Annotated in this window: 97 protein-coding genes, 17 tRNA genes and 1 pseudogene (2 of these 115 running past the window's edge); 53 read left to right on the forward strand and 62 right to left on the reverse strand. The window is 58.5% G+C overall.

The window, feature by feature from the left end; translation table 11 throughout:
* The 5 genes from LCH97_RS03005 to LCH97_RS03025 form a co-directional block, all read right to left on the reverse strand.
* Positions 1-660 carry the start of a TRAP transporter large permease subunit gene (locus LCH97_RS03005; RefSeq protein WP_227303327.1) on the reverse strand. Its footprint begins 834 nt before the window's first position, so the window shows 660 of its 1,494 coding nt (coding positions 1-660); its start codon is at positions 658-660; the stop codon falls past the left edge of the window.
* Positions 657-1,208, reverse strand: a complete 552-nt coding sequence (locus LCH97_RS03010) for a TRAP transporter small permease subunit (protein WP_026107992.1) — start codon at positions 1,206-1,208, stop codon at positions 657-659. Before LCH97_RS03010 ends, LCH97_RS03005 begins: the two co-directional genes overlap by 4 nt.
* A gap of 132 nt (positions 1,209-1,340) precedes the next feature.
* Positions 1,341-1,910, reverse strand: coding sequence for a hypothetical protein (locus LCH97_RS03015; protein ID WP_227303329.1), 570 nt, complete (start codon positions 1,908-1,910; stop codon positions 1,341-1,343).
* A 3-nt stretch (positions 1,911-1,913) separates the two neighbouring features.
* Positions 1,914-2,456: a C40 family peptidase gene (locus LCH97_RS03020; protein WP_227303331.1), complete on the reverse strand. Its 543-nt coding sequence runs from the start codon at positions 2,454-2,456 to the stop codon at positions 1,914-1,916.
* A complete protein-coding gene (locus tag LCH97_RS03025; protein WP_227303332.1) occupies positions 2,453-4,372 on the reverse strand; it encodes an ATP-binding cassette domain-containing protein in 1,920 nt (639 codons plus the stop codon). Before LCH97_RS03025 ends, LCH97_RS03020 begins: the two co-directional genes overlap by 4 nt.
* Positions 4,373-4,518: 146 nt before the next feature.
* On the opposite strand from LCH97_RS03025, the gene LCH97_RS03030 reads away from it, so the two are divergent.
* From LCH97_RS03030 to LCH97_RS03095, 13 genes are all read left to right on the forward strand, one after another.
* Entirely contained in the window at positions 4,519-4,875 is a 357-nt protein-coding gene (locus tag LCH97_RS03030) for a hypothetical protein (RefSeq protein WP_017509148.1), read from the forward strand.
* Between the two features lie 13 nt (positions 4,876-4,888).
* Positions 4,889-5,323 carry a protein YgfX gene (locus tag LCH97_RS03035; RefSeq protein ID WP_227303333.1) on the forward strand — a complete coding sequence of 145 codons (435 nt, stop codon included), beginning with the start codon at positions 4,889-4,891 and terminating at the stop codon, positions 5,321-5,323.
* Positions 5,324-5,326: 3 nt separating this feature from the next.
* Positions 5,327-6,616 carry a bifunctional tetrahydrofolate synthase/dihydrofolate synthase gene (gene folC / locus LCH97_RS03040; RefSeq protein WP_227303334.1) on the forward strand — a complete coding sequence of 430 codons (1,290 nt, stop codon included), beginning with the start codon at positions 5,327-5,329 and terminating at the stop codon, positions 6,614-6,616.
* 9 nt (positions 6,617-6,625) lie between these two features.
* The gene (locus LCH97_RS18765) at positions 6,626-7,510 is read left to right on the forward strand and encodes an SPOR domain-containing protein (RefSeq protein ID WP_304956725.1); all 885 of its coding nucleotides are present in this window, start codon (positions 6,626-6,628) and stop codon (positions 7,508-7,510) included.
* Positions 7,507-7,992 (forward strand): CvpA family protein, encoded by a 486-nt coding sequence (locus LCH97_RS03055; RefSeq protein ID WP_227303335.1) that lies wholly within the window; start codon positions 7,507-7,509, stop codon positions 7,990-7,992. Before LCH97_RS18765 ends, LCH97_RS03055 begins: the two co-directional genes overlap by 4 nt.
* A gap of 73 nt (positions 7,993-8,065) precedes the next feature.
* Entirely contained in the window at positions 8,066-9,616 is a 1,551-nt protein-coding gene (gene purF, locus LCH97_RS03060; protein WP_227303336.1) for an amidophosphoribosyltransferase, read from the forward strand.
* 87 nt (positions 9,617-9,703) lie between these two features.
* The gene (locus tag LCH97_RS03065) at positions 9,704-10,885 is read left to right on the forward strand and encodes an O-succinylhomoserine sulfhydrylase (RefSeq protein WP_227303337.1); all 1,182 of its coding nucleotides are present in this window, start codon (positions 9,704-9,706) and stop codon (positions 10,883-10,885) included.
* Positions 10,886-11,075: 190 nt separating this feature from the next.
* Positions 11,076-11,711: a TetR/AcrR family transcriptional regulator gene (locus tag LCH97_RS03070; RefSeq protein ID WP_017509155.1), complete on the forward strand. Its 636-nt coding sequence runs from the start codon at positions 11,076-11,078 to the stop codon at positions 11,709-11,711.
* Positions 11,712-11,748: 37 nt separating this feature from the next.
* Complete coding sequence (locus LCH97_RS03075) at positions 11,749-14,202, forward strand: acyl-CoA dehydrogenase (RefSeq protein ID WP_227303339.1); 2,454 nt, start codon at positions 11,749-11,751, stop codon at positions 14,200-14,202.
* Positions 14,203-14,288: 86 nt separating this feature from the next.
* Positions 14,289-14,666 (forward strand): acyl-CoA thioesterase, encoded by a 378-nt coding sequence (locus tag LCH97_RS03080; protein ID WP_227303340.1) that lies wholly within the window; start codon positions 14,289-14,291, stop codon positions 14,664-14,666.
* Between the two features lie 155 nt (positions 14,667-14,821).
* Positions 14,822-16,222 (forward strand): OmpP1/FadL family transporter, encoded by a 1,401-nt coding sequence (locus tag LCH97_RS03085; protein WP_227303342.1) that lies wholly within the window; start codon positions 14,822-14,824, stop codon positions 16,220-16,222.
* A gap of 186 nt (positions 16,223-16,408) precedes the next feature.
* Complete coding sequence (locus LCH97_RS03090) at positions 16,409-18,784, forward strand: 3-hydroxyacyl-CoA dehydrogenase/enoyl-CoA hydratase family protein (RefSeq protein ID WP_227303343.1); 2,376 nt, start codon at positions 16,409-16,411, stop codon at positions 18,782-18,784.
* Positions 18,785-18,853: 69 nt separating this feature from the next.
* A complete protein-coding gene (locus LCH97_RS03095) occupies positions 18,854-20,056 on the forward strand; it encodes an acetyl-CoA C-acyltransferase (RefSeq protein ID WP_017509160.1) in 1,203 nt (400 codons plus the stop codon).
* A gap of 87 nt (positions 20,057-20,143) precedes the next feature.
* On the opposite strand, the gene LCH97_RS03100 is transcribed toward LCH97_RS03095, so the two are convergent.
* A complete protein-coding gene (locus LCH97_RS03100; protein WP_227303344.1) occupies positions 20,144-21,583 on the reverse strand; it encodes a PilZ domain-containing protein in 1,440 nt (479 codons plus the stop codon).
* A gap of 514 nt (positions 21,584-22,097) precedes the next feature.
* Between LCH97_RS03100 and LCH97_RS03105 the strand changes: the two genes are divergently transcribed.
* The gene (locus LCH97_RS03105; protein WP_227303346.1) at positions 22,098-23,060 is read left to right on the forward strand and encodes a triacylglycerol lipase; all 963 of its coding nucleotides are present in this window, start codon (positions 22,098-22,100) and stop codon (positions 23,058-23,060) included.
* A gap of 3 nt (positions 23,061-23,063) precedes the next feature.
* Complete coding sequence (locus LCH97_RS03110) at positions 23,064-23,975, forward strand: lipase secretion chaperone (RefSeq protein WP_227303348.1); 912 nt, start codon at positions 23,064-23,066, stop codon at positions 23,973-23,975.
* Between the two features lie 52 nt (positions 23,976-24,027).
* Here LCH97_RS03110 and trpC read toward each other — a convergent pair whose 3' ends face one another.
* From trpC to yjgA, 4 genes are read right to left on the reverse strand one after another with little or no spacing between them, the layout of a single operon-like run.
* Complete coding sequence (gene trpC / locus LCH97_RS03115) at positions 24,028-24,819, reverse strand: indole-3-glycerol phosphate synthase TrpC (protein ID WP_227303350.1); 792 nt, start codon at positions 24,817-24,819, stop codon at positions 24,028-24,030.
* A 25-nt stretch (positions 24,820-24,844) separates the two neighbouring features.
* Positions 24,845-25,798: a YheT family hydrolase gene (locus LCH97_RS03120; protein WP_227303351.1), complete on the reverse strand. Its 954-nt coding sequence runs from the start codon at positions 25,796-25,798 to the stop codon at positions 24,845-24,847.
* The gene (mog, locus tag LCH97_RS03125) at positions 25,795-26,373 is read right to left on the reverse strand and encodes a molybdopterin adenylyltransferase (protein ID WP_227303352.1); all 579 of its coding nucleotides are present in this window, start codon (positions 26,371-26,373) and stop codon (positions 25,795-25,797) included. Before mog ends, LCH97_RS03120 begins: the two co-directional genes overlap by 4 nt.
* Complete coding sequence (yjgA, locus tag LCH97_RS03130; protein ID WP_227303354.1) at positions 26,370-26,933, reverse strand: ribosome biogenesis factor YjgA; 564 nt, start codon at positions 26,931-26,933, stop codon at positions 26,370-26,372. The genes mog and yjgA overlap by 4 nt, the downstream gene beginning before the upstream one ends.
* Before the next feature lie 106 nt (positions 26,934-27,039).
* Here yjgA and pmbA point away from each other — a divergent pair, with 106 nt between their 5' ends.
* The 4 genes from pmbA (at position 27,040) to LCH97_RS03150 (ending at position 30,745) form a co-directional block, all read left to right on the forward strand.
* The gene (gene pmbA / locus LCH97_RS03135) at positions 27,040-28,392 is read left to right on the forward strand and encodes a metalloprotease PmbA (RefSeq protein WP_227303356.1); all 1,353 of its coding nucleotides are present in this window, start codon (positions 27,040-27,042) and stop codon (positions 28,390-28,392) included.
* Positions 28,389-29,006, forward strand: coding sequence for a DNA-3-methyladenine glycosylase (locus LCH97_RS03140; RefSeq protein ID WP_227303358.1), 618 nt, complete (start codon positions 28,389-28,391; stop codon positions 29,004-29,006). The genes pmbA and LCH97_RS03140 overlap by 4 nt, the downstream gene beginning before the upstream one ends.
* Before the next feature lie 62 nt (positions 29,007-29,068).
* Positions 29,069-30,208, forward strand: a complete 1,140-nt coding sequence (locus LCH97_RS03145; RefSeq protein WP_227303360.1) for a patatin-like phospholipase family protein — start codon at positions 29,069-29,071, stop codon at positions 30,206-30,208.
* 48 nt (positions 30,209-30,256) lie between these two features.
* Positions 30,257-30,745: a disulfide bond formation protein B gene (locus tag LCH97_RS03150; RefSeq protein ID WP_227303361.1), complete on the forward strand. Its 489-nt coding sequence runs from the start codon at positions 30,257-30,259 to the stop codon at positions 30,743-30,745.
* 136 nt (positions 30,746-30,881) lie between these two features.
* Here LCH97_RS03150 and LCH97_RS03155 read toward each other — a convergent pair.
* The 16 genes from LCH97_RS03155 to LCH97_RS03230 all read right to left on the reverse strand — a co-directional run bounded on the left by LCH97_RS03155 (position 30,882) and on the right by LCH97_RS03230 (position 32,417).
* A tRNA-Asp gene (locus tag LCH97_RS03155) sits at positions 30,882-30,958 on the reverse strand.
* Between the two features lie 13 nt (positions 30,959-30,971).
* Positions 30,972-31,047: transfer RNA gene (locus LCH97_RS03160), tRNA-Val, on the reverse strand.
* A gap of 29 nt (positions 31,048-31,076) precedes the next feature.
* Positions 31,077-31,153, reverse strand: a tRNA-Asp gene (locus LCH97_RS03165).
* 13 nt (positions 31,154-31,166) lie between these two features.
* Positions 31,167-31,242: transfer RNA gene (locus tag LCH97_RS03170), tRNA-Val, on the reverse strand.
* 29 nt (positions 31,243-31,271) lie between these two features.
* Positions 31,272-31,348, reverse strand: a tRNA-Asp gene (locus tag LCH97_RS03175).
* Between the two features lie 12 nt (positions 31,349-31,360).
* A tRNA-Val gene (locus LCH97_RS03180) sits at positions 31,361-31,436 on the reverse strand.
* 30 nt (positions 31,437-31,466) lie between these two features.
* A tRNA-Asp gene (locus LCH97_RS03185) sits at positions 31,467-31,543 on the reverse strand.
* A 14-nt stretch (positions 31,544-31,557) separates the two neighbouring features.
* Positions 31,558-31,633 (reverse strand) — tRNA-Val (locus LCH97_RS03190).
* A 30-nt stretch (positions 31,634-31,663) separates the two neighbouring features.
* Positions 31,664-31,740 (reverse strand) — tRNA-Asp (locus tag LCH97_RS03195).
* Positions 31,741-31,753: 13 nt separating this feature from the next.
* Positions 31,754-31,829: transfer RNA gene (locus LCH97_RS03200), tRNA-Val, on the reverse strand.
* A gap of 29 nt (positions 31,830-31,858) precedes the next feature.
* Positions 31,859-31,935, reverse strand: a tRNA-Asp gene (locus LCH97_RS03205).
* Positions 31,936-31,949: 14 nt separating this feature from the next.
* Positions 31,950-32,025, reverse strand: a tRNA-Val gene (locus tag LCH97_RS03210).
* A gap of 30 nt (positions 32,026-32,055) precedes the next feature.
* Positions 32,056-32,132, reverse strand: a tRNA-Asp gene (locus LCH97_RS03215).
* 14 nt (positions 32,133-32,146) lie between these two features.
* Positions 32,147-32,222: transfer RNA gene (locus LCH97_RS03220), tRNA-Val, on the reverse strand.
* 29 nt (positions 32,223-32,251) lie between these two features.
* Positions 32,252-32,328: transfer RNA gene (locus LCH97_RS03225), tRNA-Asp, on the reverse strand.
* A gap of 13 nt (positions 32,329-32,341) precedes the next feature.
* Positions 32,342-32,417: transfer RNA gene (locus tag LCH97_RS03230), tRNA-Val, on the reverse strand.
* Between the two features lie 230 nt (positions 32,418-32,647).
* Between LCH97_RS03230 and LCH97_RS03235 the strand changes: the two genes are divergently transcribed.
* Together LCH97_RS03235 and tilS are read left to right on the forward strand one after the other, a co-directional pair.
* Positions 32,648-33,613, forward strand: coding sequence for an acetyl-CoA carboxylase carboxyltransferase subunit alpha (locus tag LCH97_RS03235; protein ID WP_227303363.1), 966 nt, complete (start codon positions 32,648-32,650; stop codon positions 33,611-33,613).
* Positions 33,603-34,922, forward strand: a complete 1,320-nt coding sequence (gene tilS, locus LCH97_RS03240) for a tRNA lysidine(34) synthetase TilS (protein ID WP_227303364.1) — start codon at positions 33,603-33,605, stop codon at positions 34,920-34,922. Before LCH97_RS03235 ends, tilS begins: the two co-directional genes overlap by 11 nt.
* A 49-nt stretch (positions 34,923-34,971) precedes the next feature.
* On the opposite strand, the gene LCH97_RS03245 is transcribed toward tilS, so the two are convergent.
* Complete coding sequence (locus LCH97_RS03245) at positions 34,972-35,376, reverse strand: cytidine deaminase (protein ID WP_227303365.1); 405 nt, start codon at positions 35,374-35,376, stop codon at positions 34,972-34,974.
* A gap of 53 nt (positions 35,377-35,429) precedes the next feature.
* Positions 35,430-36,356, reverse strand: a complete 927-nt coding sequence (locus LCH97_RS03250; RefSeq protein WP_227303367.1) for an ArgP/LysG family DNA-binding transcriptional regulator — start codon at positions 36,354-36,356, stop codon at positions 35,430-35,432.
* Positions 36,357-36,642: 286 nt separating this feature from the next.
* Here LCH97_RS03250 and LCH97_RS03255 point away from each other — a divergent pair.
* From LCH97_RS03255 to LCH97_RS03265, 3 genes are all read left to right on the forward strand, one after another.
* Positions 36,643-36,732: transfer RNA gene (locus tag LCH97_RS03255), tRNA-Ser, on the forward strand.
* Positions 36,733-37,102: 370 nt separating this feature from the next.
* Complete coding sequence (locus tag LCH97_RS03260; RefSeq protein ID WP_227303368.1) at positions 37,103-37,591, forward strand: hypothetical protein; 489 nt, start codon at positions 37,103-37,105, stop codon at positions 37,589-37,591.
* A gap of 12 nt (positions 37,592-37,603) precedes the next feature.
* Positions 37,604-38,410 carry a hypothetical protein gene (locus LCH97_RS03265; protein WP_227303370.1) on the forward strand — a complete coding sequence of 269 codons (807 nt, stop codon included), beginning with the start codon at positions 37,604-37,606 and terminating at the stop codon, positions 38,408-38,410.
* On the opposite strand, the gene LCH97_RS03270 is transcribed toward LCH97_RS03265, so the two are convergent.
* Positions 38,399-38,719, reverse strand: coding sequence for a helix-turn-helix domain-containing protein (locus tag LCH97_RS03270; protein WP_227303371.1), 321 nt, complete (start codon positions 38,717-38,719; stop codon positions 38,399-38,401). The genes LCH97_RS03265 and LCH97_RS03270 overlap by 12 nt on opposite strands.
* Before the next feature lie 133 nt (positions 38,720-38,852).
* Here LCH97_RS03270 and LCH97_RS03275 point away from each other — a divergent pair, with 133 nt between their 5' ends.
* Positions 38,853-39,710, forward strand: coding sequence for a hypothetical protein (locus LCH97_RS03275; protein ID WP_227303373.1), 858 nt, complete (start codon positions 38,853-38,855; stop codon positions 39,708-39,710).
* Positions 39,711-39,738: 28 nt separating this feature from the next.
* Here LCH97_RS03275 and LCH97_RS03280 read toward each other — a convergent pair whose 3' ends face one another.
* Positions 39,739-40,671, reverse strand: coding sequence for an IS5 family transposase (locus LCH97_RS03280; protein ID WP_227301451.1), 933 nt, complete (start codon positions 40,669-40,671; stop codon positions 39,739-39,741).
* A 498-nt stretch (positions 40,672-41,169) separates the two neighbouring features.
* Here LCH97_RS03280 and LCH97_RS03285 point away from each other — a divergent pair, with 498 nt between their 5' ends.
* The 5 genes from LCH97_RS03285 to LCH97_RS03305 all read left to right on the forward strand — a co-directional run bounded on the left by LCH97_RS03285 (position 41,170) and on the right by LCH97_RS03305 (position 49,630).
* Positions 41,170-43,647 carry a TerB N-terminal domain-containing protein gene (locus LCH97_RS03285; RefSeq protein WP_227303375.1) on the forward strand — a complete coding sequence of 826 codons (2,478 nt, stop codon included), beginning with the start codon at positions 41,170-41,172 and terminating at the stop codon, positions 43,645-43,647.
* Positions 43,644-44,948 carry an ATP-binding protein gene (locus tag LCH97_RS03290; protein WP_227303376.1) on the forward strand — a complete coding sequence of 435 codons (1,305 nt, stop codon included), beginning with the start codon at positions 43,644-43,646 and terminating at the stop codon, positions 44,946-44,948. The genes LCH97_RS03285 and LCH97_RS03290 overlap by 4 nt, the downstream gene beginning before the upstream one ends.
* Before the next feature lie 9 nt (positions 44,949-44,957).
* On the forward strand, positions 44,958-47,186 hold the full coding sequence (locus tag LCH97_RS03295; RefSeq protein ID WP_227303378.1) for a DEAD/DEAH box helicase: 2,229 nt from the start codon (positions 44,958-44,960) through the stop codon (positions 47,184-47,186).
* 526 nt (positions 47,187-47,712) lie between these two features.
* Entirely contained in the window at positions 47,713-48,645 is a 933-nt protein-coding gene (locus LCH97_RS03300) for an IS5 family transposase (RefSeq protein ID WP_227301451.1), read from the forward strand.
* 73 nt (positions 48,646-48,718) lie between these two features.
* Positions 48,719-49,630 (forward strand): hypothetical protein, encoded by a 912-nt coding sequence (locus tag LCH97_RS03305; protein WP_227303379.1) that lies wholly within the window; start codon positions 48,719-48,721, stop codon positions 49,628-49,630.
* 122 nt (positions 49,631-49,752) lie between these two features.
* On the opposite strand, the gene LCH97_RS03310 is transcribed toward LCH97_RS03305, so the two are convergent.
* The 8 genes from LCH97_RS03310 to LCH97_RS03345 form a co-directional block, all read right to left on the reverse strand.
* Entirely contained in the window at positions 49,753-50,703 is a 951-nt protein-coding gene (locus LCH97_RS03310) for a site-specific integrase (RefSeq protein ID WP_227303381.1), read from the reverse strand.
* Between the two features lie 78 nt (positions 50,704-50,781).
* Positions 50,782-51,075, reverse strand: coding sequence for a hypothetical protein (locus LCH97_RS03315; protein ID WP_227303382.1), 294 nt, complete (start codon positions 51,073-51,075; stop codon positions 50,782-50,784).
* 323 nt (positions 51,076-51,398) lie between these two features.
* Positions 51,399-52,409, reverse strand: a complete 1,011-nt coding sequence (locus LCH97_RS03320) for an aldo/keto reductase (RefSeq protein WP_227303383.1) — start codon at positions 52,407-52,409, stop codon at positions 51,399-51,401.
* Positions 52,410-52,636: 227 nt separating this feature from the next.
* The gene (locus LCH97_RS03325; RefSeq protein ID WP_227303384.1) at positions 52,637-53,491 is read right to left on the reverse strand and encodes an SDR family oxidoreductase; all 855 of its coding nucleotides are present in this window, start codon (positions 53,489-53,491) and stop codon (positions 52,637-52,639) included.
* Positions 53,492-53,608: 117 nt separating this feature from the next.
* Positions 53,609-54,676, reverse strand: coding sequence for an alkene reductase (locus LCH97_RS03330; protein ID WP_227303385.1), 1,068 nt, complete (start codon positions 54,674-54,676; stop codon positions 53,609-53,611).
* A gap of 56 nt (positions 54,677-54,732) precedes the next feature.
* Positions 54,733-55,515: an SDR family oxidoreductase gene (locus LCH97_RS03335; RefSeq protein ID WP_227303387.1), complete on the reverse strand. Its 783-nt coding sequence runs from the start codon at positions 55,513-55,515 to the stop codon at positions 54,733-54,735.
* A gap of 50 nt (positions 55,516-55,565) precedes the next feature.
* Complete coding sequence (locus LCH97_RS03340; protein WP_227303388.1) at positions 55,566-56,564, reverse strand: NADP-dependent oxidoreductase; 999 nt, start codon at positions 56,562-56,564, stop codon at positions 55,566-55,568.
* A gap of 45 nt (positions 56,565-56,609) precedes the next feature.
* A complete protein-coding gene (locus tag LCH97_RS03345; RefSeq protein ID WP_227303389.1) occupies positions 56,610-57,458 on the reverse strand; it encodes an alpha/beta fold hydrolase in 849 nt (282 codons plus the stop codon).
* Between the two features lie 170 nt (positions 57,459-57,628).
* Between LCH97_RS03345 and LCH97_RS03350 the strand changes: the two genes are divergently transcribed.
* On the forward strand, positions 57,629-58,072 hold the full coding sequence (locus LCH97_RS03350) for a helix-turn-helix domain-containing protein (RefSeq protein ID WP_227303391.1): 444 nt from the start codon (positions 57,629-57,631) through the stop codon (positions 58,070-58,072).
* 523 nt (positions 58,073-58,595) lie between these two features.
* On the opposite strand, the gene LCH97_RS03355 is transcribed toward LCH97_RS03350, so the two are convergent.
* The 6 genes from LCH97_RS03355 to LCH97_RS03380 form a co-directional block, all read right to left on the reverse strand.
* A complete protein-coding gene (locus LCH97_RS03355; protein ID WP_227303392.1) occupies positions 58,596-59,675 on the reverse strand; it encodes a phage/plasmid replication protein, II/X family in 1,080 nt (359 codons plus the stop codon).
* Between the two features lie 173 nt (positions 59,676-59,848).
* Complete coding sequence (locus tag LCH97_RS03360) at positions 59,849-60,733, reverse strand: helix-turn-helix domain-containing protein (RefSeq protein WP_227303393.1); 885 nt, start codon at positions 60,731-60,733, stop codon at positions 59,849-59,851.
* A gap of 72 nt (positions 60,734-60,805) precedes the next feature.
* Positions 60,806-61,381 (reverse strand): AlpA family transcriptional regulator, encoded by a 576-nt coding sequence (locus LCH97_RS03365; protein ID WP_227303394.1) that lies wholly within the window; start codon positions 61,379-61,381, stop codon positions 60,806-60,808.
* Positions 61,382-61,608: 227 nt separating this feature from the next.
* On the reverse strand, positions 61,609-62,829 hold the full coding sequence (locus LCH97_RS03370; RefSeq protein WP_227303395.1) for an integrase arm-type DNA-binding domain-containing protein: 1,221 nt from the start codon (positions 62,827-62,829) through the stop codon (positions 61,609-61,611).
* A gap of 430 nt (positions 62,830-63,259) precedes the next feature.
* Positions 63,260-65,755, reverse strand: coding sequence for a response regulator (locus tag LCH97_RS03375; protein ID WP_227303397.1), 2,496 nt, complete (start codon positions 65,753-65,755; stop codon positions 63,260-63,262).
* Positions 65,756-65,895: 140 nt separating this feature from the next.
* The gene (locus LCH97_RS03380; RefSeq protein WP_227303398.1) at positions 65,896-66,396 is read right to left on the reverse strand and encodes a molybdopterin-dependent oxidoreductase; all 501 of its coding nucleotides are present in this window, start codon (positions 66,394-66,396) and stop codon (positions 65,896-65,898) included.
* A 203-nt stretch (positions 66,397-66,599) separates the two neighbouring features.
* Between LCH97_RS03380 and LCH97_RS03385 the strand changes: the two genes are divergently transcribed.
* From LCH97_RS03385 to prmB, 8 genes are all read left to right on the forward strand, one after another.
* Positions 66,600-67,604 (forward strand): HD domain-containing phosphohydrolase, encoded by a 1,005-nt coding sequence (locus tag LCH97_RS03385; RefSeq protein WP_227303399.1) that lies wholly within the window; start codon positions 66,600-66,602, stop codon positions 67,602-67,604.
* 229 nt (positions 67,605-67,833) lie between these two features.
* Positions 67,834-68,844, forward strand: coding sequence for a methionine ABC transporter ATP-binding protein (locus LCH97_RS03390; RefSeq protein WP_227303400.1), 1,011 nt, complete (start codon positions 67,834-67,836; stop codon positions 68,842-68,844).
* Positions 68,845-69,522: a methionine ABC transporter permease gene (locus LCH97_RS03395; protein WP_227303401.1), complete on the forward strand. Its 678-nt coding sequence runs from the start codon at positions 68,845-68,847 to the stop codon at positions 69,520-69,522.
* A gap of 95 nt (positions 69,523-69,617) precedes the next feature.
* The gene (locus tag LCH97_RS03400; protein WP_227303402.1) at positions 69,618-70,406 is read left to right on the forward strand and encodes a MetQ/NlpA family ABC transporter substrate-binding protein; all 789 of its coding nucleotides are present in this window, start codon (positions 69,618-69,620) and stop codon (positions 70,404-70,406) included.
* A 347-nt stretch (positions 70,407-70,753) separates the two neighbouring features.
* Positions 70,754-71,323, forward strand: a complete 570-nt coding sequence (locus tag LCH97_RS03405) for an aminodeoxychorismate/anthranilate synthase component II (protein ID WP_227303403.1) — start codon at positions 70,754-70,756, stop codon at positions 71,321-71,323.
* A gap of 31 nt (positions 71,324-71,354) precedes the next feature.
* Positions 71,355-72,380 (forward strand): anthranilate phosphoribosyltransferase, encoded by a 1,026-nt coding sequence (trpD, locus tag LCH97_RS03410; RefSeq protein ID WP_227303404.1) that lies wholly within the window; start codon positions 71,355-71,357, stop codon positions 72,378-72,380.
* Between the two features lie 64 nt (positions 72,381-72,444).
* Positions 72,445-73,818: a phosphomannomutase/phosphoglucomutase gene (locus LCH97_RS03415; protein WP_227303405.1), complete on the forward strand. Its 1,374-nt coding sequence runs from the start codon at positions 72,445-72,447 to the stop codon at positions 73,816-73,818.
* Between the two features lie 124 nt (positions 73,819-73,942).
* Positions 73,943-74,887, forward strand: a complete 945-nt coding sequence (gene prmB / locus LCH97_RS03420; RefSeq protein ID WP_227303406.1) for a 50S ribosomal protein L3 N(5)-glutamine methyltransferase — start codon at positions 73,943-73,945, stop codon at positions 74,885-74,887.
* A gap of 72 nt (positions 74,888-74,959) precedes the next feature.
* Here the strand turns inward: prmB and map are convergent, their stop codons facing one another.
* The 4 genes and pseudogenes from map to dinG form a co-directional block, all read right to left on the reverse strand.
* On the reverse strand, positions 74,960-75,760 hold the full coding sequence (gene map / locus LCH97_RS03425; protein WP_227303407.1) for a type I methionyl aminopeptidase: 801 nt from the start codon (positions 75,758-75,760) through the stop codon (positions 74,960-74,962).
* A gap of 136 nt (positions 75,761-75,896) precedes the next feature.
* Entirely contained in the window at positions 75,897-77,024 is a 1,128-nt protein-coding gene (locus tag LCH97_RS03430) for a porin (protein ID WP_227303408.1), read from the reverse strand.
* A gap of 150 nt (positions 77,025-77,174) precedes the next feature.
* Positions 77,175-77,462: pseudogene (locus LCH97_RS03435) on the reverse strand (DUF3579 domain-containing protein); the annotation flags it as partial.
* Between the two features lie 170 nt (positions 77,463-77,632).
* Positions 77,633-79,768 (reverse strand): ATP-dependent DNA helicase DinG, encoded by a 2,136-nt coding sequence (dinG, locus tag LCH97_RS03440; RefSeq protein ID WP_227303409.1) that lies wholly within the window; start codon positions 79,766-79,768, stop codon positions 77,633-77,635.
* Positions 79,769-79,957: 189 nt separating this feature from the next.
* On the opposite strand from dinG, the gene LCH97_RS03445 reads away from it, so the two are divergent.
* The 6 genes from LCH97_RS03445 (at position 79,958) to LCH97_RS03470 (ending at position 86,088) form a co-directional block, all read left to right on the forward strand.
* The gene (locus LCH97_RS03445) at positions 79,958-81,916 is read left to right on the forward strand and encodes an aminotransferase class I/II-fold pyridoxal phosphate-dependent enzyme (protein WP_227303410.1); all 1,959 of its coding nucleotides are present in this window, start codon (positions 79,958-79,960) and stop codon (positions 81,914-81,916) included.
* 332 nt (positions 81,917-82,248) lie between these two features.
* Positions 82,249-83,172 carry an ornithine carbamoyltransferase gene (gene argF, locus LCH97_RS03450; protein WP_227303411.1) on the forward strand — a complete coding sequence of 308 codons (924 nt, stop codon included), beginning with the start codon at positions 82,249-82,251 and terminating at the stop codon, positions 83,170-83,172.
* A gap of 28 nt (positions 83,173-83,200) precedes the next feature.
* Positions 83,201-84,421: an argininosuccinate synthase gene (locus LCH97_RS03455; RefSeq protein WP_227303412.1), complete on the forward strand. Its 1,221-nt coding sequence runs from the start codon at positions 83,201-83,203 to the stop codon at positions 84,419-84,421.
* Positions 84,422-84,518: 97 nt separating this feature from the next.
* Entirely contained in the window at positions 84,519-84,722 is a 204-nt protein-coding gene (locus LCH97_RS03460) for a DUF2788 domain-containing protein (RefSeq protein ID WP_017509796.1), read from the forward strand.
* Positions 84,719-85,555, forward strand: coding sequence for a DUF1294 domain-containing protein (locus LCH97_RS03465; RefSeq protein ID WP_227303413.1), 837 nt, complete (start codon positions 84,719-84,721; stop codon positions 85,553-85,555). The genes LCH97_RS03460 and LCH97_RS03465 overlap by 4 nt, the downstream gene beginning before the upstream one ends.
* Positions 85,556-85,587: 32 nt before the next feature.
* Positions 85,588-86,088: a YajQ family cyclic di-GMP-binding protein gene (locus LCH97_RS03470; RefSeq protein ID WP_017509798.1), complete on the forward strand. Its 501-nt coding sequence runs from the start codon at positions 85,588-85,590 to the stop codon at positions 86,086-86,088.
* A gap of 86 nt (positions 86,089-86,174) precedes the next feature.
* Here the strand turns inward: LCH97_RS03470 and yghU are convergent, their stop codons facing one another.
* A complete protein-coding gene (gene yghU / locus LCH97_RS03475; protein ID WP_227303414.1) occupies positions 86,175-87,023 on the reverse strand; it encodes a glutathione-dependent disulfide-bond oxidoreductase in 849 nt (282 codons plus the stop codon).
* 102 nt (positions 87,024-87,125) lie between these two features.
* Positions 87,126-88,340, reverse strand: a complete 1,215-nt coding sequence (locus LCH97_RS03480; protein WP_227303415.1) for a GGDEF domain-containing protein — start codon at positions 88,338-88,340, stop codon at positions 87,126-87,128.
* A 376-nt stretch (positions 88,341-88,716) separates the two neighbouring features.
* On the opposite strand from LCH97_RS03480, the gene LCH97_RS03485 reads away from it, so the two are divergent.
* The gene (locus LCH97_RS03485) at positions 88,717-90,231 is read left to right on the forward strand and encodes an EAL domain-containing protein (RefSeq protein ID WP_227303416.1); all 1,515 of its coding nucleotides are present in this window, start codon (positions 88,717-88,719) and stop codon (positions 90,229-90,231) included.
* A 3-nt stretch (positions 90,232-90,234) separates the two neighbouring features.
* On the opposite strand, the gene LCH97_RS03490 is transcribed toward LCH97_RS03485, so the two are convergent.
* Both LCH97_RS03490 and LCH97_RS03495 read right to left on the reverse strand, forming a co-directional pair.
* Positions 90,235-90,936, reverse strand: a complete 702-nt coding sequence (locus LCH97_RS03490; protein WP_227303417.1) for a pirin family protein — start codon at positions 90,934-90,936, stop codon at positions 90,235-90,237.
* Between the two features lie 104 nt (positions 90,937-91,040).
* Entirely contained in the window at positions 91,041-92,096 is a 1,056-nt protein-coding gene (locus LCH97_RS03495; protein WP_227303418.1) for an RNA methyltransferase, read from the reverse strand.
* A 344-nt stretch (positions 92,097-92,440) separates the two neighbouring features.
* Here LCH97_RS03495 and LCH97_RS03500 point away from each other — a divergent pair, with 344 nt between their 5' ends.
* From LCH97_RS03500 to LCH97_RS03520, 5 genes are all read left to right on the forward strand, one after another.
* Positions 92,441-93,622 (forward strand): HD-GYP domain-containing protein, encoded by a 1,182-nt coding sequence (locus LCH97_RS03500; RefSeq protein WP_255619267.1) that lies wholly within the window; start codon positions 92,441-92,443, stop codon positions 93,620-93,622.
* 12 nt (positions 93,623-93,634) lie between these two features.
* Entirely contained in the window at positions 93,635-95,263 is a 1,629-nt protein-coding gene (locus LCH97_RS03505) for a PAS domain-containing methyl-accepting chemotaxis protein (RefSeq protein WP_227303420.1), read from the forward strand.
* A 14-nt stretch (positions 95,264-95,277) separates the two neighbouring features.
* Positions 95,278-96,891, forward strand: coding sequence for a methyl-accepting chemotaxis protein (locus LCH97_RS03510; RefSeq protein ID WP_227303421.1), 1,614 nt, complete (start codon positions 95,278-95,280; stop codon positions 96,889-96,891).
* A gap of 9 nt (positions 96,892-96,900) precedes the next feature.
* Entirely contained in the window at positions 96,901-97,125 is a 225-nt protein-coding gene (locus tag LCH97_RS03515) for a hypothetical protein (RefSeq protein WP_227303422.1), read from the forward strand.
* Between the two features lie 396 nt (positions 97,126-97,521).
* Positions 97,522-99,249, forward strand: a complete 1,728-nt coding sequence (locus LCH97_RS03520) for a methyl-accepting chemotaxis protein (RefSeq protein ID WP_227303423.1) — start codon at positions 97,522-97,524, stop codon at positions 99,247-99,249.
* Positions 99,250-99,420: 171 nt separating this feature from the next.
* Here the strand turns inward: LCH97_RS03520 and LCH97_RS03525 are convergent, their stop codons facing one another.
* On the reverse strand, positions 99,421-100,287 hold the full coding sequence (locus tag LCH97_RS03525) for a carboxylate/amino acid/amine transporter (RefSeq protein WP_227303424.1): 867 nt from the start codon (positions 100,285-100,287) through the stop codon (positions 99,421-99,423).
* Positions 100,288-100,468: 181 nt separating this feature from the next.
* Between LCH97_RS03525 and LCH97_RS03530 the strand changes: the two genes are divergently transcribed.
* Complete coding sequence (locus tag LCH97_RS03530) at positions 100,469-100,990, forward strand: GNAT family N-acetyltransferase (RefSeq protein WP_227303425.1); 522 nt, start codon at positions 100,469-100,471, stop codon at positions 100,988-100,990.
* Positions 100,991-101,054: 64 nt separating this feature from the next.
* Here the strand turns inward: LCH97_RS03530 and LCH97_RS03535 are convergent, their stop codons facing one another.
* The 9 genes from LCH97_RS03535 to LCH97_RS03575 all read right to left on the reverse strand — a co-directional run bounded on the left by LCH97_RS03535 (position 101,055) and on the right by LCH97_RS03575 (position 112,255).
* On the reverse strand, positions 101,055-101,384 hold the full coding sequence (locus LCH97_RS03535; protein ID WP_227303426.1) for a hypothetical protein: 330 nt from the start codon (positions 101,382-101,384) through the stop codon (positions 101,055-101,057).
* Positions 101,385-101,440: 56 nt separating this feature from the next.
* Positions 101,441-102,028, reverse strand: coding sequence for a phage tail protein (locus LCH97_RS03540; protein WP_227303427.1), 588 nt, complete (start codon positions 102,026-102,028; stop codon positions 101,441-101,443).
* A 382-nt stretch (positions 102,029-102,410) separates the two neighbouring features.
* Complete coding sequence (locus tag LCH97_RS03545; protein ID WP_227303428.1) at positions 102,411-102,887, reverse strand: peptidylprolyl isomerase; 477 nt, start codon at positions 102,885-102,887, stop codon at positions 102,411-102,413.
* Between the two features lie 174 nt (positions 102,888-103,061).
* Complete coding sequence (locus LCH97_RS03550; RefSeq protein ID WP_227303429.1) at positions 103,062-104,678, reverse strand: methyl-accepting chemotaxis protein; 1,617 nt, start codon at positions 104,676-104,678, stop codon at positions 103,062-103,064.
* Between the two features lie 70 nt (positions 104,679-104,748).
* Complete coding sequence (locus LCH97_RS03555) at positions 104,749-105,201, reverse strand: cache domain-containing protein (RefSeq protein ID WP_227303430.1); 453 nt, start codon at positions 105,199-105,201, stop codon at positions 104,749-104,751.
* A gap of 605 nt (positions 105,202-105,806) precedes the next feature.
* A complete protein-coding gene (locus LCH97_RS03560; protein WP_227303431.1) occupies positions 105,807-106,406 on the reverse strand; it encodes a pilin in 600 nt (199 codons plus the stop codon).
* Positions 106,407-106,672: 266 nt separating this feature from the next.
* Positions 106,673-108,121 carry a TolC family protein gene (locus LCH97_RS03565; RefSeq protein ID WP_227303432.1) on the reverse strand — a complete coding sequence of 483 codons (1,449 nt, stop codon included), beginning with the start codon at positions 108,119-108,121 and terminating at the stop codon, positions 106,673-106,675.
* An 8-nt stretch (positions 108,122-108,129) separates the two neighbouring features.
* Entirely contained in the window at positions 108,130-111,183 is a 3,054-nt protein-coding gene (locus LCH97_RS03570) for an efflux RND transporter permease subunit (protein ID WP_227303433.1), read from the reverse strand.
* Positions 111,176-112,255: an efflux RND transporter periplasmic adaptor subunit gene (locus LCH97_RS03575; protein WP_227303439.1), complete on the reverse strand. Its 1,080-nt coding sequence runs from the start codon at positions 112,253-112,255 to the stop codon at positions 111,176-111,178. The genes LCH97_RS03570 and LCH97_RS03575 overlap by 8 nt, the downstream gene beginning before the upstream one ends.
* Before the next feature lie 377 nt (positions 112,256-112,632).
* Here LCH97_RS03575 and LCH97_RS03580 point away from each other — a divergent pair, with 377 nt between their 5' ends.
* Positions 112,633-113,585: the 5' portion of an AraC family transcriptional regulator gene (locus LCH97_RS03580; RefSeq protein WP_227303440.1), read on the forward strand. Its footprint extends 100 nt past the window's final position; only the first 953 of its 1,053 coding nucleotides appear in the window; it begins with the start codon at positions 112,633-112,635; the stop codon falls past the right edge of the window.

The raw sequence follows: 113,585 nt of genomic DNA on the forward strand, positions 1-113,585 counted from the left end.
CAGGGTACGGGCTTCAGGCGGCAGAGCCGGTGCCCACTGCGGTTTGAACAGCGTAACCATGAAGATGAACAGGGCGTAGAACAGGCACAGCAGCAGGCCAGGGGCCATGGCGCCTGCGTACATATCACCTACCGAAGTGCCCAGCTGGTCGGCCAGCACGATCAGCACCAGCGACGGCGGGATGATCTGTGCCAGGGTGCCGGATGCGGCAATCACACCGGTAGCGATGCGCGTGTCGTAGCCGTAGCGCAGCATGATGGGCAGCGAGATCAGGCCCATGGAGATCACCGACGCGGCAACCACGCCGGTAGTGGCTGCCAGCAGGGCGCCGACAAAGATTACTGCGTAGGCCAGACCGCCACGCACCGAGCCAAAGAGTTGGCCGATGGTGTCCAGCATGTCTTCTGCCATGCCGGAACGTTCCAGTATCAAGCCCATGAAGGTAAAGAACGGTATCGCCAGCAGCGTATCGTTACGCATGATGTCGTATACCTGGTTGGGCAGGGCTTGCAGCAGCTCGGGGCGCAGCAGTTCAAAGTGGATGCCGATCCAGCTGAATAGCAGGCCGACGGCGCCCAGGGCAAAGGCTACCGGATAGCCGATCAGCAAAAAACCGATCAGCGAACAGAACATGATGGGGGCTAGCATGTCGAGGCTCATACCGGCTCCTTGTGTACGTCAGTATTTTTCTCGGATGGGTCGGCAATCAGACCCTGCAGGAAAGCGACGCGCTTGATGACTTCGGACAAGCCTTGCGCCAGTAGCAGCGAGAAGCCCACCGGAATCAGCAGGAACACAGGCCAGCGGATCAGGCCGCCGGCGTCGGACGACATTTCGCCGCTTACCCAGGCTTTTTCGAACAGCGGCCAGCCGTACATGATCAGGATGATGCAGACCGGCATCAGGAACAGCAGGGTCCCGACAATATCGATGATGGCCTGGCCACGCTTGGATAGCTTGCTGGCCAGTAGGTCGATGCGGATATGTTCGTTCTTTTGCAGGGTGTAGGCCGCAGCCAGCAGGAATACTGCCGAGAACAGATACCACTGGATTTCGAGGAAGCCGTTGGAGCTGATGTCGAACGCTTTGCGAACGACAGCGTTTCCGGCGCTGATGAGCACGACAACAAGCACAAGCCACGACGCGGCCTGGCCCATGCGTGCGTTGACCGCGTCTATCAGACGCGACAAGGCAAGCAGTGAATGCACTGGTTTTCTCCTGTGTAGTGTTTTTGCAGCTTTGGCTGCTTTTTATCAGCCTTCTCCAAGGCTGCTACCGTTTTCGGTTGCTGCTATCAAAGCACAGGGCGTGGCGGTTGCAAAGTACAAACGGGTAGGGGATTACCCTTGGTTGCCCGGCTGGCTACGCTTTAGCTGTAACCGTAGGCAATCGTGACGGGTGTGGATGGCGGCAATGCGCCAGCCTGACAAGGGCTGGTGGCCCAGAACGGTGGCGTTCAGCCAGTGCTGTACGGCGGGGATGTCGCGCCAGTGCAGGGTGAGGTATTGCCGGTCAATGACTAGCCATGGCAGCGGTGCGGCCAACCTTTGCAGCAGGCGCGTAGCCAGCCCGCTATTGGCCGCCAGGCTGGCCACTTTGCCTAGCAGGTGCCCACGCAAACTGGGCTGGCTGTCATCAGCTTGCAGGCGGTAGCGTAGGCGCAGGCTGTCGTTGTCTGAGGTAACGGGGTCGGGCTGGCAATGCAGCTGCAAGATGGTGGGGGTAGGGTGCTGTATTTTCAGCCAGAACACTGCGCCGTATTCGTCCAGTAGAAGGTCTTCGATGGTCAGTTCGTCGCTGTCCAGCCAGCTTTTGAGCTGTTTTAGTAGCAGGGCGGCGGGCAGGCTGATGCCGTCGCGGTGCAGGCGCGGGCGGTAGCGTTGCCAGTTTTGCCAGCGCTGGTGCCACATGGCTCAGTCGAACAGGGTGCGCGCGCCCTCGTAGCGGGCGGCAAAGTAGCTGTTATCCAGGCGGTCGACACGAATCACGCTATTGCTGCGTGGCGCATGGACGAATTTGCCGTCACCAATATAAATGCCCATATGTGAAAACGGCTTGCCCAGCGTATTGAAGAACACCAGGTCGCCTACGCGCATACGGCTATTATCGATGGGGCGTGCCAGGCTGGCGATCTGTGCGGCATTGTGCGGTAGTTTTACCTTGGCGGCATTCTGGTAGATGTAGGCCACCATGCCGCTGCAGTCCAGGCCGGCTTCCGGGTTGCTGCCGCCAAATTTGTAGTCGATGTCCAGCAGGCTCAGGCTGTACATCAGTATTTCGCGCCCGGCGCCATCAGCTTGCAGGCCGGCCAGGCTGATACCGGGGCGGCCTGCAGGTTTGGGCGGCTTTTTCGGGGCGGGCGGGGCGCTGGCGCAACCCGCCAGTACCAGCGCCGTGGCCAGTAGCACCAGCCCCTGGCGGCTGGCTAGCTGCGCGAGGATGGTGCGTTTCATCATGCCTGCTTGGCCTCCAGTGCTTCCCAGCGTTCCAGTTTTTCCAGTAGCAGCAGGTCGATTTCCTCGATGCGAGCCTGCCAGCCGCGTGCTTCCAGCGGGGCGCTGCGGTAGGCGTTGGGGTCGAGCAGTTTTTCATTCAACTGGGCTTGTTCGCTTTCCAGGTCGGCGATCTCTTGTGGCAGACGCTCCAGCTCGCGTTTTTCGTTAAAGCTGAGCTTTTGTGTGCGGGCGCTACGATCACGTTCCGGCTTGGCGTCCGGGTTGGCCGCATGATTGTCTTTGCGCGCCGGGGCTTCCTGCTTCATGGCGGCCATGCGTGCTTTGGTGTCTACCCAGTCCTGATAGCCGCCCGGGTATTCTTCCAGCCGGCCTTCGCCTTCAAACGCAATGACCTGGGTGACGACGTTATCCAGGAAGGCGCGGTCGTGGCTCACCACAAATACGGTGCCGGTGTATTGCTCGATCAGCTCTTCCAGCAGCTCCAGGGTGTCGATGTCCAGGTCGTTGGTGGGTTCGTCCAGCACCAGCACGTTGGCCGGGCGGGTAAACAGGCGGGCCAGTAGCAGGCGGTTGCGCTCGCCACCGGACAGCGAGCGCACCGGGCTGCGCGAGCGCTGCGGCGAGAACAGGAAGTCTTCCAGGTAGCTCATCACGTGCTTTTTCTGGCCGCAGATGTCTACAAAGTCGTTGCCCTGACTGATGATGTCGGCCACGCTGGTTTCTTCGTCCAGCTGGGTGCGGAACTGGTCGAAGTAGGCCACTTCCAGCTTGCTGCCGCGTTTGATGCTGCCGCTGTCGGCTTCCAGCTCGCCCAGGATCAGCTTGAGTAGCGTGGTTTTGCCCGCGCCATTGGGGCCGATCAGGCCGATTTTGTCGCCGCGCAAAATGCGGCTGGTAAAGTTCTTGATCAGCGTGCGGCCTTCAAAACCCTTGCTGACGTGCTCCAGCTCGGCCACCAGCTTGCCGGAGCGCTCGCCGGCGTCCAGCTGGAAGTTCACCTGGCCCACGCGTTCGCGGCGGGAGGCGCGCTGGCGGCGGATTTCTTCCAGCCGACGTACACGGCCCTCGTTGCGGGTGCGGCGCGCTTCGATGCCTTTGCGGATCCACACCTCTTCCTGGGCGTGAAATTTGTCGAAAATGCGGTTTTGTTCTTCTTCTACGGCCAGTTCTTCGGCTTTGCGCACCTGGTAGGCGCCAAAGCTACCCGGATAGCTGCGCAGCAGGCCGCGATCCAGCTCGATGATGCGGGTGGCGATGTTGTCCAGGAAGCGGCGATCGTGGGTGATCAGCAGCACGCTGCCGGCAAAATTCTTGATCAGGCCTTCCAGCCACTCGATGGCGCTCATGTCCAGGTGGTTGGTGGGTTCGTCCAGCAGCAGCACGTCGGGGCGCGAGGCCAGCGCGCGCGCCAGGGCGACGCGCTTTTTCCAGCCGCCGGACAGCTCGCTCACCAGCGTGTCGGCATTCAGGCCCAGGTGGGACAGGGTGGTGCTGATCAGGGCGTCGAACTGCCAGCCGTCGTGGGCTTCCAGCGCGTGCTGGATGTCGGTCATGCGTGCCAGCACGTCTTCATGGTTGGCCGCAGGGTCCGAGAGCTGCTGCGTCAGGTGGTGGTAGTCGGTCAGCAGGGCTTTGAGCGCGCCCAGGCCTTCGGCGACGGCTTCGAATACGGTGTGCCCGTCGGTAAATACCGGTTCTTGCGGTACGTAGGCTACCTTGATATCGCTTTGCTGGATGATGCGGCCATCGTCCAGCTTGACGGTGCCGGCAATGGCTTTCAGCAACGATGATTTGCCAGCGCCGTTGCGGCCGATCAGGCCGACGACCTCGCCGCTTTCCAGCGAGAAATCCACTTTGTCCAGCAGGGCGTGGTGCCCGAAGGCGAGGCAAGCGTTATCTACGGTAATCAGGGCCATAATGTATTCGGGGGGTACGGGGCAATTGCAATGGCGGCAATTGTAGCATGAGCACGTGTTTGCCCTTCGCCTGCCGCCTTGTGGCTGCTACAATGCGCGCCAACTTGAAGCCTGCCTGCCGGCGGGTATCTGTGAAAGGATTCGCCATGTATTTTGTTGACCGATCGGTAGCCGTAATCAAACCCAAAGCCCCGTTTCTGGCGTGGCTCAACGCCGTGCCGGACAACGACATGATCGAGCTGACACTGGATGCACTGCGCGCCGACAGTACCGTAATCCTGCTGCCGGAGTTCGACGAGCCGGAAGAGGCAGTAGCGCATGTAGACGAGATTTTCGAGCAGCTGTTCCGCCTGGAGCTGGCCTCCTGGTACGAGGACGAATCACTGTGGCCGCAAGACCGCTCGCTGAAAACGTTCTGGGAATGGTTTGATGTCGAGATCCACTCCACGCTGCTGGATACCGTGGACGCCGACATCATGAACTCGCCGGTTGACCCTGCCTGATTGGTAGCTGCGGATGCACCGCACGCACATTCCGCCTTTTGCGGCCAATCTGGCTACCAGCTGGCTGGCTTGCGGGGTATTGCTGCTGATGTGGCTGGTTTTGCTGGCGGCGCTAAGCGTGCTGGATGGCCAGTCCCGGCTGGTCTTGCTGCTGTGTGGTGTGATGGCCAGTGTGTCCTTGCTGCGCAGTAGCGGTATGGCCGGGCGGCGCGGCAGCTTTTCGGTAGATGCCCGCGGTGCCTGCCATCTGCAGCTGCTGCGGGTGGCCGTGTTGCCCGCCAGTGTGGCGCTACCCTGGCTGGTGCTGCTGCGCGGCAGAACGGCCGATAAAAAAGATCTGACCCTGCTGGTGTGGCGCGATGCCGTGCCGGCAGACACGCACCGGGCGCTGCGTGTGTACGTGCAGTGGTGCCGCACGGCAGCGGCCAACCTTGCTGAAGAAGAGTAGAGAATGAGTACGAACACCCCACCGAATCGTGACAGCAGCCTGCAAGCGTGGCTGCAGTATCAGGAAGGCCTGCATACGTCGGCCATTGATATGGGCTTGGCCAGGGTGTCGGCTGTACGGGATGCCATGGGTTTGCAGCCTGATTTCCCTGTGATTATCGTGGGCGGCACCAATGGCAAGGGCTCAGTCTGCGCCATGCTATCCACCATGCTCAGCCGTGGTGGTTTCAAGGTGGGGACGTACACCTCGCCGCATATCATTCGTTACAACGAACGTATCGCCATCGACATGCGGCCGGTGGCGGATCAGCGCATCGTGGACAGCTTTGCTGCCATTAATGACGCGCGTGGTGATACCTCGCTGAGCTATTTCGAGTTTGGCACGCTGGCAGCCATGCATACCTTCATGGCCGAAGGCGTTGACGTGGCCGTGCTGGAAGTAGGGCTGGGCGGTCGACTGGATGCGGTGAACATTTTCGAGCCTGCCGTTTCGGTGGTGGTGAGCGTGGATCTGGATCACCAGGCCTACCTGGGTGATACGCGCGAGCTGGTGGGGTTTGAAAAAGCCGGTATTTTCCGTGCCGGCAAAGTGGCGATCTGTGCCGACCCCAACCCGCCGCAAAGCTTGCTGGAACACGCTGCGCAGCTGGGGGCTGATCTCAAACTGGTGGGGCGCGATTTTGGTATCACCCGCATGGACAACCAGTGGTCTTTCCATATGGGCGATGTGCACAAGCACGCGCTGCCTATTCCTGCCCTGCGTGGTGAATACCAGATGGTGAATGCCGCGGCTGCATTGGCGGCGCTGGAGGCGGTGAAGGCCTGGCTGCCGGTAGGTATCGGCGCGATCAAGCGCGGGCTGCTGGAGGTGGACTGGCCCGGTCGCTTCCAGGTCTTGCCTGGCCGCCCGCTGACCATTCTTGACGTTGGCCATAATCCGCACGCAGCGCGTGCCCTGGCGGATAGCTTGAAGCGCATGGCGTTTGCCAGCCAGCGTATTGCCGTCTTCTCCATGCTGGCCGATAAAGATATGGCTGCCGTGGTGGGCTTATTGAAAGACGAATTTGATGTGTGGCTGGTGGGCGGGCTGGACATGCCGCGCGGCCGCAGTGCCGATGATATCGCCAGCGAGCTGGAAGCCTTGGGTGTCAGGGGGGTAAGCCGTTACGAAACGGTACCTTTGGCCTGGGATGCAGCCTTATCGCAAGCCGGCGAGAATGATAGAATTGTCGTATTTGGCTCATTCCACACCGTGGCCGAGGTGATGGAACATCGCCTTCACCGCGCATCATAAGGACACCTGATGGCACTTTCCACCCATGACGAACTGCTGTTGCTGCGCAAGCGGGCGCGCCGCCGCCTGGTGGGCGCCATTGTGATGGTGAGCTTGTCGACAGCGGTGCTGTGGAATGTGGTGGATGCCTTGCCGGAGCAGGCCATGAAGCCGGAGGCGGTGGATATTACCGGCCTGCAGGCTGCCTCGCAGCCAGCCGCCGTAGTGGCGCCAACGCCACCGCCTGCCGTGGCATCGCAGCCGGTGACCGACTTGCTGGCCACCTTGCCACCGGATGAGCCTGAGGCCGCCTCGCAGCCGGCGGTAAAGCCGCCAGTGGCGCTGGCCAAGCCGCCTGTGGCACCGCCGGTGCCGGCCGTTATTGCCCCTGCGCCAGCTGTGGCGCCTATTGCCAAGCCCGAGGTGAAGCCGGAGACCAAGCCATTGCCCAAGCCTGAGCTGCCTGTGGAGCCTAAACCGCAGGCCAAGCCCAAAGCGGAGGTCAAGGCCGAAGCCAAAGTCGAGCCTAAACCTGTAGCCAAGGAGCCGGCAAAAGACAGCAAGCCCAAGCCTGCCGCCGAGAAAAAAGCTGCCGACCCGATGGCCATTCTGGAAGGCCGCGAGTCTGCCCATGCCGAGCCGGCCAAACCGGCAAAAGATAATGCAGCGGATGCGTCGCCAAGCAAGAAATTCAGTATTCAGCTAGCGGCGCTGTCCGACCCGCAAAAAGTGGATGCTTTGCGCAGCAGGTTGGCCGCAGCCGGCGTCAGCGCCCGTTTCAGCAAGGTGCAAACCAGCAAGGGCGAGGTTACCCGCGTGCGCGTAGGGCCGTTCAAGTCGCGTGAAGAGGCGGATGCTGCCATGCGTCGCCTCAGCAAGGCCGGTGTTACCGGCATTGTGGTGGGGGCGGAATGACCTGGCTGGACTACCTGATTCTGGCGTTGATTGCCGGCTCTATCATGTTGTCACTGTTTCGCGGGTTGGCCGCAGAGGTGCTTTCGCTGTTTTCCTGGCTGATTGCGTTCTGGGCGGCGCGCAGCCTGTCGCCGCTGGTTGCCGAATTCATGCCTTTACCCGGTGATGGCTTGCGCCTGGTAGCGGCATTCCTGCTGTTGCTGGTGGGCGTCTGGTTGCTGGCGGGTGTCTTGCGTGCCTCGCTCACCGTGATGCTGGATGCGGTAGGCCTGGGTGGCGTGAACCGCTTCATGGGTGCTGTGTTTGGTCTGGTGCGCGGTATGTTGCTGGTGACGGTGGTGATGATTATGGGCGGTTTGAGCAATTTGCCGCAGTCGCCAGGCTGGCAGAATGCCTTGCTGGTGGCGCCGTTCCAGGCAGTGGCTTTGGCTGCCAAGCCATGGTTGCCGGATACGCTGGCGCAGAAAATGAAGTTTACTTAGTTTGCTATAGAGGGGTGATGATGCGTCGGCGTCATCACCCCTTGTTTTTACTCGTGTAGTCTGGGGATTAACTATGTGTGGAATTCTTGGGGTGGTAGGTCAGACACCCGTAAACCAGCTGTTGTATGACGGTCTGCAGCTGTTGCAGCACCGCGGTCAGGACGCAGCCGGTATTGTTACGGCCAACGGTAAGACCTTTCACATGCACAAGGGCAGCGGCCTGGTGCGGGATGTGTTCCGTACCCGCAATATGCGCTCCTTGCAGGGCAATGCCGGTATCGGCCACGTGCGCTACCCCACCGCCGGTTCGGCTTCTTGCCTGGCCGAGGCGCAGCCTTTTTACGTGAACTCGCCGTTCGGCATTGTGCTGGCACACAACGGCAACCTCACCAATACCGACGAGCTGAAGTCGGATATGTACCGCAACGATCTGCGCCACATCAACACCAACTCCGACTCGGAAGTGCTGCTGAACGTGTTTGCGCACGAAATTGCCGCGCGTGTGGAAGGTGCTTCGCTGACGGCGGATGCTGTATTTGGTGCCGTGGAGGCCGTACACCGCCGCGTGAAGGGGGCTTATGCTGTCGTGGCCATGATCGCTGGTTACGGCCTGGTGGCGTTCCGTGATCCGCACGGCATTCGGCCTTTGATCATGGGTTGCAACGAGGTGGATAACCGCACCGAGTACATGTTTGCTTCCGAGTCGGTGGCGCTGGATTGTTCCGGTTTCAAGGTGCTGCGCGATGTGCTGCCGGGCGAGTGCGTATATGTACGCTTTGACGGCGAGATGCAGTCCAGGGTGTGTGCCGAGAAAACCCAGCTGGCGCCGTGCCTGTTCGAATACGTGTACTTTGCCCGCCCGGATTCGGTGATTGACGGCGTGTCGGTTTACCAGTCGCGCCTGGTGATGGGCGAGATGCTGGCAGAGAAAATTCGCCGCCAGTATCAGGATATGGAAATCGACGTGGTTATCCCGATTCCGGATTCCAGCCGCCAGAGTGCTCTGCAGCTGGCCAACGCGCTGGGCCTGCCGTACCGCGAAGGCTTCATCAAGAACCGTTATATTGGCCGCACCTTCATCATGCCGGGCCAGGCGGTACGCAAGAAGTCTGTTCGCCAGAAACTGAACCCCGTGCCGATGGAGTTTGCCGGCCGTAACGTGCTGCTGGTGGACGATTCCATCGTGCGCGGTACTACCTCCAAAGAGATTGTGCAGATGGCGCGCGATTCCGGTGCCAAGAAGGTGTTCTTTGCCTCGGCAGCCCCGGCAGTACGCTTCCCGAACGTTTACGGTATCGACATGCCGACGCGTGCCGAGTTGCTGGCTACCGGCCGCAACGAGACGCAAATTGCGGCCGAAATCGGTGCCGATGCGGTGATCTACCAGGATCTGGAAGCGCTGGAGCAGGCGGTTCACAGCCTGAATCGCGAACTCAATGTGTTTGAGGCGTCTTGCTTTAGCGGTTGCTACATTACCGGTGATATCAACGAAGCCTATCTGGATGCGATCGAGGCAGCGCGTGGCAAGAGCAAGCCCGCAGGCAAAGAGGCCAAAGAGGGCGAAGATGCCGGCAGCCAGATGGTCGATCTCAACCTGAACGTGGCTGAACAAAACCTGATGTAATGTGTATATAACGACAAGGGTTGGCCGCAGCGGCCAACCCTTGTTATCGTTTGGTTTTGTATTCAATCGCCCGTGTCGAGAATAAACATGTCCAGTGATGACCCTTGTCTGAGCCTGCACCCTGAAACCCTGGCCATCCGGGCTGGTCGCGAGACTAGCGAATACCGCGAACATAGCCAGAGCCTGCAGCTTACTTCCAGTTTTACCTTTGACAGCGCAGCCCAGGCTGCCGCCATGTTCCTGGGTGAAATCGACGGCTTTACCTACTCCCGCTTTACCAACCCCACCGTGTCGGCATTCCAGCAGCGCCTTGCCGCCATGGAAGGCGCCGAGCGTGCGGTAGCGACCTCTACCGGCATGGCGGCAATTCAGGCCACCATGCTGACGCTGCTGAAAAGTGGCGATCACATCGTTTCTTCGCGCAGCCTGTTTGGTTCCACCATCAACCTGTTCAATGGGGTGCTGGCCAAGTTTGGCGTAGAAACCAGCTATGTGGATGCGGCCAACCTGGACGCCTGGCGCGCGGCCATCAAGCCCAATACCAAGGTGTTTTTCCTGGAGACACCCTCCAACCCGCTTACTGATCTGGCGGACATCGCGGCAGTGGCCGCTATCGCACATGAGGCAGGGGCCTTGCTGGTAGTGGATAACTGTTTCTGCTCGCCAGCGCTGCAACAGCCCATCAAGCTGGGTGCTGACCTGGTCGTGCATTCGGCTACCAAATACCTGGACGGCCACGGCCGCGTGATGGGTGGTGCGGTGGTGGGGAGCGACAAGCTGGTCGAGCAGGTGTACCTGCACGTTCGTACAGCTGGACCATCGCTGGCACCATTCAATGCCTGGGTATTGCTATCCGGGCTGGAGACGCTGCACCTGCGCATGGAAAAGCACTCCGCCAACGCGCTGGCACTGGCGCAGTGGCTGCAGCAACAGCCTGCCGTGGAAAAGGTGTTCTACCCGGGCTTGCCCGACCATCCGCACTACGAGTTGGCACAGCGCCAGCAGAAAAGTGGCGGGGCGGTGCTGTCGTTCCAGGTAAAAGGCGGGCGAGAAGCTGCCTGGAAGGTAGTAGATGCCATCCAGCTGATTTCCCGTACGGCCAACCTTGGGGACGTCAAAACCACACTGACCCACCCGGCATCTACTACTCATGCGCGTATTACCCCGGAGGCTCGTGCCAATGCGGGCATTACCGAAGGTTTGCTGCGTGTGGCGGTGGGGTTGGAGCACATAGAAGACCTGAAAGCAGATTTGCTGCGCGGTCTGTAAAGAAACAGTTGTTTCAATCAAGCGGCAGTCTAAACTGAAGACTGCCGTTTTTTGATTCCGAAAATTATAAAGGCGAGGCGATGCAAATCTTGACATGCGTCAATTTTAAACGTAAGTTTCAAACGCTTGTTCTAAAGTCATGATGAGCAAGGCGACGCAATTACTTACCCCGATCAAGGTGCAAGACAGCATGGAAGTGAATAAACCCGATACGGCGACACGGATTCTGGACGTCGCAGAACGTCTGTTCGTTGAGCACGGTTTCGAGGCCACCTCGCTTCGCATGATTACACAGCAGGCAGAGGTCAATCTGGCTGCGGTGAATTACCACTTTGGTTCCAAGGATGCCCTGTTCGAGTCGGTATTCATGCGCCGTATTGGCCCCTTTGTAGCGGCCTGTCTGGCAGAGCTGGATACCCTTGAGCAGTCTGGACAAGCACTGACAGCCGAGCAACTGGTGGTGAGCTTTATCCGCCCGTGCCTGGCGCTGTCTAAAGACCCTGCGAGGGGCGGGGCGCTGTTTGTCCGGCTGATGTCGCGCACGCTGGTAGAGAATCACCGCCTGCTGCGCGAAGCACTGAATCAGCAGTACAGTATTTTTGTACAGCGCTATACCAGTGCATTTCAGCGTGCATTACCCCAGTTTGGGGCCGAAGATATCGCATGGCGCATGCATTTCGCTTTCAGCGTAATGTTCAATGCCTTTGCAGGTAATGATGTGTTGAAGATTTTTGTCCGTAGCCAAGTGGTTACCGCCCGCGACCCGGACATGATCGTGAAACACCTGGTACCTTTTGTCGTGGCAGGGTTGACGGCGCCCATCTGATTGACTTTTCACAGGGTCAACACGAGGGTTAACCATAATGACATCTGCCGTTATTCTCGTCCTGCTGATTGGCGCGCTGGCTTACTTCCGCGCGCCTGTCATTGCCTGGACTATCGCCATCGCAGGCTGGATCGCCAGCCTGCAGTTCGCCTGGGGTTGCCAGGTTCCTGTTGCCGTATGGGCCGTTTTCGGCGTCATTGCGGCAGTACTGAACCTTACCCCGCTGCGCCGAGCCGTGTTTACCGGCCCGGTGTTCTCCATCTTCAAGAAGATTACCCCTGCCATGTCCCAGACAGAGCAGGAAGCGATCAACGCCGGTACCGTGTGGTGGGATCGCGACCTGTTCTCCGGCAAGCCGGACTGGAACCGTCTGCTGTCCTTCCCGGATCCTAAGCTCACCGCCGAAGAACAGGCTTTCATTGATGGCCCGACCGAAGCGCTGTGCAAAATGATCGACGACTGGAAGATCACGCACGAGCTGAAAGATCTGCCGCCAGAAGTGTGGCAGTTCATCAAAGACCAGGGTTTCCTGGGCATGATCGTCAAAAAGAAATATGGCGGTCTGGAATTCTCCAACTACGCACACGCCAAGGTGGTGACCAAGATCGCTACCCGCGGTGGTACGGCGGCAGTATCTGTTATGGTGCCGAACTCGCTCGGCCCTGGTGAGCTGCTGCAACACTACGGCACTGAGGCGCAGAAAGACTACTACCTGCCGCGTCTGGCTAAAGGTGTGGATGTGCCGTGCTTTGCCTTGACCAGCCCGTACGCTGGCTCTGATGCGGGTGCCATCCCTGACTTTGGCGTGGTATGCCGTGGTAGCTATACCGACCCGCGCAGCGGCCAACATCACGAGAATGTACTGGGTATCCGCGTGAGCTGGGAAAAACGCTGGATCACCTTGGCGCCGGTTGCCACCGTGCTGGGCCTGGCGTTCAAAATGTATGATCCGGATCACCTGCTGGGTGACAAGGAAGACATTGGTATCACTTGCGCGCTGGTGCCTACCGAGCACGAGGGTGTGTGCATTGGCCGCCGTCACTTCCCGGGTGGGGCTGCCTTCATGAACGGCCCGACCTGGGGTAAGGATGTGTTCATTCCGCTGGAGTGGATCATCGGTGGCCGTGAGTTCGCCGGCCAAGGCTGGCGCATGCTGGTCGAATGCCTGTCGGTTGGCCGCTGCATCTCGCTGCCGGCCATGTCGGTTGCTTCCGGCAAGGTCGCTTCCTACACCACTGGCGCTTATGCCCGTATCCGTGACCAGTTCGGCTTGTCTATCGGCAAGTTTGAAGGTGTAGATGAAGCCATGGCGCGTATCGGTGGCTTTACCTACCAGATGGAAGCATCGCAAGACCTGGCGCTGACCGGCCTGGATATTGGCGAGAAACCATCCGTGTTGTCTGCCGTGCTGAAGTACCACAATACCGAGCGCATGCGCAAAACGCTGAATGATGCGATGGACGTGCATGGCGGCAAGGCTGTGGTGCTGGGTCCGCGTAACTATCTGGCACGTGCTTATCAGGCGATTCCGATTGCCATCACGGTAGAGGGCGCCAACATCCTGACGCGCTCCATGATCATCTATGGTCAGGGTGCCATCCGTTGCCATCCGTTTGTGCTGCGTGAAATGAAAGCCGCCATGGCTAATGATGGCGCCGAGTTTGACAAGGCCATTACTGGCCATATCAACTTCGTGATCAGCAACGTATTCCGTTCGCTGTGGATGGGTCTGACGGGTGCCAAGTTTGTTGGCAGCCCGAAGAGTGGGGATGTGGCAACGTACTACAAACAGCTGACACGTTTCTCCAGCGCTTTTGCCCTGCTGTCCGATATGGCCATGTTCAGTCTGGGTGGCTCGCTGAAGTTCCGCGAAAAACTGTCTGCCCGTCTGGGTGACATGCTGTCCAATCTGTACATTGCTTCTGCTTGCCTGAAGCGCTTCGAGCGTGATGGCGCCCAGAAGGAAGACCTGCCGGTACTGAAGTGGGCGGTAGAGACGGCTTTGTACGACCTGCAACAGGCGATGGACGGCTTCCTGGCTAATCTGCCAAGCCGCATGTTGGCCGCAGTGCTGCGCAAGGTGATCTTCCCGTGGGGTCTTACCCTGAAGCCAGCCAGCGATCGTATCGGCACCCAGGTTGCCCGTAGCTTGATGGAGCTGGGCCCGACGCGTACTCGCCTGACCAAGGGCATGTTTTTTTCTGCTGATGAAACCGACCCGGTAGGTGTGCTGGAGCCGGCACTGAAGGCGATGCTGGAAACCGAACCGGTAGAGCAGAAACTGCGCAAGCTGGGTCGCGATGGCAAGTTCAAGACCATCACCGCGCGTGAGCGCCTGGCGGAAGCGCTGGCCAGTGGCATCATCACTCAGCCAGAGTTCGACGCGGTAACGCGTGCACGCAAACTCAAGCGTGACGTCATCATGGTGGACGACTTCGACATGAAGATGGAGCACCACGACGAGCAATTGCTGCAGCGACTGATTTTCTGATGCACTAGTATGTAGGCAGGGTGGGCTTGCGCCCACCCTCCTGCCGATGTCATTTTGCCAGCAGGGTGACATCGGGAGGGGTAGACATGCAAAACAACCCGAATGAACCAGGGCGCCAGCCGGTACTGCGCCTGCGCGCCGAACCTCGTAGTACCAACGCCCATGGCCGAGTACAGGCTGGCTGGCTCATGCACCAGATTGATCTGGCTGGTGCCACCTTTGCCGAGCGTAGTGCCAAAGGTGCGGTGACCACGGTGGCGGTCAACGCTTTTCAGTTTGCACATCCTATTCATGTCGGGGATGTGGTGTCCATTTACGCCAGCTGTCTGCGCCTGGGTCAGAAGTCGGTAACGCTAAAGCTGGAGGTAGAGGCCGAGCGCATGTCCGGCGAGGTGGTGATCATTACCGATCTGATAGCTACCTATGTAGCAATAGATGCCGAGGGCTGCTCACGCCTGATTTGATGCATTGTATGTTTCACGATAATAATGAAACAACCGTTTGGAACGAATGCTCGAAAGTGCTGGAAATACTTATCTAGTCTGGTAGTATCAATGTTAGATCGACGCTACAGTACGATCACAACAGCATGACAAACAATGCACAGAGGGAATGACACATGAAACTGAAACACCTCAGCCTGTCCGTGATGATGATGGGTGCCTCCGCTGCCGTTATGGCATCCGGCTACCATTTTGGTACCCAGTCGGTTAGCGCGCAATCTACTGCCAATGCCAGCGCTGCCGAAGCTGCTGATGCTTCTACCATTTTCTACAACGCTGCCGGCATGACCAAGCTGGAAGGGACAAACTTTTCCGGCGCCATGAACCTGGTAATGCCTAGCGTCAAGTACAGCAATGCAAGTGCTACTTACCCTACGGCTGCTGTGTCCCCGTATAACTCCACAGTCAAGGGGTCGACCAGTGGCACCATCACGGATGACTTGATTGCTGTTCCGCATCTATATGCTACCCACAAGCTAAACGACAAGGTGGCTGTTGGTGTTGGTATCTATGTGCCATTCGCTTCATCTACCGAGTACGATCGTGACTCGGTATTGCGCTACAACCTGAATTCCACATCACTGAAAACCATTGATATCAACCCGTCCATTGCTTTCAAGTTGGATGAGAAGCACTCGGTTGCTGTGGGTGTAATTGCCCAGCACGCTGAAGCCAGTTTGCGTCAGTATGCCAACTTTGGTTATGCGCTAACTTCTGCAGCTGGTGCCACCGGCGTAGCGCTGTTGAATGGTAACGGTGCTGCCGATGGTTTTGCCGATGTAGACGGCGATGACTGGGGTTTTGGTTATAACCTGGCCTGGATGTGGGATATCAACGATGCTGCTCGCTTGGGTGTCAACTACCGCTCCAAAATTGAACATACCCTGAAGGGTACTGCCAAATGGGCCAAGTCCAGCAGCGCAGCAACACTGAATGCTGTTGGTTTTAAAGATCTGGAAGACGCTTCTGTCCAGATTGATACCCCTGAATCGCTTTCCGTGCATGGCATGTTCAAGCTGAATCCGCGAGTGAATATGTTTGGTGATGTTACCTGGACCAAGCACTCCCGCTTTGACAAAGCACGCCTTGTTTATGCCAACGCCAAAGGCATTGCGGGTACTACTTCTTACCAAGGTAATACCACCTATCTGTCTCCGGCCTGGAAGGATACCTACAAGGTATCGCTAGGCGGCTCTTACCAGTACTCCGATGCGCTGCAGCTGCGTGCCGGTGTGGCATACGATAAGTCCCCGGTTCCCGATGATAACCATCGCCTGGCTACCATGCCTGACAATGACCGGACCTGGTTGTCGTTTGGTGGTAAGTACGACCTGAACAAGGATTCGTCTATCGACTTTGCTTACTCTTACATCATGATCAAAGATGCAAAGGCAAACGTAGATGGTACTTGCTCGTTCCAAGGGGTTAGTCAGTGCGTGTCCAGCCAGACCAAAGGCACTGCTGATTACAAATCGTCTGCCCAGATTGTTGGTGTGCAGTACAACCATCGCTTCTAATACTTGAACATGCGGCCAACCCTAGGGTTGGCCGCAACAGACACGGCGCAGGCCGTGTTTTTTTGGAAAGATGCTGAATTTTGGTTCAGATACTCTAAATCAGATCTTTCCCAAGATTGCTTACCTGGAACCTATAATCCGGGAAGCCTTTAACCATGTTTGTTCGTTAAGACAACCGAGGAAACCATGTCTCAGACCAAATTCATCGTGCGCAAGGTAGCCGTTCTGGGTGCCGGCGTGATGGGGGCGCAAATCGCCGCTCATCTGGTTAATGCCAAGGTGCCAACCGTTCTGTTCGACCTTCCTGCCAAAGAAGGCAACAAAAATGCGATTGCGCTGAAAGCTATCGAGGGCCTGAAGAAGCTCAAGCCGTCGCCGCTGTCCAATAAAGACGCAGTGAACTACATCCAGCCGGCCAACTATGAAGACCACCTGCATCTGCTGAAAGACTGCGACCTGGTGATCGAGGCGATCGCTGAGCGCATGGACTGGAAGGCAGACCTGTACGCCAAGGTTGGCCCGCATTTGGGCGAGAATACCATCTTCGCTACCAATACCTCGGGCTTGTCCATCAATCAGCTGGCCGATTCGCTGCCTGCTGCATTGAAGCCACGCTTCTGCGGTGTGCACTTCTTCAACCCGCCACGTTACATGCACCTGGTGGAAATCATTCCGTGCGTGGGTTCGGATGCCGGTATTCTGGATAACCTGGAACGCTTCCTGGTGTCCACGCTGGGTAAGGGCGTGATTCGCGCCAAAGACACACCGAACTTTGTGGCTAACCGTATTGGTGTGTTCTCGATGCTGGCGACTATCGCCAACGCCGAGAAATTCGGTATCCGCTTTGATATCGTTGACGACCTGACCGGCCCGCGCCTCGGTCGTCCAAAGTCGGCTACTTTCCGTACCGCCGATGTAGTAGGTCTGGATACTTTCTCCCACGTGGTGAAGACCATGCAGGACACGCTGCCTAACGACCCATGGCATGCGCTGTTCCAGTCGCCGCAGTGGCTGCAAAAGCTGATCGCCGATGGTGCTCTGGGTGCCAAGACCAAGCGTGGTATCTACAAAAAAGAAGGCAAACTGATGTTTGTCATCGACCCGGCTACCGGTGAGTACGTTGGTGCCGGCCAGAAGGGTGACGATGCGGTCAAGGAAATCCTGAAGATCGCGAACCCGGGCGAAAAATTCCAGAAGCTGCGTGAAAGCGAGCACCCGCAGGCACAGTTCCTGTGGGCATGCTTCCGCGATGTGTTCCATTACATTGCTTTCCACCTGGGTGATATTGCCAACTGCGCGCGCGATGTCGATTTCGCCATTCGTTGGGGCTTTGGCTGGTCTGCCGGCCCGTTCGAGACCTGGCAGTCTGCCGGCTGGAAACAAGTGGCCGAATGGGTGGATGCCGATGTAAAAGCAGGCAAGTCGCTGGCTGCGGCCAACCTGCCGGCCTGGGCGCTGGAAGCGGATCGCGCCGGTGTTCACTTTGTCGATGGCTCCTTCGATGCTGCCGCTGGCAAGCTGGTGGGTCGCTCCACGCTGGATGTGTACGCACGTCAGCTGGCACCTGCCAAAGTGCTGGGCGAGGCTGATGGCCTGCTGGGCGAGACTGTGTTCGAGAACGACGGTGTGCGTGCGTTTACTACCGGTGACGACGTGCTGGTGGTGTCGTTCAAGTCCAAAGCGCATGCGATTGGTCCCGATGTGATCGACGGTGTACACGCAGCGCTGGACATCGCTGAAGCCCGCTTCAAGGGCTTGGTGATCTGGCAAACCGAAGAGCCATTCTCGGTAGGCGCTGACCTGCAGTCCATGCTGCCAGCCTTCATGATGGGCGATTGGGATGCGATCGATACCATGGTGCGTCGCTTCCAGGAAACCTCCATGCGTCTGCGCTATAGCCAGATCCCTACGGTTGCTGCAACCCAGGGTTACGTATTCGGTGGTGGCTGCGAGTTTGCGATGCATTGCGACAAAGTTGTCGCTGCGCTGGAGTCTTACGTTGGTCTGGTAGAAGTAGGTGTGGGCCTGTTGCCAGGCGGTGGTGGTTGCAAGGAGTTTGCCCTGCGTGCCGCGCGCGAAGCCAAAGGTGACGTACTGGCCGCGCTGAAGGACTACTTCATGGCTATCGCTACCGCAAAAGTAGCGACCAGTGCACACGAAGCGCAGGAAATCGGTTTCTTCCGCGCTACCGACAACGTGGTGTTCAACGCTTACGAACTGCTGCATGTGGCCAAACAACAGGCGCTGTCGATGTACGAGTCGGGCTACCGTCCGCCAATGCCTGGTGGCAAGTTCCCTGTGGCAGGTCGTTCGGGCGCTGCTTCCATCAAGGGCCAATTGGTGAACATGCTGGAAGGTCGTTTTATCAGTCAGCACGACTTTACCATTGCCGGCCTGATTGCCGACGTGATGAGCGGTGGCGATGTAGAGCAAGGTACGCTGGTGAACGAGCAGTGGATCCTCGATCTGGAGCGCAAGGCCTTCATGACCCTGCTCAAGTCCAGTAAGACTCAGGATCGTATTGCCAACATGCTGACTACCGGCAAACCACTGCGTAACTAATCACAGCCAGAATGCGGGCAAGCTGGCGGCTGAGGCGCTAAGCCAGCTTTGCCGAAGGAGATTGTAAAAATGGTTAAACAAGTACAGGAAGCTTACATCGTTGCCGCCACCCGTACCCCGGTGGGTAAGGCGCCACGTGGCATGATGCGCCACGTCCGCCCGGACGATATGCTGGCACACGTTATCACCGGTGCACTGGCTCAGGTGCCGACACTGGACCCGAAACTGATTTCCGACTGCGTGGTAGGTTGCGCCTTTCCGGAAGCTGAGCAAGGCCTGAACATGGCGCGTATTGGTGTGTTGCTGGCTGGCCTGCCTAACACTGTGGGTGGTATTACCATCAACCGTTACTGCTCGTCCGGTATCAATGCCGTGCAGATGGCTGCTGACCGTATCCGTCTGGGCGAGGCTGATGTCGTGATTGCGGCCGGTTCCGAGTCCATGTCCATGGTGCCGATGATGGGCAACAAGGTATCGCTGAACCCGGAAGTGTTTGCTAAAGACGAAAACTATGCCATCGCTTACGGCATGGGTCTGACCGCCGAAAAAGTGGCACAACAGTGGGGCATTTCCCGCGAGGATCAGGATGCGTTTGCGGTAGAGTCGCACCGCCGTGCATTGGCTGCCATCGATGGTGGCAAGTTCAAGAACGAGATCACCCCGCTGGAAGTGACCTATCGCACACCTAACCTGGAAACGGGTGAAGTAGTCAGCAAGACCCGCGTACTGGATACCGACGAAGGCCCGCGCCGCGAAACCACGCTGGAAGGCCTGGCCAAGCTGAAAACCGTGTTCGATGCCAAGGGTTCGGTGACTGCCGGTAACTCCTCGCAAATGTCTGATGGTGCTGGTGCGGTGATTCTGGTGTCCGAGCGCGTGCTCAAAGAGTTCAACCTGACACCGCTGGCGCGCTACGTTACCTTCTCGGTGAAAGGCGTTCCGCCTGAAATCATGGGTATCGGCCCGAAAGAAGCGATCCCTGCGGCTTTGAAGCAGGCAGGTCTGGCGCAGAGCGATCTGAAGTGGATCGAGCTGAACGAAGCCTTTGCCGCCCAGGCGCTGGCAGTGGCGCGTGATCTGGAGCTGGATATGTCGCTGGTGAACCCGCATGGTGGTGCCATTGCACTGGGTCACCCGCTGGGTGCGACAGGCGCTATCCGTACCGCTACGCTGATTCACGGCATGCGCGATGCCGGCCAGCAAGGCCATGGCATGGTGACTATGTGTATCGGTACCGGTATGGGTGCTGCGGGTATTATCGAAGTGCTGTAATCAGCGTATTGCGGCCAACCTTGTGTTGGTCGCAACCACTAAAAAAGCCGGCTATGCAGCCGGCTTTTTTCATGAGCTGATACGTGTTTAAAGGCGTTCCAGTGTTTCAAATTCTACCTGCTGGCAATCTTCGAACGTTGCATTGCTATGCAAAATGCGGATCTGGTAAGACTTGCCGTTGGCCGCAAAGGTCAGCTCTCTACCATTGTCTGCTAGCCGCTTGGGTATCAGAAAAACACGTTGCCCCTTTTTTGCATTGGTCTGCGTAATGTACAGGCCGCTGCTGGTATTGCTAGCATCGGCGCCGCCCTCGCTCAGGCTGACAGGCAGGGGCAGGCTGCCCAGCACTTCAACCCCCACGCGGGTGCCGCCCTCGGCCAGGCGCTGCACACGCCGTATCACGCATAGCTGGCCAGGATATTCGCGCGACGAGATCCAGATTGTGCGGCCAATCATCAGGCTTTCTACCGATCGGCCCAGGTACGTCAGGCCAAAACCGGCCTCGCTGGCATCGTTCACGCGCCAGTCGTCATTGGTTTCGTCTTGCTGTAGCGCGCTGCGGTTCACTTTCAAATGGTGCGCGATTTTTTCGAAGCCGATTTCCACTTTAGCGTGGCCGCTGGAGCTTAGACGCTCGTGCTGGCGCATGGACTTGCCCCCATCTTGCGACCAGCGAGACGACAGCTTTTGCAGCAGGTTGCGCCAGGTAGGGGTATCCATGGCGGGAAGCGCTTGTTTGAAGCCCTCCGGAATGCCTTGGTCGAAATCCAGAATCAGGTCCGCCAGGCGGTTCACCACGAAATCGCCAGACCAGTAGCGGCAGCCTTTGCCCAGCGTGCCGCGGCGCAATAGCTGAGGCGGGGCCGGCAAGTCCAGGTTGATTACGTACTGGAAGTCGCTTTTCGATGCCGTGTTCTGCAGCTTGATACCTTCAGACAGTCGGGCCAGCAGCAGGTGAATGGCCTCGATCTCGATAGTGAGCAGGTTATCTGTCTGCGCCAGGTGCAGCATGGCCGCCTGGATCAGCAGCTGCTCGCCAGTGGTAGACTCAGACTGCTCGTCGTACATGGTAATGGCTTTACCATGAAAGCCGTATTGCTCGGCAAATTGGTACAAGCGATACGCCTGTTGCCAGGTGTTGCCATCGGCAGAGATGTAGCGCAGGGCACTCCATTTGATCAGGCTCAGCTGGTGATGCAGGGCGCGTATGGCGACGCGTTCGATCTGGGCGTCGATCTGGCTGTTTTTGCTGCTCTGGAATTGGCGCAAACATAGCTGGTAGCCATTGGATAGCTCTGTCCAGTAGGCCAGGATGCTGGGCAGGAATGACTTGGATCGCGACGCGCCAATCAGGAATTCTTTGCACAGTTTTCTGTGCATCTCAACCGCACGGGTATCTACATACAAGAGCGTGGTGATGCGATCTTTCAGCGTAACGTTGGCATCTTTATTGATTTTTGCCACCGCCTTGATGATTTCGACCAGCGCCGTGTAGTACTCGGCATTCGGCAAGTTCTTGACCAGCATGGTGGCCGACTCTGTCGACTCGCTAGAGGTCTTTTTTCTGCCTGAAATGGCGCTAAGAATGGCTTTGATATCAATCATTGGGTGCGGGATACAGTGTCGGTTAGCCGAATCATGTTATGAGCTGCCTATAGTAGCGTAATCTCGTTAGCGATAGGAAATCTGGCTCAACATTGCTGCTGATTTCATGCCCATGTCGTGCGGTGTGTGTTAAGCACTGTCGATACTAGGCTTTTTATACGCTATGTAAATACAGAATGAAACAAAGCGCGTCATTTGTTTGTCATTTTATGTTGTTGGTGTTTCGGTAGGGTGCCAGGTGCCAGGTATTGCCCGTAGCGCATGCGACATGCTTGCGGGTGTGGAGAAAAACATACAATCGTTTATCGCACTTATCGAACATTTGTTTGAAAGTTCTGTGCTGACCTTTGTGCGTGTAAATTGAGCTACCACTCTAATTTTGGAGTGTGTCCATCAAGTGACATCAAGATCACAAGCCATTCACAGAGGAGAATGTATGCGCAAGTTTATCGCTGCCAAAAGAATACTGGTGACCGCAGTGCTCGTGGCTGCCGGCTTACAGCCAGCTTTCGGTATGGGCACAGTGCCGGCAGATAGCGAGGCCACTTATACCAAGACCAAGTACCCGATTGTATTGGTGCATGGTGTGCTGGGGTTCGACAGCTTTTTAGGCATGGACTACTTCTACGGCATTCCTGCCGAGCTGCAGCGTGGTGGGGCGCAGGTATTCGTGGCTCAGGTATCGCCAGCCGATAGCTACGAAAAGCGCGGTGAACAGCTGCTGGCGCAAGTGCAGCGCATCGTGGCCATGACGGGGTCGCAGAAAGTAAACCTGATTGGCCATAGCATGGGCTCGCCAACTTCGCGCTATGTGGCTTCGGTACGACCTGATCTGGTGGCTTCCGTGACCAGTGTGGGTGGTGTCAATAAAGGGACAAAAGTCGCAGATGCATTACGTGGTGTGCTGCCTGCGGGCTCGGTGGCCGAGTCTGTTGCGGTGGCCGCGGGTGGGGCTTTTGCCAGTCTGGTTCGCATGTTCTCTACCGGCAGCAGCTTGTCACAAGACGAGCTTGCCACGCTGAACTCGCTAACCACTGCTGGTACGCTTGCTTTTAATCGCCGCCATCCGCAAGCGGTACCCACCACAGCCTGCGGTGAGGGTGCTTACCAGGTCAACGGCATCCATTACTTTTCCTGGTCCGGTGCGCAGCCGTATACCAACCCGCTGGATGCGGGTGACCCGCTGTTGGCCGCAACCAGCCTGGTATTCGGGTCTGAGCCAAACGATGGTGTGATCGCCACGTGTTCCTCGCACCTGGGGCAGGTTATTCGCGATAACTACCGGTTCAATCACCTGGATGAGACCAATATGTTTTTTGGCCTGGGCAACATTCTTGAAACCAGCCCGGTAACCCTGTTCCGCCAGCACGCCAACCGCCTGCGCAACATCGGGGTATAAGCCATGGTCGGGCATCGCAAAGCATGGCTGCTGCTGCCGGTATTGCTGCTTGTAGGGGCTTGGTGGTGGCAGGGTGGCGATGACCCGCTGTCTGCGCGGGAAGGGGTGTTTGCCCCTTCTTTGCGTCAGACTTCGGTCGATGGCCTGGCGGGCGTAGCCAATGGTGGCGCAATGACAAAGCTGCAATTGAAAGCTTTGTTTGATTACTATTTGTCCACGCTGGGTGAGCGAACGCTGGATGATATCCGGCACGAAATTCTTAGCCAGTTGGAAAAGCGCCTATCAGGGCAGGCGCTGGAAGACGCACAAGACTTGCTTCGCCGCTATCTGGATTATCAGCACGCGCTTGCTGGCTTGGGTAAGGGCATGGCACGGCAGGCGCAAACGCTGGACGCCATGGCTGCCAGGTTGCAGGCCATGCAGCAAACGCGTAGCCGGTATTTCAGCACGCAGGAAATCACGGAACTTTTTGGTAGCGACGATATGCTCGATCGCTTCGTGTTGCAGCGTATGCAAATCATGCAACGTAGTGACTTGAGCGCTGCCGAGAAGCAAAAGCAGATTGCGCAGCTGGAGGCCACCTTGCCGCCGCAGCAACAGCTATGGCGACGCCAGGCTACCCGGCACATTACGCTTGCCGAGTCTGAGCAATCATTGTTGCAGCAGGGGGGCAGCGCCAGTGACTTGCAGGCCTTGCGTACTGCCGAGGTGGGGCCGGAGGCGGCAGAAAGGTTGGCCGCAGTGGATAGGGAAAGCCAGGCCTGGAATGCAAAACTGGCGCAATGGAAAGCCCAGCGGCAGGCAATCGCATCCGATGCTGCCTTGTCGCCCGACCAGCGGGAACAGGCGGAGCTGCGCTTGCAGCAACAACTGTTCAGCGAAACCGAACAGCGGCGCTTGTTGGCATACCAGTAGTGTGTGGCAAGAAAAAGAGCGGCGCATGGTGCGCTGCTCTTTTTCGTGGCAATCAGGCAAACAGTTGCTGTAAGCCTTGGCCCGGGTCTGGCTGGCGCATGAAGGCCTCGCCGACCAGGAAGGTGTGTACCGCATGATCACGCATCAGCTGTACGTCTTGCGGCTGCACGATGCCGCTTTCGGTGACGGCAATGCGATCAGCGCCGATCTCTGGTAGCAGGCGCAGCGTGGTATCCAGGCTCACTTCAAAAGTGCGCAGGTTGCGGTTGTTGACGCCAACCAGCGGGGTGTTCAGCTGCAGCGCTGCTTCCAGTTCGTATTCGTCATGCACCTCTACCAGCACGGCCATACCCAGTTCGTGTGTCAGCGCTTCGAAATCGCGCATCTGGGGCAGGCTCAGGCAGGCAGCAATCAGCAAGATGCAGTCGGCACCGATGGCACGCGCTTCGTAGATCTGGTACTCGTCCACCATGAAGTCTTTGCGCAGTACCGGTAGCTGGCAGGCGGCACGGGCAGCCTGCAGGTAGTCTTCATGGCCTTGAAAGTACTGCGCATCGGTCAGCACGGACAGGCAGGCGGCACCTGCTTGCTCGTAGCTTTGCGCAATCTGTGCCGGGTTGAAGTCGGCGCGGATGACACCTTTGCTCGGGCTGGCTTTTTTGGCTTCTGCAATAACGGCTGCCAGGCCAGCAGTATGCTTGGCGCGGATGGCGGCGACAAAGTCGCGCTGGTCGCCGTGGCGGCCTTCTGCCTCGGCGCGCAAGCTGGCCAGGCTGCGTTGCGGGCGGCGCTGCGCGACTTCTTCTACCTTGGTGGCACAGATTTTTTTCAGAATGTCGGACATGGTACGTGGGCTTTCTGCTGTGCGCTTATGGGCGCTGGTATGAATCGAAAAATGCTAACAGACGCTGGGGTAACCACGCCAGTGTGCCGGGGAACGGGCCGCTGACAAAGCCCACATGCCCGCCTTCCCGTGGCTGCTCCAGTTGCACGGCGGTGCTGACATCGGCCGGGCCGGGCAGGGCGTGTGGCGGCAAAAAGGGGTCATTGACCGCATTTAGCACCAAGGTTGGCCGCGTAATCTGTTTGAGCAGCGGTTTGCTGCTGGCGCGGCGCCAGTAATCCTGCACATTGCGGTAGCCATGCAGCGGGGCGGTCACCAGGTTGTCGAACTCGCCGAATGTACGGGCTTTTTGTACCGCACGGCGGTCGAACAAGCCAGGGTGGCGTTGCAGTTGGGCTAGCGACTTGGGCTTGAGCGTATTCATGAACATGCGCGTATACAGCAGGCGGCCTACGCCGTGGTCCAGCCGGGTGCTGGCGGCGGCAAGATCTAATGGCGCCGAGATGGCTGCCGCAGCCAGCGGGATGGCGTTGTCGCGCATTTCGCCCATATGGCGCAGCAGCATATTGCCGCCCAGGGACACACCGGCGGCAAACAGCTGCGGGTGCACTGCGGCCAACCTGGTGCATATCCAGCCTATCTCGGCTGCATCCCCGGCGTGGTAGGCGCGCGGCAGGGTGTTTTCCACACCGCCACAGCCACGAAAGTGTGGCACGACGCCATGCCAGCCCCGGGCTTGTACTGCGCGCATCAGGGCGATGGCGTAATGGCTGTGGCTGCTGCCTTCCAGGCCGTGAAACAGTACCACCAGTGGCTGGCCGGCTTGGCCGTCAATGCGGTCTACCGCAATCTGGCCGCCATCCGGGGTGGCCCAGAGCTCGCGACGGTAATCCGGCGCGGCTTGTTTGAGCATGGTGGCGGGCCAGATAGTCTGGGCGTGGCCGCCGCGCAGCCAGCGAGGGGCTTGGTACGGGGTCACGCGACAGGCTTGATGGCGGACTTGGGGCGGAATGCTTTGACCACTTCCTCGCGCGTTTCCATGTAGGGCGCGCCAATCAGGTCCAGGCAGTAGGGCACTGCGGCAAAAATGCCGGGTACGGTGACAACACCGTCCTCGCGCAAGCCTTCCAGCGTTTCACGGATCGCTTTGGGCTGGCCTGGCAGGTTCAGGATCAGGCTTTGTTTGCGGATTACGCCGACCTGGCGTGACAGGATGGCCGTGGGCACAAACTTCAGGCTGATCTGGCGCATCTGCTCGCCAAAGCCTGGCATCACGCGGTCGGCAACGGCCAGCGTGGCCTCTGGTGTCACATCGCGCAAGGCTGGGCCGGTGCCACCCGTGGTGAGCACCAGATGGCAGCCTTGTTCGTCTACCAGCTCGCGCAGAGTGGCTTCGATAGTGGCTTGCTCGTCCGGAATCAGGCGGGTAGTGGTTTCGAAGGGGCTGCGGATGCACAGGCTCAGCCAGTCCACTAGTGCGGGGATGCCCTTATCTTCGTATACGCCTTGGCTGGCGCGGTCCGAGATGGATACCAGCCCGATTTTCAGACTCATGCCTCGTCGTCCTGTTCGATGGCGTCTTCCGGTGCATTCTTCTGGCGCCCTTGTTCCGGGATCAGTTCTTTGATCATCTGGAATAGCAGGCGGGTTGCCTTCGGCGGTTTGGCTTCGTCGCGCTCTTTGCGGGCGTTACGCACAGTAGTGCGCAGCTGCTGCACGTCCACTTCCGGGAAGTCGTCGATGAAGATTTGCACGTTTTTGTCGTCTTCCAGCAGACGTTCGCGCCAGCGCTCCACCAGGTGCAGCCAGCGGGTATGCGTGCTGGAGTCGCCACGCAGGGCGGCCAGCTTTTGCTCGATCGGCTCAGGGTCGATGTCGCGCATCAGTTTGCCGATGTATTGCAGCTGGCGGCGTTTGGCACCGTTGGCAGTAAAACGCTGGTAGTCCAGTACTGCTGTCAGCAGGGCATCATCCAGCTCCATCTTTTTCAGCTTGGCGGCGGGCAGCTCGGTGAGCGCGCGGCCAATGTTCTGCAGCGCATCCATGTCGCGCTTGAGCTGGGATTTGCTGGGGGGCAGGCCATTATTGCTGCCATTGTTAAAAACGTTCGACATTCGCTAAGACTTGATTAAGGTTTCAAGCTGGTATGATACCGGAAAAGAACCCGTCACGGCCGACTGGTGTGTGCTCCCGTCGTGCCTTATCACTAGAGAAAACCATATGGCAGAGCAGATTTTTTCGTATACCGAGGCCGCACTGGAAGACATCGCTGCCCGTATGCTGGCGCTGGCCCGTGCTGGCGGTGCCACCGCTGCGGAAACCGACGTATCCGAGGGGTGTGGGCAGAATGTATCGGTGCGCCTGGGCGAAGTAGAAACCATCGAATATAACCGTGATAAAGGCGTGTCGCTGACAGTGTATCTGGGCCAGAAAAAAGGCCATGCCAGCACTTCGGACTTCTCCGACAAAGCCCTGGCCGATACCGCGGCTGCCGCACTGAATATCGCACGTTATACCGCTGAGGATGACTGCGCAGGCCTGGCAGACCCGGCTTTGCTATTGAAAGCTGGCGACCGCCGCGATCTGGATTTGTATCACCCCTGGGATCTGCCGGTTGAGCAGGCCATCGCGCTGGCGCGCCAGTGCGAGGATGTGGCGCGCGGCGTGGATGCGCGCATCAGCAACTCGGAGGGTGGCACGGTGGCCACCCATGCCACGCGCCATTGCTATGCCAATAGCCACGGTTACAGTGGCAGCCTGACGACCTCGCGCCATAGTTTGTCTGCGTCGGTGGTGGCTAGTGGTGCCAACAGCATGCAGCGCGACTACTGGTACAGCACGGCCCGCCATGCCGACGACTTGCTGTCGGCAGAAGAGGTTGGCCGCATTGCCGGAGAGCGTGCCGTACGCCGCCTGGATGGCCGCCGCGTCAAAACCGGCCAATACCCGGTGCTGTTCGAGGCGCCCGTGGCGGGCAGCTTGCTGAGCCACCTGGTGCAGGCGGTGAGTGGTGGCAGCCTGTATCGCAAGTCCAGCTTCTTGCTGGACAGCCTGGGGCAGCAAGTAGCCGCATCGCTATTGAATATCAGCGAAGATCCCTTTGTACTGCGTGGTCTTGCCAGCGGCTGCGCTGACGACGAAGGCGTGGCGACGTCGGCGCGCCAGTTTGTGAAGGATGGCGTGTTGCAGGGTTACTTCCTGGGGAGCTATTCTGCCCGTAAGCTGGGTATGCAAAGCACCGGCCATGCAGGCGGCGCGCACAATCTGGTGGTGCAGCCTACGCTGGCGGGTGGCTTGCCGGCCTTGCTGGCGCGCATGGGCACCGGCTTGCTGGTAACCGAGCTGATGGGGCAGGGCATCAATATGGTAACCGGCGATTATTCGCGCGGTGCCAGCGGTTTCTGGGTGGAAAACGGCGTGATTGCCTACCCGGTAGAAGAGCTGACCATCGCGGGTAATCTGCGCGACATGCTGCAGGGCATTGATGCCATTGGTGACGATATCGACTACCGTGGCAGCCGCCATATGGGCTCGGTGCTGCTGGGCAATATGATGGTGGCGGGCGAGGCGTGACGCCAGTTTACTGGGCGCAGGCTTGTGCCGAGCTGTCGCAGGGCAGCCCGGCCTTGTCCGCGCTAATCGCACAGTACCCTGCCAGTGTGCTGAAAACGCGTGGCGAGCCATTCGAGACCTTACTGCGCGCCATTGTCGGGCAGCAGATCTCCATTGCGGCAGCCGATGCGATCTGGGCCAGGTTGGCCGCATTGCTGGACACTACCAGCCCGCAGGCTGTGGCGGATGCCTCGCCGGACGCGTTGCGGGCGGTAGGCTTTTCGCTGCGCAAGGTGGAGTACGCGCAGGATCTGGCACGGCATTTTCTGGATGGCCGTATCGACCCGGCGCGGTTTGCCAGCCTGGACGATGAGGCCATCATCCGCGAGCTGGTGGCCGTGCGCGGCATAGGCCGCTGGACGGCTGAGATGTATCTGATCTTTAACCTGTGCCGCCCGGATGTATGGCCGGTAGACGATATCGGCCTGCAAAAGGCGCTGGTGATCATCCATGGTTTACCCGCGCGGCCGGCTTTGGCCGAGTTTCGGCGCATGGGCGATGCCTTTCGCCCCTGGCGCAGCGTAGCTACCTGGTATTTGTGGCGCATGCTGGACCCGGTAGAGGTGCAGTACTAGCGTACAAATCCTGCTGTGGCGGCATCTGTGTTCCATACTCAAAACAAAACAGGGAGCGAGATATGGATAAGCCAATTGTCGGGCTGGTGCTGGCGGGTGGCGGTGCACGGGCGGCCTATCAGGTTGGGGTGCTGATGGCGGTGGCGCATATGCTGCCGCGAGATTACGGTAACCCATTCCCCATCATCAGCGGCACGTCTGCTGGCGCCATCAATGCGGTAGGGTTGGCTGCAGGTTCCATGCATTTTCGTCGTGCTACGGCTTTTCTTGCCAAAATGTGGAAAGGCCTGCATGTCAGCCAGGTATACCGGGCTGACTGGCTTTACTTTACGCGGGCTTTCCTGGCGTGGGGCGGCTCGGTACTGACGGGTGGCAAGCTGGTGCATAACCCGGCCAGCTTTCTGGATAACAGCCCGCTGCGCGAGCTGCTCGGCCAGGTGGTGAACTTTGATGGTGTGTCGCGTGCGGTGCAGAGTGGCGATCTGCGCGCGCTATCGCTGACTGCATCCTGTTATACCACCGGCCAGTCGGTAAGTTTTTTCGAAGGCTGTGACAGTATTGACGAGTGGCATCGTCATCAGCGCCTGGGTGTGCGCGAGCATATCGGTGTCGATCATCTGATGGCGACCTCGGCCATTCCCATGGTTTTTCCTGCGGCTACCATCGATGGGCGGTTTTATTGTGACGGTGCCATCCGCCAGATGGCGCCGTTATCGCCCGCCCTGCATTTGGGGGCTGAAAAACTTTTTGTCATTAATCTGAATACCGAGCACCGCCCGCGGCCAGAGCGGCGGCTGGTAGGGGATCGCCCCTCGCTGGCCATGATCTTTGGTCATTTGCTCAATAGCATCTTTTTTGACAGTATGGCGGCCGATATGGAGCGCTTGAGCCGGGTGAATCACACCGTGTCACTGCTGGATGAACAAGTGCGCTGCAGCGGCAGAACCGCGCTGAAGCGGGTGGAGGTGCTGAATATCTCGCCAAGCGTGTCCCTGGAAGCCATCGCTTTCAAGCACGTCAAAAACTTCCCGCCGGCCATGCGTTTTCTCATGCGTGGTGCCGGCGCCATGCGCCAGCGTGGTTCTGTGTTGGCGAGCTATCTGCTGTTCGATCCGGCTTATGGTCGTGAGCTGATTGACTTGGGCTACAAGGATGCGATGGCCAGGCAGGGCGAAATACTGAATTTTCTACAAAAACCATAGTCTGCTAGGGTGCAGGTTTTTGGCACCGCTATTTTTAAGGGGGTTGTAATGCGTTTATCCAGACGGCAGGGTTTTGCCGCCATCGCGGCGCTGTGTGCCGCATCCATGGGCTTTGCTTTGTATGCCCAGCATGTTATGGGCTTGGAGCCCTGCCCATTATGCGTGTTCCAGCGTGTGGGGGTGATTGCTACCGGCGTATTGGCCGGTATCTTTGCCGTGGCAAACCCGCAAAGGTTGGCCGCAAGGCTGGCGGCATTGCTGGTGGCGCTGGCGGCGTTGGCCGGTGGTGCGGTGTCTGCCTGGCATGTGTATCTGCAGCATTTGCCGAAAGACCAGGTGCCGGCTTGCGGGCCCGGGCTGGATTTCATGCTCGAAACGCTGCCGCTGACGCAGGTGCTCAATACCGTGTTCAAAGGTAGTGGCGAGTGTGCCGAATTGGGTTGGACATTCCTTGGTCAGTCTATGCCGGTATGGACTGGCGTGTTGTTTATTGCGCTGATTGCGATGGCGCTGTGGAATGGCTGGCGCAAGGGCTGATTGGTACCGGTATGGCAATGCAAGCATAGCCAGCCCTGATGGGCTGGCTTTTTCATATGCTGTATTTCATGTGCTGTATTTCATGGCGGGGAGGGGTAATGCAAAAAGCCTTCCGCGAGGAAGGCTTTTAAATGGTTGGCGGAGCGGACGGGACTCGAACCCGCGACCCCCGGCGTGACAGGCCGGTATTCTAACCAACTGAACTACCGCTCCAACCGTAAAACGGTGGTGGGCGTTGACGGAGTCGAACCGCCGACATTCTGCTTGTAAGGCAGACGCTCTACCAACTGAGCTAAACGCCCGAAAACTCGGTACTGCTAGATTGTATGGTTGGCGGAGCGGACGGGACTCGAACCCGCGACCCCCGGCGTGACAGGCCGGTATTCTAACCAACTGAACTACCGCTCCAACCGTAAAACGGTGGTGGGCGTTGACGGAGTCGAACCGCCGACATTCTGCTTGTAAGGCAGACGCTCTACCAACTGAGCTAAACGCCCGAAAACTCGGTACTGCTAGATTGTATGGTTGGCGGAGCGGACGGGACTCGAACCCGCGACCCCCGGCGTGACAGGCCGGTATTCTAACCAACTGAACTACCGCTCCAACCGTAAAACTTGGTGGGCGTTGACGGAGTCGAACCGCCGACATTCTGCTTGTAAGGCAGACGCTCTACCAACTGAGCTAAACGCCCGAAAACTCGGTTACTACTAAATTGTATGGTTGGCGGAGCGGACGGGACTCGAACCCGCGACCCCCGGCGTGACAGGCCGGTATTCTAACCAACTGAACTACCGCTCCAACCGTAAAAACGGTGGTGGGCGTTGACGGAGTCGAACCGCCGACATTCTGCTTGTAAGGCAGACGCTCTACCAACTGAGCTAAACGCCCGAAAACTCGGTTATTGCTAAATTGTATGGTTGGCGGAGCGGACGGGACTCGAACCCGCGACCCCCGGCGTGACAGGCCGGTATTCTAACCAACTGAACTACCGCTCCAACCGTAAAACTGTGGTGGGCGTTGACGGAGTCGAACCGCCGACATTCTGCTTGTAAGGCAGACGCTCTACCAACTGAGCTAAACGCCCGAAAACTCGGTACTGCTAAATTGTATGGTTGGCGGAGCGGACGGGACTCGAACCCGCGACCCCCGGCGTGACAGGCCGGTATTCTAACCAACTGAACTACCGCTCCAACCGTAAAAACGGTGGTGGGCGTTGACGGAGTCGAACCGCCGACATTCTGCTTGTAAGGCAGACGCTCTACCAACTGAGCTAAACGCCCGAAAACTCGGTTATTGCTAAATTGTATGGTTGGCGGAGCGGACGGGACTCGAACCCGCGACCCCCGGCGTGACAGGCCGGTATTCTAACCAACTGAACTACCGCTCCAACCGTAAAAACGGTGGTGGGCGTTGACGGAGTCGAACCGCCGACATTCTGCTTGTAAGGCAGACGCTCTACCAACTGAGCTAAACGCCCGAAAACTCGGTACTGCTAAATTGTAGGGTTGGCGGAGCGGACGGGACTCGAACCCGCGACCCCCGGCGTGACAGGCCGGTATTCTAACCAACTGAACTACCGCTCCAACCGCAAAACGGTGGTGGGCGTTGACGGAGTCGAACCGCCGACATTCTGCTTGTAAGGCAGACGCTCTACCAACTGAGCTAAACGCCCTGAAATCTGTCTCTGCTGAAGCGCTGTTTTTGCTGCGTCGTTCAGCGAGGAGGCGAATTAAAACACAGGCTGGGCGGGGCTGCAAGGGGTTATTGCAAGAAAAATGCAGGTTTTCTTCAAACGATTGTTTTTGCTAGAACTGATGCCTGCCGCATTTTGTCGGACAGGGTGGTGCGTGATGCAAACCGCTCATGTATCATTGCCCGATTGTCCCTAATCGGAACCTAAGCATGAAGCCGACCTTTCTTGATTTTGAGCAGCCCATTGCCGAGCTCGAGAACAAGATAGAGGAACTGCGTTTCGTCCAAGACGACTCCGTCCTCGATATCTCGGAAGAGATTTCGCGCTTGCAGAAGAAGAGCCAAGAGCTGACAAAAACCTTGTACAGCAAACTGACCCCTTCCCAAATTGCAATTGTGGCGCGTCATCCGCAGCGTCCTTATACGCTGGATTACATTAACAGCCTGTTTACAGACTTTCAGGAACTGCACGGCGACCGTTCTTATGCCGATGACCCGGCAATTGTAGGTGGCCTGGCGCGGTTCAATGATCAGCCTGTCATGGTGATTGGTCACCAGAAAGGCCGCGATACCAAAGACAAGATCTATCGCAACTTTGGCATGCCGCGCCCTGAAGGCTACCGCAAGGCCTTGCGCCTGATGCGTACTGCTGAAAAGTTCGGCCTGCCGGTAATCACTTTTGTCGATACGCCTGGTGCGTATCCCGGCATTGGCGCAGAGGAGCGTGGCCAGTCGGAAGCCATTGGCCGCAATCTGTACGAGATGGCACGGCTGAAGGTGCCGGTGATCGTTACCGTCATCGGCGAGGGTGGTTCCGGCGGTGCGCTGGCGATTGCCGTAGGCGACTACGTGAATATGCTGCAGTACTCTACGTACTCGGTTATTTCGCCGGAAGGTTGTGCTTCCATTCTGTGGAAAACAGCTGAGCGCGCTGCCGATGCGGCCGAGGCGCTGGGTATTACCGCGCCACGCTTGAAAACCCTGGGTCTGATTGACCGTGTGGTTAACGAGCCGCTGGGTGGTGCGCACCGCGACCACGCTGCCATGATGACTTCGCTGAAGCGCGTACTGCAGGATCAGCTGAAAGAAGCCAATGGCCGCGGCGTGGACGAGCTGCTGAAAACGCGCTTTGACCGCCTGATGAGCTATGGGCGCTTCAAGGAAAATGCAGCCTGATCTGCTGAATGCCTTGATCCAGAGTTGGCCGGACACTTTGTCCGGCCATTGTCATTTGGAGGTGGCATTGTCTGGCGGGCTGGATTCCATGGTACTGCTGGATTTGCTCTGCCGCTGGCGTGATGAGCGCGGCGGGCCTCTGGTATCGGCTGTCCACGTGCACCACGGCATCAGTCTGCACGCTGATGCCTGGCTGCAGCATTGCGCGCAGCAATGCGCGCTGCGCGCCGTTGCTTTGCGCGTGGAGCGCGTTAGTTTGCAGCGGCACGGTGGCGAAAGCCTGGAGGCGGTGGCGCGCACTGCTCGATACGCAGCGCTGGCGCGCTCGCCCCAGCAGCTGGTTGCATTGGCACACCACGCTGATGATCAAAGCGAAACCGCGCTTTTGCAGCTGCTGCGCGGCGGTGGGGTAAAGGCCCTGGCGGCCATGCCGGTGCTGCGCCAGTGGCAGGGCAAGTGGTTATGGCGCCCTTTGTTGGCGCTTGATCGTGCAGAACTGGCCAAGTATGCCCGGCAGCGGTCGCTAGTCTGGGTTGAAGACGACAGCAACGGCAATGCGGCCAACTATCTACGCAATTATCTGCGCTTACATACCTTGCCGGCATTGCGCCAGCGTATTGGCGGGCTGGATGCCAAGCTGGCGCGCAGCGCAAGCCAGATGGCGGATGCAGCCAGCGTGCTAGACGAAATGGCTGCGCAGGATGCCGAGCATTGTCTGTCTGAGAACCGGCTGCAGCTACCCGCCTGGCAGGCTTTGTCAGCTGCCAGGCAGCGCCTGCTGCTGTTGCATTGGCTGGCTAAGCTGGGCTGGGCTGCTCCCGCACCTGCTGCCTTGTATGACTTTCAGCGGGCGGTGTTGGAGGGCGAGGCAGCCAGGCTGCTAGTACCCCAGGGGCAAATATTGCGCTATCGGCAGCAGCTTATTCCCATTGCCTGGTGTGATGAGCCCCTGCCTTGGCCTTTGGCTTGCCAGCCGGGTCTAAGCGTTGTGACCCCATTTGGTCGCCTGGAGTGGTTGTGGCAGCGGGGTGGCTTGTCGGCGGCGTGCACACAGGAAACCATGTGGCTGCGTACAAGAGTGGGTGGTGAGGTTTTGCCGCAGAAGGTTGGCCGCGTGGCACTGAAGAAGCTGTTCCAGGCGCATGCCATACCTGCCTTGCTGCGGGAGGCTTGGCCATTGTTGCACAATGCGGCGGGGGAGCTGGTGGCAGTGCCTGGCTTGGGGGTAAGTCGTGCTTGCGAGGCTGATGGTGATGGCTGGTGGCCACTATGGCTACCAGTAGCGCTGCCCAGGCAGGGTGGTTTTTAAGCTGAAGGGGCTGGCGATATGCCAGCCCCTTTGTTTTGCAGGGTGGCGATTAGTCCAGGTTTTTTGGGCCAAAAGCACCTGGCAGTAGTGTATCCAGGGTCGTGTCGATGATGCCATCTCCATCGCAAATGGCGCGCACTTGCATGGTAGGGCCAAATTCGTTCAATACCTGGCGGCAGCCACCGCACGGTGGGGTGGGGGTGGCGGTAGGTGTATAGATGCAGACCGCCAGTACAGACTGCATACCTTCTGCTCGCGCAGTAAAGATGGCCGTGCGTTCTGCGCAATTGGTCAGCCCGTACGAGGCATTTTCTACATTGCAGCCACGTACGATCTTGCCATCAGAGGTCAGGATGGCCGCGCCCACTGTAAAACGGCTATAAGGCACGTAAGCGTGACGTGCGGCGGCACGTGCTTCCTTGGCCAGGATATCCCACGGGATGGTGTGTTCCATCGATGCTCTCCACGCAAAAGGGCGTGGGATATTCCTGCGCCTAGTCAGCGTTGTCAATCACTTCTTGCGTCTATAGCTGTCAGTATGTGGTTGAGCGTATCGCCACGAACTTGGCGTGCGCTTAGCAATGCTTCACCCAATGCCTTAGCGATAGCAGGCTCTGCGCGCCAGTGGTGCCAGTAAAGCGGCAGCGATAATGGGGGCGCTAGCGTAGTCAAGCCAGCTTCCTGAGATATGTGTTCAAGGTACTCTTGTGGCATCAGGCCGTAAGCCAGCCCGGCACGGATAAGGGTAAGCATGGCTTCGGGTGTGGGTACGCTGGAGTAGGGGAAGTCGCCCGTGTATGACAATGCTTGTTGCAGATAGAGCGCATGCCGCGCGTGTTGCCCGTGCAGAACCACAGCGTGGGCGCTAGCCAGCGATGCTGCATGGATGCCATCACTAAAGTGGCGTTGCAAGTAGGCGGGTGTGCATACGCATTGATAGTGAATGTCACCCAAGTAAAGGCACTGGCTACCGTGTATGGTGCTGCTGTTATGCGAGAGCCAGCCACACAGATGTGCTGGACATTGCGCGGTGGCCGGGTCTGGTAAATGTTCGCCTGGCAGAATGCGTAGCTGCAGATCATGCTGATGCATTAATGGCAGCAGTGCGGGTATCAGCCAGCATGACAGGCTGTCTGCATCAGCCCCGATGCTGAGAATATTCAGGACGCCATCACGGCTCTCTGGCTTGAGATGCTGCATCAAATCCAGCTCAAGCATTTTGATCTGTTTGTAGTGTTGCAGCAGGGTTTTCCCGACGCTTGTGGCTTCAATCGGCTGGCTGCGAATCAGTAGAGGCTGCCCCAGCAATGACTCTAGTTGCTTGATGCGCTGGGAAACGGCGGACTGGGTAATGCCCAGTTGAGCGGCGGCGCGCTCAAAGCCATTTGTTTCAATGACGGAGGCGAGTGTCAGCAGAAGTTTGCTATCAAGCATGGTGCGATTGAGCCGTAGATTTCATGCGTGAGATGGGTTACTTTTATGGCAATAATTAATTGTTTGTCATTGACGCTGCGGAGTCAATCACTTCGCAGCAGGAAACGTGCCTCAGGTTATGCTGCTGTTGCAGCTTATGGTTTTGGTTATACACGGTGTCATTCAGCTGCTTGTTTTGGTTTAAAGAGGCGAGTGCATAGGTGATGCACAAATAGCGCTGCGGACTCTAGGCAAATCAGGGAAATTTGCGTATCATGCGCATCTCTTGAAGGCACCAAGCCTGACAGGAAGCGTGGCCGAGTGGTTTAAGGCAGCGGTCTTGAAAACCGCCGAAGGTGTGAGCCTTCCGTGAGTTCGAATCTCACCGCTTCCGCCAAACATTTTTTGGCATGTGCTTGATTTTTAAGGCTGTTTTTCATTTTATCAGCCGACAAAAAACAACGCAAATATCAAAGCTACTATCAAATGAGCGATGCTACCGTGCATCGCTTTTTTGTTTTTCAGCCCCGCTACACGGATTGCGCACCGTCCAACGCTGCAGGCTGCCAAAGTTTTACGCTCCTCGATCCAGGCTGTTTGCCGGTGATAACGTAAAAACGCCACCGTCCCTACTACTGGCCACGGCCCGGCACCTCGCGCAGCCATCCTCCTCGCCCGTCTTGGGCACTCCCTGTTGATTTCGCCTTACTTGCCACATTGCGGGCAGGTGCCGCTGCGCCTTTTCCATCTGGATCAGGAGCTTCACCATGACTACCCCAACTTCTCTGCAGCCTTTGTTCAAACGCGTCGCCCAGCAAGACCGCCACGATGATCTGCTGGCTGTGATCGCCACCCTCAGTAGCAAACCTTTAGACACTGTGTACCAGCAGGCCGAAACGCTGGGCATGCCCAAGGTCGGCCCGTTTTATCCGTGGTTGGACGAAACCTTGCTCGGTAAGCTGTTGGCCGCCAACAACCTGAAAGGCGGTGCCTGGAAACCGTGCACCAGCTACACGGAGTTGCCGGAAATCGCCATTGTGATGACCGACTATCACACCGACTGGGAAGTGGGCCGGTGCGTGCTCTACCACCGCAATACGGGCCAAGACGGCAAATCGGCGCAGCCTTACGTGATCGACCCCTACCCGCACGCTGACCCCAAGCTGTACCTGCGCAGCGGTGTGAGTGACATCGCCAAGCTGCGGCCTGCTTGGTATGTCGGCGTCACCGAACTCTATCGCGATGCCAAAGGCTAAGGACGGTGCACCATGCTGCTTGAAGACTTGTACTTTCAGCAGCTGCACCGCATAGAGCTGGTAGAGCCGTGGCGTCACGATAACGGGACGCCCGGCCTGCTGGCTGGTGCCGTGTTGCTGCACTTTGAGAATGGGGTGCTGGCATGCTGGTCGCCGCTACGCTACGGCATGCGGCCAAGCGGGACCGCACTAGGTATCGCGGCTAATGGCGTGCTGACTTCGCCAGGCTACAGGCTAAGCGTGCTGCCAACTGAGGCAGGCGATAAACGGTTCGACCTGACCTTGCCCCGCCACTGCATTAGCGGCCACGCGCTGCAAGACCTGGTGGGCACAGATACCGCGCCCAGATTGATGCTGGCGAACATGGTGGTAGACGACGCTATGATTACCTTGCGGCTGCGTTTGGGCTTAGGTCAAAACAGCACGTGGCAGCTGGGCTACTTGCCGGCACTGGACGGCAGCGTCGGATTCAGTCCACAGGGCCATACCCTTACGATACGAACTTGGCGCGTTGAAAACGCCGACTCTCCCGCTAGCTGGTTACTGCCAGAAAGCCCTTATCCCTTCGTCTTGGCTGGCCGCATCTGGCCATCCGCCCATCCCAATCACTGGCCACTGGCCTTACGCAAAGCCTGGCAATCGCAGCCAGACAGCACCGCCTACCGCACCATCCTGCGCGAAGCCTTGATTGCACGGTTCCAGCAGCATGACCAGTTCAGACAGCGGTTACTCGCCATACAGCTGCCGGAATCGGTCAAAGGACTGCCGGAAGGATTGCTGCTTGAGGTGGTGAACGAACTCCGTCGTCTATTCCGCTAAACCTGGACTCGCTGCTAGCAACTGCACAACTTGCGCCTTGGCTTGCGCATCTGCCTTGCTGTAGCGGTAGATCAAATCAGCCATATCGTCCTCCTCTGCATAGAAAAACGCCAAAGGCACGCCCAAGGTCTTGGCCAGATTACTGGCAGTCAACAAGTCTGGCTTGTGCACGCCCAGCTCATAGCGATTGATACGGGTACTGGCCACAAACGGGTCTATGCCCGCCGTAATCCCCAGGCTCTTTTGCGATAAGCCCGCGGCCAACCTCGCCTGCTTTAGACGGCGACCCCAAAGCTGATTTGCATCCATCGTCTCGCGCCCAAATAGCTACGAGATTCGTAGGTGCTGTATATTTCAGATACTACGTAATTCGTAGCATTGTAGTCGCAGTCAGTTCCGCCACGAGACCTAAAGACATACTTATCGAACAAAGGGATCAAAAATGCGCCACCAGACAAGCAAAAGAATCGACTCACTAACCACTCTTCAGCAACAGCCATTCCGACACTGGCTGACCATGCTAGCCATATGCACTTGCCTGAGTGCCTGCAGCAACAAACCGGGGGACACTGACATCCAGCAAGACCTGGCGGCCACTTACGAATGCCCGATTCTGAAAGTGTCGGATGTGAAGAAGGTAGATGGTGCAGAAGTTGACAGTAAAGTGTATGAAGTGGCATTTACCTATACCGTCAGCATCAAAGGCGGTGCCGAAGCAGCCGGGAAGATGTTTGCCGAATGGAGCCATCTGGATGCGCAGATGCACCCCACGCAGCTGGCATTGGAGAAGGCACAGTATGAAGCCGATGTGCGAATAGCGAGTGGGCAGGTAGGTGGCAACCGCAACGCCGACCCGGAAGTAAGACGGCTAAGCCAAGCTAAAGAACAACTAGAGAACCGGATCAACACGCTGGTGCCATGTCAGAATCTGGAAGCTCTGTCCCGGCTGCAGATTATGCGCACTGCCGCCGAAGAAGCTGCCAAGTCCGGCCAAAGCCAGATAGCGGTGCCAGTTGCCATCAAGGTGCGCGGTAACGGCCATATGGGCAAAGCTGAAAGTGGCTGGCATTTTGTAGATACCCCAGCCCTGAGTACCGTGGAAGTCGTCACCGAAACAGCCAACTACCCTCGCTTCAAGCAGGCAGAAGCACCCGCCAACACACAGCCATCTGACGCCGAACTCGACCCGCCACCTGCACAGCTAGCCAGCATTGCCGCCACGCCTGCGGATGCGGCCAATGCCGCAGATAACAGCCCCAGTTTTGACTGCGCTAGGCTTTGTTGCACAAATCAGCCGTAGGTCGAACTACCCCAATCCCCAGACGGATTTATCCCATACGGACCGTTTGCGGCGTGCCCAGTGCTGTGAAGCGATTCAGAATCGCTGCACAGATTTGAAGCTCCGCTACTTGCCGGTCAAAGTCCCGTGACTTAACCCGATCTGCCAGCAATTTGAAACAGTGCATCTTCGTTTCGACCAAGCTGCGGCGATGGTAGCCACTCCACTTTTTCCAGAGCGCGCGCCCCAGATACTTCACCGCTCGTAGCGACTCATTGCGAGCCTGATTGCCCCGTAAATTCCCTTTCCAGAATTGGCCATTTCGACGTGGGGGAATGATGGCTGCCGCCCCACGCTCTGCAATCGCTGCGTAACATAGGCGTGTGTCGTACGCCCCATCCGTGGTGACGGTTACCAGTCCCTCTCCCGCCGGAATTTGCGATAGCAGCTCTGGCAGCATCGTGGCATCTCCAGTGCGATTGTCGGTCACTTCCATTGCCCGGATTTCCAGCGTTTGCGCATCTATGCCCAGATGCAGCTTGCGCCATTGGCGGCGGTAATCAGCGCCATGCTTTTTCACCTTCCACTCGCCTTCACCCATCATCTTGATGCCGGTGCTATCCACCAAGAGATGCAGACAACCTTGCTTTTTCTGTACCGGGATGCGGACTTGCAGGTCTTTCTGGCGGCGGGAAAGCGTGCTGAAGTCGGGGACGGCCCAGTCAAGGCCAGCCAGGCGCAACATACTTTCGACCATACCTGTGGCTTGCCGTAGCGCCAGGCCAAAGAGGCATTTGATGGTGAGACAGAACTGGATGGCAGCATCAGAAAAAGTTAGCTGCCGTCCCCGCCTGCCGGTAGCCGGTGCCAACCAGTTCATGCCTTTGTCGAGCCAGAGAAGGAGCTGCCCTCGTTGCTTGAGGGACTGGTTGTATGACTGCCAGTTGATGGTTTGGTACTTGGGAGGAAGGGGCTTGCTCATGCGGTCATTCTACCGGACGGACGCAAGCACTGATTTGTGCAACAAAGCCACTGCGCTAAGGCCAGCACCAACGTGGAGAAGATGATCTGCGGCGACCCGAAGTTGGCCGCAGCGGATAGAGATACCGCTGCGGCCTACAAGGCAAAGCTAGCGGCAAGTGCCGATAAGAGTGGATTGAAACAGCAGCAGGCGAACTGGCGCAGGACTGTGCGGGATGCTTTTACGCATGTGGCTTGCTTGGAAGAGGCATACAAGCAAAGGCTAGTGGAGTTGCGTAGTCCATCACTATCAACGGGGGCGGCGTTCAGCCAAAGCGGACTGGCCCAAGCATCGTGACTACGTCTGCTTTGGCTAAGGCAGTGATTGAGAGGCATATATGAAAGCGAGGATTATTGAAACAAAATTCACTCACCAACTTCAACAACTATATCGACAACTCGCCCCCCAGTAGTCCACAATTCAAGGACATATAGATATTAAAAGTTATGGGAGGGCTGCATGGCTAGGCGTCGGAAGGCCAGTAACATTTTTGGGGGAACGAGGCGCAGCACTAAGAAAGGCGACTCCGCAGCAGTTGGCGTCATCATCATGGTGGGGCTTGTTATTGGCGCTATTTCTATGGTCCCGATTTGGGTATGGTATGGGTTGGCTGCTCTTCTAGCTTTTATCGTCCTCAAATACATCTACAAGGCTGTAACCAAGTCTTCTAAAGGGCAACAGGCTCCTCTGACACCGTTTTCCAGCAACCAAGCTTTGCCGGCTACATCGGCGACAGTGCCAGACGCTCTTTCTGCTCCAGCCGCACCTCCGACACGGACCACTTCCCATTCCAAGTCTGAGTCCGTGGGAGATGACCTTGTTTCGATATGGCCCGACACCTCATCTTCAGGCTCTAAAGAGCATCGTTTACCGCCGCCCCCGAAAGGGTTAACCGGTGTCCGCTGGATTCCAGCGGGGGAATCCATCGATGTCGCAGGTCTTCAAATTCCAGGTGGCCTGTTCTATGCCGGTACACCGCCTCGTAATACATCAAACCCTGCATGGATTGACCTGACAAAGAAGGTTGCTGCTACTGGTGACTACCACGAGCGCCAACTTGACTACTGGCCAAGCTACTCAGAAGCCACACCTACGGCCCGACGGGCCTATCTCAATTGGCTTGCATCCGGGAAATGCGACCCTGGTTCAGATATTGGATTTGTCTTTCTCTACTTTTATGGCCTTGAATACCGGGCTCTAGTTGACGCTCAAGAGGATGTCGCCGCCAAAGCGGAAATTCCGCAAATAGCGAATGAGCTGAAGCGTCTTCTCGGCATTTACGGTAATGCTTCTGGGTCGTTTCGGAGCTATGCAGGAGGACTGTACGAGCTACTGTCTCTCTCAGACCTACCAAACCAATTGTATCGAGTACCTGTTCCAGACCTACCGCAATCCTATGAAGTCCCTTTTTACATTCGGCTTGCATTAGGTTCTGCAGCCGTGGATGGTGCCCCTGTACCGGCGGCTTTGGCACGTGCATGGATTAGACACACTCCAGTGGTTCGTCTGCGGACCCCGGCAACTCGGTGCAGTAATCAATTCGACCAACTATTCGACCTACGCTATGCCGAATTATTTGGTGAAGGAATGGTTCTGCCTCGAAATAAGACAAAGCTCAAATGTATGTATCGGCCAGCATCAATGGCGCTCAGCAATAAAGACGTTACGGCTACCTTTGGAGATATTCCCGACGTTACCGTTCTGACAAAACCAATCAAGCAGCTTACGGAACTCACAGAAACAGTCACACAAGAGCTGGATGCCTATAGCTGGTATATCGGTAAAAACCCAGGTGCTGATAGTGCACTCGAAGGACTGCTGCTGTTGCCTACTGCACTATGGCCAGAAGCTTCGCACCGGGCTCTGGGCGAGCTAAAAGCAAAAATTGGCGATGGCATGCTAGTTGTTTCTTTCCAAGAGCTACTCAGCACCCTGGATGCAAGAACGACGCTAACTAAAGACAAAGCCATCGCCATGGCTAAAGCTTTGGAATCACTTTCTATTGGGATCGAGCCGGACATTCTTAGTGGCGTGCGGTTGCCTAAGCCCGACGACAAGTTGGTGCTTTTTACTACCCCGCCGGGTGAAGAAGCCGCCCGTTCTACGCCGGGTTACCAAGTCGCAGCATTGACACTACAGGTGGCCTCTATTGTCGCGGCAGCTGATGGAGATTTCAGTGCGAGCGAGATGAATAATCTACTGCACCATATTGAGTCCTGGACCCATCTTACACCTAGCCACATTCGCCGACTCAAGGCTCACTTGCGATTGCTGGCTATTACGCCCTCATCACTCCCTGCCTTAAAGAAAAAGCTGGAGCCGCTAGATGTTTCAACCAAAGAAACCCTTGGTGCCTTCATGGCTACCGTTGCCCAAACTGATGGCAAAGTCACGCCCGATGAAGTAAAGACCCTAGAGAAAATTTACAAGGCGTTGGGTATCGACCCCAAAAAGGTATTCAGCGATGTACATGCAGTCACTGCTGGCACTTCTCCCGCAACGATAGCTATAGAGGCAATTGAGAAATCTGGCTTCACACTAGACCCTGTGCGCATCGCCGCGCTTCAAAGTGATACGGCCAAGGTCTCTGCTCTCCTAGCAAGTATTTTTAACGAAGATGCACAGGTCGAAGTTGGCTGCATCGACACGGAAGTTGCTCCTATCGACACAGATAAAGTGCCCGAACCAGAGATTAGTTCCCAGCAAAATTTGATGGGGCTTGACGAGTTGCATACCGCATTTGCCAAGTTACTTATCTCCCGTCCTCAATGGACGCGGGAGGAACTGCAAGATGTAGCTGCTGACATGGACCTGATGCTTGATGGCGCCCTTGAGCGGATTAATGAAGCCGCTTACGACAGCTATGACATCCCTTTCACCGAAGGCGACGGCCCCATTGAGGTTAACGCTGAAGTTCTGGAGAAGATTGACGCATGACTACGACCATTCGCCCGAAAGACCGGGATTCTGTTCTCCAATCTCTTCGTGCCGGCGTTGTACCACGTGCCGGACAGCACCTCATCCAGGTTGGCCGTACGCGTGAAATCGAAACGCTAGTTAACGATATTGACCGGATTGCCGATGGTGGCTCTGGATTCCGGGTCGTCATTGGCGAGTATGGCGCTGGCAAGACCTTCTTTCTAAACCTGGTGCGTGCGGTCGCCATGGAGCGAAAGTTGGTTGTGGCCAGTGCTGACTTGAATCCTGACCGCCGCTTGCATGCAAGTGGCGGTCAGGCTCGTTCGCTTTATGCTGAATTGATGCGCAATCTATCGACACGTACTAAACCGGAGGGTGGAGCGCTTGCTGGCATCGTTGAGAAGTTCATCGCAACAGCGAAGGCCGACGCCAAGGCTCAGGGCCTGGCTACTGAGGTCGTTATTCGCGAACGCCTCAACCATCTCACCGAACTGGTTAATGGCTACGATTTTGCTGACGTTATTGCGGCCTACTGCCGTGGCTTCGAAGAAGGTAATGAAGAGCTCAAAGCAAATGCTATCCGCTGGTTGCGTGGCGAATACTCGACAAAGACTGATGCCAGACAAGCACTAGGGGTGCGTAGCATCGTCGATGATGCTTCCATCTACGACCAGCTTAAACTGCTGTCGCGCTTTGTAAGATTGGCAGGCTTCTCTGGTCTACTGGTCAGCCTCGATGAGCTAGTCAATCTCTACAAGTTGGCAAATACGCAGGCGCGCAACTCCAACTACGAGCAGATTCTACGTATTCTGAACGATTCTCTCCAAGGCTCCGCTGAAGGCCTTGGCTTTGTCCTTGGGGGTACGCCTGAGTTTCTCCTTGACCCACGACGTGGTCTATATAGCTATCCTGCGTTGCAGAGCCGGCTATCCCAGAACAGCTTTGCCACCGGGGAGTTGGTCGACTTCAGCGGCCCGGTAGTTCGTTTATCCAGCCTCACGCCAGAAGACTTCTACGTGCTACTTCAGAAGATTCGAGGAGTATTCGCTCTGGGTGACGAAAGCAAGTACCTCGTTCCAGACCAAGGAATCTTCAGTTTCATGGAACATTGCTCGAAGCGTATTGGCGATGCTTACTTCCGTACGCCTAGAACCACTATTACGTCTTTCATCAACCTGCTGGCTATCTTGGAGCAAAACCCTGGCACAGCATGGCAGGAGCTGTTGGGCGGCGTCGAGGTACTCGCCGACACCGGTGGTAACACTGATTTGGCGGTTGAGGGAGAGGACGGTGATGAATTTGCATCTTTCAAAATGTAAGCCGGCCTGATGACGACCCACACCTCCAACTCTTTTTTCCTGCTGGATGAGCGTATCCAACGCTTTCTGTGGCAAGAGCAGTGGGAAGCACTACGCGAAGCTCAGGAGGCCGCCATTCCATTCATTGTTGGGGCTGACCGAGACGTCATCGTGGCGGCAGCCACTGCAGCAGGCAAGACTGAAGCGGCGTTCTTGCCTGCGCTCACCCATCTCCTGCAGCAAGAGACCCCGGCTCTTATTGTTTACGTCAGCCCATTGAAGGCGCTTATCAACGACCAATTCGGTCGACTAGAGCGTCTCTGTGAGCAGCTAGAAATACCGGTGTGGCCCTGGCATGGTGATATTGCGGCTTCAACCAAAGCCAAGTTCGCTTCTCAACGGCACGGTGTACTGCTCATTACACCAGAATCACTGGAGGCACAGCTGTGTAATCGAGGCACCGCGGTTGCAGCCCTGTTCGAGCGTGCGACCTACTTCGTGATTGATGAGCTGCATGCATTCATCGGCTCGGAGCGGGGCAAACAACTGCAGTCACTGTTGCACCGAATTGAAATCGCTATCAAGCGAACCGTTCCGCGAATTGGACTATCCGCGACACTGGGAGATATGAATCTAGCCGCGGAGTTTCTTCGCCCTGGCGGTAGCACTGGCGTGGCGATGGTCGTCTCAAAATCGGAAGGTGGCGAGTTACGCATTCTTCTGAAAGGCTATGAGGAGCCCTTGGTTGTTCGGGCCAAGCCTGTCTTTGTCGATGAAGCCAGAGAGCAAACTGCGGATGAGGATGATGAGGAACCGCCCGAGCCCCAGATGCCTGCAGCCATCGCTGCACATCTATTCAAAAGCCTGAGAGGTACCAACAACCTCATCTTCCCCAACTCGCGCCGAGAGGTAGAGCGTTACACCTACCTTCTCAACCGGCTATGCGATGCACAACTTGTGCCAAACGAGTTCTGGCCGCACCACGGTAGTTTGTCCAAAGAGTTACGCTTGGAGACCGAAGCTGCACTGAAGCAGAAGGAGCGCCCCGCTTCAGCCATCTGTACGAACACGCTCGAGCTCGGTATCGATATTGGAGCCGTCAAGAGCGTGGCGCAAATTGGCCCTCCACCTTCGGTTGCCAGTTTACGTCAGCGTTTAGGACGCTCTGGTCGCAGGAAAGGAGAGCCGGCCATCCTGCGTGGCTACACCATCGAAAATGCTCTAGGTGGTCAGTCCTCACTGGCTACCGACCTGCGCTTAAATACAATTCAGGCTATTGCGATGATTTCGCTGCTGATAGAGGGCTGGTTTGAGCCACCAGCCGTGCATGGTATGCATTTGTCCACACTCATTCAGCAGGTGCTTTCCGTGGTAGCACAATATGGCGGCGCCACCATTGGTCAGCTCTATGGGTGCCTCTGTGCGCCTGGCTGCCCTTTCTCAGGCGTTAGTAAGGATGAGTTTGTCACACTGATTCGCCATATGGGACAGAAAGACCTATTGGTTCAAGAGTCATCTGGATTGCTCCTGCACGGCCAGCTTGGTGAAACATTCGTTAATCACTACAGCTTTTTTGCCGCATTTGCTTCTGAGGAAGAATTCCGCATTGTTTGCGGTAACCGAACGCTTGGAACACTACCTGTATCACAGATGCTGACCGAAAATCAGCGAATTCTATTTGGTGGTAGAACCTGGCTGGTAAAAGAGGTACACGAGGAAGAAAAACTCGTTGTTGTAGAGAAAGCCCGCGGAGGTGTTGCTCCTGCTTTTTCCGGCGGAGCGGGTCGTACACACTCCAAGGTCAGACAGCGCATGCGCGAGCTTCTGGAAGCTGACGACATACCGGCCTATCTTGACCCAATGGCCACTCAATTTTTGGCGGAAGCTCGTCACAGTTACCGGCGGCTTGGACTGCACGATACGGCGTTCCTCGACTTGGGTAGTAGCGTAGTTGTGTTAGCTTGGTTCGGTGACGATGTGAATGAAGCTATCACTTGTTTGCTGCGATATCACGGTTTTGACGCCATGCTGGCCGGCCCCTTTGTTGAGGTGCAAAAAGGTCAGCGAGGTGTTCATGAAATGGTGCAAGCATTGAAAAAGGGGATTCAGCCAGAGCGCCTTTCTGACCTGTTTTCAGAAAGAGATAACCTTCAAAGAGAGAAATGGGATTGGGCACTCCCTGATTCTTTACTGCACAAGGCGTACTCAAGTCGCTATTTGAATCTCGCTACAGCGGCAATGTGGGCAGAGAACCTATAAAGAATAGATATTTTAGGCAGTTAACTTTGAAAAGAAGAAATTCCAACTATGGTCCTCCAAAAGTCCAACATGGCATAAAAATAATCAATCATATTGTTTGTTCACCGCTTTATTGGCTGACTAACTGCTACAGAAATATTTCACTCAAGCTACAAGTTGGCCACATGCTTTCATATTGTAAAAGCCACGGTCAATCAGGAGCGCCATTTCTTTAATTTTCTGCTTTGCGAATATGGGTCACGCCAACCGTTATTTTCATTATTAGTAATTTCAACCGCAAAGCAAAGTGGGGTAATTTAACCTCCGCAAATTAGCTGATGAGATGAAAAAGACCACCTGCAGTCTGGCCAGGTTTCAAATAAAGCGATCTGCCAACCTTTGTTCCACCGAAGATAAATGAAAAACAATTCAGCACTTAATTAATTAATATCCATTAAATCAATGCCTACCAGCATAGGTGTACTTTTCACGTTAGGCGGCTTTGTTGCACAAATCAGTGCTTGCGTCCGTCCGGTAGAATGACCGCATGAGCAAGCCCCTTCCTCCCAAGTACCAAACCATCAACTGGCAGTCATACAACCAGTCCCTCAAGCAACGAGGGCAGCTCCTTCTCTGGCTCGACAAAGGCATGAACTGGTTGGCACCGGCTACCGGCAGGCGGGGACGGCAGCTAACTTTTTCTGATGCTGCCATCCAGTTCTGTCTCACCATCAAATGCCTCTTTGGCCTGGCGCTACGGCAAGCCACAGGTATGGTCGAAAGTATGTTGCGCCTGGCTGGCCTTGACTGGGCCGTCCCCGACTTCAGCACGCTTTCCCGCCGCCAGAAAGACCTGCAAGTCCGCATCCCGGTACAGAAAAAGCAAGGTTGTCTGCATCTCTTGGTGGATAGCACCGGCATCAAGATGATGGGTGAAGGCGAGTGGAAGGTGAAAAAGCATGGCGCTGATTACCGCCGCCAATGGCGCAAGCTGCATCTGGGCATAGATGCGCAAACGCTGGAAATCCGGGCAATGGAAGTGACCGACAATCGCACTGGAGATGCCACGATGCTGCCAGAGCTGCTATCGCAAATTCCGGCGGGAGAGGGACTGGTAACCGTCACCACGGATGGGGCGTACGACACACGCCTATGTTACGCAGCGATTGCAGAGCGTGGGGCGGCAGCCATCATTCCCCCACGTCGAAATGGCCAATTCTGGAAAGGGAATTTACGGGGCAATCAGGCTCGCAATGAGTCGCTACGAGCGGTGAAGTATCTGGGGCGCGCGCTCTGGAAAAAGTGGAGTGGCTACCATCGCCGCAGCTTGGTCGAAACGAAGATGCACTGTTTCAAATTGCTGGCAGATCGGGTTAAGTCACGGGACTTTGACCGGCAAGTAGCGGAGCTTCAAATCTGTGCAGCGATTCTGAATCGCTTCACAGCACTGGGCACGCCGCAAACGGTCCGTATGGGATAAATCCGTCTGGGGATTGGGGTAGTTCGACCTACGGCTGATTTGTGCAACAAAGCCACGTTAGGCCGTAGAATCAATGACATCGTCGCCACAACCTCCGTTCTCTGCACGCGCCGGCGGGCAGCACCGCCAGATAGAAGCAGCCTTCCCAGGCACCGCCAGAAGCGGCCTTCTTCATCTGCTATTTGATCTCGTAGAACGGCGTTACGTACAAGACTGGACTATCATCGCTCGTGAACTTCACAGAATTGGTAGGTTGCCGCTCATCACTTATGACTCATCATCTGCCACCAGCCTAAAACAAGCTCGCAACGATACCGAGGTCGCGCTTAAAAGCCTCGACTGGCAGAAGATGTACGACTTTTGCGAACGCCTGTATAACCATCTTCCAGAAGACATCGGATTCGAGGACAACTACGGTAACTACACGGTCGAAGTTTCACGAAAGGATGCGCAGAGTTATATCGCCGCAGAATTGCAGAGATTGTTTCTAGAAGAAGGACTCGCATATGAGTTCACTGACGGAGCAGTTCGCAGGCGCGGACGCAAACATACGGTAGGCGTGACGGTCAAGTCTCAAGTCGTACTTGGTGATCCACAGTTGCTGAGCGCCCGTAAGCACTTCGACAAGGCACTTCAGTTCTTTCGCCACCCAGCAAAGCCTGACTACGAAAATGCGGTTAAAGAGGCAGTGTGCGCAGTTGAAGCGGCGGCGAAGACGCTGTTCCCCGGGGCAAAGGCCTCAACGCTTGGCGACGTGATCAAGTGGCTAGGCTCAACAACTGACGTCTCAGTGCCAAAAGCCATCTGTCAAACGCTGAATGGTGTATACGCCCTCAGAAATGGCGGGGACGGTGTTGCCCATGGCGGTGCGACCGGAGGAAAGGCAACGGTTGAAGTGACCGAGTACATACTTGCTGTATGCGCTTCCCAGATCATCTACTTAGTTGATCTAGCTAACGCAATGGAAGTCGATGTTCCTTTCTGAGTCGAGCCAAAATCTGCGGCAGGACATGCTGGGCTTAACTCCCCTGACTTCATCCCGACTAACCGAGCGGTTTCATTTAGTGGTTTCGGGAGGAGGTCAGGAGGTCACAATTACCTCTATCCTCACAACAAACTCGGTATCTTTCGCTTGGCCACTGGCCTGATGTATCTGGCCAGCATCAGGTCGCTGGTATGCCCGGTTTGCTCTCGTATTTGCCACGGCTGCAGGCCGGCGATGGCTGCCTGAGTGCAGTAGCCGGCCCGCAAGCTGTGGCCACTCACTTGGCTGGGGTCGCCACCAGCCTTCTTCACCGCCTCTTTCAGTATGAGCGCCACCGACTGGGCGCTAAGCGGTGTGGTGGACACGTTCTCGTGGCGGTCTACCGCCCGGAACAGCCAGCCGTCTTTAATCCCGGCCACTTCGCGGTAATGCTTTAGGGCCAGCACCGGGCAACGATTGCCGCCCGCGTATGGAATAAAGCACGTGCGGCCAACGCCTTCTTGGTCTGTCTTAGACCGCCTTAGCAGTATCTCCAGCCCGTCCGGGTACTCCGTCACATCCTCACACCGCAATGCCACCAACTCCGAGCGCCGTAGTGCCGCCGCCCAGCCAACCAGTATCAAGGCCTGGTCTCGGGCTGCGCGTATTGGCCGTTGATCACCCAGCGCGAACAGAATCTCTAGCAAGTCATCGCGCACCAAGGCTTTAACGCGGCGCTGCCGTTTGCCAAAGGTACGCCTGATGCCCTGCATGGTGCGCTTCACCAAGGCGTGCTTTACCGGCGATGGGTAGCCTTGGTCGATGTGGGCCTTATGAATGGCCACCAGCCTGCGCTCTAGCGTTGCCACAGCCAGTTTGCCGGCCACGGATACCAGGTACTGCACCAATTGCTCAGGCGTGGCCGGGATGCTACCACCCGCGCGGCAGAAGTACCGCACATCATTGGCATACTCCCGTTTCGTTGAAAGAGACTGCGCCGCAGCCATCAACTCTTCGGCCGTATAGGCAGGCTGTGCAAGGCTTTCATCTGTTGTATCCACCTGCTGTTCGGTGGTCAAAATCACGTTTTTCATGGCTTTGTCATCAATTCGAATGTTATGTTTGCGTTAGTCAGCGCATCGCAATAAAGCGGCACGCTGGCCGCTGGCTGGCTAGTACTCGCAAGGGAACAGCAAAGTGGTGACGCTGCGGTCGGCTTCGGTAATGACCCAGACGCGCTTACCGGCCATCTGATAGCTGGAAAAGATGCGCAAGCCGTTCTTCACAGCAAAGTCGTTTTCAGCGGCATCTTCGGGCAGCACATTGCCCCAATCGCCGCGCTGGTGACGCCGTAAGAATGGCTTGGCGTCGAGCTGGTTGGCCGTCAGGTGATCGAACACGGCGCGAGTGGCAACGACGCTGCCGAGAGAAAAGAGTGGTGAGGATTGAGGATGCTTGGTTTGCATGGCTGGCTCCTTGAAAGGTTGGCCGCCGTGCGGTACCGGTTGCAGAAATGCAAAAAGCCAAGACGCGTAAACGTCTTGGCTTGTGATGATGCGGTAACCGCTTGGCGGCACGGCAAAAACTGCCGCAGCTTCAAGCTATCAGGCGATTAGCCATAGCGCGATGACGGTGTGACTTTGGTGAAGGCAAGCGCGAGTGCCCGCTCATCGGCCAAAGCAGATGGCCGAAGGGCTAATGAAAATGGCCGCTTTCTCTTGGAAGCGGCCACGAATCTATGCTGACAACGAGTGGGACTCACTGCTATCTAACAGGTCAGCGCACCTGATTAAGCTACAGGGATAGCCTGACTGCTATCGTCCCAAAAAATCGGTAGCCTGGCTGGCGAGGACGGGTTCAAGCTACTCACCGTATCAAGGCGGTGAATTTGCTCCTTCGACAGAGACAACGATAGTGCAGCGAGGTTATCTTTGAGTTGGGCTTGTGACCGTGGCCCAATAATGGGTACGGCACCATGTGTCCCTGCCCAAGCGATGGCGACCTGACTAGCACTCACCCCTAGCTCGGCTGCAATAGCTAGGACCGTGTCAAGGATCAGTGTGCGTTGCGTCGAGTTTTCTGCCTGGAAAACACGCCCACCGAAACCTTCTGCGCGTCCTTTTTCCCCTTGTCGGTACTTGCCTGTGAGCATGCCACCCCCGAGCGGCGACCAGGTGACGATGCCAAGACCTAGTGCAAGTGATGCCGGGAACAGATCCGTTTCTGGCTCACGATGTACCAAGCTATGTTCAAACTGGGCTGCTGCAATGGGAACAGAGTTGGTCAACTCTGCATAGGTAACGGCACGGGAGAGTCGCCAGGCTTGAAAGTTTGACAAGCCGGCATACAGAATTTTGCCTGCACGTGCCAAGTCTTCAAAGCCGCGCACGATTTCTTCGATGGGCGTAATACCGTCTGGGTTGTGTGCCCAATAGATATCAATCCGGTCTGTCTTGAGCCGCTTCAGGCTTGCTTCTACAGAGGCAACCATGGCCTTACGGCTATTGCCCAGGACCAGCGGGTTCGCGTTAGGTGTCGCCCCGTTGGTAAACTTCGTTGTCAGAACAAAATCTTCACGTCGTCCTTTTAGTAGCTCTCCGAGTAGCGCTTCTGCTTGTCCAAACTGATAAACGTCTGCGCCATCGATAAAGTTGCCACCAGCTTCGGTATAAGTGTTGAAGATGTCGGCGGCGACATCCGGGTCGGCACCATATCCCCAACCCGTACCGAAGTTACCGGTACCCAGCGCGACTTGTGATACATGCAGCCCAGTTTTGCCAAACGTATTGTATTTCATCATGGTTTTCCATTAATTGTGCGTCGTACGTCAACCCGTCTGCTTCCGTAGGCGCTTATCCCACCAAGCAGCGCCAGGGGGAATGACGTTCGTCTATCGACTGCCAGCCGTAAGCCAAGATTGAATATGCTCTGTTGCATCCAGTGCCCTGATCTGGAAAATTCGTTCGTACTAGGGTAAGCGCGACCACGAATTCGAAATCAGCCCGATTGAATCACCTGGTAGCTGATTTACTGCGCCAATGCCCGCTTAACGTGTTCTTTTAACGTGATTGTCGGGCGCCCAATCAAGGCACTCAGTTGCTGACCGTGATCGAACAAGCCGCCTTCTGATGCACCGATATCGGATTCGGCCAGCAAGGTGGCCAAAGCGTCCGGTAAACCAGCGTTGACTAAAGCGCTGCGGAATTCACTTGCTGACAGGTTCTGGTACGCCACTTCTCGTCCGGATTGGCGTGAGATCTCGTGAGCCAATTCGCCAAGTGTGAAAGACTCATCGCCTGCCAGCTCATAAATGCGCCCAGTCTGGTCTGGTTTCGTCAGGACGGCAGCGGCTGCTTCGGCATAATCTTCACGTGCTGCCGAAGAGATCCGCCCCTGGCCGGCGCAGCCCAGCAACGCACCATATTGCAGTGCCGCCGGAACGCTTGCGATGTAGTTCTCGGTATACCACCCGTTGCGCAAGATCACTGCTGGCAGGCCTGAAGCGTGGATCAAGCTTTCAGTTTCCCGGTGTTCTGTCGCGAGGGGCAACGGTGAGGTATCTGCGTGAAGAAGACTGGTGTAGGCCAGTAAGCCTACCCCGGCCGTCTTGGCCGCATTGATTACCGCACGATGTTGTGGCACACGGCGGCCAACCTCGCTGGCGGAAATCAGCAGTAGCTTGTCCGCACCTTCAAATGCCGTGACCAGACTGTCCGGTTGATCGTAATCGGCTTGGCGTACCTGGATACCACGGGCAGCCAAATCAGCTACTTTTTCCGGGTTGCGTACCGCAGCAACAATTTCATGACTTGGCAGTTTTTTGAGCAGGGCTTCGATAACCAAGCGGCCTAGTTGGCCAGATGCGCCCGTAATGACGATCATGGGGGATTTCCTTTCTTGCAATGACTAGACACTTTTCCGAATCGGAACAATGTGCGGTTTGGGGGGCGGTAGCGCTTAGCCCCGGCAAACCGCACCTGAATCTACGCCGGGTACTGGTTAATAATCGGTATATCCCTGCGCACCCGGGGTGTAGAAGGTCGCAAAATCGGGTTCTAACAGCGTCTGTCCGCTCTGCAATTTGGTGACGAGATCCGGATTCGAGATGAATGCGCGACCGAATGCCACCAGATCACCATGTTTGGCAATGAGATCGGCCTCGGCGCGGGTGGCATCATAGCCACCGGAAAGAATGTATTGCCCGGCGAACACGTTACGAAGCACTGCTTTCAAGGCGGGGCTGACTTCCGGCGCCCCCATGGCGCTGTGATCCACGACGTGGATATAAAGCAGGCCGAGCGTGTTCAATTCGTCTAGCAAGCTCAGATACAGCGCGTCCATCTCGGCATCTGCTTGCTGGGAGTTGAAAACACCATAGGGCGAGATGCGCATACCGACCCGCTCGGCACCAATGGCGGCCACCGTTGCCTTGGCGACCTCGACCGCAAAGCGGATGCGGTTTTCAACCGTGCCACCCCAGCGATCCTGGCGCTGGTTGGACGCTGTATTGAGAAACTGGTCGATCAGATAGCCGTTTGCGGCATGCAATTCGACACCATCGAAGCCGGCCTGCAGGGCAAGTTTGGCCGATTCGGCATATTCGGCAATGCTATTGGCAATATCCTCTTCATTCATTTCTTTGGGGACAGGATGTGGCTGCATACCGCTCGTGACGGTCCAAATCTCACCCGGCACGGCAATGGGTGAGGGGGCCAGCACCTTGGCACCCTCGGGCATATTGGCCGGATGGCTGACGCGACCGGTATGCATCAATTGAACAAAAATCTTGCCGCCCGCTTGATGGACTTCATCGGTTACAAGCTTCCAGCCCTGCACATGATCTTCATTGAATAAGCCAGGAATACGCGCATAACCCAGGCCATTGGGTGACGGTGACGTCCCCTCTGTAATAATCAGCCCCGCACCGGACCGCTGGCCGTAGTATTGCGCCATCAGCGCATTTGGCAGATTCGCGATGGCACGGCTACGTGTCAGTGGTGCCATCACGATGCGATTTTTCAGTGTGAGACTACCCAGCCGGGTCGGGCTAAATAGCATATTGGTCATGGCAATTACCTCGATATTCGATTGATGTGGCGATTAGGTGGGTGCGTTGCACCGTGTTACCGCTGATAGCGTTCTGCGGCATGGGCTTGCCGGATATCCGACATCAAACCTTGGCGCGCGCCGTCCAGGGCATCCCATCGTTCGGCAACATGAAGCGGCGGGATGGTGATCAGCTCTCGGCGGTCGAAGCCGACCAGTGCGGCATCAACCAGCTCGCCCACCTCCATCACTTCCGGAAGCGCGTTGACATCCATGCCGGCGCGTTCCCAGATTTCGGTGCGGGTAGCGGCTGGCAATACGGCTTGTACGTAGACGCCCTTGGGGGAAAGCTCCAGGTGCAAGCCTTGTGACAAAAACAGGATGAAGGCTTTGCTGGCGCCGTAGACCGACATGCCGAACTCGGGGGCAAAGCCCACTACCGAGCCCAGGTTGACGATGGCGCCGCTCCCTGCCTGAGCCAGGCGGGGGGCAATCGCGGCGGCAAGTCGGGTGGGGGCGAGGGTGTTGAGCCTGATCTGGCCTTCGATAGCGTCGGCGGTTTGCGTCAAGAAGCCACCCGACTGCGCGATGCCGGCGTTGTTGATCAAGATGCCGATGCGCTCGTCTTGGCGCAGCCGGTCCTCCAGGGCCGCCAAGTCCGCTTGGCGGGTCAAATCCGCAGGAAGTACCTCAATTGCCACCTTGCATTCGGTACGCAGGCGTGCCGCCAGCGTTGCCAGGCGTGCTTTGTCACGCGCAACGAGGACCAGATCATGGCCGCGACGGGCAAAGCGTTCGGCATAGGTGGCACCGATGCCGCTGGAAGCACCGGTAATCAAGACGGTAGGAAGCATGGTCATGGCAGTTTTCTTTCGTATCGATTGTTCTGATGAAGGGGGCGCAAAAGCCGTTACATCTTGACGACCACTTTGCCCTTGGCATGGCCCTGCGCCAGGTAGGCAAGCGCTTCCCTGGCCTCCGACAGCGGGAACACCTTGTCGATGACGGGCCGGATGCGTTCGGTTTCCAGTAGCTGGCCGATTTGATGCAGTTGCGCACCATCCGGGCGTACGAAGAGGAAGCCGTAGCTCACGCTATGCTGGTTCGCCAAGCGCATGATCTTGCGGCTCATCAGGCCGAAGACCAGCCGCAGCACAACGTTCAAGCCCCTTGCCCGCGCGAATGCGGCGTCCAGCGGGCCAATCAGCGAGACGATCTTGCCGCCCGGCTTGAGGATGGAAAGGGATTTCTCGATGGTGTCGCCCCGCACGCTGCCCAACACCGCGTCGTAGCCATGCAGCTGTGTCTCGAACGCGTGCTGCTTGTAGTCAACGACCTCGTCGGCCCCTAGGCTACGCACCAGCTCAATATTGCCCTTGCTGACCGTAGTGCCAACCCGTGCGCCCAGGTGTTTGGCCAGCTGGATGGCAAAGGTGCCGATACCGCCCGACCCGGCCGGGATGAACACTTTCTGGCCGGCTTGCAGATGGGCGCGTTCTTTCAGCGCTTGCCAGGAGGTGAGGCCAACCATCGGGATCGATGCGGCCTGGACGAAGTCCAGATTGGCGGGCTTCAGTGCGGCAGCGTGCTCCGGCACCACGGCAAACTCGGCAATCGCCCCTGTGCCTTGGTCGAAAATGCTGGCAAACACGGCATCGCCCGGCTTGAAACGGGTGACCTTGCGGCCAACCTCTATCACCACGCCGGCCAGGTCGCTGCCGAGGATGGCGGGCAGCTGGAAATGCATCACCGGCTTGAACATGCCGGTCGGGATCATGTTGTCGATCGGGTTCAGGCCGGCAGCGTGTACCTGTACCAGCAGTTCGTCGTCTTTGGGGGTGGGGCGGGCGACATCGCGCAGCGCGATGTCGGGTGATTTGCCGTAGCGTTTGAAGGTGAGCGCTTTCATGTGGTGAGGGTCCCTGTCGAGTCGGTAGATGTTGGCCGGCACGGATTAGTCCGCGAGGAAGGCCAGCACGGCGGGTACAAAGACCCGGTGATACTGGAATACGCCGCCGTGCCCCGAATCCGGGTACAGCGTGAGCTTGGCATTGGGCAGGCGACGAGCCATGTCTGCCGAGTGCTGGCTGGCCACCATGAGATCGTTATCGCCATTGGCGATGAAAACGGGGTGCGTGATCTGCGACAGGTCATCCGGCGCTCCCAGCCCCGCGGCTTTGATGGCCTTCAGTTGCGCGCGCCTTGCTTGTAGAGAGATGGGTTTGTCGCGGTCTTGGGTGCGTTCTGCCAGCGCAGCAAAGTAGTCTTTGGCTGCGCGTTTGCCTTCTGGCGTACGCGGGAAGAACAGGAAGTGTCTTGCATCACGCCAAGTCAACGCCGCCTTGAGGTAGGCCACGGCGGCAACCTTGGTTACCGCTTCGATACCGCCGCCGCCCCGCGGCCCGGTGCCGGCCAGCACGATCCGCCTCACCAGCTCGGGCGCCTGCAGCGCCACCATTTGCGCCACACCGCCCCCCAGCGAGAAGCCGAGCAGGTCCACCTTCTGGAAACCCATGGCACGGATGAACAGGATGGCATCGCGCCCCATCTCTTCTACGCTATCCGGTACCGCACCACCCGACGCACCGACCCCGCGGTTATCGAAGGCGATGACCCGGCGCTGTTTGGCAATGCCATCGATAACGCGCGGGTCCCAGTCGTCCAGCACTGCCATCAGATGGTGGAAAAAAATGACCGGCACGCCGGAATCCGGGCCGAGCTCGCGGTAGGCGAAAGCCACGCCGTGAACGTCAATCGTGCGGGTGGGCACATCCTTCCATTGCCCTTGGTGTATTGGCTGCATGACATGCACAGGGTGCTTATCCGCCAATGTCTTGGTGGCGGATGCGGTAGTGGCTTGGTTTGTGCCCATCAAAACTCTCCCGGCCAGTGGATTGCTCATCCACGAGGTGTTAGTATCAAAGCGATACGAACAATACTACCAATTTCCAGATAAGTCACTATCAAAATAGTATGGACACGAAAAATAGCTATGAAAGCCCATGCCCGATCTCCCGCAGCCTCACCGTTGCGGGCGATGGGTGGAGCATCTTGATCCTGCGGGACGCCCATGCCGGCCTTACCCGCTTTGACCAGTTCCGCAAAAGCCTGGGCATCGCCCCCACCATGCTGACGCGCCGGCTGGCGACGCTGACCGAGGAAGGGCTATTGGAAAAGCGGCGCTATTCGGAACACCCGCCGCGCGAGGAGTATTTGCTGACGGATGCCGGCCGTGACTTTTTGCCGGTGCTGTTCATGATTGGCGCGTGGGGCCGCAAGTACCGGGGAGGGGGAAAGCTGACGCAGTTCTTCGATGCAGAAACCGGGACTGAAATTCAAGCGATTGCGGTAGATGAAGTGACGGGCGCAAAGATCGGGACGCGACCGATGAGAGCGGTTGTGCCTGATGAAGGGTGACAGCAACATCAATGAACACGCTGCCAATACAAGAGTATTAATCGCTCCGTGGTAGATGCTTGAGATGGCTGCTTTCTAACTAGAAGCAGCCATCTTTTAGCGAAGACCTGAAGTTCCGCTTTGGCCGACAACCAGCCTACCAACACCTATCTCCCACAAGCAGCAGTAACCACAAGCACAGGTAGCAGCAATACAGCCCGGTACTGGCCTTGGTCGGTGCCGGGTTTGTTTTTGGCAGGCTTACCATTGGTCACCTCCCCACTCTGCAGTGTCGGTTGTCGTAGCAGCGGGTTCGGTGCTTTCGGCGGGGCAAGCCGGCCCTACCGGTCGCACACGAATGTCTCCGTTATCCAGCAAGCGGATGGAAACGTAGTGGCCTGCGGCCAACCCTGCTACTTGCAACAAGGCTGCGGGCAAGCGTAGGCCGGTTGAGTTGCCCCAGCGGCATAAGCGGACGGTCATGGTTTTCTCCTTGTATCGCCAATGACAATCAGCAAATTGCCGTGGGGCGCGGCGGGCTGGCTTAGCCGAGCGGCGGTACGTAGCACGCGGTACCGTGTGCCCAAGCGGGTACTGGCAGCACGTTACCGGGACTAAACAACTCGGCCAGATCGACGGCGGGCAAGCGTTCTGGGCGGCGGTGGCTGAGGATGTTGATACCGGTCTTGCGCTCGATGCTGCCCACGTACTTGTGCACGCTGCTGCGGCTACGGAACAAGGATTTGACGTCGCGCCCGTGTAGCCAGGCTTCGTACACGTTGCGTTCGGGCAAGGTCAGCATGACGAGTTCGTCGTCGGTGAGCAGGCGCTGGATGGCGTGGCGCAGGCGGTAGTGGCGCAGGCCGCGAAAGTACAGCTCGGCGAGGTCGAGGTCCCACCACGCACGGCCGCTTTGCAGCTTCAGGTACGCCAGCCCTTGCGAGTACAGCTTGAGTTCCACCCGCAGTGCGTCACGGAAGTCGGCCAGAATGCGCTGCTGTAGCGGGCCGGGCGTGCGCCAGTGTTGCTGCAGCTCCTGGTACTTGTCGTAGAGGGTGAGCACGTGGTGGGTGCTGCGGCGTTTGCGGGTAAAGCCCAGGCTGATTTCGCTATCACCATTGCGGTGCTTGCCCTTGCCATGGTGCTGGTCCACCGCATCGATGATGGGCTGCAGCAGCTCGCGCTGGCAGGCAAAGTTGGCGGTGAGGTGGACTTCGGTAAGCCAGTACAAGCCGTCCAGCCAGTACTGCCGCTCTCGCGGGTCGACGGTGATGTGGTAGCGGTGGGTCAGCAGATCAAAGATGCGGCAGACGTAATCATGCAGATTGCCGTGCCCGAACACATTGTGACGCTGCAGCAGCTTGGGTGGGCACACGTGGATTTCCAGCTGGCCTGCCATGCCGGCGCGTACGCTGCGCGAGCGGACATAGAACTGGCTGTCGGGGTGATCGAGCTTACCGTTTAACCCGTTGCCGGCGTGGCGGATTTCACCGCTATCAAAGTCGATGTACTCCCACTGGCCACCGCCCAGCACGCTATGCGTGCAGGGTCCGGTAACCCGGAAACGGTCGATGTGGATATTGGCTGGCTGGGTGCTGGTGATGCTGGGTGTAGAGGTGAACATGATAGAGAGGGCTTGAGGGCCTGGTTGGTGCGTGACATGTTCAAATTGCGTACAAATCTGATGTGGTATAGCGGTTGGCATGCCAATGCGGCCAACCTCGCTGTGGTCCGTTTGATGCAAATATGCATGCATGCGGACGATGCATCAGACACCGCCGCCTGCATCAACGGTGCTCAGCGTTGCCCGCCACGCCCCAGCGTACGCGCCACCGTGGACTGATGAATGCCCAGGCACTTGGCGATTTCGCGCTGCCGCCAGCCCGCGGCGGCGTACTGGCGGATCAGCAACTGGCGCTCGGCCAACGCTACCTGCTTGGCGGTACGCTCGTCTTCCGGCTCCGGAATCTGCCAGCCGGTGTGGAATTCGCCTTCTTTCACCAGCCACCACCACTGGATGCAACGCGGCAAGGGCTCGTGCAGCCCGCGATGCGTTCGCTGCAGGCGCAAGCCGCCGCCAATCTCCGCCGGCGCACACGTATCGGGCGTCAGGCAGACCTCGTGCATACGATGTGCCAGATGCTGCTGACAAAAGCGGTCCCCCGTTTTGCCGCTAGCCGCAAATAGCACCAAGGCGATACCGCGCTTGTTCAGGTCTTGGAGCACCAACTCGACGCGCACTTTGTCGTGAGGTGGCGACTTGCGGTCACTGAACCAGCTCAGCATGTCATCCACGATCACCGCCTTGGTACCGGGCCGCAGCGTTGCCAGCAAGGCGTTGCGGCCTTCTGCGCTATCTAACAGTACCGACTCGTCTTGTTGCTGAGCGCGGTGATAGAGGTGTAGGTGCTGGCGCGTATCGGTGGCCGTCCAATCCGCATCGTAGCTTTGCAGTGCGGCCACGTAGGCGGCATCGGCGGGCAGCAGGCCATTACTCACCAGCAGCAAGGTATCAACCGCACCTTGGGTCTGAAACGGCCCCAAATCGACGTCGGATGCCAGTGAACGCGCCAGCAGATACATGAACTCGCGCCACGCCGCACCGGGCTGGTGCCGGAACACCGTGATCTCGCCGGGGTAGATCAAACCCTGCATCAGGTACGGCGGGGTGTGCCGGGCCAAGGCGGCCAACTCGTCCAGCGTGCTGAGTTGAAACTGGCTGACACGATGAAACTCGTCTTTGGGGCGATGCCATCACGCGTCCTCCTGTGCGGAGGTAGCCTGCTGCGCGGCGGTACTACGACGCGCCATCAGCTTGGCCGCCCAGGCGACCACCTCCGCTTCTACCCAGCGCACGGCCGCACGACGGCTGCTGCCCAAGCGAATCGGCTCCGGGAAGTCTGGCTGTTCATACACAAAACTCTTCTTGAAACCGATGATCTCGGTGACGCGGGCCAGGGTAATCAGGCGCAAGGGCGGTGGCGTGTCGGGCGCAAGCGGTGGTGCGCAGCTCACCGTCAGACGGCTGGCGTAACGTGGCGGCTTCTTGACAGGGGTGCCATCGTGGTGGCGGATGCGCACCGGCACGGCATGGCGATGCGGGTCCAGTATCGTGTGGCTACCATCAGGCGATACGTCATGGTGCAAGCTGGGGCGTACCGGGTCTTGCACGATATAGCGGCGGCCATCTTGCGGTACCGGTTTGAACAGCGCCGCGTACTCGGCACTGACCAGTACCACAGTACCGGCAGGGCTTTGTGCAATACGGGCCATGATGACGTCGCGGCGCAAGGTTGGCCGCAGGGTGGCGGGTTTGGCGGAATGGGACATGGTGTTTCCTTTGCAGTGGGGTTACGGGGGCCAGAATGACAAACGCCAACCAGCCCGGTTAGGGTTAGTTGGCGTCATTCGGTCCTGCCCGCTACTGCAGCGGATTCAAGCCATGCTTCAGCCGTGCTGAAGGAGCGCCTCGACAATAAAGCAGTGTCGATTCAAAGACATCCGTATGGATGTCGGAAGTATTCTTTGCCCGCGCAGGGCGGTTTGTCAATGCAGCCTCAGCCTTGCGATAAACAATACACCTGCCAGTCCGCCAGCAGACTGACACGCTTGTCGTAGAAGTCAGAGCGCAGATACGCAGCCGCTACTGCGTCCGGCAGCCGATGCGCCAAAGCTTGCTCGCAGACCTCGAACGGGTAACTGGTCTGTTCGCCCGCCCAGCAGCGGAAGGTCGATCTGAAACCGTGCACGGTGATATCTGCATAGCCCAGCCGCCGCAGCAGCATGGACATCGCCATATTCGACAGCGGCTTGTCCTTCCGAGCATTGCCAAACACAAACGTCGGGCCGCTAAAACCACGCACGCAATGCAAAATCTCCAGCGCCCGCTCGCTCAGTGGTACACGGTGGGCAACACCCGCTTTCATGCGCTGCTTGGGAATGGTCCACATCTTCTTATCGAAGTCGATTTCGTCCCAACGTGCGCCCACCACCTCTCCAGTGCGTGACGCACACAAAATCAAAAACTCCAGCGCAAGCCGGCTGACGCCATCGTCTTCACGCAAGCGAGTCAGAAAGCCGGGTAGCTCGTCGTAGGGCAGCGAGGCGAAATGCCTTCTACGATCAGCCCGCAGTTTGGGCAAGCGGTGCTCCAGCAAGCCTTTGTAGCGAGCCGGATTGTCGCCTTGGCGAAAACCGTTGGCCGAGGCCCAATCCATGATGGTTTCGATGCGGCCCCGTAAGCGGGTGGCAGTTTCGGTCTTGTCCTGCCAAATCGGCTCTAGCACCGCAACCACCATACCACTGTCGATGTCGGTAATGAGCAAGTCCCCAAACACCGGATAAGCATACTGGGCAAGAGAGTTCGACCACTGCTGGGCATGCTTGGCATTGCGCCAGCCGGGCCGCGCCAACGCGATATAGGCTTCGGCGCAGTCGCGAAACGTTCTAGAGATCGATACGGGCGCGGCTGCGACAGGCTGGCTTGGCTTACGATGTGCAGCCAGGTCTTCGCCCCGAGCGCGAGCTTCCCGCAACTGCTGCGCCAATTCGCGGGCTAACTGCAAAGTGGTCGCCGGGTACGCCCCCAGCCCCACCGACTTGGCCTTGCCAGTATCCATGTAGCGAAACAGCCAACTGGCCGCTCCATTCTTATTGATACTGAGGTACAAGCCCTCGCCATCACCGAGCAAGGCGTTCTTTGGGGTAGAAAAAGCGAGTTGCTCAATCTGTTTGATCCGTGCGCGAATTCGGGTATCCGTGAGTTTGTTTCTGGCCATCTTTGTCACCATGCCTGCAGGTTGAAAGGAGCGCCTTACTATCAAATCACATATCAAATCTGCACGGCTGACGGCGGTTTTGAGCGGAAAATGGCGGAATCCATCCCCCCGCACAAGCTGTTGAATTTGCGCAACAAAACAGCAAAATGGATGATGGCGCACTTGAGTAAAATCGACACCGCTTCCGCCAAAATTTAACCCCCGCAAACATCAAGCCAGTATTGAGAAATCAAGCACTGGCAAGGGTTTGCGGGGGTTTTGCTTTTGTCGGTTGATTTTGGAGTTTCGCAAGGGTGCCCGTCTTGCTGGCGTGCGGTGAGCCCCGAGTTTGCTGCGCCGCACGTGCGAGGTATCAGTCGTGCCCATGCAGTTCCCGTTGCGGTGTGGGCTGTCATGCTAAAGAAGATATGAGCGCTTTCTGGCGGTGTTGTCAGGCGTGGTTGAGGTGGGGTTGTAGTGTGGTAGTAAGTGCCACGCTACAGGCTTCCAGCTCGGGCAGATTCGCCACGGCATCGGCCAGCCGGCCTTCGTCGGCCGCCGTTTCCATCAGCCGGCAGTGTGCGGCCAACTGCAGGGCTGCAATGGACAGGCAGCTGCCTTTGAGTGTGTGTGCCGCCATGATGATGGCTGGCAGGTCGCCTTGTTGCAGGCCCTGGCGCAGCTCAGCCAGCCGTACCGGCATATCGTCAAGAAATGCGGCGAGCAGGAGCGGCAGGAAGGTTTCGTCACCGTCACAGTTTTTCAGTGCCTGTTCGTACTGGAATACGGGCGTGCTGTCTTGTTCGGGCGGCAGGGATGCTGCTGCTGTGTGCGAGTCACCTAGCACGCGATGGATTTCTTCCAGGGTGCGGGTGGCATCGATCGGTTTGCTGATATAGCCATCCATGCCGGCTTGCAGATAGCGCTCCCTGTCCCCGCTCATGGCATTGGCGGTGAGCGCTATGATGGGCAAGGGTGCCAGCGTGCCAGCGGCCTGCATGGCGCGGATATGCTGGCAGGCTTCCATGCCATCCATCACCGGCATTTGCATATCCATCAGTACCAGGTCGAAATGGGCGGCAGCGATGGCGTCCAGTGCTTCTTGCCCGTTGTTGACTACGGTAACGCGGTAACCACGGCGGTGCAGGATGGTCACAGCCAGTTTCTGGTTTACCGGGTTGTCTTCTGCCAGCAGGATATCCAGGCTATGCCCCAGCTCGCGCACTGTATGACGGGTCACCAGCTCGGTAGTGGCGGTGGTATTGCCCGGGTTTTGCAATAGCCGGATGGTGGTTAGCAGCTCGTCTTGTGATACCGGCTTGGTGAGATAGCCGCGAATGCCCAGCGCTTGGCAACGCTTTGCGTCGCCGCGTTCGCCGGAAGAGGTCAGCATGATGACGGTAGCACGACGCCGGTCTTCGCGAATCTGGAGTGCAACGTCAAAGCCAGACATGCCGGGCATGTGGCCATCCAGTAACACCAGCGGGTAGGGGTGCTGTGCCAGCAGCGCCAGCGCCTCGAAACCATCGCCGGCCAGGGTTGGCCGCATCGACCAGTTTTTCAGCATGGCTTCCAGCCAGCTGCGATTGGTAGGGTTGTCATCCACCACGAGTACCGGCATATCGGCCAGCTCGGTTGGCGCGGGTTGTGCGGGTTGCTCGGCGGCTAGCTGCATCGGCACGCTGAAGTGGAAGTCCGAACCGACACCCGGGGTACTTTGTACGCTGATATGGCCACCCAGTAGCCGTACCAGCTTCTGGGTGATGGACAGCCCCAGCCCCGTGCCGCCGTAACGGCGCGTGGTGCTGTTGTCGGCCTGGGCGAAGGCATCAAAGATAAGTTGCTGTTTTTCCTGCGGGATGCCAATGCCGGTATCGCGCACGGAAAAGTCCAGCAACAGGCAGCCATCTCCCTGGATATCTCCCGTTACGGTCAGTACGATTTCGCCGCTATGGGTAAATTTGATGGCATTGCCGATCAGGTTGTTCAGTATCTGCCGTAGCCGCGAGGGGTCGGAGATGACCCGGTCCGGCAGCACAGGGCAGATACGGCAAACTACCTCCAGAGGCTGGTTGCTGGCGCGTAGTGCAAAGGGGTAGACGGTTTGGCTGATCAGGTCGCGCAGCGAGAAGGGCACCGCCTCGATAGTCATTTTGCCGGCTTCGATCTTGGAGAAGTCCAGGATGTCATTAATGATGATCAGCAGTGAGTCGGCCGAAGATTTGACCAGCTCCAGGTATTCGCGTTGCTCGGCGGTAAGTTCGGTGTCGAGCGTCAGCTCGGTCATGCCGATGACGCCATTCATCGGGGTGCGGATCTCATGGCTCATATTGGCAAGAAACGCGCTCTTGGCCTCGTTGGCAGCCTCGGCCTGCGCCAGTGCCTGGTCCAGTTCACGGCTCAGCAGCTCGGCTTCTTCGCGGCGCCTTTCGCTGTGTGACAGGTTACGGTAGGCCAGGGCTGCTATCAGGCTGGCCACCAGCATCAGGATGGCAGCAGTGGCAGCGACCGTAGTATTGATGCTTTGCAGGCTGCGATTGCTCTCGTTGGCCTGCTCCGTGAGCCGGCTGTTGGCACCGATAGTGAGCTCGCGCACGTTTTCGATGACGGCATCCAGGTCTGCTACCAGTTCGCCAGCGCTGCGTTGGGTAAAGTAGCCGTCACCTTTGGCCAGTTTTTTGTCGGTGTGCGCTACCAGGCGGGTGAGCGCCGACATTTGCGTGTTATACCACTGCCCATTCTTGAACAGCAGGCTGTAGCGGTATTCGCTCAGCAGGGTAATACGTGAAACCAGGATGTCGTAGCGCAGTTGCAGCTCATCCAGGTCTTGTGTCTGGCCGGTAGCTACCGCCACCTTGGCCGCCCCCAGCGTGCGGTAGTAATCGATACCCAGCTGCGAGTAAACCCAGACGATATTGTCTTCACCTTGCTCGGCGAAGTGCTGCATTTCAGACTGCTGCCGATGATAGAGCAGCCCAACAACCAGCAAGGCTGCTGCCATGAGAATGGCAAGCAACCATAGCTGGTTACTGACGCGACGGTTGGCTGGGCGTAGGGACACCGGCTTACTCCGGCAGCCGTGCGGGCTTATTCCACACGGATGCGGTTTACCTGCCATACGCAGCGCGAGTAGATGTCTTTGGTGCGCAGTTCAGGTTTTTTGTCAAAGGGGTACATGATGAATAGTGGCCCTTTATCGCGGATGTTAAGTACTTTGCCGTTAATTTTTCGCGCCAGAATAACATCATGTTTTTCCAGGTCGGCCAGTGGGATTTCAGCTGCGTAATCATTCAGCGCGACAACATACAACTTTTTCCCTTTTGCACCGGTGGCTTTCAGGACATCACGGAAAAGTGGCCCTTCGAAGGTCTGTGCTGTTTTATACCAAGGTGTTTCTACCGTCATTTTTTGTTGTGGCAGCTTGTCCAGCATAGCCGCGTCAAACTGTGCATCATTGCCGGCATTTTTTTCGGCAATCAGACCCGATACGGTGAGGATAGGGCGGCCGGCTGGCTTGTCGAGAGCCAGGGCGTTGGCTGAGGATACAACTAGCGCGGCGGCCAGCAAAGTGCGTGCAAACTTCAACATGCTTGTGCTCCTTGGTTGTGAATAAGCACTTCATTATGAACTGTAGCGACTAAAATTCACCCTGTTAGTACCGAGATATCTGTGTTTGCTTGATGGATATCTATAAGTATCATAATGGTATTGTTGACAATGCACTGCAACGGCATATTGTTGTAGATGTGGCACCTTTCGATAAAACACTTATACGGATAGCAAAGTTTGCCATGAGAATGACAGTGTTGATTGTCGACGACAATCCGGCCAACCTGATGGTGATGCGCCACCTGGTTGGCCGCATACAAGACTGTGAGCCGCTCACCATGCAGGACGCCCCGGCTGCGCTGGCATGGTGCGCTAGCAATACGCCAGACCTGATCCTGACCGATTACATGATGCCCGGCATGGATGGGCTGGCATTTATTCATGCCCTGCGTGCCATGCCCCACATCCACGATATTCCTATCATCATGGTTACCACCAGTGATATGAAAGCCGTGCGTCAGAGCGCGCTGGAAAGCGGCTCTACCGATTTTCTTACCAAGCCGCTGGACCCGCCGGAAACCCGTGCCCGTATCCAGAACTTGCTGCAGCTGCGCCGGGCCCAGCGCCAACTGCGCGAGGTCGCCGCGCAAGACCTGGTGATTCGCCTGTCACACATTGCCGAATCGCGCGACCCGGAAACCGGTCGCCACATCGAGCGCATGGCCTACTATGCGCGCATTATTGCCAGCGGCCTGCGGCTGGGGCCGGAAATCGAAGAGCGCATATTTCTGGCAGCACCCATGCACGATATCGGCAAGGTGGCGATTCCGGATCATATTCTGCTCAAGCCAGGCAAACTCACTCCTGAAGAATTCGACATCATGAAAACCCACCCCACGCGGGGGGCAGAGTTCTTGCAGGACAGCGAGTTGCCGCTGTTGCGTATGGCTTACGATATTGCGCTGGGGCACCACGAGAAATTTGATGGTAGCGGCTACCCGCAAGGTTTGTGTGGTGAGGCCATACCATTGGCCGCACGCATTGTGGCAGTGGCGGATGTATTCGACGCCCTGACCTCGGCACGGCCCTACAAAGCTGCCTGGGAGGTTGCGCGGGCGCTGGAGTTTATGGAAAGTCAGCGCGGTCTGCATTTTGACCCCAAGGTGCTGGATGCTTTCTTGGCCAACCTGGAACAGGTGCTGGATATCCAGACCCGCTTGCGCGACGAGCCGGCAGCCTCCGACTGACCTGGCTCTTTTATGGTGAAACCACCTGCATTGCAGGTGGTTTTTTTATGCCTGCTGGGTGCGACCATGATGGTGATATGCCTGAACCCAAGGCATCCAAACTTGCCAAATAACCAAAAAGAATAAAGATTTCGTATTATATTATTTTTTGTATCCAATCGATCACTATAGACTGCGCCCATATTTATCAAAACCTGCTGCGTCAACGCTAGCGGGGCTAGGGCAAGGCATGATCGAAGTACAGAGCATCAGCAAACACTACCAGCACGGCGGCAAGACCGTGGCCGCGCTGGATAACGTCAGCCTGCAGATTGCCAGTGGCGAAATCTACGGCATCATCGGCCGCTCCGGCGCTGGCAAAAGCACGCTGATCCGCTGCCTGAATCTGCTGGAGCGGCCGGACAGCGGCCACGTCAGCCTGCATGGCGAAGACATCACCCGCCTGGGCGAACGTGCCCTGCAGCAGCGCCGCCAGCGCATCGGCATGGTGTTCCAGCATTTCAACCTGCTGCGCTCGCGCACCGTTGCGGCCAACGTGCGCTTCCCGCTGGAGTTGGCCGGTGGCCAAAGCCCGGCGCAGATGGATGCCCGCGTGGACGAGCTACTGGCGCTAGTCGGCCTGCAAGATCACAAACACAAGCGCCCGTCGCAGCTGTCGGGCGGCCAGAAGCAGCGCGTCGGCATTGCCCGGGCACTGGCCAATCACCCCGACCTGTTGCTGTGCGACGAGGCCACCAGCGCGCTGGACCCGGAAACCACCGACGCCATCCTGGCGCTGCTGGCCGACATCAACCGCCAGCTGGGCCTGACCATTGTGCTGATTACCCACGATATGCGCGTCATCCGCCAGCTGTGCGATAGCGTGGCGGTGTTGGACCACGGTCGTGTAGTGGAGCAGGGCAAGGTGCTGGACGTGTTCCTGGCACCGCAGCACGCGGTGACGCAAAGCCTGCTGGCGGAAACCGGCATGGGGCAGGGGGCACTGCAAGGCATCTGGCGCCAGCGTGTTGCCACGCCAGTGATCAAACTCACCTTTGTGGGTGAGCCAACGCTGCAGCCGGTGCTGGACAAGGTTGGCCGCGAGGTGGGTCTGCGCGTCAACCTGCTGTCCGGCACGCTATCGGAAATCAAGGACACCCCGTTTGGCCAGCTGTTGGCCGGTGTAGTGGCGTCGGATGTAGACGTGTCGGCCCTGCCGGCCATCTTTGCCCGCGAGGGTGTGCGTTGCGAGGTGCTGTAAATGCTGGATTTTGACTGGAACCTGCTGCTGGAAATCGACTGGGTCGAAATCGGCGAAGCCACGCTGGATACCCTCACCATGCTGGGCGTGTCGATGCTGTTTACCGTGCTGGCCGGCCTGCCGCTGGGCGTGTTGCTGTTCATCTCGGCGCCGGGGCAGCTGCGTGCCCGCCCACGTCTGTACGCGGTGCTGTCCTTCCTGGTAAACGTGCTGCGCTCGCTGCCGTTTGTCATTCTGCTGATCGTGCTGATGCCGTTTACCCTGTTGCTGGTAGGTACTTCTATCGGCGTGGCTGGTGCCATCGTGCCGCTGGTGGTTGGTGCCGTGCCGTTTTTTGCCCGACTGGTTGAAAACGTGCTGCGTGAAGTGGACCGTGGCGTGATCGAAGCCAGCCAGTCCATGGGCGCGCGCTTGCCGCATATCATGTTCAAGGTGCTGCTGCCGGAATCGCTGCCTGGCCTGATCGGCGCGGCTACCGTTACCGCCGTGGCGCTGGTGGGCTACACAGCCATGTCCGGTGTAATCGGCGGTGGCGGCCTGGGTGACCTGGCCATCCGCTACGGCTACCAGCGCTTCCAGACCGAAATCATGATCGTCACTGTGGTACTGCTTTTGGCCTTGGTGCAAGGCCTGCAGTCGGCCGGTGACAGCCTGGTACGCCGCTGTCGCTTCGACTAACTACATGTTTTAACGCCATTCAACCTGCTGTGCCCCGTATGCCCGCGCCGATCCGGCCGGGCAGGGGGAAGACTTTCTCTCAAAAAGGAAAAACCATGACCCGCATCAGCAAACTGGCCGCCGCCGTTGGCCTGGCCGCCATCGCCTTTGCCGCTCAGGCAGAAAACGTGAAACTGACCGTGGCCGCCTCCCCGGTACCGCACGCCGAGATCCTGGAAGCGCTGAAACCTGCGCTGGCCAAGCAGGGCGTGGACCTGGAAGTAAAAGTATTCAACGACTACGTACTGCCGAACACCCAGGTGCAGGAAAAGCAGCTGGATGCCAACTTCTTCCAGCACATTCCTTACCTGGACAAGTTCAACAAAGACCGCGGCACCACGCTGGTGGTAGCCAGCAAGCCGGTACACATCGAGCCGTTTGCCGCCTACTCGGCCAAATTCAAGAAAGTAGCCGACCTGCCTAAGGGCGCCACCGTAGCCATTCCGAACGACCCGACCAACGCCGGCCGTGCGCTGCTGCTGCTGGATCAGGGCGGCGTGATCAAGCTGAAAGACCGCAAGAATCTGTACCCGACCAAGAAAGATATTGCGGCCAACCCGAAAGACCTGAAGCTGAAAGAGCTGGAAGCTGCCACCCTGCCGCGCGTGCTGAACCAGGTAGATCTGGCGTTGATCAACGCCAACTACGCGCTGGAAGCCAAGCTGAACCCGAAAAAAGACGGCCTGTTTGCCGAAACCACCTCGCCGTACGCCAACCTGCTGGTGGCACGCAAGGACAACGTAAACAGCCCGGCGATCAAGAAACTGGCTGCTGCGCTGACCAGCCCGGAAGCCAAGAAGTTCATCGAGAGCAAGTATCAGGGTGCCGTGGTACCGGCATTCTGATGCTGATGCTGGCGGGTAGCCTGCGGGCTACTGCCGGTTGAAACAGGGGCAAACACCAAGGGCCTGTCGCCAAAGCGACAGGCCCTTGGTCTTGGTGCCTCATGGCGACAGCCTGGGCGTGTGATGCATCTGCTGACTGTGGCTCAAGCGGCGTGACCGGTGCTTATTGCGGGGTTTGCCTCTCATGAAAGGCACGCTGTTTGTGGTATGGTACGGATGCGAAAAATTTCAGGACGGTGCAATACGGGCTGACACACGCCGCCGGTCATTCTGGCGGGTATGAATGCGTGCTGGTGCATGGCAGCGAGTGTTGCACTGTCCTTTAAAATCAAAGGTTTGAAGCCACTATGCTATTGATGATCGATAACTACGATTCCTTTACTTACAACCTGGTGCAGTACTTTGGCGAGCTGGGGCAAGAGGTAAAGGTTTTCCGTAATGATGAAATCACGCTGCAGGAAATCGAAGCGCTGAATCCGCAGTATCTGGTGTTATCACCAGGCCCGTGTACACCGAATGAGGCGGGTATTTCGGTACCGGCCATCCATCATTTTGCCGGCAAGCTGCCTATCATGGGCGTGTGTCTGGGGCACCAGAGTATCGGCCAGGCGTTCGGTGGCAAGATCATTCATGCCAAGCAGCTGATGCATGGCAAGGTGTCGCCGGTGTCGCACCATAATGTGGGCATGTTCCGTGATCTGCCTAATCCTGTGACCTGCACGCGCTACCATTCGCTGGTGATCGAGCGCGAAACCTTGCCGGAGTGCCTGGAAATCACCGCCTGGACCGAAGATGGCGAGATCATGGGTGTGCGCCACAAAACCCTGCCTATCGAGGGCGTGCAGTTCCACCCTGAGTCCATCCTGACCGAGCACGGTCACCAGATGCTGCAAAACTTCCTTACCGAATTTGCCTGAGCCGTTTACGACCTATTGCCGGAGATAATGCATGATCACACCGCAGGCCGCGCTTAACCGCCTGATCGACCAGAACGAACTGTTTCACGACGAAATGCTGGACCTGATGCGCCAGATCATGCGGGGCGAAGTGCCGCCATCGCTGATTGCCGCCATCCTGATCGGCCTGCGCGTCAAGACAGAAAGCGTGTCGGAAATTGCGGCGGCCGCGCAGGTAATGCGCGAGTTTGCCACCCAGGTGCCGGTGAGCCAGCGCGACCATCTGGTGGATACCTGCGGGACCGGTGGTGACAAGAGCCACACCTTCAATATTTCCACCACCGCGGCCTTTGTCAGTGCGGCCGCTGGGGCGCGCGTGGCCAAGCATGGCGGGCGCTCGGTATCGTCCAGCTCCGGCAGTGCCGATGTGCTGGAAGCGCTGGGTGTGAACCTGAACCTGAATGCCGGGCAAGTGGCGCGTTGTATCGACGAAATCGGCGTGGGCTTCATGTTCGCCCCCAATCACCATACGGCCATGAAGTACGTGGCCCCTGTGCGCAAGGAATTGGGCGTACGTACCATCTTCAATATTCTGGGCCCGCTCACCAACCCTGCGGGTGCGCCGAATCAGGTTATGGGCGTGTTCCACCCCGACCTGGTGGGCATCCAGGCACGTGTGCTGCGCGAGCTGGGCAGCGAGCATGTGATGATCGTGCATGGTTGTGACGGGCTGGACGAAATTACATTGTCTGGCGACACCCGTGTGGCGGAGCTGAAGGATGGCGTGATCATTGATTACGCGCTTAACCCTGCCGACTTTGGTTTGTCGCAGGCGCCGCTATCGGCGATTCGAGCCGAGAGTGCCGATGCTTCCAGGCAATTCTTGCTGGATGTGCTCGCCGGCGAGCCCGGCCCGGCGCGCGATATCGTGCTGTTGAATGCCGGTGCAGCCATCTATACCGCCGGCGTGGCCGGCTCCCTGGCCGACGGCGTACAGGCAGCGGCCGCAGCGATTGATAGCGGTGCGGCACGCGCCAAGCTCGACGCGCTAGTGAAGCTCAGTCAAAATATCGCCTAATGCCATCCGCAAGCTGCCTTGCGGCACTTGCGGCCAACCTTGCCTTATAGATGCCTTTATATTCATGACTATCGCTCAATCCATTTTCAAAGCCTACGACATTCGCGGCGTGGTGGGTGACACCCTCACCGCCGACGCAGCTTTCCTGATTGGCCGTGCCATTGGTAGTGAAGCACGCCTGCGCAATGTGTCTGCCATCTGTATCGGCCGCGATGGCCGCTTGTCCGGCCCCGAACTATCTGGCCGCCTGTCTGACGGTATTCGTGCTGCCGGTGTGGACGTGATCGACGTTGGCCGTGTGGCGACGCCGATGCTGTATTTTGCCGCTTACCAGCTGGAAACCTACTCTGGCGTGATGGTAACCGGCAGCCACAATCCGCCGGACTACAACGGTTTCAAAATGATGCTGGACGGCGATACGCTGGCGGGCGACTGGATCCAGACCTTGTACCAGCGCATCGTGAACAACGATTTTGCCGAAGGCGAGGGCGCTTACCGTACGCACGATATTGCCGAGGCTTACCATCAGCGCATCATTGGCGACATCAAGCTGGCACGCCCGATGAAGGTGATCGTGGACTGCGGTAACGGCGTGCCGGGTGATTTTGCCCCGCGCCTGTTCAAAGACCTGGGCTGCGAGGTACACGAGCTGTTCTGCGAAGTAGACGGCCACTTTCCCAACCATCACCCGGACCCTGCCAAGCCGGAAAACCTGCAAGACGTGATTCGCGCCCTGCAGGAAACCGACGCGGAAATCGGCCTGGCGTTTGACGGTGATGGCGACCGCCTGGGCGTGGTGACCAAAGACGGCAACATTATCTGGCCAGACCGCCAGCTGATGCTGTTTGCCCAGGACGTCCTGAGCCGCCAGCCTGGCGCCAAAATCATCTACGACGTGAAATGCACCCGCTTGCTGGCGCCGGCCATCCAGGCTGCCGGTGGTGTGCCGATGATTAACCGTACCGGCCACAGCTTCATGAAAGCGGCGCTGAAGGCCAACCCCGATGCGGGCATGGCGGGTGAAATGTCCGGCCACGTGTTCTTCAAAGAGCGCTGGTATGGTTTTGACGACGGCCTGTATACCGGCGCGCGTCTGCTGGAGATTCTGTCCAAGGTGGCCGACCCGTCTGCCGTGCTGAACGCGCTGCCTAATGCACTGTCCACGCCGGAGCTGAACCTGAAAACCGCCGAGGGTGAAAACCACAGCCTGATCGCCAAGCTGCAGGAAACAGCCCAGTTTGACGGTGCGCAGGACATCATTACCATCGATGGCCTGCGGGTAGAGTACGCAGACGGCTTTGGCCTGATGCGCGCTTCCAATACCACGCCGGTGATCGTATTGCGCTTCGAAGCCGACAACGAAGCGGCGCTGGCGCGCATCCAGAACGATTTCCGTCGTGTTCTGGCGCAGGAAACCAGCGCAACACTGCCGTTCTAGGCGATAATCGCGGCCTAGCCGCGATTGCCCCCGGGCATGCATGAACAAGACCAAAGGTTGGCTGCGGCCAACCTTTTATCATGGGTAGCGCCAACAGGGCGCTACCGAACAGAAAGGACACCCGATGTACGCTGAAGCCGCCAGTACTTTCCAGACCGTACGCGACCTGCTGCGCTTTGCCGTGTCGCGTTTTAATGAGGCTGAGCTGACTTATGGCCACGGCACCAGCAACGCCTACGACGAAGCGGCTTACCTGATTCTGTCCACGCTGAAGCTGCCTATCCAGCAGCTGGAGCCGTATCTGGATGCCCGTTTGCTGCCGTCCGAAGTGCAGGATGTGCTTGGCCGCATCCAGCGCCGTGCCGAAGAGCGCGTGCCGGTAGCCTACCTGACTAACGAAGCGTGGCAGGGTGAGTTCAACTTCTATGTGGATGAGCGCGTGATCGTGCCGCGCAGTTTCATCTACGAGCTGATGGGCGAACCGCTGGCACCGTGGATCGAACACCCGGAGCTGGTTCACCGCGCCCTGGATCTGTGCACCGGTTCTGGCTGCCTGGCTATCCAGCTGGCGCATCATTACCCGGATGCCGAGATCGATGCGGTAGACATCTCGCTGGACGCGCTGGAAGTGGCCAGCATCAATATCCAGAACTACGGTCTGGAAGAGCGTATCCAGCTGATCCATAGCGACCTGGTAGAAGGCCTGGAAGAGCCATACGACCTGATTATCTCCAACCCGCCTTATGTGGATGCGCCGTCGGTAGAAGCGCTGCCGCAGGAGTATCTGCACGAGCCGGAGCTGGCGCTGGGTTCGGGTGAGGATGGCCTGGATGCCACCCACGTGATTCTGCAAAACGCGGCGCGACTGCTGACCCCGGGCGGCGTGCTGCTGGTCGAGATCGGCCATAACCGCGACGTGCTGGAAGCCTCCTACCCGAGCCTGCCGTTCATGTGGATGGAAACCCAAAGCGGTGATGGCTTTGTGTTCTTGCTGACACGTGAAGACCTGGTGGCTGCCGGTATGGGCGACCCGATGAACGACGACGACTTTGCTGACGACGACATCTAAGCCGTCTGCAAGGTTGGCCGCAAAAATAAAACCCCGCTACGCGTAGCGGGGTTTTTCATGGTGCCGTGTGGCTTATTGCTTCCACACCGGCTTGGGTGGCGTGCCGTCCGAGGTCGTCAGGATCTCGTAGCCGGTTGCCGTCACCAGAATGGTGTGTTCCCACTGTGCGGACAGGCTGCGGTCTTTGGTGACCACGGTCCAGCCGTCTGCCAGCAGGCGCAGGTGGCGTTTGCCCTGGTTGATCATCGGCTCGATGGTGAAAATCATGCCTTCCTTGATTTCCAGGCCGGTGCCAGGCTGGCCGTAGTGCAGTACCTGCGGCTCTTCGTGGAATTTGGTGCCAATGCCGTGGCCGCAGAATTCTTGTACCACGCTGTAGCCGGCTGCTTCGGCGTGGCGCTGGATGGCGTAGCCGATATCGCCCAGGTGGGCACCCGGTTTTACCTTCTCGATACCTTTCCACATGCACTCATAAGTGACCTTGCACAGGCGGCGGGCAAACTCGCTGACTTCGCCCACGTAGTACATGCGGCTGTTGTCGCCGTGGTAGCCATCTTTGATCACGGTGATGTCCAGGTTCACGATGTCGCCTTTTTTCAGCGGCTTGTTATCGGGAATGCCATGGCAAATCACGTGGTTGATCGATGTGCAGATGGATTTCGGATACGGGTTGGTGCCATCCGGTGCGTAGTTCAGCGGCGCCGGAATCGTACCCTGTACATTCACCATATAGTCATGGCAGAGCTTGTCCAGCTCTTCGGTGGTCACGCCCGGTTTAACAAACGGGGTGATGTAATCCAGCACTTCGGCAGCCAGGCGGCCGGCGATGCGCATTTTTTCGATGTCTTGCTGGTTTTTGATAACAATGGACATTGCTGAGGTGGGGTCGTTTGATGTGTCAACGCAGTATGGTAGCAAATCCTGCTGGCAAGCGGGGGGTGGCGTGCGGTGGGCAATAAAAAGCGGGCACCGAAGTGCCCGCTGGTAATGACTATCGAAACAACCTGGCTTAGAAGGTGTAACGAATGCCGGCGCCGAAGGCTTGCGGGTCGTTGCCCTTGGTCAGGCTGGCAGCGCTGGTGCCCAGGCCGGTATCGTATACCGGGTTGCCCAGGTTGGCGTTCTGCGATTTTTCGTTCTTGATCTTGGTGGCGTAGGCGTACAGCTGGGTTTGCTTGTAGATGTCGTAAGTTGCACCGATCACCCACTGCTTGGCCTTGTAGTCACCTTCGTTGCCGCTACGGGTGTTTTTCAGGGCACCCAGGGTGCTGTACGACGCGCGCAGGGTGGTTTTGCCGATGGTCTGACCCAGTGTCAGCGTGGTAGCTGTCTGTTTCGGGTCTTTGCCGGTGGCGTAGTCCATCTTGGCCTGCTCGATACCGGCACCAATGAAGGTGCCGCCTGGCAGGGTGTAGCTGGCGACCAGTTTGGTGTAAACGGTGCTGTTCAGCTCTTTTGCGGTGTTGCCACTGTCGTTCTTGCTGCCTTGGCGGTCATAACCGGCTGCCACTTGCAGGCTCTCGGCTTTGTATTTGCCGGCCAGCGAGAAGCGGTCGTTCTTCTGGCGGGTGCCGTTAGCGGCCAGCGTGCGGGCTTCGTCAAAGCCATAAGATACGCCCAGATCAAAGCCGGACAGGTTTGGCGACAGGTAGTGCACGCTGTTTTTCAGGCGAGCTTCACCGCGGGAGAAGGTGTTGCTGCTGCCGTGGCTGCTGGCGGTGGTGTTGGACATGGCGTCCAGGCCGATGTCGGTCAGCGCTTTGTAAGCCGAGTCTTTCTGGCCCAGTTCGAATTTGCCGAAGTTGCCGCCGATGCCCACGAAAGAGTTACGGCTGGCCAAGGTAGCGGTTTCGCCCTTGTCATTGGTGCCGGTCTGGTCGAAGCCGCGCAGGCTGGTTTCGATCTGGCCGTATACGGTAACGTCGTCTTCTACTTTGGTCGAACCTTTTACGCCCAGGCGGGAGCTTTGGTCGGTCACGCGGCCGGTGGACGGTACGTCTTTTTTGAAGTCGCCATTGCCCGATGCTTTAACCGATTCAACACCGGCGCTAAGGAAGCCGTACCAAGTGATTTCGGCGTGAGCGGCGAAAGAGGTAAGAGAGAGGGTAACCAGGCTGGCAAGCAGTTTCTTTTGCATTTAATGCTCCGTTTTCCCGTGTGTCGGGTGTTTTTTGAAAACGGGGCAATTGTGCTGGCCAAATGTTGCACTGCAATGAGCATGCTGTGACAGCCTGATTAATGTTCAGTTAATCTGAATCAATCAGGCCAGAAACTGGTTGGGGTAAACTTCGTCGATCAGGGTGCGGCAGTCCACGATGCGAAGATCGTTGTCTTTGGCGAAGTCCATCAGAAAGCGATAAACCGCTGGCTGGATTTTTTCCAGTTTTTTGTCCACGGCCACACAGCGGACGTTGTCCAGCATCATGGGCCGCACAAACTGGTGATAGGCCAGCTTCTGATCGTCGCCGAACGACGCCAGAATACCGGCCAGGCGCTCGGCCCAGTCGCTGGGGCGGAAGGTGCGGCCTTCAGATGTGAGGCCTTGTATTACAATTTCATACGGGTTGCAGATCATGGCTTAACCGGGGCGCTTGTTCTTGTGGGTGTGGTCTCAGCCCGCCGCCTGTTTTATCGAATTAGGCATGTATTGCCTAGCAGGTCATTCGGGTTGACCCTAATTCTAGCCTAAAAACGATTTCACATCACGTTTTAGCCATATTGTTGCGGCGGCGGTTTTCCCCAATGTCAGAGCCGGCGGAAAGCTGGCAGCGATGCCAGCAGCCGCTTGCCGTATTGCTGGCGCACAATGCGGTTGTCCAGGATAGTCACGCGGCCGTAGTCGCTTTCCGTGCGGATCAGACGGCCCACCGCCTGTACCAGCTTGATCGACGCCTCCGGCACGGTGAGCTCGATGAACGGGTTGCCACCACGCTTTTCGATCCAGCGAGACAGGGTGCGGCCAACCGGGTCGTCCGGCATGGCAAACGGCAGCTTGGCAATGATCACGTGCACGCAGGCTTCGCCCGGCAAGTCCAGCCCTTCCGAGAACGAATCCAGGCCAAACAGCACGCTGGGGCGCTGTTCTTTCAGTGCGGTGTAGTGGTTGGCCAGCAGTACAGCCTTGGGTAGCTCGCCCTGCATTTGCACGCACTGGCGCAGCTCGGCGGGGATGCCCTCGGCCACTTCCTGCATCTGTCGGCGCGAGGTAAACAGCACCAGCGTACCCAGCGGCTGCGTCAGGTCTACCAGGCGAGGTAGCCATTCGATGATCTCGCGGGTATGGGCAGCCGGGTCTTTGGGCGTGGCGTGCAGCGGCGGCAGATAGAGCTCGCCTTGTTCACTGAAATTGAATGGCGAGTCCAGCGCCACGCATTGCACATCCGGCAGCCATTTCAAGCCGGTCTGCGATAGCAGCAAGTCGAAATTGCCCAGCGAGCGCAGCGTGGCCGAGGTGAGCAGGGCGCCCGAGGCGCGCCGCCACAGGTTGGCCGCCAGGCTGCCGGCCGCGCTGACCGGCGAGGCGGAGAAAATGTAGTCGCCTTTGCCATCGGCGCGGCGGGTCACCCATTTGGCGATTGGCGGGGCGTTTTCGTCCGGCTCACGCTCGTACAGGTCCCACAGTGCCACCAGCGGCTCCACCTTGCCGACAAAAAAGCCGGCATCGGAATTCAGCTTGTCCAGCAGCACCGCGTCTTGCTGTTTGTCTTTGCGTAGCGCATTGATGGCGTCGGCCATGCCGGTGAGGTTTTTGTATAGCGCGCGCGCCGATAGCGCCATGTTGGCCGCAGGGATCTTCATGTGTTCCGGCAGTACGCCGTCTTCGATCAGCCAGCTGGGCTCCAGGTTGTCGCTATTGGCCTCCAGCTCGGTGACGCCTTGCAGCAGCCACAACCATTCGGTGAGGCTTTCCATGCAGGCGCCAGCGGCATCCATGGCGTTGGCGCACAGCTCGGGCTTGTCGATCAGCGTTTGCACGCGGGTGGCCAGTGCCGGTACTTTGTCCAGCCAGGCCATGGCCTGCGCCAGGCTGTGCTCGGCAGCAAACTGGTTGACCGCTTTTTTGGCCAAGTGGTGTGCCTCGTCGATGCAGTACAGGCTTTGCTCCGGCGCGGGCAGAATCACGCCGCCGCCCATGGATACATCGGCCAGCATCAAGTCGTGGTTGGCTACCACCACGTCGACGTTTTCCAGCGTGTCGCGCGCCAGATAGAACGGGCACTCGGCGCGGTTGGGGCAGCCTGCTTTCAGGCAGCCGTGGCGGTCGTTGGTCACGCGGCGCCACAGCTCGTCCGGGATGTTTTCTGCCCAGGTGTCACGGTCGCCGTTCCAGCGGCGGTAGTAGAACTCGTCAGCCAGTTCGCGCAGGGCGTCGATCTCGGCTTGTTCCGGTTTGCGCTCCCACAGCGCCATGCTCGGGTCCATGGCCAGTAGCTCGCCTTGGGCCGTGTCGGCTGTCAGTTGGTACAGGCGGTAGGGGCATAAATAGCGGCCACGGCCTTTGGCCAGGGCAAAGGTCAGCGGCAGGCCGCTTTTCTCTATGACAAAGGGCAGGTCGCGGTTCACCAGCTGCTCTTGCAGGGCAATAGTGGCACTGGTGACCACCAGTTTCTTGCCGCGCGACTTGGCCATCACGCCGCCGGCCAGCAAGTAGGCCAGGCTTTTGCCGACACCGGTAGGGCCCTCTACGACCACGATACTGTCGCCACTATTGTCTTCCGGCGCTTGTTCGCTGTCGGCAGGGGGCATGCTGCAGCGGCCAAAAGCATTGGCGATTTCGGCCAGCATGCGGCGTTGCGCCGCGCGCGGGCGGAAGCCGGGCAGGTTTTCGGAGATGGCACGATAGTGGTCGCGCAGCAGGTTTTTTTCGATGTCGGTCAGCATGGGCGGCATTGTAGCGGATTGGCGCACCCCCTGCTGCCAAGGCGACATCGACCATGCTGTTTTGCGCCTGCAGCATGACATTGTGGCTGCGCTGTGCTTACGATAGCGTCAAACAAAGCCGTACCAAGCTGCGGCCATAACAGTACGACAGACATCATAAAAACACGCTGTATCCAGAGGAGAGCACCGATGAATCCGGTGAGCAGAGTATTGGTGGTAAGCGATGATGCTGCCTGGCAGGCCGACGTGCTGGCCGAGCTGGCTGCGGTAGCAGGCAAGATGGCCAACCCGTTTGGCCTGTGTTTTGAAGGGGTTGGCCGCAGTAGCGACGCCCTGGCGCGCGCCGGTAGCGATGGCGAAGTGCAGATCGTGCTGGTGGACAAGGGCTTGAAAGAGAAAGGCACGACCCAGCCTGCGGTGCAGCTGGCTAACCAGATCAACCGCCTGCGCCCCGAGCTGTCGCTATACATCCTGCTGCAGGATGACGATGAAAAAGTGGTGATGGAAGAGCTGGCCAGCCACGCCATTGATGGCTATTTCTACCGCGACGAGCGCGATTTCAACGGCTGGTTCCGCATCCTGGCTGCAGAGATGGGCGAAAAAGCCGCCACGCCGTTTTACGACAAGCTCAAGCAATACGTGCGCATGGCCAAGGATTCGTGGCACACGCCAGGCCACGCCGGTGGAGACTCGCTAAAAGGCAGCCCATGGGTGGGGGATTTTTACGACTTTGTCGGCGAGGAAATGCTGCGCGCCGACCTGTCGGTATCAGTGCCGATGCTGGACTCGCTGCTACACCCCACCGGTGTGATAGCGGAGGCGCAAACCCTGGCCGCCAAGGCCTTTGGCGCCAAAAAAACCTACTTTGCCACCAATGGCACCTCCACCTCGAACAAGGTGATCTTCCAGACCCTGCTGGCACCGGGCGACAAGCTGCTGCTGGACCGCAACTGCCACAAGTCTGTGCACCACGGCGTGATTCTGTCCGGCGCGCAGCCTGTATACCTGGATTCGTCCGTCAACCGCCAGTACGGCATTTTTGGCCCGGTACCCAAGCAGGTGATTTTCGATGCCATTGCGGCCAACCCTGACGCGCGCGTGCTGATTCTGACCAGCTGCACCTACGATGGCCTGCGCTACGACCTGAAGCCCATCATCGAAGCGGCGCACGCCGCCGGCATCAAGGTGATCGTGGACGAAGCCTGGTACGGCCACGCCCGTTTCCACCACGCCTTCCGCCCCACGGCGCTGGAGTCCGGCGCGGATTACGTTACCCAGAGCACGCACAAGATACTGTCCGCATTTTCGCAGGCCAGCATGATCCACGTGAACGACCCCACGTTCGACGAGCACCTGTTCCGCGAAAACTTCAATATGCACACCTCCACCAGCCCGCAATACAACCTGATTGCCAGCCTGGACGTGGCGCGCAAGCAGGCGGTGACCGAGGGCTTCCGCCTGCTGGACCGTGCCTTGAAGCTGGCGCAGGAGCTGCGGCAGAAGATCAACTCCACCGGCGCTTTTCGCGTGCTGGAGCTGGACGACCTGCTGCCAGAGTCGGTGCGCGGCGACGGCGTGCAGCTGGACCCCACCAAGCTGACGGTGGACATTTCGCAAAGCGGTTATTCCACCGATGAGCTGCAGCGCGCCTTGTTCGAGCGCTTCAACATCCAGATCGAAAAATCTACCTTCAACACCATCACCCTGTTGCTCACCGTGGGTACCACCCGCAGCAAGATGTCGCGCCTGTTTGACGCGCTGCTACGCCTGGCCAAAGAGCAGCGCGCGCCGCGTGCGCTGGGCAAAATGCCGGAAATCCCCGGCTTCTCCCGCCTGGCCTGCCTGCCGCGCGACGCGTTTTATGAGGCGGGCGAGCGCCTGCCGCTACTGGACGATGACGGGCTGCCGAACACGGCGCTGACCGGCCGCGTGTGTTGCGATCAGATCGTGCCGTATCCGCCGGGTATCCCGGTGCTGGTGCCGGGCCAGGTGATCGAAGCCAATATCGTGGCCTATATGGCGCGGCTGCTGAAAACGCAAAAGAGCATAGAAATGCACGGCCTGGCCGAGGAGGGCGGTGAGTTCTGCGTGCGGGTGCTGCGTGATGACGAGCTGGCTAGCTTGCCTAGTCGCGCCTGGTTCAACTGACCTTATGGCCAGCGGATAGCGTTTTGTTAAACAGCTGTACCGCTTCGCTAAAACCCTGAAAAAATGCCGGTGCGCCGCAAGTGTTTGATCTTGCAGCGTATCGGCGTTTTTATTGCCGGATGGCGGCCACTTGAAACCGGCTTGGGCTTGTCACCAATGTGGATTTCGTATACATATAACCATGTCGCAATTTTGTAAATCATGAATTCATCATGAACAATATTGCGTTGATCAACCCAATGACAGATGGTTTGCGTGTAGTAATGTGCCGCCGCGCATGAAAACGCCACGTTTTCACAGCGCCGTGGCATTAATTTTTTTCGGAACCCGATATGAAGCAGCCCAAACACTTTCTCCAGTTCACAGACCTTTCCGCCGCGGAGTACCAACACATCTTCGAGCGAGCCCAGGTACTGAAGCGACGACAGGTGTCCGGCGAGCTGTACCGCCCACTGGTGGGCCGGGTCATGACCATGATCTTCGAAAAAAACTCCACGCGCACCCGCGTATCGTTTGAAGCCGGCATGTCGCAGCTGGGTGGCCACGCCATGTTCCTGGACGGCAAGAGCTCGCAGATCGGCCGCGGTGAACCGGTAGAAGATACTGCCCGCGTGCTGTCGCGCATGGCCGATATCATCATGATCCGCACCTTTGAGCAGAACATGGTGGAAAGGTTGGCCGCATTCTCGCGCGTACCGGTGATCAACGGCCTGACCAACGAATATCACCCGTGCCAGATTCTGGCCGACATCCTGACCTATATCGAACACCGCGGCAGCATCGCCGGCAAGACCGTGGCCTGGATTGGCGATGGCAACAATATGGCGCGTACCTGGCTGCAGGCGGCCAAGCTGCTGGGTTTCAAGCTCAAGGTAGCAACCCCGCTGGGGTACGAGCTGCAGGTGCTGGACGGCCAGCATTACGATAGAGACTGTTTCGAAGCCTTCCACAACCCGGCGTCCGCCGTTGCCGGTGCCGACCTGGTGACCACCGACGTGTTTACCAGCATGGGCTTTGAAGGCGAGGCTGAAGCGCGCCGTGAAGCGTTTGAAGGCTATATGGTGAGTGCCGACCTGATGAAGCTGGCCAAGCCAGACGCGCTGTTCATGCACTGCCTGCCGGCGCACCGTGGTGAAGAAGTGGCAGCCGACGTGATCGACGGCCCGCAAAGCGTAGTATGGGACGAGGCAGAGAACCGCATGCACGCCCAGAAAGCCCTGATTGAATACCTGATGCTGGGTCGTGTACACGACTGACCCGGCTTGTAGACTGAGAGAGAAGACGATGGCAGACATCAATAAAGTGGTATTGGCCTATTCCGGTGGCCTGGATACTTCGGTGATCCTGAAGTGGTTGCAAGACACCTATCAATGCGAAGTGGTGACCTTCACCGCCGACCTGGGCCAGGGCGAAGAGCTGGAGCCGGCACGCCAGAAGGCGCTGCAGTTCGGCATCAAGCAGGAAAACATCTTCATCGATGACCTGCGCGAAGAGTTTGTACGCGACTTCGTGTTCCCGATGTTCCGCGCCAACACCATTTACGAAGGCGAGTACCTGCTGGGCACCTCCATCGCCCGCCCGCTGATCGCCAAGCGCCAGATCGAAATCGCCAACCTCACCGGCGCCGACGCGGTATCGCACGGTGCTACCGGCAAGGGTAACGACCAGGTGCGTTTCGAGCTGGGCTACTACGGCCTGAAGCCGGATGTAAAAGTGATTGCCCCATGGCGCGAGTGGGACCTGCTGTCCCGCGAGAAGCTGCTGGCCTACGCCGAGAAAAACGGCATTCCGGTGGACATGAAGCACAAGAACGGTGGCGCGCCGTATTCCATGGACGCCAACCTGCTGCACATCTCCTTCGAAGGCCGTCACCTGGAAAACCCGTCCGCCGAGGCCGAAGAAGCCATGTGGCGCTGGACTGTGTCGCCAGAAGCGGCACCGGATGAAGCCGAATACCTGGACGTAGAGTTCGAAAAAGGCGATATCGTGGCGCTGAACGGCGTACGCCTGGCTGCGCACGACGTGCTGGCCAAGCTGAACGAGCTTGGCGGCAAGCACGGCATTGGCCGTCTGGACCTGGTGGAAAACCGCTACGTGGGCATGAAGTCCCGCGGCTGCTACGAAACCCCGGGTGGCACCATCATCCTGAAGGCACACCGCGCCATCGAGTCCATCACCCTGGATCGCGAAGTGGCCCACCTGAAGGACGACCTGATGCCACGCTACGCCAGCCTGATCTACAACGGCTACTGGTGGGCACCGGAGCGCAAGGCACTGCAAACCCTGATCGATTACACCCAGCAAACCGTTAACGGCTGGGTACGCCTGAAGCTGTACAAGGGCAATGTGATCGTGGTGAGCCGCGATTCCAAAACCAACTCGCTGTTCGACATGAACATCGCCACCTTCGACGACGACGGCGGTGCCTACAACCAGGCCGACGCTGGTGGCTTCATCAAGCTGAACGCACTGCGCATGCGCATTGCCGGCCGCCTGAACAAGTAAGCCAATCGGTATCGATCTGTACAAGCCGCACCCCATGGGGTGCGGTTTTTTATTACCGCTTCTATAATGGCGGCCAACCTTTTAGCGCAAAGACATCATGAGCGAAGAACAATTTACCAACTGGTCTATGGGCATCCTGCTGACCGGTCTGATCATTTTCATGGGTTTCATCATTTACGATCTGGGCAAGAAATCGAATGCCGGCAAAACCGGCATGATTGCACTGTTCATCGTGCTGGGCTTCGGCGTGGTGGGCTTTGTGTTCAAGAACGTGCTGGTGGAGTTCATGTTGCTCAAATGAGCGCCACACCAACAGTAAGCGAAGGCGCGCTGGCCAGCTGGGATGCCGCGCGCGGCTTTGGTTTTATCCGCCAGGCGGATGGTAGCCGCCTGTTTGCGCACGCCAGCGTGTTTACCGGCGGGGTATTGCCACAAGGAGGCGATACCGTGCAGTACCGCCGTGGGCCAGGTCGCGATGGCCGTCCGCAGGCTAGCTGGGCGCAGGTCAAAGCCGTACAGCTGGACAGCACGCGGTACAAAGGTGTGCTGCAGCATTGGGATGACGCGCGCGGGTTCGGTTTTGTCGATACAGAAGATGGCCAGTCACTGTTTGTGCACGTGTCGGCATTTCCTGTCTCGCCCAGGCGCCCGTTACCCGGGGACGAGGTGTACTACAAAGCGGGCCATAACACCCAGGGTAAGCCGGTGGCGGTATGGGCCAACTATGCCACTTTGCCAGGCCTGCAGGTGTTGGCCAGCCTCAAACCGGACCGCCGCCCCCGGCCATGGGCGGCCGGAGCAATGCTGCTGATGTTGGCCGCATTGTGGCTGGCGGGCAGGGTAGCCACCTGGGTGCCGGCGGCTTATGGCTTGCTGAGCCTACTGTTGTTCCTCGCCTATGGGCGCGACAAACAGGCAGCGCAGCGCCAGCAGTGGCGCACGCCGGAAAGTACCTTGCATGCACTGGCCTTGCTGGGTGGCTGGCCCGGGGCGGCGCTGGCGCAGTACGTGTTCAACCATAAATCCACTAAACCCGCGTTTCGTCGCTACTACTGGCTGAGTGTGGCATTGAATGTGGCATGCCTTGCCTGGCTTGTAAGCCATGGCCTGCTGGCTGCGGCCAACTTCGGCTAGAATACGCGCCATAACACGAAAGGAAGGGCGATATGCCATCGTTTGACATTGTGTCCGAAGTGGACAAAATCGAAGTACGCAACGCGGTAGACCAATCCAACAAGGAAGTGTCCACCCGCTATGACTTCAAGGGTAGCGATGCCCGTATCGAAACCGGCGACAAGACGCTGACCCTGTTTGCAGACAGCGAATTTCAGCTGGACCAGGTAAACGACATCCTGGTGGCCAAACTGGCCAAGCGTGGCGTGGATGTGCGCTGCATGGAGTACGGCAAGCTGGAAAAAGTCAGCGGCAACAAGGTGAAGAAAGTGCTGACCGTGAAGGAAGGCCTGGAAACCGACCTCGCCAAAAAAATCGTGAAGCTCATCAAGGACAGTAAGCTGAAAGTACAGGCCAGCATCCAGGGTGAGGCGGTACGTGTGTCTGGCGCCAAGCGTGACATGCTGCAAGACGTGATTGCACTGATGCGCAAGGAAATTGCCGGCGATATGGAAAACGGCTTCCCGCTGCAGTTCAACAACTTCCGCGATTGATGCCGTAGGCGGCCACGTTGCGTAAACGTTGGCCGCATGACGCGACAAGGCCGCTGCAAATGCAGCGGCCTTGTGCTTTGTGCTATTTAGCGATCGAGATCGGCCGCGCTGTGGCGCTCGGCCAGCTGTTCGGCCTCGTCGCCCCAGGTGCGGTTCACGCGGCGACCACGTTGTACGGCCGGGCGCTCGGCAATTTCGCGTGCCCAGCGTTGCACATGCGGGTAGTCGTCTACTTGCAGGAACTCGGCGGCGCCGTATAGCTGGCCCAGCACCAGCGCGCCGTACCACGGCCATACCGCGATGTCGGCAATGCTGTAGCTGCTGCCACCCAGATACGGGCTTTCTGCCAGGCGGCGGTTCAGTACGTCCAGCTGGCGCTTGGCTTCCATGCTGAAACGGTCGATGGCGTATTCGATTTTTACCGGTGCGTACTGGTAAAAGTGGCCGAAACCCCCGCCCAGGTAGGGTGCGCTACCCATCTGCCAGAACAGCCAGTTCAGCGTTTCGGTGCGGCCGGCGATATCTTGTGGCAGCAGGGCACCGAATTTTTCGGCCAGGTACAGCAGGATGGCGCCGGACTCGAACACCCGCACCGGCTGCTCGCCGCTGTAGTCCATCAGCGCGGGGATCTTGCTGTTGGGGTTGACCTCGACAAAACCGCTGCCGAACTGGTCGCCCTGCTGGATGCGGATCAGCCAGGCATCGTACTCGGCGCCACTTTTGCCCAGCGCCAGCAGCTCTTCCAGCATGATGGTGACCTTCACGCCATTGGGTGTGGCCAGCGAGTACAGCTGCAATGGATGCTCGCCGCAGGGCAGTGCCTGCTCGTGGGTGGGGCCGGCGATTGGTCGGTTGATATTGGCAAACTGGCCGCCATTGGCCTGTTTCCATTCCCAGATGCGTGGCGGGGTGTATTGCGTGGTGGCTTCGCTCATAAAACGCTCCGTGTCTGGCTGCATTGGGCAGCTGCAAGGTTGGCCGCAAGAAGTGCGGGCATGCAGTGTAGATGGGGTGCGCGCGGCTGGATTAAAGCTGCCTTACCTGCCGGTCAGCAGAACACACTGTGCAATAGCCGCATCATCCTTGAGCAGGTGGCTGCCTGCTTGCGGGGCAGGCACCACGCAGTTGCGCCCTTGGCGTTTGGCCTGGTACATGGCTTCGTCGGCGCGGTGTAGCAGGCTGTCCGGCTTCTCGGGTGGCAGCCAGCCAGCGACACCAATGCTGGTGGTAAGTGGCAGGGCGGCCCCGGCGTATTGCAGCGGCTGGGCCTCGATGGCGAGTCGCAGCCGGTTGGCAATATGTTCGGCCTCTTGCTGGGAAGCATTGGGCAAGACGATGGCAAATTCTTCCCCGCCCATGCGCCCCAGGATATCACCTTCACGCAAGCTGTCTTGCAGCACTCGCACTACATGGCGCAATGCATCGTCACCACGCTGGTGGCCCCAGGTGTCATTGATACGCTTGAAGTGGTCCAGGTCGATGAGTAGAACCGATACCGGGAAGACGAGCCGAGATGCATAAAGCGTGGCTTTTTCCAGGGTGGACATAAAGGCGCGCCGGTTGTAGGCGCCGGTCAACGGGTCGCGGTCTGCCATTTGCTTTAGCGCCAGCGTTACCTGCTCGTTGGCCAGCATCACCACGCAGAAGCCCAGCAGCACCAGCGCAACGATCGCTTCGATAACAATCAAATGAGACACCACCAGCATTTGCTCGCTATTGAACAGGCCATTGCGGCCAACCTGGAACAGCCAGGGCCGCAGTAGTAAAAACACACCGTGGCCACCGCTGCAAAGAGCGTACAGATAGCGGGCGGGATAGAGGCCAGGGCCACCGCGCGCCATGGTGCGGGCGCTCAGCAGAAACAGTACGCCCAGCACGGTGCTGAGGATCAGAAAGCGCAGACCCTGGTTTGGCTGTATCAGGGTGAAGTACAAGCCGGTAGCCAATAGCATGCCCATGGCGCTCAGGCCTGCTGAGTGGGGTAAACGGGGCAGATTCAGGTAGCGGCGGCAGGCAAGCAGATTAATCCAGGCCAGCAAGAAAGTGGATAGCTGGGTAAAAACCACCGATAACCATTCCGGCGCGTAGTCATGCCATAGCAGATTCAGACAGATAGGCAGGCCACAGGCATAAGCCAGCGTCCATGCTTTCAGCCCGGCAATACGCGGGTTCATCCGCCAGGCTGCCATCAGCATCATGGTCATGATGAACATCAGGATGGCGGCAATGGCAACTAGAGTGGGGCTATCCAAAAAAATAATATCCAGGCTAAGGGGTAGGGCAGAAATGCCTGACTCGGCTTAGCGCATTATATGCGGGGTCGGTAGCGCTGTGGCAATCTATAGAAATGGAAAATGGCCATATATACCAATGGCTTGAAGAAGGGGTGATAACTGCTTGGGCGCTGGCAGGCTTGGTCTGCTATCACTTAAACAATGCCGGCAGCTATCCGCATAGGAAAAGAAGGTGAAAACCCTTATTTGGGCTATGGGTGTTAATCCGCTATGATGGCGAATCTGTTATCAATAAAAGCTGTATTTTAAATATATAATGAAGTTGTCAGGCCGGCCGGTACTGTTGGCCCCATAGATAGCTGCGCTACTTCACTTGTCTTTTTGATAGATACATATGAAGACCTTTTCCCTGCGGCACTGGCTGCAACGCTACACCCCCTTGCTGGCTGCCTTGCTGGTATTGCTCTCTGGCAGCCTGCTGGTGTTGTTGATGGCCCGGAATGTATTGCTGGAAGAAGGGCAAGCGTCGGCCAGGCTGGTACACGACAGGCTCAAAAGCACGCTGGATAGTTTTGCTTTGCAGTCCACGCCCAGCCTGCAGCGTGTGGCTTTGAATTGCCCGGCCTTTATTTACAATGCCCGCCTGCTGGCCTTGCACAACCCGTATATCCGCTCAATCAGCCTGGGCGATGCGGATGGCCGTACCATACGCTGCAGTACGATAACGGGTAGTAAACCTCAACCATTGCCACCCCGCCATACCTCGCTACGTTTCGTTTATTTGCCGAATAGTCCGCTGGTGCCCAATACCTCGGTGCTGGTATTGCAGCTGCCGCTGGCGGGTAAGCAGCTGTATTTTGGTATCAACCGCCTTTTACTCAACGCCATTTTCCCGACACGCTCCGAGTACCTGGAAACCTATGTCACCTTGGGGCGCTACAAACTCAATGCAGTGGCCGTACTGGATGACAAACCGCGCATCCACCATACCGTGGCGGCCAACCCATATTTTTCGGTGGGTTTTGCCTATACCTGGTCGGGCTTTATGCACTATGTGGCTTACCACTATCTGGCGTACTGGCTGCTGGTGGTGGTGCTGGCGGCGTTGGTATACCAGCTGTTAGTCAGGCTGCTGGCTAGCGAGGCCAGGCTGTGCGGCAAGATAAGCCAAGGCCTGGCGCGTGGCCAGTTTCATGCCTTTATCCAGCCGGTGTTCACGCGCGAGGGTGTGTTGTCCGGTGGCGAAGTACTGATACGCTGGATTCACCCGAAAGACGGTTTTATCCCGCCAGATGTATTCATCAAGGCGGCAGAGCATAGCGGGCAGATCAACAAGCTTTTCAGTGTGCTGGTGCAGCAGCTGCTTGCCACGCTGGGCCGCCCCGGCATTCGGTTGCCGGTAGGTTTCCACTTGGGGCTAAATATCAGTGCGCCGCAGCTGGCACAGCCCGCCTTGTTGACGGACTGTCGGGCGCTGATGAGCATGCTGGCGCCGCAACAAGGGGTGCTGGTACTGGAGTTGACCGAGCGGGTGGAAATTCCGAATAACGCCGCGTGCTACGGGGTGCTGAACCAGTTAAAGAGCGAAGGCGCCCGCATTGCCGTTGATGATTTCGGCACAGGCCACTCGTCGCTGATCTACCTGACACGCATGCAGGTAGACTGCCTCAAGATAGACAAGAGTTTTGTCGACCTCATTTCCGAAGGCAGCCGTACCGATATTGTCGACAATGTCATCGACCTGGCGCGCCGGCTGGGCATGGAGACGGTGGCCGAGGGGGTGGAAACGGCCTATCAGCAAGCCTATTTGGAGCAGATGGGGGTGGACATGTTGCAAGGCTACTATTTTGCCCGCCCCATGCCGCTAGCCGATTTTGTCCGCCAGTACCTGCCGCAGCAGCCGGCCTAGGCGCTAGTTGCCCAGATCAAACACCAGCACTTCGGCCTGTTGCCCCTGGCTGAAGTGCAATTGGCTTTCCTCCGCGACTTTCAGCGCATCTCCGCCTGCCAGCTGTTCACCATTTACCTGTAGCGACCCGCTGATCAGGTGCACATAAGCCTTGCGCTGCGGGTCTAGCGCCAGCGTGGCCTGCTCCTGCCCGTCAAACAGGCCGGCGTACAGCCTGGCATCGGCGTGTACCTGTACGGTGTGCTCGCCACCTTCCGGGCTAGCGATCAGGCATAGTTGGCCGCGTTTGCTGGCAGGCGGCACGGCCTTCTGCTCGTAGCCGGGGGCCATGCCGCTGGTGTGCGGGTAGAGCCATATCTGCAGAAAGTGCGTGGTAGCGCTGCGCTCGTGGTTGAACTCGCTATGCAGTACGCCGGTGCCGGCACTCATGCGCTGCACTTCGCCCGGGAGGATAGTGCTGCGGTTACCCAGGCTGTCTTCGTGCGCCAGGGCACCGGCCAGCACATAACTGATGATTTCCATGTCACGGTGCGGGTGGCGGCCAAAACCTTCACCGGCGGCCACTCGGTCGTCATTGATAACGCGCAGGTTTCCCCAGCCCATGTGCGCGGGGTCGTGATAGCCGGCAAAAGAGAAACTGTGGTAGCTCTCCAGCCAGCCGTGGTGGGCATGGCCGCGCTCTGCGGCAGGGCGTTTGATCAGCATGATGCCTCCTTGGTTAGTGGCAATATTGTGACGCATTGCGCGTGCGGCCACCGCGAAGAAAGCTGACGGGCAGAGTCGGTTTTTTTGAAGCACCGCCCGCTGTCTCAGGCCGGCCCGGCGGTACCAGCACGGCGCAGCAGCCGGCTGTGGTCGATGATATCCGCAGCCCTGGCGCGTAGTTGGCCGCAGCCACCGTCTACATCCTGCCCGGCAGAGTCGCGTACCTTGGTGAGTACGCCATGGCTATGCAGATAAAGGCGCATGGCGTCGATGGCTTCCGCCGGCGGGCGCTGGTAATGGTCGCCGTCTACGCTGTTGTACGGAATCAGGTTCAGCAGGCCAAAGCGGCCTTTGAGCAAGCGGATGATGCCGTCCATTTCTTGCTGGCTATCGTTTACGCCGGCCAGCAGCGTCCACTGGTACTGGATGGGGTAGCCCACCTGGCGCGCATAGGCGTCGCCCAGCGCGACCAGCTCGGCCGGCTCGTAGCGTGGCGCGCGCGGCAGCAGGCGCGCCCGTACCGCAGCATCGCTACTGTGCAGCGACAACGCTAGCGCCGGTTTGACCTGCATCTGTGGCAGCCGCTCGAATACCCGCGGGTCGCCTACGGTAGATAGCACCAGGTTCTTGTGGCCGATATTGCCGTCGCTACCCAGCCAGTGAATCGCCTCCAGCACATTGTCCAGATTGTGGGCCGGCTCTCCCATGCCCATGAATACCACCTTCTTTACCGGGCGCAGCCGCCGCGCCAGCACGACTTGCGCCACGATTTCGGCGCTGCCCAGCTGGCGCAGCAAGCCGCTCTTCCCCGTCATGCAAAACGTGCAACCCACGGCACAGCCCACCTGGCTGGATACGCACAGCCCGTCACGGGGCAATAGCACGCTTTCCACACGCTGCTCGTCTGCCAGCGCCACCAGCAAACGCAGCGATCCATCGGCTCCTGGGTGTTGTGACGCGATACGTGCCAGCGCTTCCACTTGCGCGGTAATGGCTGGCAGCCCCTCACGCACCGGCAGCGGGAAGTAATGCTCGCTTTTCTGGTGACGCGTGCCGCTATCCAGTGGCAAGCCTTTTAGCCAGGCACGGTTGATACGGCCTATGTGACAGGGGCGGGCGCCAATGGCGGCCAACATCTGGTGCAAATCCTGGATACGCATGGGTGTTTCGGCATGACAGCGGCCAGATGGCTCGCCGGAGTAATAAAGGCGCACAGGGTACCGCAAGGCAGAGAAGGTGAGCCAGCCGTGCGGTGCTAGCTGTGCAGCCTGGGGTGGTGTCGCCTTATGCCTATGCCGGTTATTGCACATTGCAATGTCATTTGATCTGGATCAAGTCTGCGCAATTTTCGCTTATTAGAATGTAAAACATTATAAAAAACAGCGTCTTTATTAAACCGTTTGCTTTCAAGTGCATCAATAGTAAACAACATAGAACTTCACTTTAAATAAAGATGAAAAAACACCGCATAAAGAAAATACAGCTCTCCCAGCTACGTACCGGCATGTATATCCATGATCTGAACTGCGGCTGGACGGATCATCCGTTCCTGTCGTCCCGGTTTCTGGTAGCGAATCAGGCCCAGATCGACCAGCTGCAGGCGCATGGCATCGTGGAGCTCTATATCGACACGCAAAAGGGCCTGTCGGTTATTGATGCGCCTAGCCAGGCCGAGGTGGCGCGCGAGCTGGACGAAGAGATTGAAGTGATCTTGCAAGGCAGCTTGCCGGTACAGCCGCGTACCGACCTGCACAGTGAGCTGCCGTGGGCTGCGCGCCTGCTGGACCAGGCCAACAAGATCGTGAGCCAGATGCTGCAGGATGCGCGTCTGGGCAAGCCTTTGCAGCTGGCTCCTTTGCAAGAGCTGATGCCGCAGCTGGCCGGGTCGGTACTGCGCAATGCCACCGCCCTGAGCGTGCTTGGCAAGATCAAGCACCGCGACGACTACACCTTTTGCCACTCGGTATCGTCCGGCGTGTTGCTGATGGCGTTCGAGTACATCCGCAAAGGCAGTTATGGCGGGCTGGAAGAATATGGCCTGGGCGGCATGATTCACGATATTGGCAAGATGCAGATCCCGCCTGAAATCCTGAACAAGCCCGGCAAGCTTACCGCGGCCGAGTTCGAAGTGATGAAACGGCACGTGAACTACAGCGGCGACATGCTGGCTACCTGCCCGGACCTGCCGGTAGTGGCGGTAGACATTGCCATGCAGCACCACGAGCGCTTTGATGGTACGGGCTACCCTTATGGCCTGGCCGGCACGGCTATCAGCGAAGCCGGCCGGGCGTCTGCCATTGTGGATGTCTACGATGCCCTGACATCCGAGCGCTGCTACCACAAAGGCATGCCTGCTCCCGCGGCGCTGCGCAAGATTTATGAATGGAGCCGCCACCACTTCGACCCCGATTTGGTGCGCTCGTTTATCAAATGTATCGGCATTTACCCGGTAGGTACGCTGGTGTCGCTGGAAAGCGGCAAGCTGGGCGTGGTGATAGACCAGAACGAAAGCGATCTGACGCGGCCGGTGGTGCGGGCATTTTTCAGCAGCAGGCGCCAGTGTTACATCCCGCCGGAAGTCATCGACCTGTCCCGCTCGCTGGGCTTTGGCGGCGGCGACCGCATTCTGCGTAACGAAGATGCCAGCCAATGGGGCATGGACCCCATGCGCTTTCTGCAGATCTGAGGGGAGCTTGTCATGAAAATAAACTTGCCCGTTACCAGCACCGAGCGCTTTGTCGACCCGGATAGCCCTATTGTCAGTAAAACCGACCGCAAGGGCATGATCACCTATGTCAACCGGGCATTTATCGAAGTAAGCGGCTTCTCCGAAGAAGATCTACTGGGTAAAAACCACAATATCGTGCGCCACCCCGACATGCCGCCCGAAGGCTTTGCCGATTTATGGGTCTGCATCAAGGCGGGTATCCCGTGGCGCGGCCTGGTAAAAAACCGCTGCAAGAATGGGGATTTCTACTGGGTGGAAGCCTATGTCACCCCCATCACCGAAAACGGCGAAATCGTGGGCTATATGTCGGTGCGTTCCAAGCCCAGCGCCGAGGAGGTGGCGCAGATAGAAGCGGTGTACAAGCAAATACGCAACAAAGAGTTTGTACTGCCTTCGTCGCTGCAGCGCATGCAAAGCTACAAAGACCCGCTGCGCCTGGGCGCCGTGGGCATGGGTATCGGCCTGCTCTGCGCCACCGCCCTGAGCTGGTCGCCGCTGGACGTACTGTGGCACCGCGGGCTAGCCGGCACACTGGCGGTGGCGCTGGCGGCTGCCAGCGGGCTATTGGCCATGCGCTATTTCATGACCAGCCTGAACCGTATCGCCTCCGGCATGCGCTACATCAGCGAAGGCCAGCTTAGCCACAACCTGCCGGTAAAAACCGGCGGCATTCTGGGGCGGCTGGAGGCCGGGCTGGAATCGCTGCGCATTTACCAGCGCTCCATCGTAGCCGATGTCATTACCGCCAGCGTGCGTACCCACCAGCATTCACAAGTATTGCAAACCGAGGTGGAGGCGTTGTCACACCGCACCAGCGAGCAGGTGCAAAGGCTGGAGCTGGTCAGCCGCAATATCGATGGCATGTCCGAGGCGGTAGCCGAGGTCGCCCGGCTGGCCCAGACCGGCCTGGAGGATGCACAAGCGACGCAAGTGGTGGCTACCCAGGGCGGTGAAGCCATGCAGCAGGCCTCGCACGCGGCCGACCGTGCGGTGGCTGTCGTAAACGACACCACTGAGTCCATCCAGCAGCTATTTAATGCCATGGACCGCATCCGCAGCATTACCGGCCAGATTCACGAGATATCCGACCAGACCAACCTGCTGGCGCTGAATGCCGCCATCGAAGCCGCCCGTGCCGGCGAAGCAGGCCGTGGTTTTGCCGTGGTGGCCGACGAGGTACGCCTGCTGGCCAACCGTGCCGATAGCGCCACCCAGGCCATCAATAACATTTTGTCGGATATCGAGGCCATTACCGGCCAGGCTTTCCGCAGCATGCAAGGCATGGCCAGCGAAGTAGGGCAGGTGAACCAGCGCACCCAATCGTCCAGCGCCCACCTGCAGCAACTTACGCTGACCGCAGCCCGTGCCCGCCAGCAGGCGCAGATCATTTGCGAGCAAATGCAGCAAAAAGCGCGTTCCTTGCAAGAGTCGGTACAAGCGCTGGGCGAGGTGAATGTGATGGCCGAAGGCAACCTGGCCTCCAGCCGTGCGGTACGCGAGCGCACGGCCGACGTTGAAACTTCTGCTTCAGACCTGAACAAGATGACCCGCGATTTTCACAAGTGGACCAACCGCCGCAAACCTGTGGCCCAACTCTGACCCTGACCGACACCATGACTATCAAGACCAAACTATTGATTTTTACCCTGATCGCCTTGGCGGCAGCTTTACTCCCCAGCTTTATCGGCTTGCGGGCCCTGCAGGCAACAGAGCAGAAGCTGGTGGATGTCAACGAGCGGCTGATTCCCCGCCTGGACGACGTGGCCAATATCCGCAGCTCTTTCAAAGATCTGCGCATTGAAAATATCTATCTGGTGTACGAGAACGCAGCTGATTTCCGCAAGGGAGCCAGCCAGCGCCGCCAGCAGGCTATCAGCAAGCTGGAAGGCTATCTGGCCACGTATAAAGCGGGGGCGGCTAACGACAACGAGCTGCAAATGCATAGCCGTTTCATGGCGCAGCTGGCGGACTATAACGCCCGCTTTGACGGCCTGATGGCGCTGCGTGCACAGCAAGCCAGCAGTGACGCCATGACGCCAGCCGTGGATGGCTGGCGCGCGGTCGGGGTGCAGCTGGGTAACTCGGTGAGTGCCTTGACCAGCGCCATTACCGACGATGCCCATAAAACCCGCGAAGCAGCCGAGGCCGATGTGGCGCAGGCCAAGGTGGTATTCGGCATTACGCTGGGTGTGTCGGTGCTGCTGCTGGCCGGCTTTAGTGCCGCCATTGTGGTGAGTATCAACCGCCCGGTAAGCAACGCTGTGCGAGCAGTGCAGCACATTGCCCAGCAGCAAGACCTGTCGCAGCAGGTAGAGGTCATGAACCGCGATGAAATTGGTGGCCTGCTAGGGGCATTTAACCAGCTGCTTGGCAAAATGCGCGAATCCATCCAGCAGCTGGGTGGCCACGCCCAGGCCGTTACCACGGCAGCAGAAGACTTGAGCGTCGCGTCGGACCAGGTAAAACATGGTGCACACCACGCCAGTATTTCGGCATCGGAGATGGCCGCGGCCATCGAGCAGGTAACCGTCAGCATCAATCATATTGCCGAGCGTACCCGCGACGCCGACGAGCTGGCGATCGAATCCGGTAATCAGGTTGCCGCCGGCGAAAGCATGATTCAGGAAACCGTGGCCGAGATCGAAAGCCTTTCCAGCGCGGTAAATGAAACGGCGCGCTACGTGGGCGAGCTGCAAACCCGTACCGAGTCGATTGGCTCGGTGGTAAACGTGATCAGCGATATTGCCGACCAGATCAACCTGCTGGCGCTGAACGCCGCCATCGAGGCCGCCCGGGCCGGTGAGTCCGGCCGAGGCTTTGCCGTAGTAGCAGACGAAGTGCGCAAGCTGGCCGAGCGCACCACCAGCTCCACCACCCAGATCATCACCACGGTTTCCAGTATTCGCGAAGGCTCCAGCGAAACGGTGGGGCTGATTGAAAACGTGGTGCGCCGCGTAGAACAAGGCGTGGCCAAGGTGCGTGCTACCGGCGACACCATCGGTAATATCCGCCAGCTATCCAGGCAGGTAGAGCAGCAGGTCAGCGATATAGCCAATGCGATTCAGGAGCAAAGCAATGCCAGCGGCCTGATTGCCAAGCAGGTGGAGAATATTGCGCAAATCGCCGAGGAAAGCAGCGTGGCGGCAGAAAGTACCGCGCAGAACGCCCAGCGTTTGCATGGTTTGGCGCAGGACATGCGCCGTGATGTGGCTTGTTACCGGACTTGAGGAGGCGTCATGTGTTACCCGGATAAAAAGCGAGTAGACGTACTGAACGAGTACAAAACTGTCCGCAATGTTTCTGTGTTGTGCAGCAAACACGGTATCGCACGCGGTACATTTTATAAGTGGCTGAATGAGAGCAAGACCGAGCGGCCCGAGCCACGCCGCAAATTGCAGCACACGCCCGCTCACCTCATCGCCATCGATGCCCTGCTGCGCCAGCGCTGGAGCCACAGCTAGGGCGGGTTGGCCGCCAATCCGTCAGGCTACCGTTGCATATTAGGCAACGGTAGCTTTGTGTGCTTTATCAGGCATGGCAATAAATCTGGCAGCCATGCTGCATCTTGTGCATTTTCACGCCGACCAGCGCTAACCCCCCGTTTTACATACTGCCCCGCCTGTTGCTGCTACCTGTTTCCCTTATATGGCATTCTTATTGGCACCATATATGCCCAGCATTAAATAGCCCTGCGGCATAAATATGTCCACATAATAAGTGGCGGGATTCAGGGTAATACCCTGTTTGCAGCAATATTTTCTGCTATCTAATTAATGGTGTGTTGTTGTACTGGGCAACGCGCATTGCTAGCGCACCAATTCATGCGGTGCATCGAATGTGAATGACAGGGGGTTTCTATGAGCCAACCAATAAAAGCAAACAAGAATAACGTGTTTTTGCGCAATGTCATTTTCTCGGCAGTTCTACTGGTTCTGGTTGCGCTGGGCTTCATCGGCATGGTGATCGCAAACCGCCAGCTATCTGCCGCCGAGCTGCAACGCTATGTTTCCTATCAGCTGGCTGACGAGCTTCGCCAGTCTTCAGACGACCTGACCCGCCTGGCCCGTACCTATGTCATTACCCAGAACGCTGAATACGAGCGTGAATACCTGGCCATACTCGATATCCGTAATGGTAAAAAACCGCGCCCGCAAAACTACAACCGCATCTACTGGGACTTTGTGGCAGTAGGCGGGCAGGCGCCACGCCCAGATTCCGGCGATAGCATTGCGCTGCTGGACCTGATGCGGCAAAACGGTTTTACCGATGCCGAGCTGGCCAAGCTGGATGAGGCCAAGAAGAACTCCGACGGGCTGGTCGGCATTGAAGTAGAGGCCATGGGGCTGGTGAAGAAAGATACGTCTGCGGAGGCGCTAAACAAGGCGGCCCAGATGATGCACGACTCTCGCTACCATGCCGAAAAAGCGAAAATCATGCGGCCTATCGACGACTTTTACCAGTTGATGGAAGCGCGCACCTCTGAGGCCATTGCGCAAGCCAGTGCCGTAGCCAACGTGCTTACCTTGCTTTTCATTATTGCCGTAGTGTGCCTTACCGTCATGCTGTGGATTACCTACCGCTCCTTGCAGGCGGTGCTGGGTGCGCCGGTAGAAGTTGTCAAACAGCACATCGCCAGAATGGCAGACGGGGATTTCTCCCATGTCATTCAAGCTTCCGGTGCGGAGGACAACCTGATGGCGCACCTGGCCGACATGCAGCAGCGCCTGAGCAGCCTGATTAACAAGGTGCGCCACGCCAGCCGCTTGCTTAGCCAGCAGACGGGGGATATCAACTCGGCCGCCACCGACGCGGTAGGCTATGCCCGTGACCAGGCCCAGGCCACCGCCGCGATGGCAGCCTCGCTGGAACAACTGGTGGTGAGCATCAACCATGCCAGCGACAACGCCCGGGATACGCAGGCTGTTGCAGCGGGCTCCGAAGACACGCTGGAGCATGGTGGTACGGTTATCCGTGAAACGGTCACCAGCATCGAGTCCATTGCTGCCCGCGTGCGCAGCACCTCCAGCAGTGTGAGCGAGCTGAATGTCCATGCGCAGCAGATCAACATGATTGTGAACGTGATCAAGGATATTGCCGACCAGACCAACCTGCTGGCGCTGAACGCCGCCATCGAGGCTGCACGCGCAGGCGAGCAGGGCCGTGGCTTTGCGGTAGTGGCCGACGAGGTACGCAAGCTGGCCGAGCGTACTGCCATGTCTACCCAGGAAATTACTGCCACCATCAGCAAGATACAGCAGGGTACCGAACAGTCGGTACAGAGTATGAGCGATGGGGTGCAGAGCGTAGACCAAGGCGTGGAGATGGCCAACCAGGCCGGTGCCGCCTTGCAGGAGATACGCCATAGCGCCAACCAGATCATTGCCGGCATCAGCGATATCAGCCACGTGCTGCAAGAGCAAGCCACCGCGGCCAACCATGTTGCATCCAATGTGGAACGGGTTTCGCAGCTTGCCGATAGCTCCAGCGCGCGCATTGGTGTGCTGTTCCAGTCGGCTGAAGTGCTGCACCAGGTAGCCAGCAGCCTGGGTGAGGATATCAGCCACTTCAGACTGGCCGGCCAGTAGCAAACCGCAACAAGCCCGGCGGTCGGCCGGGCAAAAGAAAGCCGCACCCTGTTGATCAGGGGGCGGCTTTTTCATGTCCTGCTGGCTGCGTATGGTTTGCACCGCTAGCGTAAACGTTTCACAGGCTGGCGTTCGGTATCCGAATCAGGCCCGCCGGCAGGGTTGGCCGCGTTACTGTGCGCTGGCCAGCCGCGCGCGGCCCCAGCGGTTGATCCACAGCGACGCCATGATCACTGCGCCGCCCAGCGCCAGGCGGGGCAGGTCGGCGTCGCGGTTCCAGATCAGCACGTTTACCAGCAGGCCCGCCGGCACGTGCAGCTCGTTCATGATGGCCAGCGTACCGGCGCTGACCTGCGTGCTGCCTTTTACCCACCAGTACATGCCCAGCGCCGTGGCAAACACCCCCATGTAAACCAGCACTCCCCACTGCAGCGCCGTATGCGGCAGGCGTTGCATATCGCCAAACAGCAGGAAAGACGGCAATGCCAGCAGCAGCGCACCCAGAAAGAAATGGCCAAAGTAGTGGTGCAACGGCTGGCTTACCGGGTACTGCTGCAGCAAGCGGCGGCACAGCACCTGGCCTGCGGCAAAGGTAAAGTTGGCCAGCTGCAGCAGCAGGAAGCCGGTCAGGTATTCCCCGGTAAGCGGCTGAAAGCGGATGATCACCCCGCCACCCACCGCCACCGTGGCGGCCAGCAGCGCCCAGGGGTTAAAGCGGCGCGCCAGTGCATCGTCAAACAGCGTGACATACAGCGGTGTCAGCACGGTAAACAGCAGCACCTCCGGCACGGTTAGCACATGAAAGCTGCGATACAGGCACAGGTAAGTCACGCCAAACTGCAACGCGCCGGCCAGCCAGAAACCACCCAGCAGGCGTGCAGGCAGGCCGCGCCACACGGTAAAGGGCAAAAACAGCGCAGCGGCGATCAGCACCCGCAGCAGCACGGCAAAATCACTGTCCACCTGCCCGGCCAGGTACTGGCCGATCAGGCTAAAAGAAAATGCCCACAGGGCGGTAACAATCAATAGATAAGGCATGGCAACTCGCAACAAGAGCGGGGGTGGATGATAGGCCGCTGCCGCGCTGCAGGCTAGTGCCCTGCGGCCAACCTAGCCTTTTACCTCGCCGTGCCTGATGGTTTTTCTTTTAATGCAAATTGCATCGATTATACTGATGACTTAGTGGGTTCAATCAAAAGAGGCGGCAATGCTAAACCTGATGTCATCGAATTTTGCCTTGGGTCTACGCCCGTCGCGTAGCCAGGACCAGCCCTTTATCCAGCAAGTATTCAGCAGCGCCCGGCCGGATTTGCAGTATATCGATGGGGAAGCCGACCTGATCGAGTCTGTTATCCAGCTGCAGCAAGAAGTATTGCTGCGAGGGGCCGAGCAAGCGCACCCCGGAGCCATGCATTTCATCATCGAACAGGATGGCCAGCCCATTGGGGTAACCTTGGTCGATTTTGGTGAGCAGGCCGTGCACATCATCTTTTTGGCGATGTTGCCGGCGCTGCGTGGCATGGGCTATGGCAAACAGGTTTTGCAGCATCTGCAACAGGCTGCCTGGCAGGTGCGCGCCCCGCTCACCGTGGTGGTATGGAAAAGCAATCTGGCGGCTCGCCAGCTGTATTTGTCGCTGGGCTTTATGGTGGCAGAGCAGGGCGAAATGGCCGACAAGCTGGTATGGCACCCGCAGCAAGACCCGGCACAGCAGCGGGCAGCTGCCCTGCTACCAGCCTGAACGCGGGCCCGCTGTTGGTAGCGGGCCAGGCAGACAACACCCTACCTATCTGAACCAAGGCAGGCTAATTGAATGGCAGCTGAAAGTAAGCCCAGGCTGGGTCGCGCCCGGCTGCTGCCACGCGGCCAACCCAGACCTCATCCAGCGTAATCTCGGGGCCACCAACCGCGGCCGGCAGCCGCAACTGGCCTTGCAGGTCACCCATGGGGGCTGGCTCCGGCATGGCCAGCTCCACCACAAACGGGCTGCGCGCGCTGCCTGGCAGCTGGGCCAGAGGGCGCAGGCGAATTGCCTGGATATGCAGGGTGATCCCTGCAGCAAACTGCTCGTTGCACATCAGGCAAGGCTGCCCGAGCAAGGGCATGAAATCCTCGGCTTGAATGTTCGCCAACATAGTCATCTTTCCATAGAAAATGCCCCGGCAGGGCACCGCACGGGGCTGGGGGCAGGTTACGGGCGTACCGGATACAGGCCGTTAATGGCGATACAGAAGTTCAGCGCCAGGAACGGGTTCAGTACCGACACCGGCGCGTTGCCACCTGTCAGGTCGGTATTGCCCGTAGCCGACAGGCCCTTCACCGATACCGGGTTATTCAGTGCAGTACTCCAGACCGTGGCCAAGCCGGTGCCGGCGCCGGATGCTCCCAGATAAGGGTTGCTGGCGCTTGGAGCAGCGGCGGGCGTGGCAGGGGTAGGTGTGCCTGCTGCATGAAATGTTACCGCCATGGATGTCGCCGTGTGCGAGTGCGCAGGCAGGTTGGCCACGCTCAGCGCCACATTCTGGGTGCCGCCAAACTGGCCGGGGTTGTAGGCTGGCAGGTTATAAGCAGGCTGCGCCGGGCCGGTACCGATAGGCATGCGGCCAGTCAAATTGGGCAGCTTGAAGTTCTGTGATGCCGTACCGCCATACAGGGTGCCCAGCAGTGAGTACAGCGCCTCATATTGGCTCACCTGATAGGTTTGACCTTGGCAGAGAGCCCAGTCTTGCGGGGCATAGTTAAAACCATAGATGGTGATGGTTCCCATATAGGCATCCATTTGCGCTCCTTTTTCAATGGCCGGTATAAACATGTTAGCCAGCACGGAATGTGATTGGCATAAGTCGTTGTAGGCTATTCCGGCTGCATTTCAATGCAAAAAATGCATTTTGCAATTTAATATCAATAAAATTTAATTGAAATAGAGCGGTCGCGTGTCCTGCAGGCTATGGCGGGTAGAACATGCCGGCTAGTCTGGCCATGAAAAGCCGCACTGCCCGCACTCGGCGTTATGGATGAAGGTGCCGGCCATGGCGCATCGATTGGCCGTAGAGGAGTGCAGAAATGGCTGGGTCATTACGCACTTGGCTGCCGTGCATACGGTACAAGCCAAAAAAAAGCCCTCCGCAAGGGAGGGCTGTGTGGGTACCGGCCAGCGGCAATCAGTGCTGGTGGCCGTGTTCGCCGTGTACGTGCTGGTGGGCAATTTCTTCGGCGGTGGCCGCGCGCACGTCTACCACCTTGATGGCGAAGCGCAAGGTTTTGCCGCACAGCGGGTGGTTACCGTCCAGCAGCACGGTAGGGCCTTTGATCTTGGTCACAAAATAGTAGCGCGGCTCGCCGTCCGGGCCGGTGCGCTGGATCTGGCCGCCTACTTTCACGCCTGGCGGAAAGTCCACTTTGGCCATGGTGGTGACCAGTGCTTCGTCACGCTCGCCAAATGCATCAGCCGGGCTCAGTTCCAGCGTGGTCTGGTAGCCGGCCTCCTGGCCTTCCAGCGCTGCTTCCAGCTTGGCGAACAGGTTGTCGTAATCGCCGTGCAGGTAAGAAACCGGCTTTTTGCCGTCGTCGTAGATATTGCCCTGGCTATCGGTAACTTTCATGCGCAGGGTAACGGCGGTGTCTTTAGTAATGTTCATGGCAGGTGAGGGCAGAAAAAAAATGAGGGAGAAGGGTGGCAGCTAGCCGTGGGCGTGTCAACTGCCGGCCAGGCGCCGGGCAGCATCAGCGCTTTAGCTGCCCCATGTGGCAATGACGGCAAGGCCGGTGCTGCGCGTCGCCCGTGCTAGATAGGCACGGGCGGCTCCGTATATTCAGGTGCGAAAATGGCCGATCAGTTGTTGCAGGGTACTCGCCGTATGGTGCACACCCTTGGCGCCACGATGAGCTTCGTCCGAGCTATGTACGTTATGCTTGCTGGTTTCGGCAATCTGTTCGATAACCTGAACCAGATGGTTACTGTGTTCGCGCTGGGTCTGAATGCTATCGCTCAGCTCTATCAGCGCTGACAAGGCTGAGTGTGAGCAGTCATTCAAATCGCGCAGCGGCGATTTCAAAGAAACAATATGCTCAACCCCCAGGCTAACCTGTTTGTTTGCATGGTCCATGCGGAAGGCGGCATCTGTACTTTGGGATTGAATCTGTTCAATCATTTTCTTGATTTCACTGGTGGCTGTTGCCGTATTCTCTGCCAGTTTTCGTACTTCATCGGCGACTACGGCGAAGCCCCGGCCGGTTTCACCCGCCCGCGCCGCTTCAATTGCAGCATTCAATGCGAGCAGATTGGTTTGCGCCGCAATCTCTGCAATAACATTGGCAAAGCTGCTGATGGACGATGAGCTCGATTGCAAATGGCTCATGGCAAGGCTGCTTTCTTTGACCAGATGTTCAATTTTCTGTATTTCATCTGCCGCCGAATTTACCAGGTCGTGTCCGGTTTCTGCAATTTTGGCAGTGCGCTGGGCAATCTGCCGCGCTGATTCGGCATGTTCGCTAGCCTGGTGGATATTGCCGGCCATTTCCTCCAGGTCAGCCGCCGCCGCCGTGAGGGATTGGCTTTGTAGCTGTGCGGCCTGGTTAATATTGCCCGAGGCATGGTCCAGCCCGCAGGCAGAGGTTTCCAGGTGTTGAACATGCTCGTTGACCTGCAGCACCATTTTCCGCAGTTGCTGCTGCATTTTCTCCAGCGTTGTTTGCAACGCACCCAGCTCGTCATCGGAGTAAGCGGCAGCCGGGGTACATAAATTACCGAGCGCAACCTGTTCGGCCAGCTTGGCTGCCAGTTTTATCTGGTGGAGTATGCGGTTCAGTACCCGGTAACTCAGCAAGCTTGCCACAACAATGGCTAACAATATGCCGGATACCACAACCAGGAAAATGCGGTCGAAGTACTGGTCCATCCGTTCGCGTGCATCTTCACTCAGCTGCTTTTCCAGCATTGCCAACTGTTGTACCTGCTTGTTCAGATGGGTAAATTGCTGATCGGCAGACTGCATCATGGTTACGCCCATGTTGACGTCATCCGATGCCATGTCCAGTACATCACCTACCGTTTTTCGATACTTGGCACTCACTGTCTGAATGTCTTCGGCCATTTTCCTTTCTTCGTCGGACAGTTTTGACGTGGCTTGCCATTGCGCAAACTGGGTTAGCTGTTTATCCAGGCCAGACAGCAGGCCCTGGGATTCCCGGCTAAAATATTCTGCCCCCAAGGTGCCAGTCCAGGTAAGCGTGCGATAAACCTGGACATGGACACTTTGCAGACCATGATTCAGCGTATTGACTGCGGCGACATTGGAGAAGCGAGTATGGCTTATTTCATCCATTTCCAAACGGACCAGATGCATGGTGTAAATCATGCCGCCGCCAAGACCAATCAGCATCAGCAAAATCACCAATGGCGGCAGGAATAATCTGAAAAGCAAACGCATATCAAGCCCCCCCCAAGAAATATACGTCAACCCCTGGCGAGATTGACGTATATGCACTAGCGCCCAAACATTAGCGCTTATAAATGCCAGCACACACGACCATCGAATTCAACTTTTCGCAGTACATCTGTTTGGGCAGTATTTTTTTGGTGATGGGGTCTGTAAATTTGTAATCTTGCCAGAATTTGCCTTTGCTGTTTGCCAGGTCAACACGCTCTTTTACAAAAAGTTTGCCATCCGGATCTTTCAGATCAATCAGGTCTTTTCCCACTTGCTTGGCATTTTGCCCATGCGCCAGTACCTTGCCCTGCAAGTCATATACTACCGGGTATAAATCACCTTCTATCCATTTTTCGTTTTTACCCGTAATTTCGGCAAAAGCTTTGTCTCTATCACTCTTGATGGCGGCAATCGCTTTTGCCACCATTGCTTCTGCCTCTTTGGCCGTGGCGTAAGTTTCGTTGGAAAATGACGTTGCGTGAAAAGACAAGACCGCAAGAGCGAGCAGGATTTTCCCCTTCATGACTTCCCCCATTTACAGGTGATTATTGAATTACCAGTATTATCTATAAATTTTGCATTTCAAGTACAACATCGTAATGGTTCTGTTGTCCGCCAGTTTTCATGGCGACACGCTGGCGGGCAGGCGCTGCCCTGAGGGGTAGCCGCGCGGTGATGTTGTGGCTAAGGTGACAAGCTTTTGATGTTGTCGTCATGCACCTTGGGTTTGGTGGCGCCGATCTCACCAGCTTGACATGCGCTTTCCGGGCAACTGGCATGTGAAAAGTTCTCGGAGAAAGCAGATGGACAATCAAATGACATTCGACGCACTCTCGCTGCTGGAAGACCACCTGGGCTTCTGGTTGCGCTTTGCGCCCAAGCACGCTTCCGGCGGCTGTGGCACCGGCTGGAGGCACAGGGCGTTACTATTAGCGAGTGGGTAGCGCCGCGTACGCTGCGGGGCACAAACCGGCGGGTGATGTACCCCGAGCCCAAACAGCTATACAAGTTGGCCGCACGCGGGGCGCAGTCTGATGCGGCCAACTTGTTGAGCGTTACGCGGTGCAATGTGGCGCTGTGCGGCGCTCAAACCTGGCTACTGTGCCCGGCTCGCCAGCGAGCCATGGCTTATGGCGTACGGCAGGCCGGGGGGAGCAGAGTGGCCGCTACGGCCCGGCCCTGGCAGCGGTAGGTCAGCAAGCCGACATCATCCTGCTGGGGTAGCAAGCGTAGCTCGCCCCCCGCTACTACCGTAGCTGGCAGGCTCACCACGATTTCACCATTTGGCAGCAGTGCCACTGCACTTGCGTGCTGCCACGCGGCCTGCGGCTGGCCCAGCCCGGCCAGCGCAGCAGGCAGGTGGCCATGCTCGGCATGATAGCTCGCCAGCGCCATGCGCAAGGGCAGGGTCTCCACCCAGGCTGCCAGCACCGCAGCCTTGTTTCGGTAGTGGGCATAAGCAGCCGCGTAGGCTGGCTGCTGCATCAGTGTCTCGGTAGCGTGGCGAAATGCCATGCAGCGTGTCGCCGCCTCGCCCTGCAAAACGGCGCAGTCCAGCCGTGGCGGCAGCTGCTGCTGCGGCAACACCGCGACCAGTTCCTGGCAGGCTTGCCACACGCGGGTAAAGTCCGGTTGCACGGCAAACGGTTCGCAGCCAGACGGTTGCGCTGCGGCCACGCTAGCACTGGTAGCGAAAAGCAGGGTGGTAAAAAAGCGGGCAAACAGCATGGCAGGTCCTGGGTAAATGACAAAACCCGTGCAGCATAGCGCAGCCAGGCGCAGTACGGCAGCGGGGCATTCGGTTACGGGTGCAACCGCGCGGTGCTAGCAAGCCATTTTGATCATCACGTTGCCCTTGGCAGGGCCCTCTGCGAGACAAGCCTGCACCGCTACAGCCGCCGGGTGCCGGAACACAGTGCCGATGCCGGGCCGGAGGCGTTCGGCCAATGGTAAAGCCAGGGGGCAAAACGCAGGTGTTGCCCCCTGGCTGGCGCTTAACCCTCGCTGCCCGGTGCCGCCTGCCAGGCACCGAGCGTGAGCTGTACTTGTACGTAAGCTTCGATAGCGGCTGCGCGCGCGGCCAACTCGCTGCGCTGGGCCTGCAGGGCTGTGGCGTGCTGGCTTAGTGCCAGGTGCTGCGGCTCCAGCCCGGTCTGGCTGCGGGTGTGGCTGTAGGCTGCCGATTGTGCGGCCAGCCGGGTGGCAGCCTCGGCGCTGGCTAGCTGGCTGCGACTGGCTTGCCACTGCCGCAGGCTGGCTTCGCTTTCTTGCAGCGCGGTCAGCACCGTTTGCTCGTATAGATGCCACGCCGCCTGGCGTTGCTGGTTGGCGCCGGCCTGGCGTGCGGCGCGCCGCCCCGCGTCCAGCCAGTCCCAGCTGAATGCGGGACCCAGCGCATAACGCAGCGCGTCGGCGTTGCCCAGCTGGCCGAACGGTCCCATCACCCCGGCGGCCAGGTTGAGGCTGAGGCGCGGCAGGTAGGCGCGGTCGGCCAGTACCGCTTCGCCCAGGCTGATGCGTAACTGGGCGTCGGCGCGGGCGATATCCGGGCGGCGCGCCAGCAAGTCGTCCGGGTAGATGATGGCCGTGTCGGCCGGCACTGCGGGTAGCCGCGGCGCCTGTTCGCCCTGCACCGTGCCTAGTGGTGTACGGCCACACAATACCGCCAGCGCGGCCGCCGCCGCCGCGGCGTTGGCATCATTAACAGCCAGTTCGGCCTGTATTTGCTGGCTGGTGGCGGCAGCGGCCAGAACATCGCGGGGGTCGGCCAGGCCGGCTTGCTGGCGGCGCTGCAGCTGGGCGTGTCGCTGTTGCAGGGTATCCAGCTCGTCCAGCAGCAGGCTGCGGTTCAAGCCGGCTTGCTGCCAGCGCGTGTATTGGCGCACCACGTCGGCCTGCAGCAGCAGGGTGGCGGCACGCAAGTCTGCAGCTTGCAGGTCGGCCTGGCGCTCGGCGATGGCGGCAGCGGTACCGGCGCGGCCGAACAGGTCCAGCTCCCAACTGACGCTTTGTTGCACGATGCCCAGCTGTTGCACCGGCGGCCGGGGCTGGCCCTGGCGATACGGGTCAACCTCGATGCTGGACAGCTGCTGGCGTTGTGCCTGCGCGCTCAGGCTGCCTTGCGGCAAGGCTTCGCGACGGGTGGCATCGGCGGCATGGCGCGCGGCGCGTACCGTGGCCAGTGCCGCCTGGCGCTGGTGGTTGTGTTGCATGGCTTGCTGCAGCAGGGTGTTCAGCTGCGGGTCGGCCAGCACCTGCCACCAGTCGGTGGCCAGTTGGCCGCGTGCGATACCGGCGGACTGGGCGGCCGGGCTGGGGTTGGCCGCCAGCTGTTGCTGGCTGGCCGGTATGTGGCTGGGTGGTGCCACGGCTGCGCAGCCGGTGAGCAGGGCCAGCGCCAGCAGCACGGCGTGGCGGGTAGGGGTAGGGATAGAAGCAAACATGGTAATCCTTAGCTGGTCGGCTGGCCGACACGATAGAAACTGGCGTACAGGGCCGGAATCAGGCCCAGCGTGATCAGCGTGCCCAGCGCAAGGCCGCCCATCATCACCACGGCCAGGCTGTTCCACACCGCACCGCCAAACAGCCACAGCGGCAGCAAGCCCAGGATGCACACCATCTTGGTCATCACGATGGGGCGCAGGCGTTTGGCGGCGGCGTCCTCGATGGCTTGCAGCGCTGGCAGGCCGTCGCGGCGCGCTTCGTCGATGGCGTCCAGCAGTAGCACCGCGTTGTTCACGATGATGCCGGCTAGCGCCAGCAGGCCCAGGGTGCCGACAAAGGTCAGCGTGGTGCCGCTGAGGGTTAGCGCCAGTGCCGCCCCGATGGACACAAAGGGGATGCTGGCCAGCACGATCAGGCTCTTGCGCACGCTGTCGAATTGCCACACGAACAGCAGGAACATCACCATCACGCACGCTGGCAGCAGTTTGACGATGGCGTTATTGGCGCTGGCGCCTTCTTCGATTTCACCCCCCAGCGTCACGCTGACTTTGCCGTTGGCCGTCAGGCCTGCTGTAGTGGCCGCCACCTTGTCGGCAATGCCTTGCGCAGTCAGTTGCGGGTGGCGTGCCAGCAGGGTAACGGTGCGTTGCTGGTCTACCCGCTGGATGACGGCAGGCTGGCTTGCCAGGCGGATGCTGGCGACCTGGCCCAGCGTGACTGCACGTTGCTGGGCGCTGCCTTGTACCGGCAGTGCCTGCAGGCGGGCTACGCTGTCGCGCAGCGTGCTGTCACCGCGGACGACCACTGGCAGCAGGGTATCGCCTTCGCGGTAATGGCTGGCCACACTGCCGGCCAGCAGGGTGTCCAGGCTTTGCGCAATGTCGCGGCTGCTCACGCCGGCGGCGTGGGCACGGGCTTGGTCTACTTGCACGTCCAGCTGCAGGATGGGGTGCTCGGCATCGCTACTGAGTTGCTGCAGGCCGGGAATAGCCTGCAAGGCGGCGTACAGCTGCTCTGCGGCGACCAGATGGCTGCGCCCGTCGCTACTGCTGAGGCGGAATTGCGCTACGCCCGCATCCGACGAACCCATCGAGAAGCGTTTGGGCTCGAAGCGTACATCCGGGAAGCGTGCGGCCAACTTGTGGTGCAGCGCATTGACGGCATCGGCGTGACGTACGCCGTCGGCCAGCGTCAGCACAGCGTAGGCACGGTGGCCGGCCGGGGTAGGCGGGTTCAGCGCCAGGATGAAACGCGGCCCGCCATCACCCATGTACAGCGCGTGGCTGGCCAGCTCCGGGAAGGCCTTGCGGTCGGCCAGCGCCTGGCTGATCTGCGCACTGAGCGCCAGGGTGTGGCGGGTGCTGCTATCCGGTGATAGCTCGATGGCCATTTGCAGCTGACGGCGCTCGGACGCCGGCATCAGCTCGGACGGCACGTGGGCAAACAGCCAGCCGGCACCGGCCAGCAGCAACAACATGCTGCCGATGTACACCGTCTTGTGGCCCAGAATCCAGCGCACTTTGCCACGGTACCAGCCGGTAATGGCTTCCACCGCCTGCGCGGTGCGGCTGAGCTCGGCGTGGTGGTGGGCAAAGCGCTGGCATAGCAGCGGGGTGAAGGTAACGGCCAGCAGCAGCGACAGCAGCAGCGCGATGGCCATGACGATACCCATGCTGCGCAGGTATTCGCCGGTTTCGGTGCTGGACAGCACCAGCGGCATGAAGGTAAGGATAATGGCCAGCGACGACACCAACAGCGGCACAAACATGCTGCGGCCCGCTTCGGCAGCCGCCTCGGTACGGCTCTGGCCCAGCGCCAGCCGGCGTTCCATGTCTTCGGCCACCACGATGGCGTTATCCACGAACAGGCCCAGCGCAATGATGATGGCGCCAATCGAGATGATGTGCAGGTCGATGCCGATCAGCTTCATGATGGCCAGTGTGCCCAGCACCGTGGTGGGCACGATAGCGCCCACGATCAGGCCGGTGCGCCAGCCCAGAAACAGCACCACCACGCCCATCACGATCAGCGTGGTTTCCAGGAATACCTGGCCTACCTGCTTCAGCTGCTTGGTCACGATTTGCGCCTGGTCGGTAATCGGCGACAGCTTCATGCCGGCGGGCAGGCTAGCTTCCAGCTGGGTCACTTCGTGGCGCAGCGTGGCGGCAAAGCTCACCACGTTGAGCCCGTTTTCCATCGATACCGCCACCACAGCGGCCGGTGCGCCATCGACAAAAGCGCCGCTTAGCGGCGGGTCTTGCGTGTGGCGTACCACGCGGGCCACCTGGTTCAGCAGTACGCTGCCGCCAGAGGGTAGCGCAATCACGGTATGGCCCAGCTCGACCGGGTTGGCCGCATCACCGCTGACATTCAGCGCCAGCTCGCTGCCACCAATATCCACAAAGCCAGCCGGTGCCACGATATTGCGGCGCGCGATGGCGTCGGTGACCACGGCCGGCGACAGGCCGCGCGCTGCCAGCGCCGGGATGTCCAGCAGCACTTGCACTTCTTCGTCACGGATGCCGTGCAAGGTCACGCGTTCCACACCGGGCACGCGCAACAGCTGGTCGCGTAGCTGGCGTGCCTGATGACGCAGCTCGCCGGCGGAGTAACCCTGGCCGCTCAGGCCCAGCGTCAGCACCGCCACGCGGCCGAATTCGTCATCCACCATCGGCCCGACGCTGCCTTCCGGCAACTGCGGGCGCAGGTCGTTCATACGGTTGCGCAAGCGCTGCCAGACGCCGGGCAATTTGTCGGCGCTTACCGAGGGGTGCAGCTCGACATAGGTAAAGGCCAGGCCGGGGCGGACGGTGGTTTTGACGCGTTTGACTTCCGGCAGGCCCAGAATGCTTTCTTCGGTAGGGCGGGCAAGCAGTTGTTCCATGCGCTCGGTATTTGCGCCCGGCACGTAGCTGAGCACCGTCGCGGTGCGGATGGTGACCGGCGGCTCTTCGGTAGACGGAAAGTCCAGTACCAGCCACAGGCCAGCCAGCACGATGGCCAGCACGGCCAGCAAGGTAAAGCGGGGTCGCGCCAATGCGGCGGCTGCCAGATTACTCATGGTTACCCCCGTCACGCTGCAGTACCGGTGTTACGCGGGTGCCCGGCACTATGGCGGCGGCGCCAGCCACCACTACCGAATCGCCGGCTTTCAGGCCGCTGACAATGCGGATGCGGTCGTCTTGCACCTCGCCGGCCACCACGGCCACTTTTTGCACTGTCTGGCCATCGGCGGCCAGGCGCAGCACATGCCCTTGTTGCGTGTTATGCCCGGGCAGCAGGGCGCGCAGTGGAATGCTGATACCGTTACCGGCACCGTGGCCCAGCATGACTTGCCAGGTATCACCCGCCTGCGCGTGTGCCGGTGCACTAATAAATATCTGGCGCTGACCGCCAGCCCCCAGCGTGGCGGCCACCCGCAGTACGCTGCCGCCGTACTGGCGGCCCTGGTGCTGCAGCGCTACGCGCTGGCCGGTGGCCAGTTTGATATGCGCCGGCAGCCACAGGGACAACTCGCGGCCGCTGCCTTCTATGGCAAATACGCTGGCACCTGGGCCGGCACTCTGCCCCACAGCCAGCTGGCGGCTGCCCACTACACCGTCTACCGGTGCGCGCAGGCTGGCCTGGGCCAGCGCCCAGTCTGCCTGGCTGCGTTGTGCGCTGGCAGCGCCCAGTGCAGCGGTGGCCGCATCCAGCTCGGCCTTGATGGCATCCATCTCGCCGGCACTGATGGCCTGGCCCTGCTGGGCCGCCTGGGTACGCGCGTGGCGCTGCTTCACCTCTTGCCAGCGCACGCGTGCGGCGGCTTCATCACTGCTGGCGGCCTGCCATTGTGCACGCAGCGGGGCGGTGTCCAGTTCGGCCAGCAGTTGGCCGGCACGGACCGGGTCGCCCACGTCGGCATGCAGGCTGGCCACGCGGCCGGACACGGCAAAGGCCAGCTCGGCGCGCGATACGGCGCGCACTTCGGCAATGTAGGCCGGCCCTTGCTGGGCGCTGCCCCCGGCGTGTACGACCAGGGCAGGGCGGGGGGCGGTTTGGCTGGGCGGGTGCGGTGCTTCATTGCAGGCAGTCAGTCCCAGTATCGATAGCGTCAGCAGCAAGGGCGGGCGCAGGGTGAAAGTAAGGGGCACGGTGGGTCTCCGTAACAGAGCAGATAAGCGAAGTACCTGCGCAGCACATGGCAGCTACAGGCGGTCAGCGGGGACTTTAAGCGCACCGGCAATGTGGCAGTTAGGACAAAACCGGCCATAGGTGGTGCATGACAGGCCAAGGGCGGCGCCATCTGGCCCTTTGGGCACCTTGTGGGTCTTTTTCGGCCATAACAAAGTCAATTCCGGCCATGGTTTTCCATGATATTTCAGTAGGGATATGGCTATATTTCAATCATATCAATGCATTGTTCTGACATTGTTGCCAAGGCATGCCAGGGCAACAAACGCTGCATGGGTGACAATTTCGGCCGGCTTTGTCACCATGCAAACCAAGCTTACCGGCAAGGAAAGACCCTATGACCCCCCATCATCATGCTGACGCTGGCGTCGCCGATGTAACAAATACGGCCAACATCATCCCCACCATTGCCCGCTCGTTACTGGGGCTGGTGGAAGATCGGGGCCATAGCCCAGAGCGCCTGTGCCAGGGCCTGGGCATCCGTTATGAAGATCTGCTGGCGTATCAGTTACGGCTGTCCCACAGGCAGGTGCGTGCCCTGATTCTGCGTGCGCAGCAGTTGCTGAACGAGCCGGCGCTGGGCCTGGCCGCCGGCGCCCGCGAAACGCCGGTGAGCTGGGGCGTGGCCGGCCTGGTCATGCTCACCTGCGAGACCATGGGCGAAGCCATGCGTTATGTGCTGGCGCACCAGCAGGAGGCGGGCACCATGGTGCAGCTACAGGTAAGCGAGCACGGCAACGAAATGCGCTTGCAACTGGTGAGCCACCGCTACGATTGGGAAATAGAAAACTACCTGATCGATGAAACCCTGGCCGGCGCCGTGGCGGTGGCGCGCTATCTGCTAGGGCCGGACTTTCGGCCACTGCGTATCGACCTGGCGCGGGCCCAGCCACCACACCATGCCCAGTACCGCCGCTACTTTGCGTGCCCGGTACGCTTTGGCGCCGGCAGCAACCTGATGGTGTTCGAGGCCCACTGGCTGGGTGCCCGTTTACCGGGGTACGACCGCATCGCCAGCCAGGCATTGCGCCGGCAACTGGACGCGCTGCTGCAGCCGGTGCCGGGGCGCCACCAGCTGATCGAAACCGTCAGCAACCATATCCGTTACGCCAGCGTGCAGGGTGATGACCAGCAGGCGGTGGCCAGTATGGTCAATGTCAGCGCGCGCTCGCTGCGCCGTCGGCTGGAGCAACAGGGCACCAGCTATCGCCACCTGCGCGACAGTACCCGTTACCAGGCCGCGTGCGAGCTGCTGGACAACACCACGCTGAGCCTGGCGGTGATTGCCGA

Origin of the sequence: Vogesella sp. XCS3 (assembly GCF_020616155.1) — a bacterium.
In the GTDB taxonomy this organism is placed as follows: domain Bacteria; phylum Pseudomonadota; class Gammaproteobacteria; order Burkholderiales; family Chromobacteriaceae; genus Vogesella.

Excerpts from the sequence above, each read along its gene's own strand:
- LCH97_RS03295 (WP_227303378.1), top strand. The coding sequence starts at position 44,958 with ATGACGACCCACACCTCCAACTCTTTTTTCCTGCTGGATGAGCGTATC.
- LCH97_RS03455 (WP_227303412.1), top strand. The coding sequence starts at position 83,201 with ATGGCAGACATCAATAAAGTGGTATTGGCCTATTCCGGTGGCCTGGAT.
- LCH97_RS03540 (WP_227303427.1), bottom strand. The coding sequence starts at position 102,028 with ATGGATGCCTATATGGGAACCATCACCATCTATGGTTTTAACTATGCC.
- LCH97_RS03365 (WP_227303394.1), bottom strand. The coding sequence starts at position 61,381 with ATGTCCCATTCCGCCAAACCCGCCACCCTGCGGCCAACCTTGCGCCGC.
- prmB (WP_227303406.1), top strand. The coding sequence starts at position 73,943 with ATGTACGCTGAAGCCGCCAGTACTTTCCAGACCGTACGCGACCTGCTG.
- yjgA (WP_227303354.1), bottom strand. The coding sequence starts at position 26,933 with ATGTCGAACGTTTTTAACAATGGCAGCAATAATGGCCTGCCCCCCAGC.
- LCH97_RS03430 (WP_227303408.1), bottom strand. The coding sequence starts at position 77,024 with ATGCAAAAGAAACTGCTTGCCAGCCTGGTTACCCTCTCTCTTACCTCT.
- LCH97_RS03260 (WP_227303368.1), top strand. The coding sequence starts at position 37,103 with ATGACTACCCCAACTTCTCTGCAGCCTTTGTTCAAACGCGTCGCCCAG.
- LCH97_RS03375 (WP_227303397.1), bottom strand. The coding sequence starts at position 65,755 with ATGCAGCACTTCGCCGAGCAAGGTGAAGACAATATCGTCTGGGTTTAC.
- LCH97_RS03110 (WP_227303348.1), top strand. The coding sequence starts at position 23,064 with ATGGTCGGGCATCGCAAAGCATGGCTGCTGCTGCCGGTATTGCTGCTT.
- LCH97_RS03325 (WP_227303384.1), bottom strand. The coding sequence starts at position 53,491 with ATGATCGTCATTACGGGCGCATCTGGCCAACTAGGCCGCTTGGTTATC.
- dinG (WP_227303409.1), bottom strand. The coding sequence starts at position 79,768 with ATGCTGACCGACATCGAAAAAAACCTGCTGCGCGACCACTATCGTGCC.
- LCH97_RS03495 (WP_227303418.1), bottom strand. The coding sequence starts at position 92,096 with ATGCGTATCCAGGATTTGCACCAGATGTTGGCCGCCATTGGCGCCCGC.
- LCH97_RS03290 (WP_227303376.1), top strand. The coding sequence starts at position 43,644 with ATGACTACGACCATTCGCCCGAAAGACCGGGATTCTGTTCTCCAATCT.
- LCH97_RS03090 (WP_227303343.1), top strand. The coding sequence starts at position 16,409 with ATGTCTCAGACCAAATTCATCGTGCGCAAGGTAGCCGTTCTGGGTGCC.
- LCH97_RS03015 (WP_227303329.1), bottom strand. The coding sequence starts at position 1,910 with ATGTGGCACCAGCGCTGGCAAAACTGGCAACGCTACCGCCCGCGCCTG.
- LCH97_RS03025 (WP_227303332.1), bottom strand. The coding sequence starts at position 4,372 with ATGGCCCTGATTACCGTAGATAACGCTTGCCTCGCCTTCGGGCACCAC.
- LCH97_RS03490 (WP_227303417.1), bottom strand. The coding sequence starts at position 90,936 with ATGCTGATCAAACGCCCTGCCGCAGAGCGCGGCCATGCCCACCACGGC.
- LCH97_RS03305 (WP_227303379.1), top strand. The coding sequence starts at position 48,719 with ATGACATCGTCGCCACAACCTCCGTTCTCTGCACGCGCCGGCGGGCAG.
- LCH97_RS03395 (WP_227303401.1), top strand. The coding sequence starts at position 68,845 with ATGCTGGATTTTGACTGGAACCTGCTGCTGGAAATCGACTGGGTCGAA.
- LCH97_RS03035 (WP_227303333.1), top strand. The coding sequence starts at position 4,889 with ATGCACCGCACGCACATTCCGCCTTTTGCGGCCAATCTGGCTACCAGC.
- LCH97_RS03095 (WP_017509160.1), top strand. The coding sequence starts at position 18,854 with ATGGTTAAACAAGTACAGGAAGCTTACATCGTTGCCGCCACCCGTACC.
- LCH97_RS03070 (WP_017509155.1), top strand. The coding sequence starts at position 11,076 with ATGGAAGTGAATAAACCCGATACGGCGACACGGATTCTGGACGTCGCA.
- LCH97_RS03335 (WP_227303387.1), bottom strand. The coding sequence starts at position 55,515 with ATGACCATGCTTCCTACCGTCTTGATTACCGGTGCTTCCAGCGGCATC.
- LCH97_RS03545 (WP_227303428.1), bottom strand. The coding sequence starts at position 102,887 with ATGAACATTACTAAAGACACCGCCGTTACCCTGCGCATGAAAGTTACC.
- LCH97_RS03550 (WP_227303429.1), bottom strand. The coding sequence starts at position 104,678 with ATGCGTTTGCTTTTCAGATTATTCCTGCCGCCATTGGTGATTTTGCTG.
- LCH97_RS03265 (WP_227303370.1), top strand. The coding sequence starts at position 37,604 with ATGCTGCTTGAAGACTTGTACTTTCAGCAGCTGCACCGCATAGAGCTG.
- map (WP_227303407.1), bottom strand. The coding sequence starts at position 75,760 with ATGTCCATTGTTATCAAAAACCAGCAAGACATCGAAAAAATGCGCATC.
- LCH97_RS03150 (WP_227303361.1), top strand. The coding sequence starts at position 30,257 with ATGCGTTTATCCAGACGGCAGGGTTTTGCCGCCATCGCGGCGCTGTGT.
- LCH97_RS03345 (WP_227303389.1), bottom strand. The coding sequence starts at position 57,458 with ATGCAGCCAATACACCAAGGGCAATGGAAGGATGTGCCCACCCGCACG.
- LCH97_RS03380 (WP_227303398.1), bottom strand. The coding sequence starts at position 66,396 with ATGTTGAAGTTTGCACGCACTTTGCTGGCCGCCGCGCTAGTTGTATCC.
- LCH97_RS03465 (WP_227303413.1), top strand. The coding sequence starts at position 84,719 with ATGAGCGCCACACCAACAGTAAGCGAAGGCGCGCTGGCCAGCTGGGAT.
- LCH97_RS03470 (WP_017509798.1), top strand. The coding sequence starts at position 85,588 with ATGCCATCGTTTGACATTGTGTCCGAAGTGGACAAAATCGAAGTACGC.
- LCH97_RS03390 (WP_227303400.1), top strand. The coding sequence starts at position 67,834 with ATGATCGAAGTACAGAGCATCAGCAAACACTACCAGCACGGCGGCAAG.
- folC (WP_227303334.1), top strand. The coding sequence starts at position 5,327 with ATGAGTACGAACACCCCACCGAATCGTGACAGCAGCCTGCAAGCGTGG.
- LCH97_RS03525 (WP_227303424.1), bottom strand. The coding sequence starts at position 100,287 with ATGCCTTATCTATTGATTGTTACCGCCCTGTGGGCATTTTCTTTTAGC.
- purF (WP_227303336.1), top strand. The coding sequence starts at position 8,066 with ATGTGTGGAATTCTTGGGGTGGTAGGTCAGACACCCGTAAACCAGCTG.
- LCH97_RS03505 (WP_227303420.1), top strand. The coding sequence starts at position 93,635 with ATGAAAATAAACTTGCCCGTTACCAGCACCGAGCGCTTTGTCGACCCG.
- LCH97_RS03405 (WP_227303403.1), top strand. The coding sequence starts at position 70,754 with ATGCTATTGATGATCGATAACTACGATTCCTTTACTTACAACCTGGTG.
- LCH97_RS03275 (WP_227303373.1), top strand. The coding sequence starts at position 38,853 with ATGCGCCACCAGACAAGCAAAAGAATCGACTCACTAACCACTCTTCAG.
- LCH97_RS03330 (WP_227303385.1), bottom strand. The coding sequence starts at position 54,676 with ATGACCAATATGCTATTTAGCCCGACCCGGCTGGGTAGTCTCACACTG.
- LCH97_RS03145 (WP_227303360.1), top strand. The coding sequence starts at position 29,069 with ATGGATAAGCCAATTGTCGGGCTGGTGCTGGCGGGTGGCGGTGCACGG.
- LCH97_RS03100 (WP_227303344.1), bottom strand. The coding sequence starts at position 21,583 with ATGCTGGTCAAGAACTTGCCGAATGCCGAGTACTACACGGCGCTGGTC.
- LCH97_RS03400 (WP_227303402.1), top strand. The coding sequence starts at position 69,618 with ATGACCCGCATCAGCAAACTGGCCGCCGCCGTTGGCCTGGCCGCCATC.
- argF (WP_227303411.1), top strand. The coding sequence starts at position 82,249 with ATGAAGCAGCCCAAACACTTTCTCCAGTTCACAGACCTTTCCGCCGCG.
- LCH97_RS03460 (WP_017509796.1), top strand. The coding sequence starts at position 84,519 with ATGAGCGAAGAACAATTTACCAACTGGTCTATGGGCATCCTGCTGACC.
- LCH97_RS03300 (WP_227301451.1), top strand. The coding sequence starts at position 47,713 with ATGAGCAAGCCCCTTCCTCCCAAGTACCAAACCATCAACTGGCAGTCA.
- LCH97_RS18765 (WP_304956725.1), top strand. The coding sequence starts at position 6,626 with ATGGCACTTTCCACCCATGACGAACTGCTGTTGCTGCGCAAGCGGGCG.
- LCH97_RS03535 (WP_227303426.1), bottom strand. The coding sequence starts at position 101,384 with ATGTTGGCGAACATTCAAGCCGAGGATTTCATGCCCTTGCTCGGGCAG.
- pmbA (WP_227303356.1), top strand. The coding sequence starts at position 27,040 with ATGGCAGAGCAGATTTTTTCGTATACCGAGGCCGCACTGGAAGACATC.
- LCH97_RS03340 (WP_227303388.1), bottom strand. The coding sequence starts at position 56,564 with ATGAAAGCGCTCACCTTCAAACGCTACGGCAAATCACCCGACATCGCG.
- LCH97_RS03500 (WP_255619267.1), top strand. The coding sequence starts at position 92,441 with ATGTATATCCATGATCTGAACTGCGGCTGGACGGATCATCCGTTCCTG.
- LCH97_RS03105 (WP_227303346.1), top strand. The coding sequence starts at position 22,098 with ATGCGCAAGTTTATCGCTGCCAAAAGAATACTGGTGACCGCAGTGCTC.
- LCH97_RS03075 (WP_227303339.1), top strand. The coding sequence starts at position 11,749 with ATGACATCTGCCGTTATTCTCGTCCTGCTGATTGGCGCGCTGGCTTAC.
- LCH97_RS03350 (WP_227303391.1), top strand. The coding sequence starts at position 57,629 with ATGGACACGAAAAATAGCTATGAAAGCCCATGCCCGATCTCCCGCAGC.
- LCH97_RS03030 (WP_017509148.1), top strand. The coding sequence starts at position 4,519 with ATGTATTTTGTTGACCGATCGGTAGCCGTAATCAAACCCAAAGCCCCG.
- LCH97_RS03310 (WP_227303381.1), bottom strand. The coding sequence starts at position 50,703 with ATGAAAAACGTGATTTTGACCACCGAACAGCAGGTGGATACAACAGAT.
- LCH97_RS03245 (WP_227303365.1), bottom strand. The coding sequence starts at position 35,376 with ATGGAACACACCATCCCGTGGGATATCCTGGCCAAGGAAGCACGTGCC.
- LCH97_RS03280 (WP_227301451.1), bottom strand. The coding sequence starts at position 40,671 with ATGAGCAAGCCCCTTCCTCCCAAGTACCAAACCATCAACTGGCAGTCA.
- LCH97_RS03385 (WP_227303399.1), top strand. The coding sequence starts at position 66,600 with ATGAGAATGACAGTGTTGATTGTCGACGACAATCCGGCCAACCTGATG.
- LCH97_RS03570 (WP_227303433.1), bottom strand. The coding sequence starts at position 111,183 with ATGAGTAATCTGGCAGCCGCCGCATTGGCGCGACCCCGCTTTACCTTG.
- trpC (WP_227303350.1), bottom strand. The coding sequence starts at position 24,819 with ATGTCCGACATTCTGAAAAAAATCTGTGCCACCAAGGTAGAAGAAGTC.
- LCH97_RS03085 (WP_227303342.1), top strand. The coding sequence starts at position 14,822 with ATGAAACTGAAACACCTCAGCCTGTCCGTGATGATGATGGGTGCCTCC.
- yghU (WP_227303414.1), bottom strand. The coding sequence starts at position 87,023 with ATGAGCGAAGCCACCACGCAATACACCCCGCCACGCATCTGGGAATGG.
- tilS (WP_227303364.1), top strand. The coding sequence starts at position 33,603 with ATGCAGCCTGATCTGCTGAATGCCTTGATCCAGAGTTGGCCGGACACT.
- LCH97_RS03250 (WP_227303367.1), bottom strand. The coding sequence starts at position 36,356 with ATGCTTGATAGCAAACTTCTGCTGACACTCGCCTCCGTCATTGAAACA.
- LCH97_RS03445 (WP_227303410.1), top strand. The coding sequence starts at position 79,958 with ATGAATCCGGTGAGCAGAGTATTGGTGGTAAGCGATGATGCTGCCTGG.
- LCH97_RS03320 (WP_227303383.1), bottom strand. The coding sequence starts at position 52,409 with ATGATGAAATACAATACGTTTGGCAAAACTGGGCTGCATGTATCACAA.
- trpD (WP_227303404.1), top strand. The coding sequence starts at position 71,355 with ATGATCACACCGCAGGCCGCGCTTAACCGCCTGATCGACCAGAACGAA.
- LCH97_RS03270 (WP_227303371.1), bottom strand. The coding sequence starts at position 38,719 with ATGGATGCAAATCAGCTTTGGGGTCGCCGTCTAAAGCAGGCGAGGTTG.
- LCH97_RS03510 (WP_227303421.1), top strand. The coding sequence starts at position 95,278 with ATGACTATCAAGACCAAACTATTGATTTTTACCCTGATCGCCTTGGCG.
- LCH97_RS03515 (WP_227303422.1), top strand. The coding sequence starts at position 96,901 with ATGTGTTACCCGGATAAAAAGCGAGTAGACGTACTGAACGAGTACAAA.
- LCH97_RS03020 (WP_227303331.1), bottom strand. The coding sequence starts at position 2,456 with ATGATGAAACGCACCATCCTCGCGCAGCTAGCCAGCCGCCAGGGGCTG.
- LCH97_RS03235 (WP_227303363.1), top strand. The coding sequence starts at position 32,648 with ATGAAGCCGACCTTTCTTGATTTTGAGCAGCCCATTGCCGAGCTCGAG.
- LCH97_RS03555 (WP_227303430.1), bottom strand. The coding sequence starts at position 105,201 with ATGAAGGGGAAAATCCTGCTCGCTCTTGCGGTCTTGTCTTTTCACGCA.
- LCH97_RS03355 (WP_227303392.1), bottom strand. The coding sequence starts at position 59,675 with ATGTTCACCTCTACACCCAGCATCACCAGCACCCAGCCAGCCAATATC.
- LCH97_RS03055 (WP_227303335.1), top strand. The coding sequence starts at position 7,507 with ATGACCTGGCTGGACTACCTGATTCTGGCGTTGATTGCCGGCTCTATC.
- LCH97_RS03530 (WP_227303425.1), top strand. The coding sequence starts at position 100,469 with ATGTCATCGAATTTTGCCTTGGGTCTACGCCCGTCGCGTAGCCAGGAC.
- LCH97_RS03370 (WP_227303395.1), bottom strand. The coding sequence starts at position 62,829 with ATGGCCAGAAACAAACTCACGGATACCCGAATTCGCGCACGGATCAAA.
- LCH97_RS03415 (WP_227303405.1), top strand. The coding sequence starts at position 72,445 with ATGACTATCGCTCAATCCATTTTCAAAGCCTACGACATTCGCGGCGTG.
- mog (WP_227303352.1), bottom strand. The coding sequence starts at position 26,373 with ATGAGTCTGAAAATCGGGCTGGTATCCATCTCGGACCGCGCCAGCCAA.
- LCH97_RS03065 (WP_227303337.1), top strand. The coding sequence starts at position 9,704 with ATGTCCAGTGATGACCCTTGTCTGAGCCTGCACCCTGAAACCCTGGCC.
- LCH97_RS03520 (WP_227303423.1), top strand. The coding sequence starts at position 97,522 with ATGAGCCAACCAATAAAAGCAAACAAGAATAACGTGTTTTTGCGCAAT.
- LCH97_RS03080 (WP_227303340.1), top strand. The coding sequence starts at position 14,289 with ATGCAAAACAACCCGAATGAACCAGGGCGCCAGCCGGTACTGCGCCTG.
- LCH97_RS03285 (WP_227303375.1), top strand. The coding sequence starts at position 41,170 with ATGGCTAGGCGTCGGAAGGCCAGTAACATTTTTGGGGGAACGAGGCGC.
- LCH97_RS03565 (WP_227303432.1), bottom strand. The coding sequence starts at position 108,121 with ATGTTTGCTTCTATCCCTACCCCTACCCGCCACGCCGTGCTGCTGGCG.
- LCH97_RS03315 (WP_227303382.1), bottom strand. The coding sequence starts at position 51,075 with ATGCAAACCAAGCATCCTCAATCCTCACCACTCTTTTCTCTCGGCAGC.
- LCH97_RS03485 (WP_227303416.1), top strand. The coding sequence starts at position 88,717 with ATGAAGACCTTTTCCCTGCGGCACTGGCTGCAACGCTACACCCCCTTG.
- LCH97_RS03560 (WP_227303431.1), bottom strand. The coding sequence starts at position 106,406 with ATGCTGTTTGCCCGCTTTTTTACCACCCTGCTTTTCGCTACCAGTGCT.